The sequence below is a fragment of the Pseudomonas sp. DSV-1 genome (assembly GCF_035830915.1).
Classification (GTDB): domain Bacteria; phylum Pseudomonadota; class Gammaproteobacteria; order Pseudomonadales; family Pseudomonadaceae; genus Aquipseudomonas.
Window position 1 is genome coordinate 622476 of record NZ_JAYMYG010000001.1, and the last position, 112777, is coordinate 735252.

104 protein-coding genes and 4 tRNA genes (2 of these 108 only partly in view) are annotated in these 112777 nt (G+C 57.7%); 61 read left to right on the top strand and 47 right to left on the bottom strand.

All coding sequences use genetic code 11. The features are described from left to right. The 3 genes from VSQ83_RS02935 to yjiA form a co-directional block, all read left to right on the top strand. A protein-coding gene (locus VSQ83_RS02935) for a carbon starvation CstA family protein (RefSeq protein ID WP_133078609.1) crosses the window boundary here: on the top strand, positions 1 to 767 show its 3' portion. 1300 nt of this gene lie to the left of the window's left edge; the window shows 767 of its 2067 coding nt (coding positions 1301-2067); its start codon lies beyond the left edge, outside the window; it ends in the stop codon at positions 765 to 767. A gap of 15 nt (positions 768 to 782) precedes the next feature. Continuing rightward, entirely contained in the window at positions 783 to 980 is a 198-nt protein-coding gene (locus tag VSQ83_RS02940; protein ID WP_007937254.1) for a YbdD/YjiX family protein, read from the top strand. A gap of 143 nt (positions 981 to 1123) precedes the next feature. Continuing rightward, positions 1124 to 2098, top strand: a complete 975-nt coding sequence (gene yjiA, locus VSQ83_RS02945; RefSeq protein WP_133078608.1) for a GTPase — start codon at positions 1124 to 1126, stop codon at positions 2096 to 2098. Between the two features lie 226 nt (positions 2099 to 2324). Here the strand turns inward: yjiA and VSQ83_RS02950 are convergent, their stop codons facing one another. From VSQ83_RS02950 to VSQ83_RS02960, 3 genes are all read right to left on the bottom strand, one after another. Next, positions 2325 to 2879: a hypothetical protein gene (locus VSQ83_RS02950; protein ID WP_326425245.1), complete on the bottom strand. Its 555-nt coding sequence runs from the start codon at positions 2877 to 2879 to the stop codon at positions 2325 to 2327. A 143-nt stretch (positions 2880 to 3022) separates the two neighbouring features. Next, positions 3023 to 4276, bottom strand: coding sequence for a serine hydroxymethyltransferase (glyA, locus tag VSQ83_RS02955; RefSeq protein WP_133078606.1), 1254 nt, complete (start codon positions 4274 to 4276; stop codon positions 3023 to 3025). A gap of 99 nt (positions 4277 to 4375) precedes the next feature. Continuing rightward, positions 4376 to 8236: a bifunctional diguanylate cyclase/phosphodiesterase gene (locus VSQ83_RS02960; protein WP_326425247.1), complete on the bottom strand. Its 3861-nt coding sequence runs from the start codon at positions 8234 to 8236 to the stop codon at positions 4376 to 4378. Positions 8237 to 8503: 267 nt separating this feature from the next. Here VSQ83_RS02960 and ettA point away from each other — a divergent pair, with 267 nt between their 5' ends. Together ettA and gdhA are read left to right on the top strand one after the other, a co-directional pair. Further along, entirely contained in the window at positions 8504 to 10171 is a 1668-nt protein-coding gene (gene ettA, locus VSQ83_RS02965) for an energy-dependent translational throttle protein EttA (RefSeq protein ID WP_133078604.1), read from the top strand. A gap of 277 nt (positions 10172 to 10448) precedes the next feature. Then, positions 10449 to 11786 (top strand): NADP-specific glutamate dehydrogenase, encoded by a 1338-nt coding sequence (gene gdhA / locus VSQ83_RS02970; RefSeq protein ID WP_133078603.1) that lies wholly within the window; start codon positions 10449 to 10451, stop codon positions 11784 to 11786. Positions 11787 to 11898: 112 nt separating this feature from the next. On the opposite strand, the gene VSQ83_RS02975 is transcribed toward gdhA, so the two are convergent. From VSQ83_RS02975 to VSQ83_RS02985, 3 genes are all read right to left on the bottom strand, one after another. After that, complete coding sequence (locus tag VSQ83_RS02975) at positions 11899 to 12192, bottom strand: chorismate mutase (protein WP_133078602.1); 294 nt, start codon at positions 12190 to 12192, stop codon at positions 11899 to 11901. A gap of 16 nt (positions 12193 to 12208) precedes the next feature. Further along, the gene (locus VSQ83_RS02980) at positions 12209 to 14062 is read right to left on the bottom strand and encodes an Lnb N-terminal periplasmic domain-containing protein (RefSeq protein WP_326398525.1); all 1854 of its coding nucleotides are present in this window, start codon (positions 14060 to 14062) and stop codon (positions 12209 to 12211) included. 78 nt (positions 14063 to 14140) lie between these two features. Further along, the gene (locus VSQ83_RS02985; RefSeq protein WP_019824032.1) at positions 14141 to 14629 is read right to left on the bottom strand and encodes a DUF3015 domain-containing protein; all 489 of its coding nucleotides are present in this window, start codon (positions 14627 to 14629) and stop codon (positions 14141 to 14143) included. A gap of 273 nt (positions 14630 to 14902) precedes the next feature. Between VSQ83_RS02985 and VSQ83_RS02990 the strand changes: the two genes are divergently transcribed. Next, positions 14903 to 17341 carry a Lon protease family protein gene (locus VSQ83_RS02990; RefSeq protein WP_133078599.1) on the top strand — a complete coding sequence of 813 codons (2439 nt, stop codon included), beginning with the start codon at positions 14903 to 14905 and terminating at the stop codon, positions 17339 to 17341. Between the two features lie 223 nt (positions 17342 to 17564). Beyond that, positions 17565 to 17882 carry a PA4575 family protein gene (locus VSQ83_RS02995; RefSeq protein ID WP_019824029.1) on the top strand — a complete coding sequence of 106 codons (318 nt, stop codon included), beginning with the start codon at positions 17565 to 17567 and terminating at the stop codon, positions 17880 to 17882. Positions 17883 to 17892: 10 nt separating this feature from the next. Here VSQ83_RS02995 and VSQ83_RS03000 read toward each other — a convergent pair whose 3' ends face one another. Continuing rightward, a complete protein-coding gene (locus VSQ83_RS03000) occupies positions 17893 to 19725 on the bottom strand; it encodes a hypothetical protein (protein WP_326425249.1) in 1833 nt (610 codons plus the stop codon). A 142-nt stretch (positions 19726 to 19867) separates the two neighbouring features. Between VSQ83_RS03000 and VSQ83_RS03005 the strand changes: the two genes are divergently transcribed. Together VSQ83_RS03005 and VSQ83_RS03010 are read left to right on the top strand one after the other, a co-directional pair. Further along, positions 19868 to 20356, top strand: a complete 489-nt coding sequence (locus VSQ83_RS03005) for a TIGR00645 family protein (RefSeq protein ID WP_019824027.1) — start codon at positions 19868 to 19870, stop codon at positions 20354 to 20356. Positions 20357 to 20499: 143 nt separating this feature from the next. Continuing rightward, positions 20500 to 21117, top strand: coding sequence for an FKBP-type peptidyl-prolyl cis-trans isomerase (locus VSQ83_RS03010; RefSeq protein ID WP_019824026.1), 618 nt, complete (start codon positions 20500 to 20502; stop codon positions 21115 to 21117). Between the two features lie 62 nt (positions 21118 to 21179). On the opposite strand, the gene VSQ83_RS03015 is transcribed toward VSQ83_RS03010, so the two are convergent. From VSQ83_RS03015 to VSQ83_RS03025, 3 genes are all read right to left on the bottom strand, one after another. Then, complete coding sequence (locus VSQ83_RS03015; protein ID WP_133078597.1) at positions 21180 to 21452, bottom strand: PA4570 family protein; 273 nt, start codon at positions 21450 to 21452, stop codon at positions 21180 to 21182. A gap of 195 nt (positions 21453 to 21647) precedes the next feature. After that, positions 21648 to 21989, bottom strand: coding sequence for a zinc ribbon domain-containing protein YjdM (locus VSQ83_RS03020; RefSeq protein WP_016779415.1), 342 nt, complete (start codon positions 21987 to 21989; stop codon positions 21648 to 21650). 121 nt (positions 21990 to 22110) lie between these two features. Further along, entirely contained in the window at positions 22111 to 23079 is a 969-nt protein-coding gene (locus tag VSQ83_RS03025) for a polyprenyl synthetase family protein (RefSeq protein ID WP_133078596.1), read from the bottom strand. A 241-nt stretch (positions 23080 to 23320) separates the two neighbouring features. Between VSQ83_RS03025 and rplU the strand changes: the two genes are divergently transcribed. From rplU to VSQ83_RS03050, 5 genes are all read left to right on the top strand, one after another. After that, the gene (gene rplU / locus VSQ83_RS03030) at positions 23321 to 23635 is read left to right on the top strand and encodes a 50S ribosomal protein L21 (protein WP_003443915.1); all 315 of its coding nucleotides are present in this window, start codon (positions 23321 to 23323) and stop codon (positions 23633 to 23635) included. A 34-nt stretch (positions 23636 to 23669) separates the two neighbouring features. Further along, positions 23670 to 23945 (top strand): 50S ribosomal protein L27, encoded by a 276-nt coding sequence (gene rpmA / locus VSQ83_RS03035; RefSeq protein ID WP_003443913.1) that lies wholly within the window; start codon positions 23670 to 23672, stop codon positions 23943 to 23945. Positions 23946 to 24142: 197 nt separating this feature from the next. After that, positions 24143 to 25369 carry an Obg family GTPase CgtA gene (gene cgtA / locus VSQ83_RS03040; protein ID WP_019824019.1) on the top strand — a complete coding sequence of 409 codons (1227 nt, stop codon included), beginning with the start codon at positions 24143 to 24145 and terminating at the stop codon, positions 25367 to 25369. Between the two features lie 123 nt (positions 25370 to 25492). After that, complete coding sequence (gene proB, locus VSQ83_RS03045) at positions 25493 to 26611, top strand: glutamate 5-kinase (RefSeq protein WP_133078625.1); 1119 nt, start codon at positions 25493 to 25495, stop codon at positions 26609 to 26611. Between the two features lie 14 nt (positions 26612 to 26625). After that, complete coding sequence (locus VSQ83_RS03050) at positions 26626 to 27087, top strand: CreA family protein (protein ID WP_133078595.1); 462 nt, start codon at positions 26626 to 26628, stop codon at positions 27085 to 27087. A 179-nt stretch (positions 27088 to 27266) separates the two neighbouring features. Here VSQ83_RS03050 and rpsT read toward each other — a convergent pair whose 3' ends face one another. After that, positions 27267 to 27545, bottom strand: a complete 279-nt coding sequence (gene rpsT, locus VSQ83_RS03055) for a 30S ribosomal protein S20 (protein ID WP_003443902.1) — start codon at positions 27543 to 27545, stop codon at positions 27267 to 27269. A gap of 250 nt (positions 27546 to 27795) precedes the next feature. Here rpsT and murJ point away from each other — a divergent pair, with 250 nt between their 5' ends. The 6 genes from murJ to ispH all read left to right on the top strand — a co-directional run bounded on the left by murJ (position 27796) and on the right by ispH (position 35185). Further along, positions 27796 to 29334, top strand: a complete 1539-nt coding sequence (gene murJ, locus VSQ83_RS03060; RefSeq protein ID WP_219260985.1) for a murein biosynthesis integral membrane protein MurJ — start codon at positions 27796 to 27798, stop codon at positions 29332 to 29334. Between the two features lie 118 nt (positions 29335 to 29452). After that, a complete protein-coding gene (ribF, locus tag VSQ83_RS03065) occupies positions 29453 to 30403 on the top strand; it encodes a bifunctional riboflavin kinase/FAD synthetase (protein ID WP_219260983.1) in 951 nt (316 codons plus the stop codon). After that, entirely contained in the window at positions 30400 to 33231 is a 2832-nt protein-coding gene (gene ileS / locus VSQ83_RS03070) for an isoleucine--tRNA ligase (RefSeq protein WP_219260981.1), read from the top strand. Before ribF ends, ileS begins: the two co-directional genes overlap by 4 nt. Beyond that, positions 33224 to 33742 (top strand): signal peptidase II, encoded by a 519-nt coding sequence (gene lspA / locus VSQ83_RS03075; RefSeq protein ID WP_133078591.1) that lies wholly within the window; start codon positions 33224 to 33226, stop codon positions 33740 to 33742. The genes ileS and lspA overlap by 8 nt, the downstream gene beginning before the upstream one ends. Further along, positions 33735 to 34172, top strand: coding sequence for an FKBP-type peptidyl-prolyl cis-trans isomerase (gene fkpB, locus VSQ83_RS03080; protein WP_133078590.1), 438 nt, complete (start codon positions 33735 to 33737; stop codon positions 34170 to 34172). Before lspA ends, fkpB begins: the two co-directional genes overlap by 8 nt. Before the next feature lie 65 nt (positions 34173 to 34237). Beyond that, positions 34238 to 35185 (top strand): 4-hydroxy-3-methylbut-2-enyl diphosphate reductase, encoded by a 948-nt coding sequence (gene ispH / locus VSQ83_RS03085; RefSeq protein WP_019824001.1) that lies wholly within the window; start codon positions 34238 to 34240, stop codon positions 35183 to 35185. Here the strand turns inward: ispH and VSQ83_RS03090 are convergent. Beyond that, on the bottom strand, positions 35086 to 35703 hold the full coding sequence (locus VSQ83_RS03090; RefSeq protein ID WP_326425253.1) for a GspH/FimT family pseudopilin: 618 nt from the start codon (positions 35701 to 35703) through the stop codon (positions 35086 to 35088). The two genes, ispH and VSQ83_RS03090, sit on opposite strands and share 100 nt — an antisense overlap. A gap of 242 nt (positions 35704 to 35945) precedes the next feature. On the opposite strand from VSQ83_RS03090, the gene pilV reads away from it, so the two are divergent. Genes pilV through thiO form a run of 5 tightly spaced genes read left to right on the top strand, consistent with a single transcriptional unit; the run spans position 35946 to position 38974 of the window. Beyond that, positions 35946 to 36218 carry a type IV pilus modification protein PilV gene (pilV, locus tag VSQ83_RS03095; RefSeq protein WP_219260977.1) on the top strand — a complete coding sequence of 91 codons (273 nt, stop codon included), beginning with the start codon at positions 35946 to 35948 and terminating at the stop codon, positions 36216 to 36218. Beyond that, the gene (locus VSQ83_RS03100) at positions 36215 to 36913 is read left to right on the top strand and encodes a PilW family protein (RefSeq protein WP_219260976.1); all 699 of its coding nucleotides are present in this window, start codon (positions 36215 to 36217) and stop codon (positions 36911 to 36913) included. Before pilV ends, VSQ83_RS03100 begins: the two co-directional genes overlap by 4 nt. Then, positions 36910 to 37428, top strand: coding sequence for a pilus assembly PilX family protein (locus VSQ83_RS03105; RefSeq protein WP_374105682.1), 519 nt, complete (start codon positions 36910 to 36912; stop codon positions 37426 to 37428). The genes VSQ83_RS03100 and VSQ83_RS03105 overlap by 4 nt, the downstream gene beginning before the upstream one ends. 10 nt (positions 37429 to 37438) lie before the next feature. Further along, positions 37439 to 37840 (top strand): type IV pilin protein, encoded by a 402-nt coding sequence (locus VSQ83_RS03110; protein ID WP_133078585.1) that lies wholly within the window; start codon positions 37439 to 37441, stop codon positions 37838 to 37840. Positions 37841 to 37873: 33 nt separating this feature from the next. Next, complete coding sequence (gene thiO / locus VSQ83_RS03115; protein WP_219260975.1) at positions 37874 to 38974, top strand: glycine oxidase ThiO; 1101 nt, start codon at positions 37874 to 37876, stop codon at positions 38972 to 38974. 156 nt (positions 38975 to 39130) lie between these two features. On the opposite strand, the gene VSQ83_RS03120 is transcribed toward thiO, so the two are convergent. Then, positions 39131 to 39361, bottom strand: a complete 231-nt coding sequence (locus tag VSQ83_RS03120) for a PP0621 family protein (protein ID WP_219260972.1) — start codon at positions 39359 to 39361, stop codon at positions 39131 to 39133. A 118-nt stretch (positions 39362 to 39479) separates the two neighbouring features. Next, a complete protein-coding gene (locus VSQ83_RS03125) occupies positions 39480 to 40493 on the bottom strand; it encodes an outer membrane protein assembly factor BamD (protein WP_133078582.1) in 1014 nt (337 codons plus the stop codon). Between the two features lie 148 nt (positions 40494 to 40641). Between VSQ83_RS03125 and rluD the strand changes: the two genes are divergently transcribed. The 7 genes from rluD to VSQ83_RS03160 all read left to right on the top strand — a co-directional run bounded on the left by rluD (position 40642) and on the right by VSQ83_RS03160 (position 45744). After that, on the top strand, positions 40642 to 41604 hold the full coding sequence (gene rluD / locus VSQ83_RS03130) for a 23S rRNA pseudouridine(1911/1915/1917) synthase RluD (protein WP_019823983.1): 963 nt from the start codon (positions 40642 to 40644) through the stop codon (positions 41602 to 41604). After that, positions 41601 to 42332, top strand: coding sequence for a peptidoglycan editing factor PgeF (gene pgeF, locus VSQ83_RS03135; protein ID WP_133078581.1), 732 nt, complete (start codon positions 41601 to 41603; stop codon positions 42330 to 42332). Before rluD ends, pgeF begins: the two co-directional genes overlap by 4 nt. Before the next feature lie 124 nt (positions 42333 to 42456). Then, positions 42457 to 45024, top strand: coding sequence for an ATP-dependent chaperone ClpB (clpB, locus tag VSQ83_RS03140; RefSeq protein ID WP_133078580.1), 2568 nt, complete (start codon positions 42457 to 42459; stop codon positions 45022 to 45024). A gap of 307 nt (positions 45025 to 45331) precedes the next feature. Further along, positions 45332 to 45407 (top strand) — tRNA-Asn (locus tag VSQ83_RS03145). A 9-nt stretch (positions 45408 to 45416) separates the two neighbouring features. Then, positions 45417 to 45493: transfer RNA gene (locus VSQ83_RS03150), tRNA-Pro, on the top strand. A gap of 5 nt (positions 45494 to 45498) precedes the next feature. Then, positions 45499 to 45574 (top strand) — tRNA-Lys (locus VSQ83_RS03155). Positions 45575 to 45667: 93 nt separating this feature from the next. Further along, a tRNA-Pro gene (locus VSQ83_RS03160) sits at positions 45668 to 45744 on the top strand. Positions 45745 to 45858: 114 nt separating this feature from the next. Here the strand turns inward: VSQ83_RS03160 and VSQ83_RS03165 are convergent. Together VSQ83_RS03165 and glsA are read right to left on the bottom strand one after the other, a co-directional pair. Further along, positions 45859 to 47433, bottom strand: a complete 1575-nt coding sequence (locus tag VSQ83_RS03165; RefSeq protein ID WP_133078579.1) for an amino acid permease — start codon at positions 47431 to 47433, stop codon at positions 45859 to 45861. A 24-nt stretch (positions 47434 to 47457) separates the two neighbouring features. Continuing rightward, the gene (glsA, locus tag VSQ83_RS03170; protein WP_133078578.1) at positions 47458 to 48402 is read right to left on the bottom strand and encodes a glutaminase A; all 945 of its coding nucleotides are present in this window, start codon (positions 48400 to 48402) and stop codon (positions 47458 to 47460) included. A gap of 171 nt (positions 48403 to 48573) precedes the next feature. Between glsA and VSQ83_RS03175 the strand changes: the two genes are divergently transcribed. Then, positions 48574 to 49971: a glutamate decarboxylase gene (locus VSQ83_RS03175; RefSeq protein ID WP_133078577.1), complete on the top strand. Its 1398-nt coding sequence runs from the start codon at positions 48574 to 48576 to the stop codon at positions 49969 to 49971. Positions 49972 to 49993: 22 nt separating this feature from the next. On the opposite strand, the gene VSQ83_RS03180 is transcribed toward VSQ83_RS03175, so the two are convergent. The 4 genes from VSQ83_RS03180 to VSQ83_RS03195 form a co-directional block, all read right to left on the bottom strand. Further along, a complete protein-coding gene (locus tag VSQ83_RS03180) occupies positions 49994 to 51295 on the bottom strand; it encodes an NAD(P)/FAD-dependent oxidoreductase (RefSeq protein ID WP_133078576.1) in 1302 nt (433 codons plus the stop codon). 66 nt (positions 51296 to 51361) lie between these two features. Beyond that, complete coding sequence (locus VSQ83_RS03185; RefSeq protein ID WP_133078575.1) at positions 51362 to 51535, bottom strand: DUF3094 family protein; 174 nt, start codon at positions 51533 to 51535, stop codon at positions 51362 to 51364. A gap of 54 nt (positions 51536 to 51589) precedes the next feature. Then, positions 51590 to 52117, bottom strand: coding sequence for an MOSC domain-containing protein (locus VSQ83_RS03190; RefSeq protein WP_219260965.1), 528 nt, complete (start codon positions 52115 to 52117; stop codon positions 51590 to 51592). Next, the gene (locus VSQ83_RS03195) at positions 52114 to 52743 is read right to left on the bottom strand and encodes a DUF1780 domain-containing protein (protein WP_133078573.1); all 630 of its coding nucleotides are present in this window, start codon (positions 52741 to 52743) and stop codon (positions 52114 to 52116) included. Before VSQ83_RS03195 ends, VSQ83_RS03190 begins: the two co-directional genes overlap by 4 nt. Before the next feature lie 109 nt (positions 52744 to 52852). Between VSQ83_RS03195 and VSQ83_RS03200 the strand changes: the two genes are divergently transcribed. After that, positions 52853 to 53539, top strand: coding sequence for an energy-coupling factor ABC transporter permease (locus VSQ83_RS03200; RefSeq protein WP_326425259.1), 687 nt, complete (start codon positions 52853 to 52855; stop codon positions 53537 to 53539). 103 nt (positions 53540 to 53642) lie between these two features. Here the strand turns inward: VSQ83_RS03200 and yacG are convergent, their stop codons facing one another. Genes yacG through VSQ83_RS03220 form a run of 4 tightly spaced genes read right to left on the bottom strand, consistent with a single transcriptional unit; the run spans position 53643 to position 56548 of the window. Next, positions 53643 to 53846 (bottom strand): DNA gyrase inhibitor YacG, encoded by a 204-nt coding sequence (gene yacG, locus VSQ83_RS03205; RefSeq protein ID WP_016779444.1) that lies wholly within the window; start codon positions 53844 to 53846, stop codon positions 53643 to 53645. Beyond that, positions 53843 to 54463 (bottom strand): dephospho-CoA kinase, encoded by a 621-nt coding sequence (coaE, locus tag VSQ83_RS03210; RefSeq protein WP_133078571.1) that lies wholly within the window; start codon positions 54461 to 54463, stop codon positions 53843 to 53845. Before coaE ends, yacG begins: the two co-directional genes overlap by 4 nt. A gap of 4 nt (positions 54464 to 54467) precedes the next feature. Next, positions 54468 to 55334: a prepilin peptidase gene (locus tag VSQ83_RS03215; RefSeq protein ID WP_219261009.1), complete on the bottom strand. Its 867-nt coding sequence runs from the start codon at positions 55332 to 55334 to the stop codon at positions 54468 to 54470. After that, positions 55331 to 56548 carry a type II secretion system F family protein gene (locus VSQ83_RS03220; RefSeq protein WP_326425261.1) on the bottom strand — a complete coding sequence of 406 codons (1218 nt, stop codon included), beginning with the start codon at positions 56546 to 56548 and terminating at the stop codon, positions 55331 to 55333. Before VSQ83_RS03220 ends, VSQ83_RS03215 begins: the two co-directional genes overlap by 4 nt. Positions 56549 to 56760: 212 nt before the next feature. Between VSQ83_RS03220 and VSQ83_RS03225 the strand changes: the two genes are divergently transcribed. The 3 genes from VSQ83_RS03225 to VSQ83_RS03235 all read left to right on the top strand — a co-directional run bounded on the left by VSQ83_RS03225 (position 56761) and on the right by VSQ83_RS03235 (position 59336). Further along, positions 56761 to 57168 (top strand): pilin, encoded by a 408-nt coding sequence (locus VSQ83_RS03225; protein WP_133078568.1) that lies wholly within the window; start codon positions 56761 to 56763, stop codon positions 57166 to 57168. 177 nt (positions 57169 to 57345) lie between these two features. Continuing rightward, positions 57346 to 58836, top strand: coding sequence for an AlkA N-terminal domain-containing protein (locus tag VSQ83_RS03230; protein WP_326425264.1), 1491 nt, complete (start codon positions 57346 to 57348; stop codon positions 58834 to 58836). Positions 58837 to 58838: 2 nt separating this feature from the next. Beyond that, complete coding sequence (locus VSQ83_RS03235; protein WP_326425266.1) at positions 58839 to 59336, top strand: methylated-DNA--[protein]-cysteine S-methyltransferase; 498 nt, start codon at positions 58839 to 58841, stop codon at positions 59334 to 59336. A gap of 33 nt (positions 59337 to 59369) precedes the next feature. On the opposite strand, the gene nadC is transcribed toward VSQ83_RS03235, so the two are convergent. Next, complete coding sequence (gene nadC, locus VSQ83_RS03240) at positions 59370 to 60218, bottom strand: carboxylating nicotinate-nucleotide diphosphorylase (RefSeq protein ID WP_133078565.1); 849 nt, start codon at positions 60216 to 60218, stop codon at positions 59370 to 59372. 400 nt (positions 60219 to 60618) lie between these two features. Here nadC and VSQ83_RS03245 point away from each other — a divergent pair, with 400 nt between their 5' ends. From VSQ83_RS03245 to ampE, 3 genes are all read left to right on the top strand, one after another. Next, the gene (locus tag VSQ83_RS03245) at positions 60619 to 62058 is read left to right on the top strand and encodes a DUF1631 family protein (RefSeq protein ID WP_442800223.1); all 1440 of its coding nucleotides are present in this window, start codon (positions 60619 to 60621) and stop codon (positions 62056 to 62058) included. Between the two features lie 83 nt (positions 62059 to 62141). After that, positions 62142 to 62705, top strand: coding sequence for a 1,6-anhydro-N-acetylmuramyl-L-alanine amidase AmpD (gene ampD / locus VSQ83_RS03250; RefSeq protein ID WP_326425271.1), 564 nt, complete (start codon positions 62142 to 62144; stop codon positions 62703 to 62705). After that, complete coding sequence (gene ampE / locus VSQ83_RS03255) at positions 62702 to 63538, top strand: regulatory signaling modulator protein AmpE (RefSeq protein WP_326425273.1); 837 nt, start codon at positions 62702 to 62704, stop codon at positions 63536 to 63538. Before ampD ends, ampE begins: the two co-directional genes overlap by 4 nt. A gap of 162 nt (positions 63539 to 63700) precedes the next feature. Here ampE and VSQ83_RS03260 read toward each other — a convergent pair whose 3' ends face one another. Together VSQ83_RS03260 and cra are read right to left on the bottom strand one after the other, a co-directional pair. Further along, a complete protein-coding gene (locus VSQ83_RS03260; RefSeq protein WP_326398509.1) occupies positions 63701 to 64495 on the bottom strand; it encodes a TatD family hydrolase in 795 nt (264 codons plus the stop codon). A gap of 2 nt (positions 64496 to 64497) precedes the next feature. Beyond that, positions 64498 to 65493 (bottom strand): catabolite repressor/activator, encoded by a 996-nt coding sequence (gene cra, locus VSQ83_RS03265; RefSeq protein WP_326398508.1) that lies wholly within the window; start codon positions 65491 to 65493, stop codon positions 64498 to 64500. 337 nt (positions 65494 to 65830) lie between these two features. Between cra and ptsP the strand changes: the two genes are divergently transcribed. Genes ptsP through VSQ83_RS03280 form a run of 3 tightly spaced genes read left to right on the top strand, consistent with a single transcriptional unit; the run spans position 65831 to position 71384 of the window. Beyond that, positions 65831 to 68692, top strand: coding sequence for a phosphoenolpyruvate--protein phosphotransferase (gene ptsP / locus VSQ83_RS03270; protein ID WP_133078559.1), 2862 nt, complete (start codon positions 65831 to 65833; stop codon positions 68690 to 68692). Then, positions 68692 to 69633, top strand: coding sequence for a 1-phosphofructokinase (gene pfkB / locus VSQ83_RS03275; RefSeq protein WP_326425276.1), 942 nt, complete (start codon positions 68692 to 68694; stop codon positions 69631 to 69633). The genes ptsP and pfkB overlap by 1 nt, the downstream gene beginning before the upstream one ends. 11 nt (positions 69634 to 69644) lie before the next feature. Then, positions 69645 to 71384, top strand: a complete 1740-nt coding sequence (locus VSQ83_RS03280) for a PTS fructose-like transporter subunit IIB (RefSeq protein ID WP_326398505.1) — start codon at positions 69645 to 69647, stop codon at positions 71382 to 71384. 138 nt (positions 71385 to 71522) lie between these two features. On the opposite strand, the gene VSQ83_RS03285 is transcribed toward VSQ83_RS03280, so the two are convergent. Beyond that, positions 71523 to 74057 (bottom strand): PepSY domain-containing protein, encoded by a 2535-nt coding sequence (locus VSQ83_RS03285; protein ID WP_133078556.1) that lies wholly within the window; start codon positions 74055 to 74057, stop codon positions 71523 to 71525. Between the two features lie 180 nt (positions 74058 to 74237). After that, positions 74238 to 76550 carry a TonB-dependent receptor gene (locus VSQ83_RS03290; protein WP_219260948.1) on the bottom strand — a complete coding sequence of 771 codons (2313 nt, stop codon included), beginning with the start codon at positions 76548 to 76550 and terminating at the stop codon, positions 74238 to 74240. A gap of 217 nt (positions 76551 to 76767) precedes the next feature. On the opposite strand from VSQ83_RS03290, the gene VSQ83_RS03295 reads away from it, so the two are divergent. The 4 genes from VSQ83_RS03295 to VSQ83_RS03310 all read left to right on the top strand — a co-directional run bounded on the left by VSQ83_RS03295 (position 76768) and on the right by VSQ83_RS03310 (position 80667). Further along, the gene (locus VSQ83_RS03295; RefSeq protein WP_133078554.1) at positions 76768 to 77448 is read left to right on the top strand and encodes a Fe2+-dependent dioxygenase; all 681 of its coding nucleotides are present in this window, start codon (positions 76768 to 76770) and stop codon (positions 77446 to 77448) included. A gap of 2 nt (positions 77449 to 77450) precedes the next feature. After that, positions 77451 to 78212 (top strand): tetratricopeptide repeat protein, encoded by a 762-nt coding sequence (locus VSQ83_RS03300; RefSeq protein WP_219260947.1) that lies wholly within the window; start codon positions 77451 to 77453, stop codon positions 78210 to 78212. Between the two features lie 194 nt (positions 78213 to 78406). After that, positions 78407 to 79636 carry an alpha-xenorhabdolysin family binary toxin subunit A gene (locus VSQ83_RS03305; RefSeq protein WP_326425279.1) on the top strand — a complete coding sequence of 410 codons (1230 nt, stop codon included), beginning with the start codon at positions 78407 to 78409 and terminating at the stop codon, positions 79634 to 79636. 17 nt (positions 79637 to 79653) lie between these two features. Then, entirely contained in the window at positions 79654 to 80667 is a 1014-nt protein-coding gene (locus VSQ83_RS03310) for an alpha-xenorhabdolysin family binary toxin subunit B (RefSeq protein ID WP_219260943.1), read from the top strand. Positions 80668 to 80711: 44 nt separating this feature from the next. Here the strand turns inward: VSQ83_RS03310 and VSQ83_RS03315 are convergent, their stop codons facing one another. The 5 genes from VSQ83_RS03315 to VSQ83_RS03335 all read right to left on the bottom strand — a co-directional run bounded on the left by VSQ83_RS03315 (position 80712) and on the right by VSQ83_RS03335 (position 85822). Continuing rightward, complete coding sequence (locus VSQ83_RS03315; protein ID WP_133079757.1) at positions 80712 to 81875, bottom strand: type III PLP-dependent enzyme; 1164 nt, start codon at positions 81873 to 81875, stop codon at positions 80712 to 80714. Between the two features lie 494 nt (positions 81876 to 82369). Beyond that, a complete protein-coding gene (locus tag VSQ83_RS03320) occupies positions 82370 to 83527 on the bottom strand; it encodes an osmoprotectant ABC transporter ATP-binding protein OsmV (RefSeq protein WP_326425282.1) in 1158 nt (385 codons plus the stop codon). Beyond that, positions 83524 to 84177, bottom strand: a complete 654-nt coding sequence (locus VSQ83_RS03325) for an ABC transporter permease (RefSeq protein ID WP_133079755.1) — start codon at positions 84175 to 84177, stop codon at positions 83524 to 83526. Before VSQ83_RS03325 ends, VSQ83_RS03320 begins: the two co-directional genes overlap by 4 nt. 9 nt (positions 84178 to 84186) lie before the next feature. Continuing rightward, entirely contained in the window at positions 84187 to 85080 is an 894-nt protein-coding gene (locus tag VSQ83_RS03330) for a glycine betaine ABC transporter substrate-binding protein (RefSeq protein ID WP_326425284.1), read from the bottom strand. A gap of 25 nt (positions 85081 to 85105) precedes the next feature. Beyond that, positions 85106 to 85822 (bottom strand): ABC transporter permease, encoded by a 717-nt coding sequence (locus VSQ83_RS03335; protein ID WP_133079753.1) that lies wholly within the window; start codon positions 85820 to 85822, stop codon positions 85106 to 85108. 338 nt (positions 85823 to 86160) lie between these two features. On the opposite strand from VSQ83_RS03335, the gene VSQ83_RS03340 reads away from it, so the two are divergent. From VSQ83_RS03340 to VSQ83_RS03355, 4 genes are all read left to right on the top strand, one after another. Next, positions 86161 to 87744, top strand: a complete 1584-nt coding sequence (locus tag VSQ83_RS03340; RefSeq protein ID WP_019823908.1) for a peptide chain release factor 3 — start codon at positions 86161 to 86163, stop codon at positions 87742 to 87744. 308 nt (positions 87745 to 88052) lie between these two features. Then, entirely contained in the window at positions 88053 to 88355 is a 303-nt protein-coding gene (locus tag VSQ83_RS03345) for a hypothetical protein (protein WP_219260940.1), read from the top strand. A gap of 33 nt (positions 88356 to 88388) precedes the next feature. Further along, the gene (locus VSQ83_RS03350) at positions 88389 to 88652 is read left to right on the top strand and encodes a bacteriocin immunity protein (RefSeq protein WP_326425287.1); all 264 of its coding nucleotides are present in this window, start codon (positions 88389 to 88391) and stop codon (positions 88650 to 88652) included. A gap of 402 nt (positions 88653 to 89054) precedes the next feature. Then, entirely contained in the window at positions 89055 to 89342 is a 288-nt protein-coding gene (locus VSQ83_RS03355; protein WP_326425289.1) for a hypothetical protein, read from the top strand. A gap of 43 nt (positions 89343 to 89385) precedes the next feature. Here VSQ83_RS03355 and VSQ83_RS03360 read toward each other — a convergent pair whose 3' ends face one another. From VSQ83_RS03360 to VSQ83_RS03400, 9 genes are all read right to left on the bottom strand, one after another. Beyond that, positions 89386 to 90360 carry a peptide ABC transporter ATP-binding protein gene (locus VSQ83_RS03360; protein WP_219260936.1) on the bottom strand — a complete coding sequence of 325 codons (975 nt, stop codon included), beginning with the start codon at positions 90358 to 90360 and terminating at the stop codon, positions 89386 to 89388. Next, positions 90360 to 91328 carry an ABC transporter ATP-binding protein gene (locus VSQ83_RS03365; protein ID WP_133078877.1) on the bottom strand — a complete coding sequence of 323 codons (969 nt, stop codon included), beginning with the start codon at positions 91326 to 91328 and terminating at the stop codon, positions 90360 to 90362. Before VSQ83_RS03365 ends, VSQ83_RS03360 begins: the two co-directional genes overlap by 1 nt. Before the next feature lie 10 nt (positions 91329 to 91338). Then, positions 91339 to 92250: an ABC transporter permease subunit gene (locus VSQ83_RS03370; RefSeq protein WP_133078878.1), complete on the bottom strand. Its 912-nt coding sequence runs from the start codon at positions 92248 to 92250 to the stop codon at positions 91339 to 91341. A 10-nt stretch (positions 92251 to 92260) separates the two neighbouring features. Further along, positions 92261 to 93271, bottom strand: coding sequence for an ABC transporter permease subunit (locus tag VSQ83_RS03375; RefSeq protein ID WP_133078879.1), 1011 nt, complete (start codon positions 93269 to 93271; stop codon positions 92261 to 92263). A 75-nt stretch (positions 93272 to 93346) separates the two neighbouring features. Next, positions 93347 to 94942 (bottom strand): ABC transporter substrate-binding protein, encoded by a 1596-nt coding sequence (locus VSQ83_RS03380; RefSeq protein WP_219260935.1) that lies wholly within the window; start codon positions 94940 to 94942, stop codon positions 93347 to 93349. Between the two features lie 86 nt (positions 94943 to 95028). Beyond that, a complete protein-coding gene (locus VSQ83_RS03385) occupies positions 95029 to 96393 on the bottom strand; it encodes an OprD family porin (RefSeq protein WP_133078881.1) in 1365 nt (454 codons plus the stop codon). Between the two features lie 170 nt (positions 96394 to 96563). Next, positions 96564 to 98162, bottom strand: a complete 1599-nt coding sequence (locus VSQ83_RS03390) for an ABC transporter substrate-binding protein (RefSeq protein WP_219260933.1) — start codon at positions 98160 to 98162, stop codon at positions 96564 to 96566. Positions 98163 to 98462: 300 nt separating this feature from the next. Continuing rightward, the gene (locus VSQ83_RS03395) at positions 98463 to 100088 is read right to left on the bottom strand and encodes an ABC transporter substrate-binding protein (protein ID WP_133078883.1); all 1626 of its coding nucleotides are present in this window, start codon (positions 100086 to 100088) and stop codon (positions 98463 to 98465) included. A 414-nt stretch (positions 100089 to 100502) separates the two neighbouring features. Continuing rightward, positions 100503 to 101219 (bottom strand): SIMPL domain-containing protein, encoded by a 717-nt coding sequence (locus tag VSQ83_RS03400; protein ID WP_219260932.1) that lies wholly within the window; start codon positions 101217 to 101219, stop codon positions 100503 to 100505. A 328-nt stretch (positions 101220 to 101547) separates the two neighbouring features. Here VSQ83_RS03400 and VSQ83_RS03405 point away from each other — a divergent pair, with 328 nt between their 5' ends. From VSQ83_RS03405 to VSQ83_RS03425, 5 genes are all read left to right on the top strand, one after another. Continuing rightward, positions 101548 to 102810: an ATP-binding protein gene (locus VSQ83_RS03405; protein ID WP_326425291.1), complete on the top strand. Its 1263-nt coding sequence runs from the start codon at positions 101548 to 101550 to the stop codon at positions 102808 to 102810. After that, a complete protein-coding gene (locus VSQ83_RS03410) occupies positions 102803 to 103363 on the top strand; it encodes a response regulator transcription factor (protein ID WP_019823883.1) in 561 nt (186 codons plus the stop codon). Before VSQ83_RS03405 ends, VSQ83_RS03410 begins: the two co-directional genes overlap by 8 nt. Before the next feature lie 140 nt (positions 103364 to 103503). Then, positions 103504 to 105219 carry an ABC transporter ATP-binding protein/permease gene (locus tag VSQ83_RS03415; RefSeq protein WP_326425293.1) on the top strand — a complete coding sequence of 572 codons (1716 nt, stop codon included), beginning with the start codon at positions 103504 to 103506 and terminating at the stop codon, positions 105217 to 105219. Positions 105220 to 105274: 55 nt separating this feature from the next. After that, entirely contained in the window at positions 105275 to 105769 is a 495-nt protein-coding gene (locus tag VSQ83_RS03420) for a hypothetical protein (protein WP_133078887.1), read from the top strand. A 50-nt stretch (positions 105770 to 105819) separates the two neighbouring features. Beyond that, on the top strand, positions 105820 to 106107 hold the full coding sequence (locus VSQ83_RS03425) for a PA4642 family protein (protein WP_219260929.1): 288 nt from the start codon (positions 105820 to 105822) through the stop codon (positions 106105 to 106107). Positions 106108 to 106218: 111 nt separating this feature from the next. Here the strand turns inward: VSQ83_RS03425 and mqo are convergent, their stop codons facing one another. Both mqo and VSQ83_RS03435 read right to left on the bottom strand, forming a co-directional pair. Beyond that, positions 106219 to 107727, bottom strand: a complete 1509-nt coding sequence (gene mqo / locus VSQ83_RS03430) for a malate dehydrogenase (quinone) (protein WP_133078889.1) — start codon at positions 107725 to 107727, stop codon at positions 106219 to 106221. A 695-nt stretch (positions 107728 to 108422) separates the two neighbouring features. Then, positions 108423 to 108656, bottom strand: a complete 234-nt coding sequence (locus tag VSQ83_RS03435; RefSeq protein WP_133078890.1) for a hypothetical protein — start codon at positions 108654 to 108656, stop codon at positions 108423 to 108425. Positions 108657 to 108812: 156 nt separating this feature from the next. Here VSQ83_RS03435 and VSQ83_RS03440 point away from each other — a divergent pair, with 156 nt between their 5' ends. Further along, the gene (locus tag VSQ83_RS03440; RefSeq protein ID WP_133078891.1) at positions 108813 to 109397 is read left to right on the top strand and encodes a YajG family lipoprotein; all 585 of its coding nucleotides are present in this window, start codon (positions 108813 to 108815) and stop codon (positions 109395 to 109397) included. 59 nt (positions 109398 to 109456) lie between these two features. Here the strand turns inward: VSQ83_RS03440 and VSQ83_RS03445 are convergent, their stop codons facing one another. Together VSQ83_RS03445 and VSQ83_RS03450 are read right to left on the bottom strand one after the other, a co-directional pair. Further along, a complete protein-coding gene (locus VSQ83_RS03445; protein ID WP_019823869.1) occupies positions 109457 to 109663 on the bottom strand; it encodes a hypothetical protein in 207 nt (68 codons plus the stop codon). Positions 109664 to 109859: 196 nt separating this feature from the next. After that, complete coding sequence (locus tag VSQ83_RS03450) at positions 109860 to 111026, bottom strand: 1-acyl-sn-glycerol-3-phosphate acyltransferase (protein WP_133078892.1); 1167 nt, start codon at positions 111024 to 111026, stop codon at positions 109860 to 109862. Between the two features lie 104 nt (positions 111027 to 111130). On the opposite strand from VSQ83_RS03450, the gene VSQ83_RS03455 reads away from it, so the two are divergent. The 4 genes in view from VSQ83_RS03455 to VSQ83_RS03470 are tightly spaced (at most 50 nt apart) and all read left to right on the top strand, a layout consistent with a single transcriptional unit that may run on beyond the window. After that, entirely contained in the window at positions 111131 to 111313 is a 183-nt protein-coding gene (locus VSQ83_RS03455) for a CPXCG motif-containing cysteine-rich protein (protein ID WP_133078893.1), read from the top strand. A 12-nt stretch (positions 111314 to 111325) separates the two neighbouring features. After that, complete coding sequence (locus VSQ83_RS03460) at positions 111326 to 111586, top strand: putative signal transducing protein (protein ID WP_219260928.1); 261 nt, start codon at positions 111326 to 111328, stop codon at positions 111584 to 111586. A 50-nt stretch (positions 111587 to 111636) separates the two neighbouring features. Then, positions 111637 to 112263, top strand: coding sequence for an SOS response-associated peptidase (locus tag VSQ83_RS03465; RefSeq protein WP_219260927.1), 627 nt, complete (start codon positions 111637 to 111639; stop codon positions 112261 to 112263). Positions 112264 to 112297: 34 nt separating this feature from the next. Beyond that, positions 112298 to 112777, top strand: partial view of a M48 family metallopeptidase gene (locus tag VSQ83_RS03470; RefSeq protein WP_326425296.1) — the 5' portion only. 342 nt of this gene lie beyond the right edge of the window; only the first 480 of its 822 coding nucleotides appear in the window; it begins with the start codon at positions 112298 to 112300; its stop codon lies beyond the right edge, outside the window.

The following is a 112777-nucleotide window of genomic DNA, read 5'->3' on the forward strand; positions in this document are numbered from 1 at the left end:
GTGAAACCACCGTTCTGGCCCGTGCCGGCGGCGCACCGACACTGGCTGTGGGTATCGCTCAGATCCTGCATAACGTGTTGCCGGGCGAAAACACAATGGCGTTCTGGTATCACTTCGCCATTTTGTTTGAAGCCCTGTTTATCTTGACGGCGGTTGACGCCGGTACCCGTGCCGGTCGCTTTATGCTGCAAGACTTGCTGGGCAGCTTTGTGCCTGCACTCAAGCGCACCGAGTCCTGGGGCGCCAACATGCTGGCAACAGGCCTTTGTGTAGCGATGTGGGGTTACCTGCTTTATCAGGGCGTGATCGATCCATTGGGCGGCATCAACACCCTGTGGCCGCTGTTCGGTATCTCTAACCAGATGCTGGCGGGTATCGCGCTGATGCTGGCAACCGTTGTGCTGATCAAAATGAAGCGTCAACGCTACATTTGGGTGACCATGCTGCCAGCGATCTGGCTGCTGATCTGCACCACCGTTGCAGGTTTTATCAAGCTGTTCGACGCCAACCCTGCGGTCGGCTTCCTGGCCCTGGCCAACAAGTACAGCACTGCGCTGGAAGCGGGCCAAGTCATTGCCCCGGCGAAAAACATCGACCAGATGCAGCACGTGATCATCAACGCCTACACCAACGCCGGTCTGACCGTGCTGTTCCTGTTCGTGGTGTTCAGCATTCTGTTCTTTGCGATCAAGGTGGGCGTGGCAGCATGGGGCAGTAAAGTACGTACGGATAAAGAGTCGCCGTACCAAGTCATGCCGGATGCATAACAGAGGGTTGCAATCATGTTCAATGACCTGAGTCGCCTCGGTAAATACCTCGGTCAGGCCGCGCGCCTGATGGTCGGCATGCCCGACTACGACAACTACGTCGAGCATATGCAAACCAAGCACCCGGACAAGCCTGTCATGAGCTACGAGGCGTTCTTTCGCGAACGCCAGGAAGCCCGTTACGGCGGCAAGGGTGGGCCCAAGTGCTGCTAGCCCCTCAGGGCTAAGTTGCATCTGACTGTGGGAGCGGGCTTGCTCGCGATGAGTGCTCTGCGGTGTATCCGTTACACCGCGCTGCTTGAGTCGCGGGCAAGCACGCTCCCACTTTTTTTTGCGTCATTTCAAGGAGACTGTGCATGTCCTCTCCAATCCCCGTCACCATCCTCAGTGGCTTTTTGGGTGCCGGTAAAACCACCTTGTTGCGTTACCTGCTCAAGGCCGAACATGGCCTGAAAATCGCCGTGATCGAGAACGAATTCAGCGATGCCGGGATCGATACCCAGTTGTTGGGTGATGAGCCCGTGCAAGTCATGACACTGGCCAATGGCTGTGTGTGCTGCACCATTCACACCGACCTGACCAAGGCGCTGTACCTGCTGCTGGAGCGTCTGGACAGTGGCGAAATAGCGTTCGACCGCCTGGTGATCGAATGCACCGGCCTGGCCGACCCGGCACCGGTGGCGCAAACCTTTTTCATCGACGAAGAACTGCGCGAGCGTTACCTGCTGGACGGCATCATCACCCTGGTGGACGCCGCGCACGCCGATGTACACCTGAGCCAAACCATCGCCCAGGCACAAATCGGTTTTGCTGACCGCCTGTTGGTGAGCAAGCGCGACCTGGTGGATGACGCCACCTTTGATGCCTTAAGCGAACGCTTGACCCGTATCAACCGCCGGGCGCCGATTCGTGTGGTTGAGCACGGCAAGATAGATCTGGCCGAGTTGCTGGATGTCCGAGGGTTCAATCTCAATGCAGACTTGGGCGGTGGCCTGAATTTGCGTCCGGTGCAGCCTGCGTCATCTATCGACCGCATCTCAAGCCTTGTGCTGCGCACCGAAACACCGCTAGATATCGACAGCCTCAGCGCGTTCATGAACGAACTGCTGGAAGATCACGGCAAGCAATTGCTGCGTTACAAAGGCGTGCTGAGCATTGCCGGTGAAGATCGACGGCTGGTGTTTCAGGGCGTGCTCAAGCTCTATGGCTTCGACTGGGACACTGAGTGGGCGGAGGGTGAGGTGCGCGACAGCGTGATGGTATTTATTGCCGATGACTTGCCTGAAGCCAAGATTCGCGAGGGGTTTGATGTTCTAGCCTCACGAAAATAGCGGGTTTTTCGCACCGCTTTGCCAATGGCTGCGACGCTGTTGCTTCGCGCCGGTTGTGACCTGCTGAACGTATTGGGCTGGCGTTTGCTACCCGAATAAAAACGTCACGTACTACATTGTGTGGGAGCGGGCTTGCTCGCGATGATATCGACACGGTTTGTCTGAAAGACCGCATTGCCTGAATCGCGAGCAAGCCCGCTCCCACATAAAGATGACCCGGTGTGGGTTAGTAAGCCCCGTTTCTTTCTATCACACTTAAAAGAAATACCATTTTGTGGCTTTCAGCGGTTTCTCCCAAGTATGAGTGAGGCGAGCCCTTGGCTCTTTTTACCCCTATATACTTATTGTTGTGAGTTTTTAGAGTGATCAGTATATGAGCTTGACTTAAGTTGTCAGCTGTAACGGCCGTATTGTTTTCATCAAGCAACGTGAAGGTAAGTGGGTGTTTTAGTGTCGGACTTCTCGCATAGAGTATATCCATATGGTTTTTGGCCAGCCGGTGCCGATCATACTGGCCGGCGTGTTTGATATGTATTTCATACCCTTTTACGGTATGCCGGAAATATAGTTTGAGTACCGTCTTGACCCCGCCTATGGCGTGGGCCTGAATCCCCACGGCTGCGGAGTCGTCTCTGGTCTGCGGCCGGCCGGTGAAGAAACCGCCGCTGGCAAATACGTCAGTGACTGTTACAGGCTGGCCGTGAAGCGTCCCTAATAGATGAAGGTTATGGTTCGGTACTTGTAAGGTGGCGATGAATGATTGTTGTGTATCGTTAGTCATTGTCTGAACTCTGTTGTTGGTGAAAAGCATAAAGTTCAGATTAGGTCGTTATCACCCATGGATATATGGCGATATGTTTCAAAATAACTGGGGCAATAAAAAGCCCGGCTCAAGAGCCGGGCTTTTTATTCAGCTATTTACACTTAGTTGCCGTATACCGGCAGCTTGGCGCAGATGGCTTTGACTTTTTCGCGAACGGCGTCGATAACGGCTTCGTTGTTGATATCAGCCAGGATGTCGCAGATCCAGTTAGCCAGTTCACGGCACTCTTCTACTTTGAAGCCGCGAGTGGTAACAGCCGGAGTACCGAAACGCAGACCCGAGGTCACGAACGGGGAGCGTGGATCGTTCGGCACGGAGTTTTTGTTCACGGTGATGAACGCTTTGCCCAGTGCGGCGTCAGCGTCTTTGCCGGAGATTTCCTGCTTGATCAGCGACAGCAGGAACAGGTGGTTTTCAGTACCGCCCGATACCACGTCAAAGCCGCGCTCGATAAACACCGATGCCATGGCTTGGGCGTTTTTCACGACTTGTTGCTGGTAAGCCTTGAACTCTGGTTGCAGAGCTTCTTTGAAGCACACGGCCTTGGCGGCGATGACGTGCTCCAGTGGGCCGCCTTGCGAACCCGGGAAGACAGCCGAGTTCAGCTTCTTCTCGATGTCGGCGTTGGCCTTGGCCAGGATCAGGCCGCCACGTGGACCGCGCAGGGTTTTGTGAGTGGTGGTGGTGACCACGTCAGCAAACGGAACCGGGTTAGGGTAAACGCCAGCCGCTACCAGACCGGCTACGTGAGCCATGTCGACGAACAGGTAGGCGCCAACCTTGTCAGCGATAGCGCGGAAACGCGGGAAGTCCAGGATCTGCGAGTAGGCAGAGAAACCGGCCACGATCATTTTTGGCTTGTGCTCAACGGCCAGACGCTCTACTTCGTCGTAGTCGATCAGGCCGTTGGCGTCGATGCCGTACTGGATGGCGTTGTACAGCTTGCCCGAGGACGAAACGCTGGCGCCGTGGGTCAGGTGACCGCCGTGTGCCAGGCTCATGCCCAGGATGGTGTCGCCAGCCGACAACAGGGCCAGGTAGACAGCGCTGTTGGCCTGGGAACCGGCGTGTGGCTGAACGTTGGCGTAATCGGCGCCGAACAGCTCTTTTGCACGGTCGATAGCCAGTTGCTCAACGACGTCGACGTATTCGCAGCCGCCGTAGTAGCGCTTACCCGGGTAGCCTTCGGCGTATTTGTTGGTCAGAACCGAGCCTTGAGCTTCCATGACCGCTGGGCTGGTGTAGTTTTCCGAAGCGATCAGCTCAATATGTTCTTCCTGGCGCTGAGCTTCTTGCTCCATGGCGGCAAAAAGGTCGGCGTCGAACTTGGCAAGTGTCAAATCACGGCTGAACATGGCGGTCCTCAGGGATCGGGGGGCAGAAAAGGAGGGCATTCTAACTCAATGGGTTTTATCTGGCATATGAATGCGATTCACGGTGATGAGAGGCAGGATTCACATGTGCAGTTCATCACTGGCCGCTTGCAGTTGCTTGACCAGTAGATGTGCTGGCATCGGGCGACCAAACAGATAGCCTTGCACTTCATCGCACCCATGCTCGCGCAAGAAATCCAACTGCTCCTGGGTCTCCACGCCTTCGGCGATGACGGCCAGGTTTAGGCTATGGGCCATTGCAATGATTGCACGGGCAATCTGCGCGTCCTGTTCGCCTGAGGGCAGGCCATCGACAAAGGTACGGTCGATTTTCAAGACATCGATCGGGAATTGCTTGAGGTAGTTGAGCGATGAATAACCGGTGCCAAAGTCGTCCACGGCAATGCTGAGGCCGAGGTTTTTCAGACTGGCCAGAATGTGCAGGGCTTCGCTGACTTCGCGCATCAGGATACTTTCGGTCAGCTCAAGCTCCAGGCAGGCAGGGGACAGGCCGGTCTCCTTGAGGATCGTGGCGATGCGCGTGCCCAGTTGGCCATCGGAAAACTGGCGCGCCGAGATGTTGACCGAGACTTTGGGCACGCGCACTTTGGCCTGGTGCCAGAGCTTGAGCTGGCGACAGGCCTCGGCCAGCACCCAGTCACCCACTTCGACCACCAGGCCCAGCTCTTCGAGTACCGGGATAAAGTCACCGGGCGGCACCAGTCCGCGCCTGGAGTGGTTCCAGCGCAGCAATGCTTCAACCCCGGTCAGCCGTTTGCCGTCGCCGCTGAATTGCGGCTGGTAAAAAAGGATGAACTCTTGCTGTTCAAGGGCGTGGCGCAGGTCGCTCTCAAGTTCCAGGCGCTCAAGGGCGCTGGCGTTCATGTCTGCCTGATAGAACTGGAAGTTGTTTTTGCCGCGCTCTTTGGCGTGGTACATCGCGGTGTCGGCGTTCTTCATCAACTGGCTGAGTTCGTTGCCGTCTTGCGGGCTCAAGGCAATGCCAATACTGGCGGTTACAAAGAACTCGCGACTTTCCAGTACAAAGGGTTTTACCAGGCTGGCAAGGATTTGCTCGGCCACGCTGATGGCCCGGTTCAAGGCCAGTTGACGGGTGGCTCGTGGTTGCAGGAGCAGGGTGAACTCGTCACCGCCCATACGCGCCACGGTGTCGTCGTCACCGACGCAGGCCAGCAAGCGGATGGCCATGTCCTTGAGCATTCGATCGCCTGCGGCGTGGCCCAGGGAATCATTGATCGGCTTGAAACGGTCGAGGTCGAGGAACATCAGCACAACCCACGACTTGTTGCGTTCGGCCTGTTGCAACGCAGTGTGCAGGCGATCCTGAAACAGCGTCCGGTTAGGCAGGTGCGTCAGGGCGTCGTAGTAAGCCAGGCGGTGAATTCGCTGTTCACTGGCTTTGCGCTCGCTGATGTCACTGAAGAAGCACACGTAGCTGGCCAGATCACCCTCGTCATCGAGCACGGCAGTGATGCCGACCCACGCCGGGTAGTGTTCGCCGTTGAGACGCTTGAGCCAGACTTCGCCCTCCCATGTGCCATTGACATGCAGTTGCTTGAGCACATAGGTCAGGTGCGCGCGTTGTTGGGCATCAACGGTCAACATGCTCGGCAATTGGTCCAGCACCTGGGCCACGGCGTAGCCGCTGACCCGGCTAAAGGCTTCGTTGGCCTGCACGATATAACCGGCGGGGTCGGTAATCAGGATGGCCGAGGTGGAGTGCTCAAACACCGTAGCGGCCATGCGCAGGTCTTTTTCAGCACGACGTTGCTGACTGATATCACGGCCAACGCCCAGAATGCCTTCGAAGCCATCGTTTTCATCCCACACCAGTACCAGCCGCAACTCGATGGGGACTTTATGCCCGTCAGCGCGCAAGCAGTCGAACAGGAACAACTGGGTTTGCACCTGGGCGCGCAGGGCTGAGAGTTGTCGAGGTGTGTGCAGGGCGGCGCGGATACGTTCGATCAGGCTGTAGATACCCTCCAGTTGTTGCGGGGTCGCGATAATTGACTGCCAGCCATTGTCGAACACCCATTGTGCGTCGTACCCCAGCACGGTCTGGATGGAGGGGCTGAGGTAGTTCATGCGCAACGTGCTGTCGGTGGAGAAAATCACGTCGCTGATGCTTTCGGCCAGCATCCGGTAGCGCTGCTCGCTGTCACGCAGTGACTCACTGGCTTCGATCTGGTCGGTGATGTCTTTGGCCACCCCGACAATGCGCGTGACTTGATCCCCGGTGTCACGGGCAAAGGCCTGCTCACGGATGTCAAAGCGCCGCCAGGTGCCTTGCTGATGACGAAAGCGCAACTGGCACTGCATCAAGTGCTTATAGCCATCTTCCCGTTGCTGCTGGCGCAGCTGGTGATAACGTTCGGCGTCATCCGGGTGCAGCAACAGTTCCCAGAAATATGCGCCCATTTCCTGAAGTTCGATGGCGCTGTAGCCCAGGGTCTGCCCAAGGTGATGGTTGCTGAATATGATCCGCTGGCTGATTACATTTTGCACATAGAGGTGGTCAGGTACGGTACGCACGACATCCGACCAGAAACTTTCGCGCTCTTGCAGGGACAATTCGATCAGCTTGCGGCTTGTGATGTCGCTGATGCTCAGGATGACCGCGTGATAGTCCTGAGGGTCTTCAGGCAGGCGCAGCACCAGCCACACATGTTGATCCCGGCCGCTGGCATCGCTCAGCTTTACTTCCAGTTCAAGTTGCTGCTGTTGATCCAGTACGGTTTCGACGATTTGATGGCCAATGGCCGAACTGGTTTGGGGGCAGCCGTTAATCAGCTTTAGCCAGGCACCGTCCCCGGATTCGACCTCCAGCAGCTGCATGGCGACCTGATTGACTTCAGTGATGCGCAGTTGCGCAAATAATTGACTACGAAGCTGGGGGTGGTCGCTTAGCCATTGCTTGAGGTCACTGCTGTCGTGGAGTTTTTCGCGCTCAAGAAACCCCGGCAAGCTGGACAGATCGAGCACGCACAGGGCAACCCCGGTGCCTTCGAAAATATCGTGATAACGGCGGCGGCCTTCATGCAGTTGGCGTTGGCGGCCGCGCATGTTGAGCAGCGCAATGATCGGCAGCAACGAAAAGAGCAAGCCGAGCAGGCATTTGACGATCAGTCCGGGCAGCAGTCGTTCAACCGCCTGGCGTTCATTGAACAGCCCGCGTAACTGCCAGTCGCTGTGATTGATGGGGCTCAGTTGTACGGTGTCGCTTTCATCCTGCTGGCTCAGGGTTGAGGCTGGCGAAATGGGGCTGTAGGCACGCTTCAGGACCTTGCGGGTTTTCACGTTTTCAATCAGCCATTGTGGCCGACTGCTGCTGGCGTTCTGGTGTGTCATGTTTTGCAGCAGTTCCGGGCTCATGCGCAGCAGCCAGTAACCACCGATATCGCCTGCGGGCTGGCGCAGCAACAAATAGAACATGCTGGCGTCAGCGTTATTGCTGAAGTAATAGCCGTCGGTACGTTTTCGCGAGGGGATCAGGCTTGCCCATTCAGCCAGGAATGCAGCGTCGGGGGTGGTGCCAGCGCTGTCGAACACGACCTGCCCGGCAGTGCTGAGCAAGACCAGGCTCTGGAGCGAGGGTACGTATTGATGCAGTTGATTGACCAGTGCCTGCTGTTGGCGCAGGGTTTTCGGCAGCGTATCGACAGGAAGCAGATTAAGGGCGGTTTCGGCCCGTACTTCCATGCTCAGGCTGATGTGGTCGGCCAGATCGGCACTGTAGTTGATGCTGTTTTGACGCTCTTGCTGGAGCGTTTCCTGGAACTGCTCAATCAACAACCAGAACAACATCGCCAGCAGCAACAGAACCAGAGTGGCCAATGCACTTTTCAACGTTCCGCGCACAGGCGTCCCAAGAAGTGGGTTGGACGCTTTATTCAGAGTGGGCGGCGTGACATTGGGCAACGTGTGATCCTGCAATTTGGCGGCATTGGCGCCAGGCCCCCTAAAGACGCCCAGAGGGCGCCTAGCATGCCTTGGGTTGTGGCAAAGTGCCAGCCCTCTGGTCTGCACTGGTTTGCCCTGTTCAGCGCATTCAGGTAGATTCGGGCGTCTACATTTATGCATTTTCTGCGAGCAGGCATTGATTTCGATCAGTCCCTGACTTTCTGCTATGGCCTGATCCGGGCATTGCTCGCACCTTATTCACTCGTCTCTGACCCTAGGTTCTCCATGGCTCAATACGTTTTCACCATGCATCGGCTGAGCAAAGTTGTTCCGCCGAAGCGGGAAATCCTGAAAAACATCTCCCTGTCGTTTTTCCCTGGCGCCAAGATTGGCGTACTCGGCTTGAACGGTTCGGGTAAATCCACCCTGTTGAAAATCATGGCGGGTGTCGATACCGAGTTCGACGGCGAAGCCCGTCCGATGCCCGACCTGAACATCGGTTACCTGCCGCAGGAACCGCAGCTGGATCCGAGCAAAACCGTGCGCGAAGTGGTTGAAGAAGCCGTGAGCGTCATCAAGGACGCTCAAGCGCGCCTGGATCAGGTTTACGCCGAATACGCAGACCCGGATGCCGATTTTGACAAGCTGGCTGCTGAACAGGCCAAGCTTGAGTCGATCCTGCAAGCGAGCGACGGTCACAACCTGGAGCGCCAGCTGGAAGTCGCTGCCGACGCCCTGCGTTTGCCAGCCTGGGATGCCAAGGTTGAGCACCTGTCGGGTGGTGAGAAGCGCCGTGTGGCCTTGTGCCGCCTGCTGCTGTCGGCCCCGGACATGCTGCTGCTCGACGAACCAACCAACCACCTGGATGCCGACTCTGTAGCCTGGCTTGAGCACTTCCTGCACGACTTCCCGGGTACCGTGGTTGCGATTACGCACGACCGTTACTTCCTGGATAACGTGGCGGGCTGGATCCTTGAGCTTGACCGTGGCGCGGGCATTCCTTACGAGGGCAACTATTCGGGTTGGCTTGAAGCCAAGTCCGATCGTCTGGCTGCCGAATCCAAGCAGCAGTCGGCCCATGAAAAGGCCATGAAAGACGAGCTGGAATGGGTCCGTAAAGGTGCCAAGGCGCGTCAGTCGAAGTCCAAGGCTCGTCTGCAGCGTTTCGAGGAACTGCAATCGCAGGAATTCCAGAAGCGCAGCGAGACCAACGAAATCTACATCCCGGCTGGTCCGCGCCTGGGTGACAAGGTTATCGAGTTCAAGAACGTGTCCAAGGGTTACGGCGATCGCGTGTTGATCGACAACCTGTCGTTCGCGATGCCTAAAGGCGCCATCGTTGGCGTGATCGGTGGTAACGGTGCCGGTAAGTCGACCTTGTTCCGCATGCTGATGGGCAAGGAACAGCCGGATTCGGGCAGCATCGAAGTCGGTGAAACCGTGCAACTGGCGTGCGTGGACCAGAGCCGTGACGATCTGGACGGCAGCAAGACGGTGTTCCAGGCGATTTCTGACGGTTCCGATGTGATCCGCATCGGTAACTATGAAATCCCGTCGCGTACCTATGTAGGTCGTTTCAACTTCAAAGGTGGCGATCAGCAGAAGTTCGTCAAGGACCTGTCCGGTGGTGAGCGTGGTCGCCTGCACCTGGCCCTGACCTTGAAAGAGGGCGCCAACGTGCTGCTGCTCGACGAACCGTCCAACGACCTTGACGTTGAGACGCTGCGTTCGCTCGAAGAAGCGCTGCTGGACTTCCCTGGCGCCGCCATTGTGATCTCTCACGATCGGTGGTTCCTTGACCGCGTTGCGACTCACATCCTGGCGTACGAAGACGACTCGCAAGCAATCTTCTTTGAAGGTAACTACACCGAGTACGAAGCTGATCGTAAAAAGCGCCTCGGCGAAGCGGCCACTCAGCCGCACCGTGTGCGTCACAAAAAACTGGCCCAGTAAGGCCGGTTTGCAAGAAAAGACGGAGCCCCTCGGGGCTCCGTTTTTTTTGCAGAGCAATACTGACCCTGTGGGAACAGAAGGTGGGTTTTTAGTGGTGCAAAAGTGAGTACAAGAAGCTTTTTTTTGGTGCGCAAAAGCCCGTGAAATCGGTTTAATTTATATAAATGCACCATTTAAATTCAGAACTGCGACATTTTGCGCTGTCGCGGTGCCACATGAATTGATAAAGTTCCGGTCAATCTCTGTTTAACGACAATAAATTTGCCGAGAATTAACCATGATCGAATCCGTCGACCAGTTCCTTGCCCGCCTGAAAAAACGTGACCCGGACCAGCCTGAATTCCACCAGGCAGTAGAAGAAGTCCTGCGCAGTTTGTGGCCGTTTCTTGAAGCCAATCCCCATTACCTCACTTCAGGCATTCTTGAGCGCATTTGTGAACCTGAGCGCGCGATCGTGTTCCGCGTATCCTGGGTTGATGATGAAGGCAAAGTGCGGGTTAACCGTGGTTTCCGTATCCAGATGAACAGCGCCATTGGCCCTTACAAGGGTGGTCTGCGGTTCCATCCGTCGGTGAACCTTGGCGTTCTGAAGTTCCTGGCGTTCGAACAAACCTTCAAGAACTCCCTGACCTCGTTGCCTATGGGCGGCGGCAAGGGCGGCTCTGACTTCAACCCCAAGGGCAAGAGCGACGCTGAAGTCATGCGTTTCTGTCAGGCCTTCATGAGCGAGCTGTACCGCCATATCGGTTCGGACGTTGACGTGCCGGCAGGCGATATCGGTGTAGGCGCCCGTGAAATCGGCTTTATGTTTGGCCAGTACAAGCGCCTGAGCAACCAGTTCACCTCGGTGCTGACCGGCAAGGGCATGAGCTACGGCGGCAGCCTGATCCGCCCTGAAGCCACCGGCTTTGGTTGTGTGTACTTCGCGCAGGAAATGCTCAAGCGCAGCGGCCAGCGTATCGATGGCAAGCGCGTAGCGATCTCTGGCTCCGGTAACGTGGCGCAGTATGCGGCGCGCAAAGTCATGGACCTGGGCGGCAAAGTGATCTCGTTGTCGGACTCCGAAGGCACGTTGTACTGCGAAGCCGGTTTGAGTGAGGAGCAGTGGGAAGCGCTGATGGAGCTCAAAAACGTCAAGCGCGGTCGTATCAGCGAATTGGCCGGGCAGTTTGGTCTGGAGTTTCTGGCGGGCCAGCATCCGTGGAGCCTGGCGTGCGACATCGCATTGCCATGCGCCACTCAGAACGAACTGGACGCTGAAGCGGCCCGTACACTGTTGAGCAATGGCTGTGTGTGCGTGGCAGAAGGCGCGAACATGCCGACTACCCTCGAAGCGGTCGATCTGTTTATCGAGGCCGGTATCTTGTTTGCACCGGGCAAGGCATCCAATGCCGGCGGCGTGGCGGTGAGCGGTCTGGAAATGTCGCAAAACGCCATGCGCCTGCTGTGGACGGCAGGAGAGGTCGACAGCAAACTGCATAACATCATGCAGTCGATCCACCATGCGTGCGTTCACTACGGCGAAGAAAACGGTCGGATCAACTACGTCAAAGGCGCGAACATTGCGGGCTTCGTGAAAGTCGCTGACGCGATGCTGGCCCAGGGCGTGGTGTAAGCCGGTTCCGTTCTTCTGTGGGAGCGGGCTTGCTCGCGATGCAAGCGACGCGGTGTATCAGTTGCATCACGTCGATCCAATCGCGAGCAAGCCCGCCCTACACGGTCTCTATCTAGTTGGCAAGCGCCTTGTGCTCAGCCAGTTCTTGCTCGATAAAGGCTGCAATCATGGCGCGGTAAACTTCTTCGGTGACGTTCGGGTTAGCGCCCAGTTCTGAGGCCAGCGCCCGGACTTTTGCAATCACCTGCTCAACCCGTTGCGGCGCCCTGACCGCATCGCTGTCTTTTTTGAACAGCGCCGCTTGCGATACGCAGGCACCCCGTTCGGCGATCAAGCCGACAATCTGGCGATCCAGCCCGTCGATTTTCTCGCGTACCTGTTCAAGGGAATCGTAGTTAACAGCCATGTCTTAAAACCTCCTTTCAGTAGTGATACCACTTCAACTCCAGCATCACTTCGTTGACGGGTGAGGTCAGCTTGCTGAACTCACGTTGTGCACTCAGTCGCAGGCCCAGATTGCGCGAAACTTCCCATTGCTGGTTCAGGCTGAGGCTGCGGCGGACTTCACCGTTGGTGAAGTAATCACCTTTGGCTTCAAGACTCAGGTTGCCCACCGGATTGCGCCAGAGAAGCCCTGTGTTAAACCCCGCTGCCGGTGAAACAAAGGCGGCGAAATCGTTGTTGTGCTCCACGCGCAGGGTGCCGAGGGCAAAGCCCAGCAGGTTTTCGCCCAACTGCCAGGTGCCGCCCGCGCCCCCATTGACGTGGCTGACCAGGCTTTCATCGCCATGCTTGCCCAGCACCCGTTCCAGCCCGCCGCCCACTTGCCAGGACCAGGGTTGCAGCAAGTCGTTACGCGGGGTCAGGGAGCGAATGTTGGCCAGGTCCAGTTGCTGAACTTGCCACTTGTTACCTTCGTACTGGCGCAGCTTGAGTTGCAGGATTTCAATCTGCGCGCCCAGCGGAAAGCCGGGCGCGTTGTCGTTCAAGTCGTGGTAAGCCATGCGCAGGCCGTACTCGGCAAAGGCCTTGTCGTCACGGCTACCGGCCCCCAGTTGCCAGGTGCGCGATTCGTGGCCGTTTTCGGGCAACTCGGGTTGTTCGACCTGCAGTTCAGGAGCTGGATTCTGGTTGATGGCGCGCAGCAGTTCGAAGCTGCGCTGGGAGCGGGCCGGGTCACGTTCGAGACCGTTTGCCCGGTAGCGTTCAAGACGATAAGCGGCGTCGATAATCAGCGCCTGGCGTTCTTTTGGCAGCGCCTTGAAGGTCGGGTTTTGCAACCGGGCCTGATCGGCGCTGATCTGCAGCACCCATTGCTGTTCCTCAGGATCGAGGGTTTTGGCGCGATCCAGCAGTTCACGTTCCCGGGAAGGGCGGTATTCGATACTTTCAACCAAGCCCGCTTCCTTGACCGCTTTGACGGTGTCGGTGGGGATCGCGGTCAGCGGGAACTGGGTGGTCAGTTGCAAGCCGGGACGTGCCACTTGCAACAACTCCAGCAGGCGATACGAACAGTTTTCGTCAAAGAAGAAATAGTCGAACTGGATCTGTTTGAGCTCCCACACATGCTCGACCATGCGCTGGGTTTCTTCGGGAGTCAGATTGAGTCGGTATTCCCACAGGTCACGGTTTTCGAGGCTGCGGTACTCGGAGAGCTTTTCCTGGTAGGGCACCAGCGCGAACAGGCCGGGATAGCCACCGGCCAACCCCTTCCAGGCATACAAAATGCTGTTGTCGGAACCCTCAATGTAGGCGCCGAAATTGATCGCGTAGCTGAGCAGGGCGGTCTTGTTGTTCTGCACATCGGCCTGGTCGATACGCAACAAGGTGTGGCCGAACATCGAGGACGGGCTGTTCAGGTAGGCCGCCGGGAAAATCATCACCGTGCTGTGCGGTGCAACGTCCTTGAACCATTGCGTGAACTCTGCGCATTCGGCCTTGGGCAGGTCGGTCAGGTTCAACTGGGCCTTGAGCCAGCGGGTGCGGGCCGGGTACACGCACTGCGGGTGTTTGTCCCCCAGGCTCAAGGGCGAATACAAGGCCTGGACGGTGGCACGCAGTTCGGCGTCCGGGTGATGGGCGCCGTCGGGGGCCAGAAAGAATTTGTCGTCGCTGACATAGCTGCGCCAGCCGCTCAACTTGCCGGCTTCATAGTGTCCCAGAGAGATCCAGAACGGGTCGTTGGCCAACTGCTGAATACGTTGATCGTCGATATGGGGTGCGGCATACAGCGGGGCGCAGGCACAGAGCGCCAGATAGGCAAGGCGTTTGAGCATGTTCGGCAACTGTTGTCAGACGAAGAGGGGTGACGCAGGAGAATACCCGCTCCCAGAGGAGCGGGCAGATCTCATTTACTACGCAGCAGTGGCGTATTTGGCCAGGCGGGCATCGCCTTTGAGGATAGCCAGGGTGTTGTTGTGAACATCTTCAGCCGTTACATCGGCCTTGCTGAAGATTTGCTGGAAGTGCTCGTGGGTGACGGCGGCAAAATGCGCGCGATCTTCAGGGGCGACGCCCAGTACCACCGCGTAGGTGGTCAGTGCTTCGCCATTGCCTTTGGCCATGTCTTCGGACAGTTCGTTGATCATGCCATTCATGGCAATCCACGATTTGCCGCCGTAGGTCAGGGCGTCCTTGGTCGTACAGCCGTTGGTGCCGGAGGTCATGCCGAAGGTGGCGTTACCGGACGTGCCGTTGGTGGTGGATGCCAGGAAGTGTGCAGGGGTGCCGCGCTGACCTTCAAACAGCATGTTGCCCCAACCGCAGTTCGGACCGCCCGGGGCTTGCGCCATGGCATTGAGGGAAACAACTGTAAAGAGAGTACCGAGAAGAATCCGTTTCATAAGCTTTGTTCTCTATATGTGTGCAACCAATGGACAAGGGTTTCTGGCCCTGAAGCGCCAGTACGAGCCGGTTATGCCTTCCAGCCGCGTAACAGCTTGGAGTCTAGGCACGATCGGCAGGTTCCGTGGTTTTTTGTAAAACAATCTCTGTTGATGCACATTTTTTGCCCGTAAATACGATGGGGTGAACTTTCCCGTGTTGTACGCCTTGCCAGTGATGTACAGCCAGCGCCAGAATGCTGCCATCTGCCCCGCCCGATGTAAGGAAGCCCGATGCCTGATTCTGTTGCCACCAGCTTGCGTCTAGCGCCTGATGCGCTAACCCGTCCTTTCTCTGCTGAACAGTTCAGCTTCTCGAATACCAATGATTTAGAACCTTTTCGCGGCATTCTCGGCCAGGAGCGTGCGGTCGAAGCCCTGCAGTTTGGCGTGGCCATGCCACGTCCGGGTTACAACGTATTTGTGATGGGCGAGCCGGGTACGGGCCGCTTCTCATTCGTCAAACGCTACCTCAAGGCCGAGGGCAAGCGCCTGAAGTCCCCGAGCGATTGGGTGTACGTCAATAATTTTGACGAGCCCCGTGAGCCACGTGCCCTGGAACTGCCTTCGAGCAGCGCGGGTGCATTTATTGCCGATATCAACCACCTGATCGACAACCTGCTGGCGACCTTTCCGGCGGTGTTTGAGCACCCGACGTATCAACAGCGCAAAAGCGCGATCGATCGGGGCTTCAATCAGCGGTACGACCGGGCGCTGGATGTGATCGAGCGGCTGGCGCTGGAAAAAGGCGTTGCGTTGTATCGCGACAGCAGCAACGTGGCCTTCACGCCGATGAGTGATGGCAAGGCGCTGGATGAGGCCGAGTTTTCGCAATTGCCTGAGGTTGAGCGAGAGCGCTTCCATGAGGATATTTCCGGACTGGAAGAGCGGCTGAACGAAGAACTGGCCAGCCTGCCGCAATGGAAGCGCGAGTCGAACAATCAGCTGCGCCAACTGAACGAAGAAACCATCACCCTGGCGTTGCAGCCGTTGCTGTCGCCGTTGTCGCAGAAGTACGCCGAAAATGGTGCGGTCTGCGGTTATCTGCAAGCCATGCAGGTGTACTTGCTGAAAACCGTGGTCGAGCAATTGGTCGACGACAGCAAGACCGACGCCCAGGCCCGCAAGTTGCTCGAAGAGCAGTACCTGCCCAGCCTGGTGGTAGGCCAGCCGCTGAGCGGTGGTGCGCCGGTAGTGTTTGAGCCGCACCCCACGTATGACAACCTGTTCGGTCGTATTGAGTACAGCACTGACCAGGGCGCGCTTTACACCACGTACCGGCAGTTGCGCCCGGGCGCGCTGCATCGTGCCAACGGTGGGTTTTTGATTCTTGAAGCCGAGAAAATGCTCAGTGAGCCCTTTGTGTGGGATGCCCTGAAGCGTGCCCTGCAATCGCGCAAGTTGAAGATGGAGTCCCCGCTGGGCGAGATGGGCCGTCTGGCGACCGTCACCCTCAATCCGCAAGTCATTCCCTTGCAGGTCAAGGTCGTGATCATTGGTGCCCGCCAGCTGTATTACACGCTGCAGGACCTTGATCCGGACTTCCAGGAGATGTTCCGGGTGCTGGTGGACTTCGACGAAGACATCCCGATGGTCGATGAAAGCCTTGAGCAGTTCGCTCAGTTGCTGACCACCCGGACTTCAGAAGAAGGCATGGCGCCGCTGACCGCCGATGCGGTAGCGCGTCTGGCGACCTACAGCGCACGCCTGGCCGAGCATCAGGGTCGTTTGTCGGCGCGTATCGGTGATCTGTTCCAGCTGGTCAGCGAGGCGGATTTCATTCGTCACCTGGCGGGCGATGAGATGACCGATGCCGGCCATATCGAGCGTGCGCTCAAGGCCAAGGCCACGCGTACCGGTCGAGTGTCGGCGCGCATTCTTGATGACATGCTGGCAGGGATAATTCTCATCGACACCGATGGCGCGGCCGTGGGCAAGTGCAACGGCCTGACCGTGCTGGAAGTCGGCGACTCGGCCTTTGGTGTACCTGCGCGGATATCCGCCACGGTGTATCCGGGTGGCAGCGGTATCGTCGATATCGAGCGTGAAGTTAACCTGGGTCAGCCGATTCACTCCAAGGGCGTGATGATTTTGACCGGGTACCTGGGCAGCCGTTATGCACAGGAATTCCCGCTGGCGATTTCAGCCAGTATCGCGCTGGAACAGTCCTACGGTTATGTCGATGGCGACAGTGCCTCGCTGGGTGAGGCCTGTACGTTGATTTCGGCGCTGTCCAAAACGCCACTCAAACAGTGTTTTGCCATCACCGGTTCCATCAACCAGTTTGGTGAAGTGCAGGCGGTGGGCGGGGTCAACGAGAAGATCGAGGGCTTCTTCCGACTCTGTGAAGCGCGGGGGCTTACAGGCGAGCAGGGGGCAATTATCCCGCAGGCCAACGTGGCGACCCTGATGCTGGATGAGAAGGTGCTGCAGGCGGTGCGTGATGGCAAGTTCCACGTGTATGCGGTGCGTCAGGCCGATGAAGCGTTGAGCCTGTTGGTGGGTGAGCCTGCCGGTGAGCCGGATGAAGAGGGCCAGTTCCCTGAAGGCAGCGTCAATGCGCGCGTGGTAGAGCGGTTGCGGGTGATCGCTGAAATGATCAACGACGACGACCTCAAGGAGGCCGAGAAAGAGTTGCTGGCTGAGGCCCTGGCAGCAAAGAAACCGGCCTGACCCCCTGAAAGATGTCATGTGTGGGGGCGGGCTTGCTCGCGATCCAATCGCGAGCAAGCCCGCTCCCACAAATCACCGATACCAATCGAATAAGCCGTTGGTCATTGGCGACTTTTCTTATGCGCTTTTTCTTCTATTCTCAGGGCATGGACTCCACTGTCGTCACCGGACGATGCAGCCCGTAGTGTGCGGCTGAAGACAGGATCTATCGAGGGTCGCCGCCATGTCGCGCAACCTTTGCCTTACTCGCCAATGCTTGGGCCTGGTGACTCGTATTGAATGCAGCATTCGACCGCTGGCAGGCAATAACGGGATGTGGACGCTTCTCTTTGCTGCAGGTCTGGCAGGTGAGCAGCCCTCTACAATCAAGGCGCAAGGCCCGTTCCCAGGGCCTTTCGTGGCCGAAACCATTCTTGAATCAATCGTTGAAAGCCTGACGCTGCACGGTTATCGGCTCGCGGACGATCCGCAGATCTGGTGCCTGCATGTGCAGGCCCAGTTGCGTCAGATCAATGGCGGGCGCTGCAGCGCGTCCCACTAAAACGGCGGTTTTATTGGGGTGTGCTGGCTGGCGCAGCTTTGTCGAGTTTGACTTCAAACCCATATTCGACAGGGTTCAGGGTTGTGCGTGCATAGCTTTCAAGTTGAGTCGGCTGACCATAAAAGTAATGCACGTCGAACACTGGCGGGCCATCTGGCTCGGCGCTATGGCTGACAGCTAACACTTCCTTCAGGTAGTTACCCGTGCCGTCTTTTGCATAAAAGCGCCAGGCTTCTTCCGGGAACAATTTTTGATCAACGATCAGGGTATTGCCTTTGAGCTCAAGGCCTTTGGGCAGGTGGGCGACATCCAGTACCTGCTTGTCTATGTCCGCGATAAACAGCGGGATTGAGCCAACCGCATAGGCCGGTGTTTCGGGGAACAGGTTCAGGTCGTAGGTGATGACACCCGCGTTGGGGTCCACATCAAAGGCTTCGATGGGCAGTTCGAGCGGCTCGCTGCGGTTGCCATTTTCATCTTCGGCAAAGAAGGTCACGGGTGCGTCGGATTTTTGCGGGAGCGCCCCGAGCATTTCGTCGTTGAAGGTGGCCGGGTGGCTGAACTCAAGGGTTGCCGCGCTGGCATCGTCCACTGACTGGCTGATCACCACGCTCTTTTCCAGTTGCTCCGGGTCAAGGGTGGCGTTCTTGAGGTAGTTGGCGGCCTGGTCGTCATACACCACAACGTTGATCGGGAGCGCCTGAATCTCTTTGCCCACCACGTTTTTGTCGAGCTTGAGCACTGGCAGGTCGAGGGATTTGCGGGTGACATTGGCCGTGGAGAAATCGAGCACGTTGATATCGACACTCTCTACCGTGCCGTTGAAGTACACCTTGCTGTAGTGGTGAGGGTGCTTTTGCTCAAAGGCTTGTTGCTCGTTATCCAGTTGCTGCTCAAAAGCCTCGCTCCAGGCGGTTTGCTTGAGCATTTCGGCCAGTTGCTGCTGATAAAAGGCCAGTTGTTCGGCGTTTTCGTTAATCGAACCCGAGCGCGACAGAAACTGTCCGGAGTGGTCGCGGGCCTGGATGATCAGCGGGTTGAGCGGGGTATCTCGTACCTGTTCTGCCAGCGGGGCGCTGTTGACGATATCCACTTCGGCATAGTTTTGACCCAGCGTCAGCAGGGTCACGCTGATTGTGCCGTCGGTACGGGTTTTGCCCACATCCTTGGCATTCAGGTTGAAGTTGACCACCTTGCCTGGCGCGATCACTTCCACTTTGCCATGCAGGATCAGGGGTTGAGGCTGTCGAGTGTTCTCGACCTCAAGCCCGTCAATGTAGGGGTAAGTGACGGTCAGGTCGTCCGGGTTGCTCAGGTTGGCGCTGGAGGGGCTTAGCTGGATGCCTGGATCGGTTTCAGACCACTCGGGAGCAAAGGGCACCACCTGCTTGTTGCTCAGGGTCACGGACTGCCATTCCAGCGCGTGGGGGAACGGGAATTCGGACGCGCTATTGAGCGGGAACGGGAAGACGGGTTCCAGGTCCGTCAAGTAATCGGAGCTGGAGTTTTTACGCAGCACAAACAGACCGTTGATATAGGTATCGCTTAACGCCTGGCTGCTGGGGTAGTGCTTGAGCAGTGCAAGGTCGTCCGTGGCGTATTCGGTCTCGATGGGTTTGTCTTGAAGCTTGAGGCGCGCACGCTCCAGCAACAGCAAAGAACCGCCCAGGTCGGCGATTGCATCTTTGAGCTGTTGATCCTTGATGGTGTCCAGGCTCTGTTCAAACGCAGCACTGCGTTCTTCCAGAGTGGCCTGCTGGTGTTCGTCGTCAGGCGAGCAGCCGGCAATGGCGAGCACAGCCATCGAAAACCCAAAACAGGCCAAGGGAAATCGCAGATCCATGGTTCGGTTTTCCTGTCCGTAAACAATGCTTGAGAGGAGGACACTAGCAGAAAATGTTTTTACAGGCTGTTTCGAAGCCTTTAACTATGCGGTTTTCTCACTGATATACTCGCGCCCATTTTTTTAATTCCTGTGAGATTCAATGGAACGCTTTATCGAAAACGCAATGTACGCCTCGCGCTGGATTCTGGCGCCTATTTACTTCGGGCTCTCGCTGGGTCTGTTGGCTTTGGCGTTGAAGTTCTTTCAGGAAGTGTTTCACGTAATCCCCAACGTGTTCGCGTTAAGTGAGTCGGATTTGATCCTGGTCATTTTGTCGCTGATCGACATGGCGCTGGTGGGCGGCCTGTTGGTGATGGTGATGATTTCCGGCTACGAGAACTTCGTCTCGCAACTGGATATCGACGACCACAAGGAGAAACTCAGCTGGCTGGGCACCATGGACTCAACCTCGCTGAAGATGAAAGTGGCAGCGTCGATCGTGGCGATCTCCTCGATTCACCTGCTGCGAGTGTTCATGGATGCGCGCAATATCGAGACCGAGTACCTGATGTGGTACGTGATCATTCATATGACCTTTGTGGTATCGGCCTTTGCGATGGGCTATCTGGATAAATTGACCAAACACTGACCCCAAGCCTGTGTGCGCACACGAACCCGGGCTGCGAAGGCTTTGGGGGCTGTGGTAGTCTGCTGGCCCTTTTTTGGTTCCGGGTGTTCGGGGGCTGCGGTTAACGTGGCATTTTCCGGGCACCCCCACAGCGGAGCAGTGTTATGTCCGAAGTAAATCTGTCGACCGACGAAACTCGTGTTAGCTATGGCATTGGCCGTCAGCTGGGCGACCAACTGCGCGACAACCCGCCACCGGGCATCAGCCTGGATGCAATCCTGGCTGGCCTGACTGACGCTTTCGCGGGCAAGGAAAGCCGTGTAGGTCAGGAAGAAATGTCGGCCAGCTTCAAAGTGATCCGCGAGATCATGCAAGCTGAAGCGGCTGCCAAGGCAGAAGCTGCTGCAGGCGAAGGCAAGGCATTTCTGGCTGAAAACGCCAAGAAAGACGGCATCACCACCCTGGCTTCCGGCTTGCAATTTGAAGTTGTGACTGCAGGTGAAGGCGCCAAGCCATCCCGTGAAGACACTGTACGTGTTCACTACCACGGCACCCTGATCGACGGCACTGTGTTTGACAGCTCCTACGATCGTGGTCAGCCAGCTGAGTTTCCGGTTGGCGGCGTGATTGCCGGTTGGACTGAAGCCCTGCAACTGATGAACGCCGGCAGCAAATGGCGCATCTACGTGCCGAGCGAACTGGCTTACGGCGCCCAAGGCGTTGGCAGCATTGCTCCGCACAGCGTGCTGGTATTCGACGTTGAGCTGCTGGACGTTCTGTAAGAACCCGGTGCTTTAACGTTGGCTGCGGGTTTGCTGGCAAACCCGCAGCTGCACCGGCCACGTCATATGTGTATTTTGGCGTGGTGCTGATGAGTGTCAGTCGTGCCGCAAGGGCGCAATGCCCGGGCGTAGCAAAATAGAAACAAATTGCGCACCAGCTCCTTGAGCACTACCGGTTCGCTTGAGTTGAGCCCGCTGAAATCCAGGTCGCCCTGGTCCTGCAGTTCGTTCAGCGCTTCTTCTTCCAGTACCGCACAGACTTCCCCGGTTTCCCGATGCAGGATTCGCAGATAGGGGTGTGGACGGTCCAGCCAGGCATCAATTAAATAAGTCATGGTCGTCATCTCCTTGATGAATACCAATGAGAATAATTCTTATTCAATTAATAGCAAGTGCCTATTGGCGGATTTATCGTCTTTGTGCGTTAGAGCTGCTGCGGATCAAGGTTGCTGGCTTTTTGATATTGCGCGGGAGTGTTGCGAGGGAAGTTGCACCTTCCTGCGCTAAACGCAGGAAGGAAAGCAACTGGATCAGACTTTACGCACGAACTCGGATTTGAGTTTCATGGGGCCGATACCGTCGATCTTGCAATCGATATCGTGGTCGCCATCGCACAGGCGAATGTTTTTGACCTTGGTGCCCACTTTGACCACCAGGGACGTGCCCTTGATTTTCAGGTCCTTGATGACGGTGATGGTGTCGCCGTCGGTCAGTACAGTGCCTGCGGAGTCCTTGTAGACTTTTTCATCGCTGGCTTCTTCCGCTACGCCATTGGCAGACCACTCATGGGCGCATTCCGGGCAGATCAGCTGGGCGCCGTCTTCGTAGGTGTATTCGGAATTGCATTTTGGGCAGGGCGGCAACGTGCTCACTAAAGCTCCTTAAGAGTCAGGATGGCTAAAAGGCGCGCATTATATAGGGTTTTAGTGCGGGGCGGGGAATGGCGGGGCAGATTGACCGTGTGGGAGCGAGCAAGCCCGCTCCCACAGGCAGTCAGTGCGTGCGCGCTACTGCAAATTCGCTCAGCTCAACCAGTGCGTCGCGGTATTCGCTTGGCGGCAGGGCTTGAAGGCAAACAATTGCGCGGGCTACGTAGTCACGAGCCAGTTGAGCGGTGTACTCCAGCGAGCCGGAGGCCTCAACGGCGGCACGAATGCTCTCCAGGTCTTCAATGCCACCTTTCTGGATGGCCTTGCGCACCAGGGCTGCCTGTTCAGGTGTGCCTTCGCGCATGGTGTAGATCAGTGGCAGTGTCGGCTTGCCTTCGGCCAGATCGTCACCGACGTTCTTGCCCAGGGTTTCGGCGTCGCCGCGGTAGTCGAGCAGGTCATCCACCAACTGGAACGCTACGCCCAGGTGATCGCCAAAGGTTCGCAACGCTTCGCTTTGTTCTGGCGTGGCACCGGCCAGTGCTGCGGCACTGTGGGTCGAAGCCTCGAAGAGCATCGCGGTTTTGCCGCGAATGACTTCCATATAGGTTTCTTCAGTGGTGCTGGCATCGCGCACTTTGGACAACTGCAACACTTCGCCTTCGGCAATGATGCGGGTGGCTTGCGACAGGATTTTCATCACTGGCATCGAGCCCAGCTCAACCATCATTTCGAAGGAGCGCGAATAGAGGAAGTCGCCAACCAGAACGCTGGGCGCGTTGCCCCACGTTGCATTGGCTGTTTTGCGTCCACGGCGCATGCCCGACATGTCGACCACGTCGTCGTGCAGCAGGGTGGCGGTGTGCAGGAACTCGATGGTCGCGGCCAGCAGGCGCATATCGTCGCCTTCGCGGCCAAGGGCCTTGCCGCACAGCAGCACTAATAAAGGACGCAGGCGTTTGCCGCCGGCTGAAGTAATGTAGTCGCCGATTTTTGAGACCAGCGGTACGCGTGAAGTCAGCTGCTTCTTGATGATGCCATCGACGGCGCTAAAATCGTCCGCCACCGCGCGGTAGAAAGCTTGGGGTTGCATCAGCGACAGGTGCTCCAGAAGGGTTGCGCGGCATGCTAGGTCGGGGGGCTGGGCCTGTCAAGGCGCGATAGACGGCCTCTTGCAACCCCGGCATGGCTTGCGTACAATCGCGCACCCTGAACTTCCTGGGCAGCACCTGCCTTACGCAATTGCACTTGGGCCGTTCCAGCCCCATGCAGCCATGCCAGCCAATACCTTTACCTATAAAGCGCTGGGTGAGCAGGATTATCGGAGAAATACCATGTCGTACGCAGTAATCGTTACTGGTGGCAAGCAATACAAAGTAGCTCCAGGTGAATACCTGAAGATCGAAAAACTGGAAATCGCTACCGGCGAATCCGTAACTTTTGATCGCGTTCTGTTGGTCGCCAATGGCGATGACGTGAACATCGGCGCTCCAGTTGTTCCTGGCGCCACTGTTGTTGCTGAAGTGATCTCCCAAGGTCGTCACGATAAAATCCGCATCATCAAGTTCCGTCGTCGTAAGCACCACATGAAGCGTATGGGCCACCGCCAGTGGTACACCGAGATCAAAATCACCGGTATTCAGGCTTAATTTCAGCCTAATTCCTCACTAGGAGAATTGACTCATGGCACACAAAAAAGCTGGTGGTAGTACCCGTAACGGTCGCGACTCAGAAGCCAAACGCCTTGGCGTGAAGATGTATGGCGGCCAGGCTATCATTCCGGGCAACATCATCGTGCGTCAGCGCGGCACCCAATTCCACGCTGGCTACGGCGTTGGTATGGGCAAAGATCACACCCTGTTCGCGAAAGTGGAAGGCGTGATCAAGTTCCAGGTTAAAGGCGCCTTCGGTCGTCGCTATGTAAGCATCGTTCCGAAGACTGCAGTCGTCGCGGCGTAATAGCTTGGTAGCTGGAAGAGCCCTGTCTTGCGACGGGGCTTTTTCGTTTGTGGGGTGAGTCTCTTGCAAAACTGTTTGTATGGGCTGCTGGCGCTGGATTTTACGGTCGTTGATTGAGGTCGCTGCGCTCATTTTTGCAAGAGTCTTATGTCTTGGTTTTTATCGGCTCGTCCTGATGACGAGAGGCGTGTTTTGTTATGAAGTTTGTTGATGAAGTATCGATCAAAGTAAAAGCAGGCGACGGTGGTAACGGTTGCATGAGCTTCCGTCGTGAGAAATTCATCGAAAACGGTGGTCCGAACGGTGGTGATGGTGGTGACGGCGGCTCGATCTACATGATCGCCGACGAAAACCTCAACACCCTGGTTGATTACCGCTACACCCGTCACTTCGATGCCCAGCGCGGCTCGAACGGCGGCAGTGCAGATTGCACGGGTCGCAAGGGTGAGGATCTGGAGCTGCGTGTTCCGGTCGGCACCACGGTGATCGATGCGGGTACTCAGGAAATCATCGGCGACCTGACCAAGGCCGGCCAGCGTTTGCTGGTGGTTCATGGTGGTTGGCACGGTCTGGGCAACACCCGTTTCAAATCCAGTACCAACCGGGCTCCACGCCAGACCACTCCGGGTAAGCCGGGTGAGCAGCGTGACCTGAAACTGGAGCTGAAAGTGCTGGCTGACGTTGGTCTGCTGGGCTTGCCGAATGCCGGTAAAAGTACCTTTATTCGTTCGGTGTCTGCGGCCAAGCCAAAGGTGGCGGATTATCCGTTCACCACGTTGGTGCCAAACCTGGGTGTGGTCAGCGTGGATCGCTGGAAGAGCTTTGTGATTGCCGATATTCCCGGCTTGATCGAAGGTGCTTCTGATGGTGCGGGCCTGGGGATTCGCTTCCTCAAGCACTTGGCGCGTACCCGTCTGTTGCTGCACCTCGTCGACATGGCGCCGGTTGAAGGCAGTGAAAGCGCTGCTGATACCGCAGAAGTCATCGTCAACGAGCTGACCAAGTTCAGCCCGTCTCTGGCTGAGCGTGATCGTTGGTTGGTCTTGAACAAGTGCGATTCGTTGCCGCAAGACGAGCATGATGCGCGTGTTAAAGAAGTGGTCGATCGTCTGGAATGGACGGGTCCGGTTTACGTGATTTCGGCCATCGCCAAAATCGGTACCGACAAGCTGTGCCACGACATCATGCGTTATCTGGAAGATCGTGCTGACCGTCTGGCCAATGACCCGGCCTACAAGGAAGAGTTGGCTGAGCTTGATCAGCGCATCGAAGATGAGGCGCGTGCGCAGTTGCAAGCGCTGGATGACAAGCGTGCCCTGCGCCGCAGCGGCGTGAAGAGTGTCCACGACATCGGCGACGATGACTGGGATGAAGAAGACGTTGAAGACGATGATGGTCCTGAAATCATTTACGTCCGCGACTGATTCGTTGCAGTAAACTACAGCGCCGCTCAATGAGCGGCGTTTTAGCATCTACGAGTTGGTAATCAAAAATAATTCCATGGGTAGCGCTCGGTCGCGCTGCTCTCAGGCATAGGTTGGATGATGATGCGGAGCAAGGTGACGGGTGCGCAGCGCTGGGTGGTCAAGATCGGCAGCGCGTTGCTGACAGCGGATGGCAAAGGCCTGGATCGCGTAGCGATGGGGGTTTGGGTCGAGCAGATGGTGGCGTTGCACGAGGCTGGCGTTGAGCTGGTGCTAGTGTCTTCGGGTGCGGTTGCGGCCGGTATGAGTCGATTGGGCTGGACGGTGCGACCGAGTGCCATGCACGAACTGCAGGCGGCTGCGGCCATTGGTCAGATGGGTCTGGTGCAGGCCTGGGAGTCGAGCTTTGCCGAGCACTCCCGGCATACTGCACAAATCTTGCTGACCCATGACGATCTGTCTGATCGCAAGCGTTACCTCAACGCCCGCAGTACCTTGCGTGCGCTGGTGGAGTTGGGCGTGATCCCGGTCATCAATGAAAATGACACGGTGGTCACGGACGAAATCCGCTTTGGCGACAACGATACGCTGGCGGCGCTGGTGGCCAATCTGGTCGAGGCGGACCTGCTGGTGATTCTGACCGATCGCGACGGCATGTTTGATGCCGATCCGCGCAATAACCCTGATGCAAAAATGATTTACGAGGCCCGTGCCGATGACCCTGCGCTGGATGCAGTGGCGGGCGGTACGGGTGGTGCGCTGGGTCGTGGCGGCATGCAGACAAAGTTGCGTGCAGCGCGTCTGGCGGCCCGTTCGGGTGCGTATACCATCATCGTGGGTGGGCGTCTGGAGCGTGTGCTGGATCGTCTGAAGGCTGGCGAGCGCCTGGGTACGTTGCTGTCTCCTGAGCGTGGCCTGCTGGCAGCGCGCAAGCAGTGGCTGGCCGGGCACTTGCAGACCCGCGGCACGCTGGTGCTGGATGAGGGGGCTGTCGCGGCCTTGTCCAAGGGCAATAAAAGCTTGTTGCCGGTAGGGGTCAAGGCGGTTCAGGGCGGTTTCCGTCGTGGAGAAATGGTGGTGTGTGTGGCGCCGGACGGGCGAGAAATTGCCCGTGGCCTGGCTAACTACAGCGCTGCGGAAGCGCAAAAAATTATTGGGCAGTCATCGGATGCGATTGTCGGCTTGCTGGGTTATATGGCGGAGCCAGAGCTGGTTCATCGCGATAACCTGATCCTGGTTTGAATGTGAGGTGTGGCATGCGCTTGATTGGCGGTTTGTTGGGGTTGATGTTGGCGATGCCATTGCTGGCGTCGGCTGAAGAAATTGGCACGGTGTCGACGGTATTCAAATTTGTCGGGCCGAACGATCGCATTGTGGTCGAGGCGTTCGATGATCCGAAGGTCGATGGCGTGACCTGCTACTTGTCTCGTGCCAAGACGGGTGGCATGAAGGGCGGGCTGGGTTTGGCTGAGGATCGCGCCGAAGCTTCGATTGCGTGCCGTCAGACCGGTCCGATCAGCTTCAAGGGTGAGCTCAAGGATGGTGAAGAGGTGTTCAAGGAGCGCACTTCGCTGGTGTTCAAGACCATGCAGGTGGTGCGTTTCCTCGACAAGAAGCGCAATACGCTGGTGTATCTGGTGTACAGCGATCGCCTGATCGAAGGCAGCCCGCAGAACGCGGTGACGGCGATTCCTATCTTGCCGTGGGCGCACGAGTAACGGGTCTCAATTAAAAAAGCTGCGGTTATCGCAGCTTTTTTTTGCCCATTTTTTACTGTGTTGGTGCTTTGACGCTTTGACGTTTTTGTAGTTGCTGACGAGCGTTGTGTTCAGAAGGGGGGCAAATCACAGGCAATAAAAAACCGACCCTGAGGTCGGTTTTTTAAAAAGCTTATCGCTTAAGCGGCGGTCGCAAGGTTCAAAGCCTTGACGTGGCCATTCAGGCGGCTCTTATGGCGAGCAGCTTTGTTCTTGTGGATGATACCTTTATCGGCCATACGGTCGATAACAGGAACAGCCAGAACATAAGCAGCTTGCGCTTTAGCAGCGTCTTTTGCGTCGATGGCCTTAACTACATTCTTGATGTAGGTACGAACCATGGAACGCAGGCTGGCGTTGTGGCTGCGACGCTTCTCAGCCTGTTTTGCACGTTTTTTGGCGGAAGGTGTGTTGGCCACCGTCGAGCTCCTCGAAAGACTTTTGGGAAATAACAAACAAAATAGGCCGCGAATCATGCCGATGACGAGAACTCTTGTCAAGGGCGTTTGATGCGATCCGCTGAGTGGTGGATCGAGGCAGACGGGATATTTATTTCCGGCGCTTGACCTGTAAACTCGCGAGCTTGGCTCTGTGCTGTTGCGGCGCGCAGTATCGCATAAGTGGGCGCTTTGTTCGCCTGCTCTTTCTCTATAGGCAAAAACTCTTTCAATGAACCTGCTCAAGTCGTTGGCTGCCGTCAGCTCAATCACCATGATTTCCAGGGTTCTGGGCTTCATTCGCGACACGATCATTGCGCGTGCCTTTGGTGCCGGGATGGCCACGGATGCGTTCTTTATTGCCTTCAAACTGCCTAATTTGCTGCGCAGGATTTTCGCTGAGGGTGCTTTTTCCCAGGCTTTTGTGCCGATTCTGGCGGAATACAAGAGCCAGAAAGGCGAGGAGGCGGCCCGTACATTTGTCGCGTATGTCGCCGGGCTTTTAACCCTGGCACTGGCCATTGTTACCGTACTGGGCATGGTCGCTGCTCCCTGGGTCATCTGGGCAACCGCCCCGGGCTTTGCCACGACCCCGGAAAAATTCGAGCTGACCAGTGACATGCTGCGGGTCACGTTCCCTTATATATTGCTGATCTCGCTGTCATCGCTGGCGGGGGCGATCCTCAATACCTGGAACCGATTTGCAGTGCCGGCCTTCGTGCCGACCCTGCTCAACGTCAGCATGATCATTTTTGCGCTGTTCCTGACGCCGTATTTCGATCCGCCGATTATGGCGCTGGGTTGGGCGGTGCTGGTCGGCGGCCTGGCCCAGCTGCTGTTCCAGCTGCCCCATCTGAAGAAAATCGGCATGCTGGTGCTGCCGCGCCTCAACCTGCGTGACACCGGCGTCTGGCGGGTGATGAAGCACATGGTGCCGGCCATTATCGGTGTCTCGGTCAGCCAGATTTCGCTGATCATCAATACGATATTCGCGTCTTTCCTTGTTGCGGGCTCCGTGTCCTGGATGTACTACGCAGACCGCCTGATGGAGTTGCCGTCAGGAGTGCTGGGCGTGGCGCTCGGGACGATCCTGTTGCCGACCCTGTCCAAAACCTACGCCAATAAAGATCGCCAGGAATATTCGCGGATTCTCGACTGGGGATTGCGCCTGTGCTTTGTATTGGTGCTGCCGTGCTCGTTGGCGCTGGCCATTTTGTCCGAGCCGCTCACCGTTTCGCTGTTCCAGTACGGTCAGTTCACCGCCTTTGATGCGGCCATGACCCAGCGTGCATTGATCGCGTATTCGCTTGGGTTGCTCGGGATTATCATGATCAAGGTCCTGGCACCGGGTTTTTATGCGCAACAAAACATTCGAACGCCGGTGAAAATTGCGATTTTTACCCTGGTGGTGACGCAGTTGCTCAACCTGGTATTTATTGGGCCTTTGCAGCACGCCGGTTTGGCGTTGGCCATTAGCGTGGGTGCCTGTATCAATGCCGGTTTGCTGTTCTGGCAGTTGCGTCGCCAAAAGTTGTTTGTCGCGCAACCGGGCTGGACCAAATACCTGTTCAAGCTGGTGTTGGCGGTGCTGGTGATGTCCGGGGTATTACTGGGCTTGATGCATCTGATGCCAGCCTGGGATCACGGCAATATGCTGGAACGGTTTATCCGTCTGGGCGGGTTGGTCATCGCGGGCGTGCTGGCTTATTTCGGCATGCTGCTGCTGTTGGGCCTGCGTTTGAAAGATTTCGCACGCAAGTCTCTTATGTAAGGTAATTGCAGGTCAGACGTCGATTTTGTCGAATTGACCTGATTTGCCGTGCGCTGTTGCCTGTCGTACCGGGCTGGGTGTGGTTATAATCGACCACTTTATGAGCAAGAAGCGCGTTATGCAGCTGGTTCTAGGCCTTCACAATCTGCGGCCCCAGCATCGGGGCTGCGTCGCCACTATTGGCAACTTTGACGGTGTACACCGTGGTCACCAGGCTATCCTGGGTCGGCTGCGTGAGCGTGCGCTGGAGTTGGGCGTGCCCAGCTGCGTGGTGATTTTTGAACCGCAGCCGCGCGAGTTCTTCAATCCAGATACGGCTCCGGCACGTCTGGCCCGGTTGCGCGACAAGCTGCAACTGCTGGCCGACGCCGGGGTTGACCGGGTGCTGTGCCTGGCGTTTAACCAGCGTCTGTGCAAGCTCAGTGCTGCCGAGTTCGTCGATACCATTCTGGTCGATGGCCTGGGTGTGCAGCACCTGGAGGTCGGTGACGACTTCCGTTTTGGCTGCGACCGGGTTGGCGACTTCGACTTTTTGCAGCAGGCCGGCCAGATGCAGGGCTTTACCGTCGAGGCGGCGCAAACGGTCGAGCTCGATGGTGTGCGAATCAGCAGCACCAAGGTACGTGATGCCTTGGCTGATGCAGACTTCTCCCTCGCAGAGCGTTTGCTGGGACGCCCTTTTCAAATTACTGGCAGGGTATTGCACGGGCAAAAACTGGCGCGCCAATTGGGTACGCCGACCGCCAATATTCAGCTCAAACGTCGCCGTGTTCCGTTGACCGGGGTTTACCTGGCCAGCGTCGACATCGATGGCAAGACCTGGCCCGGCGTCGCCAACATTGGCGTCAGGCCAACCGTAGCAGGGGATGGCAGCGCCCATCTTGAAGTACATCTATTGGATTATGCCGGTGACTTGTATGGCCGGCGCCTGACCGTGGCATTCCACCACAAGCTGCGTGATGAGCAGCGTTTCGCCTCCCTGGAGGCGCTCAAGACGGCAATCAATGCGGACGTCGCCGCCGCCCGAGCCTATTGGCTGGGTCAACCGCTTAAAAAGAGCCTGAAATGACCGACTACAAAGCCACGCTAAACCTCCCGGACACCGCCTTCCCAATGAAGGCCGGCCTGCCACAGCGCGAACCGCAAATTTTGCAGCGCTGGGACAGCATTGGCCTGTACGGGAAGTTGCGCGAGATTGGCAAGGATCGTCCGAAGTTCGTACTTCACGACGGTCCTCCATACGCCAACGGCACGATTCACATCGGTCATGCGCTGAACAAGATCCTGAAAGACATGATCATCCGCTCCAAGACCCTGTCGGGTTTTGACGCGCCGTACGTGCCGGGCTGGGACTGTCACGGTTTGCCGATTGAGCACAAGGTTGAAGTGACCCACGGTAAAAACCTGCCTGCGGATAAAACCCGCGAGCTGTGCCGTGCCTACGCGACCGAGCAGATCGAGGGTCAGAAAGCCGAGTTCATCCGCTTGGGTGTTCTGGGTGACTTCGCCAACCCTTACAAAACCATGGACTTCAAAAACGAAGCCGGTGAAATCCGTGCCCTGGCCGAAATCGTCAAGGGCGGATTCGTGTTCAAAGGCCTCAAGCCTGTGAACTGGTGTTTTGATTGCGGTTCGGCCCTGGCTGAAGCGGAAGTCGAGTACCAGGACAAAAAGTCCGCGGCCATCGACGTTGCCTTCCCGGTTGCCGATGAAGCCAAGCTGGCCGAGGCCTTTGGCCTGGCAGCCCTGAGCAAGCCGACAGCGATCGTGATCTGGACCACTACCCCGTGGACCATTCCGGCCAACCAGGCGCTCAACGTACACCCGGAATTCACCTACGCGCTGGTCGACGTGGGCGACAAGCTGCTGGTACTGGCTGAGGAGCTGGTCGAGTCCTGCCTGGCGCGCTACAACCTGCAAGGTTCGGTCATCGCGACCACAACCGGTGCAGCGCTGGAGCTGATCAACTTCCGTCACCCGTTCTATGATCGCCTGTCGCCAGTTTACCTGGCCGAGTACGTTGAACTGGGCGCTGGCACGGGCGTGGTTCACTCCGCCCCGGCTTACGGCGTAGACGACTTCGTGACCTGCAAAGCCTATGGCATGGTCAACGATGACATCATCAACCCAGTTCAAAGCAACGGCGTGTATGTGCCATCGCTGGAGTTCTTCGGTGGCCAGTTCATCTGGAAGGCCAACCAGAACATCATCGACAAGCTGATCGAAGCCGGTGCGCTGATGTTCACCGAAACCATCAGCCACAGCTACATGCACTGCTGGCGCCACAAGACTCCGCTGATCTACCGCGCGACTGCGCAGTGGTTTATCGGTATGGACAAGCAGCCGACGACCGGCGACACCTTGCGTACCCGTGCGATCAAGGCCATCGAAGACACCCAGTTCGTTCCGGCATGGGGTCAGGCTCGTCTGCACTCGATGATTGCCAATCGTCCTGACTGGTGCATCTCGCGTCAGCGCAACTGGGGCGTGCCGATCCCGTTCTTCCTGAACAAGGAAAGCGGTGAGCTGCACCCACGTACCGTCGAAATGATGGAAGAAGTGGCCAAGCGCGTTGAGCTCGAAGGCATCGAAGCCTGGTTCAAGATGGACGCTGCCGAGTTGCTGGGCGACGAAGCGCCGTTGTACGACAAAATCACCGATACGCTGGACGTGTGGTTCGACTCGGGCACTACGCATTGGCACGTTCTGCGCGGTTCGCACCCGATGGGTCACGAGACCGGCCCGCGTGCCGACTTGTACCTCGAAGGTTCCGACCAGCACCGTGGCTGGTTCCACTCCTCGTTGCTGACCGGTTGCGCCATCGACAACCACGCGCCGTACCGTGAACTGCTGACCCACGGCTTCACCGTGGACGAGGCTGGTCGCAAGATGTCCAAGTCCTTGGGCAACGTGATTGCACCGCAAAAGGTCAACGACACCCTGGGCGCCGACATCATGCGCCTGTGGGTTGCCTCGACAGATTACTCGGGTGAAATCGCGGTTTCCGACCAGATCCTGCAGCGCAGTGCTGACGCCTACCGCCGTATCCGCAACACCGCACGCTTCCTGCTGTCGAACCTGACCGGCTTCAATCCGGCTACCGACATCCTGCCTGCCGAAGAAATGCTGGCACTGGACCGTTGGGCCGTGGACCGCGCGTTGCTGCTGCAGCGTGAGCTTGAGCTGCATTACGGCGAGTACCGCTTCTGGAACGTCTACTCCAAAGTGCACAACTTCTGTGTGCAGGAGCTGGGCGGTTTCTACCTCGACATCATCAAGGACCGCCAGTACACCACGGGTGCCGACAGCAAGGCCCGTCGTTCGTGCCAGACCGCGCTGTTCCACATCTCCGAAGCGCTGGTGCGCTGGATCGCGCCGATCCTGTCGTTCACCGCAGACGAGCTGTGGCAATACCTGCCGGGCGAGCGTAACGAGTCCGTCATGCTCAACACCTGGTACGAAGGCCTGACTGAATTGCCGGAAGGCGCCGAGCTGGGTCGCGCCTACTGGGAACGGATCATGGCGGTCAAGGTTGCGGTCAACAAGGAAATGGAAAACCTGCGTGCAGCCAAGGCCATTGGCGGCAACTTGCAGGCTGAAGTGACCTTGTTTGCCGAAGATGAGCTGGCAGCTGACTTGTCCAGACTGAGCAACGAACTGCGCTTTGTACTGATCACTTCCACCGCCAGCGTTGCACCTTTTGTGCAAGCTCCAGCGGATGCCGTGGTGACCGAAGTCGCCGGTCTCAAACTCAAAGTGGTCAAGTCCGCCCACGCCAAGTGCGCCCGTTGCTGGCACTGCCGTGAAGACGTCGGCGTGAACCCGGAGCATCCGGAAATCTGCGGTCGTTGCGTCGACAACATCAGCGGCGCCGGCGAGGTACGTCACTATGCCTAACACCAGCACTACCGGGCGCTTCGGGCGCCTGGGCTGGCTCTGGTTGACCTTGTTGGTCCTGGTCATTGACCTGACCACCAAGGTCTACTTCGACAACTCGCTGCAGATGTATCAGCAGATTGTAGTGATCCCTGATCTCTTTAGCTGGACCCTGGCCTACAACACCGGCGCGGCTTTCAGCTTTCTGGCTGACAGTGCCGGCTGGCAGCGTTGGCTGTTTGCGCTGATTGCAGTCGTGGTCAGTGGCGTGCTGGTTGTCTGGCTCAAGCGTCTGGGGCGCAATGACACCTGGTTGGCCATTGCCCTTGCCCTGATTCTGGGTGGCGCATTGGGTAACCTCTATGACCGGATTGTTTATGGTCATGTGGTCGATTTCATTCTGGTGCATTGGCAAAATCGCTGGTACTTCCCTGCGTTCAACTTCGCCGACAGTGCGATTTGCGTAGGTGCCGTGATGCTGGCGCTGGATATGTTCAAAAGTAAAAAGTCCGGAGAACCCGCTCATGACTGAACAGCGTATTGGTCAGAACACGCAGGTCACTCTGCATTTCGCATTGCGCCTGGAAACAGGCGACACCGTTGACAGCACCTTCGACAAAGCCCCGGCTACTTTCAAGGTGGGAGATGGCAGCCTGCTGCCTGGTTTTGAGGCCGCGTTGTTCGGTTTCAAGGCGGGTGACAAGCGCACGCTGGAAATCCTTCCGGAAAACGCTTTCGGCCAGCCCAACCCGCAAAATGTGCAGGTTATTCCACGTTCGCAGTTCAAGGACATGGAGCTGTCGGAAGGCTTGCTGGTGATTTTCAACGACGCGGCCAACACCGAGCTTCCGGGTGTGGTCAAAACCTTTGATGACGAGCAAGTCACCATCGATTTCAATCACCCGCTGGCAGGCAAGACCCTGACCTTCGACGTGGAAATCAAAGACGTTAAAGCGCTGTAATTCAGTGCCCGGCTGCGGCCGGGCCTGATTGGCATTATTTTTCTGCGCGTCTCACGAGGCCTAGCATGCATATCAAACTCGCCAACCCCCGTGGCTTCTGCGCTGGGGTGGACCGTGCGATTGAAATCGTCAATCGCGCACTGGAAGTATTCGGTCCGCCTATCTATGTTCGCCACGAAGTGGTGCACAACAAATTTGTCGTCGAAGACCTGCGCTCCCGTGGCGCGATTTTCGTCGAAGAGCTGGACCAGGTGCCGGATAACGTCATCGTGATCTTCAGTGCCCACGGGGTTTCCCAGGCCGTGCGTGCTGAGGCTGCGGGCCGTGGTCTGAAAGTATTTGATGCAACTTGCCCGCTGGTCACCAAGGTGCATATCGAGGTCGCGCGCTATAGCCGTGACGGTCGCGAATGCATCCTGATCGGCCACGCGGGTCACCCGGAAGTCGAAGGCACCATGGGTCAGTACGATGCCATTAATGGCGGCGCGATCTATCTGGTCGAAGACGAAAAAGACGTCGCCAATCTGCAGGTCAGGAACCCGGAAAAGTTGGCGTTTGTGACCCAGACCACCTTGTCGATGGACGACACCAGTCGTGTGATCGATGCCCTTCGTGCGCGCTTCCCGGCCATTGGCGGGCCGCGCAAGGATGATATCTGCTACGCCACGCAAAACCGTCAGGATGCGGTCAAGCAACTGGCCGATGAGTGTGATGTCGTATTGGTAGTGGGCAGCCCGAACAGCTCCAACTCCAACCGCTTGCGCGAACTGGCTGAACGCATGCAGACCCCGGCCTACCTGATCGACGGTGCCGAAGATCTGCAAAAAAGCTGGTTCGACGGCGTGCAAAGCATTGGTATTACCGCTGGTGCTTCTGCACCTGAAGTGCTGGTGCGTGGCGTGATCCAGCAGCTTCACGCCTGGGGCGCTACCGGTGCCGATGAGTTGGCTGGCCGCGAAGAGAATGTCACGTTCTCCATGCCCAAAGAGCTGCGGGTTCGCGCCATTACTTGATCCATCGCGCATAACGCCTGTGCAGCCTGATCGCTGCGCAGGCTGATGCGCCCGCTTTTTGCCAGCACCACCTGATAGTGGCTCTGCGCAGTCCTTGCCTGACAAACATGCAGCGTTCCTGCCTGAAAAGCACCTTTGCTCAGCAGTGGCTCCCCCAGCGGACTAAATCGCACATAGTGTTTGACCGGCGTATTGCCCGCAATCGGTATGCGTCCACTGCCTTGTGTCTCGACCAGGACCGGGTTGCTCCTGTCGAGATGTCCCTGGCCACTCACGTCCAGAATGGTCCTCCAGCCTTGGCTCCAGTCCTCATTCACTGCATGAACCACCACATATTGATGGCGTAGCAATGCTTCAGTGCGAGCGTTGCGCAGGCTGCTGGCTAGCTGTTCGGCAGTGACCTGGCGACGCTGGCCCTCTGTGAGCGCGCTATAGGCCGGGCTGGCAAATCGGGCGGTGATCGCCACGATCATCAGCGACAGCAGTACCGAGGTCAGGCTCATACCGCGTTGATACACAGTGGCCTCCTTGGGTGGTTGTGGTGTGCTTTCTCGGTATAGCTGATCCGGTATCTGCTGATGCCCGGCAATGGTTTCATCATGTTTGTGTTTCTTGTATGAGTTATGGCTTACGAAGTCAGGCGAAAAAATCTGTCTGCCTTTCCAGATTGCGTCTTACCTGTAAGGCCCGAGAGTGAGGCTAGGCTTTTGTCTGGGCGACACAGGGCGTGTCGTCGACCCCAACGACACGGAAGACACAGATGCCTCGGTTACATAAGAAACGCCAAGCCGGAATGACTTTGATCGAAGTGCTGATCGCATTGCTGATTCTGTTTATCAGCCTGCTAGGCAGCGCCGGTATGCAGCTCAATGCCCTGAAGCACACTGCCAGTGCGTTAGTGAGTACCCAGGACAGTTTTATTGCTTACAGCAGGCTGGACCAGATCCGCGCTGAATCAGGCGCTGATTACCCGATTTCGCGGCTGAATCAAATCAACCTGATTGTTGGCGATACGATCGCCGCAGCATCGTGAGCAGTACACGCTCGGGTTTTGGCCTGATCGAACTGATGGTGGCGCTGGCGCTGGGCTTGCTGGTGGTGTTGGGGCTGACGCAGGTGTTCTTGGGTGCTCGTGAAACTTACCTGACTCAGCGCTCATCGGCGCAGATGCAAGAAGATGCCCGTTATGTACTGAGCAAGCTGGCCCAGGAAATCCGTATGGCAGGCATGTTCGGTTGCCTTTCGACTGATCGCATTGTTGATGCTCCCTCGCAGTTTCAAACGCCTGTCACCTGGCAGGATGCGTCGCTTTCCATGATCAGCGCAGACATAGGGCTGCAGGCGGCCCGGCCGGACTGGACGGTGGTGTCTGACTGCACAACCTCTGCCAAAGCCTACCCCGGTGCGCGATTATCTTTAGCTCCTGGCGAAACTGGATTCCCTGTACGTGAGTTGTTTTACCGCTTTGAAAATGGGCAGTTGAAGGTTGGCCCCAATAAAGCAGTGCTGCTCGACAATGTTGCTGCGTTTAACGTGAGTTTTGGCGTGGCCGGTTCGACGGGCACGCAGTCGGTGCTGCGCTATGAAGATCGTCCGAGTAAAACTTCCAGCATCCGCAGTGTGCGTATCGGGCTGACATTGCGTGACCCAGGGGGACGAGTCAGGGATCAGGCCTATCAGCTGGTTGTCGCTTTGCGCAATCGGCTGGCTTGGGGCGGTTTCCCTTGAGCGCCCAGCGCGGCATGGCGCTTTTGGCCAGTCTGGTATTCATGTTGTTGCTTGGCGTAATCGGTATGGCCTCTATGGCCAGTGCGGCACGGCAGGAAAAAATGGCTGCAGGCGTCCAGCACCTCAATCACTCATTCCAGGCAGCGGAGGCGGCACTACGTAGCGGTGAATCCTGGCTTGAAAGTGAATGGAGTGCAGTGTCGGGATGTGCTTCGCCAGTAACGTGCAGCCCGCCAATCGAGGCGCGGACTCAGGCTTTGCCTGCCACCGATCCGATGTCAGGGGTGCGCTGGGTCAGCGTTGCTGACGGGTTGTATGGCGTTCAGAGCCTCGGGCAGAGCGTTGCACCAGCCCACCTTCCAGCCGCTACCGTCACTCATTTGTACCGAGTGACCGGAATTGGTTTGCGCGGACAGTCGCGCACTGTACTGGAAAGTATTTATGCGCGTTATCAAGGTGCAGAAGAGGCGGCGCCCCATCGTTTTCGCAGGGTCGTGTGGCGACAGCTGCAATAGGGAATTCGCAATGCATGGACATGGAGCAGGTTTTACCCTGATCGAATTGATGATCGTAGTAGTGATCATCGGTATCCTTGGAGGGTTCGCTTATCCGTTGTACAGCGACTATGTGAAGCGAGCGTATCGCTCCCAAATCATCGTCCTGCTGTCGGAGCAGGCCCAGCGTCTTGAACGTATTTATACAAAAAACGCGGTATACAGCGGCGGGCATGAACTCAGCTCAGGTAATCAGTACTACGACATTACGTCCGAACTCACAGATCACTCTTTCTTGCTGACGGCGACACCAAAAAAAGGCTCGGCAATGGCAGGCGATCAATGTGGGCACTTTACGCTGGCCCACACCGGTCTTGCAGGGATTGCCCAGGCAGCCCCTGAGGTGACTGCGCAGCAGTGTTGGGGGCGTTAACGATTAATTATGAATGACGGGCTGGATCTATAAATGGCTAGGCAGCAACGGGTGGTGATTGTCGGGGGCGGAGTGATCGGCCTGCTGACTGCGTTTAATCTGGCCGCCGATGTAGAGCAGGTCATTGTGCTGGAGCGTGGCGGTGTAGGGCAGGAATCATCATGGGCGGGCGGGGGTATTGTTTCGCCGCTTTATCCGTGGCGCTACAACTGTGCCGTTACGGCGCTGGCTCACTGGTCACAAGATTTTTACCCGCAACTGGCCAAGCGTCTGTTTGCCTCGACGGGCATCGATCCCGAAGTGCACACCACCGGCCTGTATTGGCTGGATCTTGAGGATCAAGCCCAGGCGCTGGAATGGGCCCGGCGTGAGGGGCGGCCACTTTCAGCTGTGGATATGTCGGCGGTTGACGACGCTGTACCGGTGCTTGGTGGCGGTTTTTCTCGCGCAATTTACATGTCAGATGTGGCCAATGTGCGTAACCCGCGGCTGGTGAAGTCGCTCAAGGCGGCCCTGCAGGCAATGCCCAATGTCACGATCCACGAGCAATGCGAAGTGCTGGGGTTTATCCGCGAAGGCGATAAAGTTGCGGGTGTGAACACGGCTCAGGGTGAAATTCGCGGCGATCAGCTGGTGTTGTCGGCGGGTGCATGGAGCGGTGAATTGTTGAGCGGGCTGGGGCTTGAACTGCCTGTAGAGCCGGTCAAGGGCCAGATGATCCTGTACAAGTGCGCGCCCGACTTTTTGTCGTGCATGGTGTTGGCAAAAGGGCGCTATGCCATTCCGCGTCGCGACGGCCATATATTGATCGGTAGTACGCTGGAGCATGAGGGGTTTGATAAAACTCCTACGCAGACTGCTCTTGATAGCTTGAAAGCCTCGGCGGTCGAGCTTATTCCTGCACTGGCTGATGCCGAAGTAGTAGGGCATTGGGCGGGCTTGCGCCCGGGTTCGCCGGAAGGCATTCCCTATATTGGGCGTGTTTCGGGTTTTGACGGGTTGTGGCTCAACTGCGGGCATTATCGCAACGGGTTGGTTCTGGCTCCGGCTTCCTGCCAGTTATTTGCAGATTTGTTGCTGGGGCGTGAGCCGATCATCGATCCGGCACCCTATGCGCCAGAGGGGCGGATTTAAACATCCCTGCCTGCAATCATATTTGTGGGAGCGGGCTTGCTCGCGATGGCGTCAGCGCGATACACATGACAATCCGGGCAATCAGTATCGCAGGCAAGCCAGTTCCCACAAGAGCCAGCTAGTTGCTGGCACAGGTGCAGGGCGGCTTCTTGAAAATCAATCGCGTGTTTTTGGCCCTTGCTCCAGATGGTTCTGGGTGCAATACCATTCCTGCTGCTGGCTCAGTGCGCGATCCCGTGGCAGATGCACGCCACAGTGGGCGCATCGCACCATAGGCAGGACGCCTGGATCGACCGGCTTTTTAGTCTCGGCCAGATTGGCTTTGTATTTGCGCCAGAGCCACACACCAGCAGCAATCAGAGCAGCCCAGATCAGTAAACGAAGCATGGTTATTCGCTATTCGAGAAAAGAGGCCTCAGTTTAGCCAAGGACTTGGCAGGCGCACAGCGCCAAATCGAACATAAAAAAAGAGCCCCGAAGGGCTCTTTTTTTTGGCACCGAACAATCAGTCGAACAGGCCAAGGGTCATGTAGCTGAACCACGAGCGGCTTTTACCTTCCGCTTCAGGCTCTGGTATTACCTCACCATCGGCATCTTTAGGCTTCAGTTCGGCCGGAATTGCATCCTTGGCGTCCTGATATTGCTTCTGGATGTCCATGTTTGCACGGGTTTCACCCGGTGGCAGCGGTGTGCTGGACTCGATCAGGCCCAGGGTTGCCTTGCTCAGCCAGGAGCGGCTGTCCGACTCGGAAGTCTGCGGCACAAACTGACCGTCAACCAGGCTTGGGTGATCAGGGTAGTTGGCTTTGAGCACTTCAAGGCTGGTGCTGGCCAGTTGGTCAAGGTGCATGCGCTGGTAGGACTCGACCATCACCGCCAGGCCGTCACCGACCGAAGGGGTTTCCTGGAAGTTTTCGACCACGTAGCGACCACGGTTGGCTGAAGCTACATAAGCCTGACGAGTCAGGTAGTAATCAGCTACGTGGATTTCATACGCTGCCAGAAGGTTGCGCAGGTAAATCATGCGCTGCTTGGCATCAGGTGCGTAACGGCTGTTCGGGAAGCGGCTGGTGAGCTGTGCGAACTCATTGTAGGAGTCGCGCGCAGCGCCAGGATCGCGTTTGGTCATGTCCAGCGGCAGGAAGCGCGCCAGCAGGCCCACATCCTGGTCAAACGAGGTCAGGCCTTTAAGGTAATAGGCATAATCAACGTTGGGGTGCTGTGGATGCAGGCGGATAAAGCGTTCGGCAGCAGACTTGGCAGCTTCGGGCTCAGAGTTCTTGTAGTAGGCATAAATCAGTTCAAGCTGGGCCTGATCGGCGTAGCGCCCGAACGGGTAGCGTGACTCCAGGGCCTTGAGTTTGGCGGTAGCACTGGTATAGCTGTGGTTGTCCAGGTCGGCCTGTGCCTGCTGGTACAGCTCGACTTCGCTGAGGTTTTCGTCAACTACTTCTTTAGTCGACGAGCAAGCGGCAGTCAGTGCGAGGATGGCGATCAGCAGCAGGTGTCTCACTTGCATGGCGGCTTGCGTCCCTATGACGGCCGCTGTCTTGGGCGGGTCCGTCCTGTTATGATGAGCGCCCCGTGAAAAGCCTCGGGGCAAAAGACGCCGTATTTAACCACAAGCGCGCAGCCGAAACCAAAGGCTTGGCGCGGTCCTGATGAGCATGTCCGAGAAAATTCAACTTCGCGAAGAGGTGCCGTCCGAACTGGGTGGCCAACGCCTCGATCAAGTCGCCGCACAATTATTCGCTGAGCACTCGCGCTCGCGCCTTTCCGCCTGGATCAAAGACGGCCGCCTTACTGTGGACGGAGCCGTCATACGCCCCCGTGACATTGTTCACGGCGGTTGCATCCTGGAGCTGACTGCAGAGCAGGAAGCACAGGGTGAGTGGATCGCTGAAGACATCCCCCTGGATATCGTCTACGAAGACGATGACATCCTGGTCATCAACAAGCCTGCGGGCCTGGTGGTGCACCCGGCTGCAGGGCATGCCAGTGGTACTTTGCTCAATGCCTTGCTGCATCACGTACCGGACATTATCAATGTGCCGCGTGCGGGGATCGTGCATCGCCTGGACAAGGACACCACGGGTCTGATGGTGGTCGCCAAGACCATTCAGGCGCAGACGCAGCTGGTTACTCAGTTGCAGAGCCGCAGTGTCAGCCGGATCTATGAGTGCATTGTTATTGGTGTCGTTACTGCCGGGGGCAAGATCGATGCGCCCATCGGCCGTCACGGCCAGCAGCGCCAGCGCATGGCGGTAATGGAAGGTGGCAAGCAGGCGGTCAGTCATTACCGTGTGCTTGAGCGTTTCCGTTCCCACACCCATGTACGGGTCAAGCTGGAAACCGGGCGTACGCACCAGATTCGGGTGCATATGTCCCACATCAACTTCCCGTTGGTCGGAGATCCTGCCTACGGCGGTCGTTTCCGCATTCCGCCGTCGGCCAGTGTGACGATGGTTGAATCGCTCAAAACCTTCCCGCGTCAGGCGCTCCATGCCCGTTTCCTGGAGCTGGATCATCCGACGACCGGTAAGCGCATGAGTTGGGAATCGCCACTGCCGGACGACTTTGTCTGGTTGTTGACGTTGCTCAAGCAAGACCGTGAGGCATTCGTCGGGTGAACACCTTCCTGATTCCTGACTGGCCAGCGCCGGCGGGCATCAGGGCCTGTGTGACTACCCGCGCGGGCGGCGCCAGTCTGGCGCCGTTCGACAGCTTCAACCTGGGCGATCATGTGGGCGACGACCCTGTCGCCGTTGCGCATAACCGCCAGCGCCTTACCCATATTTTTGACGTACAGCCCGCTTGGCTTAGCCAGGTTCACGGGGTTGTGGTCGCACCTGCAAACCCCGATCTGATTGTCGAGGCCGACGCGAGCTGGACGGCAACGCCCGGTATTGCCTGTACGGCGATGACGGCGGACTGCCTGCCTGCGCTGTTTTGCGATCGTGCCGGTACTCGCGTTGCGGCCGCCCATGCCGGTTGGCGCGGATTGGCGGCAGGCGTGCTTGAAGCAGCGGCACAAAGCCTCAATGTTGAGCCGCAGGAGATTCTTGTGTGGCTCGGGCCGGCCATTGGCCCCAAGGCATTTGAGGTGGGGGCAGAGGTGCGGGAAGTCTTTGTGAAAGACATGCTCCATGCCGATGCCGCCTTTGTGCCCAGCGTCAATGACGGTCGCTACATGGCCGACATCTACGAGCTGGCCCGTTTGCGTTTGGCCCGCTTCGGCATCTCTGCTGTATACGGTGGCGGTTTTTGTACCGTGACCGATCCGCGTTTTTTCTCCTATCGGCGCAGTCCCAAAACTGGCCGCTTCGCCTCACTGGTCTGGATCGAAAAGACCGTCTAGCTGACTTGCGTCATTTCTCTACGGCTTGAAACTTCCGTAATCGCCCGCATCTACTATGGTATCTGGCAGGTTTCTTCATTCAGGAGTTTCCATCCCTCCGGCCTGCTCATAAGGAAGGTGACGAATGCGTATAGATAGATTAACTAGCAAGTTGCAGTTGGCCTTGTCCGATGCTCAATCCTTGGCCGTTGGCCTTGATCATCCGGCCATAGAGCCTGCGCACTTGATGCAGGCATTGCTGGAACAGCAGGGCGGCTCGATCAAGCCATTGCTGATGCAAGTCGGTTTTGATGTAAACAGCCTGCGCAAAGAGCTGACTAAAGAGCTCGATCAGCTGCCAAAAATCCAGAACCCTACTGGCGACGTGAATATGTCGCAGGATCTGGCGCGTCTGTTGAATCAGGCTGACCGTCTGGCGCAACAAAAAGGCGATCAGTACATCACCAGTGAAATGGTGTTGCTGGCTGCGATGGACGACAACAGCAAGCTGGGCAAATTGTTGCTGGGGCAGGGCGTGACCAAAAAGGCCCTGGAAAACGCCATCAACAACCTGCGTGGCGGCGAAGCGGTCAATGACCCGAACGTTGAAGAGTCGCGTCAGGCACTGGACAAGTACACCGTCGACCTGACCAAGCGTGCCGAAGACGGCAAGCTCGACCCGGTCATCGGTCGTGACGATGAAATTCGTCGCACCATTCAGGTCCTGCAGCGCCGTACCAAAAATAACCCGGTACTGATCGGTGAGCCTGGTGTAGGTAAAACCGCGATTGCCGAGGGGCTGGCACAACGCATCATTAACGGCGAAGTGCCTGATGGCCTCAAAGGCAAACGCCTGCTGTCCCTGGATATCGGTGCGCTGATTGCCGGTGCCAAGTTCCGCGGTGAGTTCGAAGAGCGCCTCAAAGCGGTGCTGAACGAGCTGTCCAAACAGGAAGGCCAGGTCATTCTGTTTATTGACGAGCTGCACGTGATGGTCGGTGCCGGCAAGGGCGAGGGTGCAATGGACGCGGGCAACATGCTCAAGCCTGCGTTGGCCCGTGGTGAGTTGCACTGTGTAGGTGCCACCACGCTCAACGAGTACCGTCAATACATCGAGAAGGACGCAGCGCTTGAGCGTCGCTTCCAGAAAGTACTGGTGGACGAACCGAGCGAAGAAGACACCATTGCGATCCTGCGTGGCCTGAAAGAGCGTTATGAGGTTCACCACAAAGTGGCGATTACCGACGGCGCAATCATTGCCGCGGTCAAGCTCAGCCATCGCTACATCACGGATCGTCAGTTGCCTGACAAGGCCATTGACCTGATGGATGAGGCGGCCAGCCGTATCCGCATGGAGATCGACTCCAAGCCTGAGGTACTGGACCGTCTGGAGCGTCGCTTGATTCAGCTCAAGGTTGAAGCTCAGGCGCTGAAGAAAGAAGAAGACGAGGCGGCCAAAAAACGCCTCGAGAAATTGCAGGAAGAAATCGAGCGTCACGAGCGCGAGTATTCGGACCTGGAAGAAATCTGGACCTCGGAAAAAGCCGAAGTGCAGGGCTCTGCCCAGATCCAGCAGAAGATCGAGCAAGCGCGCCAGGAGCTTGAAGTGGCACGGCGCAGCGGCAACCTCAACCGCATGGCTGAGTTGCAGTACGGGATCATTCCCGATCTGGAGCGCAGTCTGCAGATGGTCGACGAGCACAGCAGCAAAACTGAAAACCAGTTGCTGCGCAGCAAAGTGACCGAAGAGGAAATCGCTGAAGTGGTCTCGAAGTGGACGGGTATCCCTGTCTCCAAGATGCTCGAAGGCGAACGCGACAAGCTGATGAAGATGGAAAGCTTGCTGCATGAACGTGTGATTGGTCAGGACGAAGCCGTTGTGGCGGTGTCCAACGCGGTACGCCGTTCCCGTGCAGGCTTGAGTGACCCGAACCGCCCAAGCGGCTCGTTCATGTTCCTTGGCCCGACCGGTGTGGGTAAAACCGAGTTGTGCAAGGCGCTGGCCGAGTTCCTCTTTGATACAGAAGAGGCAATGGTGCGGATCGACATGTCGGAGTTCATGGAGAAACATTCCGTGGCTCGACTGATTGGTGCACCACCAGGCTATGTGGGTTACGAAGAAGGCGGTTACTTGACCGAAGCCGTACGGCGCAAGCCTTACTCGGTGATCCTGCTGGACGAAGTCGAGAAGGCTCATCCGGACGTGTTCAACGTGTTGCTGCAAGTGCTTGAAGACGGTCGTCTGACTGACAGTCATGGTCGCACCGTAGACTTCCGCAATACGGTGATCGTGATGACTTCCAACCTGGGCTCTGCACAGATCCAGGAACTGGTAGGCGATCGCGAAGCACAACGTGCTGCGGTGATGGATGCGGTAAGTACCCACTTCCGTCCTGAGTTTGTAAACCGGATCGACGAAGTGGTGATCTTCGAGCCTCTGGCTCGTGATCAGATTGCCGGCATCGCTGATATCCAGTTGGGTCGTCTGCGTGGTCGTCTGGCCGAGCGCGACCTGAGCCTTGAGTTGAATCAGGAGGCTCTGGATAAACTGATTGCGGTAGGTTACGACCCTGTGTATGGCGCACGCCCTCTGAAACGTGCAATCCAGCGCTGGATCGAGAACCCTCTGGCACAGCTGATTCTTTCGGGTCAGTTCTTGCCGGGCACTACTGTGACAGCCAGCGTGAAGGACGACGAAATCGTCTTTGTATAAGGCTTGAAAGCAGTACTTTAAGGGAGGCCTCGCATTGCGAGGCCTTTTTTTACTTAGGGTGTTGATCTGTAAGGAAAACGCTTGTAAGATGCGCCCCGCAGTAAGTCACCCGCAACGGCAACTTGGCCCAAACCAGGAAGCCCGCTAGAAGAGCTAAGTAATTGTCTTCTAACGAAAAATAAGGGTTGACAAGGGTTTTAAAGCTTGTAGAATAGCCGACCTCAGAGACGCCAACGCAGAGATGCGAAGAGCTCGAAGAGTGTTGTAAAGCAGTAAGGCAACAACGTTGTAGATTGAAATATGTAGTTCCGCGATAGCTCAGTTGGTAGAGCAAATGACTGTTAATCATTGGGTCCCTGGTTCGAGTCCAGGTCGTGGAGCCATTTTCAAGCCGGGGTATAGCGCAGTCCGGTAGCGCGCCTGCTTTGGGAGCAGGATGTCAGGAGTTCGAATCCCCTTACCCCGACCATTTTTGGGTCGTTAGCTCAGTTGGTAGAGCAGTTGGCTTTTAACCAATTGGTCGTAGGTTCGAATCCCACACGACCCACCATTTTTGGCTCCAGTTCACTGGGGCTAGATCTTAAGATCAGAGGCCAAAAGCACTGATCGCAGAAGGCGCCTCTAGAAGGTGCCTTTTTTTTACCGGGGTATAGCGCAGTCCGGTAGCGCGCCTGCTTTGGGAGCAGGATGTCAGGAGTTCGAATCCCCTTACCCCGACCATTTTCTGCCCAGCAGTAATGGGTGTAGAAAATAAGGTACTGATGCCAATCGCATCAGCGACCATAAAAAAAGCGTCCTTCGGGACGCTTTTTTTATGCCTGTAGAAAACCTTCCTCAGGTTGCAGGTGCTGCGGATGCAGGAGGCGTGCTTGCACTTGCGCTTGCGGTAGCAGCCTTGTTGTCCGCGTCCTGAAGATCCTGCAAGGCTGCAGAATATTGATCAGATTCGGCCTTGGGCACCATCTGCCATGACGGTTTGCGCAACGCATAGAAGATAAACGGCGGCACCCCGGCCACGACCAGTCCGAGCAACAGAATCCCCGCATACTCGAAAAACGGCATGCTGCTGAAATTATTGGGCGGAATAAAGCCGAAAATCAGCGCCACGCAGGTCGAGAACAGCCCCAGGAAACACCAGCCATGCAGCCCCTTGAGCACATAGCCACGTTTTACGTTGGGCTGTGTCTTGCGCAGTTTCATGGCCGCCATAAACATAAATACGTAAATGATCAGGTACATCAGCGCGGCCATCGCACTGATCATCCAGAACGCATCCGATACGTTGTCGAGAAAGATATAGATAGTCGAGAGCAGCGTGACGATAACGGCCTGCAGGTACAGGATGTTTTTCTGCACGCCCTTGCTGTTCACTTTCTGCATCACGGGTGGAAGCATCCCGGCCTTGCCCACGAACAGCAGGCCGGTGGACGGTCCGGCAGTCCAGGCCAGGACCCCGCCCAGTGCTCCGATAATCAGCAAGATAGCCATGATCGGTGTTGCCCACGGCATGTTGAAGCCCGCAAAGAAGGCGGCATAAGCCTGGATAACACCTGCCGTGAGGCTGGTCGAGTCAGCAGGAACCACCAGTGAAATTGCCACGGTCGGTGGGATAAACACCAGCAAGATCATAAAGAAGGCCAAAAGAATCGCCCGAGGCATTTCTTTTTGCGGGTTACGCAACTCGCGGGCGTGAATGGCGTTCATTTCGATACCCGCAAACGCCAGGAAGTTACTCACAATCAGAACCAGGCCAGTGATGGCGCCGGTAAATTCTCGCCATAAATCCGGGTGCAGATTGTGTGAGCCGGTTCTGACCGTGGAATGTGTATCGAAAATGGCCGGAATCAACGCATCCCAGGTGAGCGGCGTTGCGGATTTATGCCCCAGTACCAGCCAGGCTACGCCGAGCAGAACCAGCAATGCGGCAGGCAATGCGGTGCCCAGCAGCATGAACCATGACGTCAGTTTCGACAGTGTCGTCAGGCCATTGAGGGCGACAAATGTCGATAACCAATACAGGACAATAATGACGGAGGCCGTGAATACCCCGCTTTTGGCCAGTTCCGGGTTGATCAGATACGCCATGGTACTGGCGCCAAATCCGAGCACAATCGGGTACCAGACAACCACTTGGACCCACATGAACCACATGATGAAAAAGCCTGGCCGATCGCCGTAGGCTTGTCTGACCCAGCCATAAATCCCGCCGTTCCAGCCGGTTCCCAGTTCAGAAGCAACCAGCGATACGGGGATGAAAAACAGCAGTGCCGGAATGATGTAGAGAAAAACCGAGCCCAGGCCATACACGGCCATGCTGGGCAGTGAACGAATACTGGCAACCGCGGCAACCATCATGAAGCAGATGGTGAGCCATGACATGTAAGTTTTGGTTTTGCTGGCGGTAGTCATGAACGCCTTCCTCATTTTGCGTGATTAGTGCAGCAAGCTCAGGTTGAGCGTGCGGCTGAGGTATTCGGCGGCCAGCTGGCCGCGAACGCTATTGCCTGCCACATCCAGTGGCGGAGCAAAGGCTGCGATGGCGCATACGCCAGGAACCACCGCGAGAATCCCGCCACCGACCCCGCTTTTACCCGGTAGACCGACCTTGTAATACCAGTCGCCAGTGGTGTCATACAGACCATTCAAGGTCATCTCGGAGAGGATGGGTGCCACGTGTTTGGCTGCCACTACCTGTTTGCCAGTTATCGGGTTGACGCCGCCGTTGGCCAGGCTCGCGCCCATGGTCACCAGGTCATGACAGGTAATCGCTACCGAGCATTGGCGGGTGTATACGTCGCACACTTGCATGGGGTCGGCGTACATATACCCGTAACTTTGCAGCAGCCAGGCAATGCCGCGATTGTGCTGGTTGCTGCTGGCTTCGGATTGGTAAACCTCGTCGTTTACCGTCAGTTCGCGTCCGGCAAAAGCGTTGTAGGTCGCCTGTATCTGAGCCCAGCGAGTTTGCGCAGAATCGGCCTCAATCAGGCTGACTGTGGCCATCGCGCCTGCGTTCACAAAGGGGTTGAGCGGTCGGCCCTTGTGCAGTTCCAGGGCAACCACCGAGTTGAATGGCTCGCCGGTCGGGTCGCAGCCGATCTTGCTGCGCAAGGCCTGAGGCCCGACCTGATCGAGCACATGGGCGAGGGTAAATACTTTGGAAATCGACTCGATGGCGAAGGCGTAATCCGTGTCGCCTACCTCGGCATGGGTGCCATCACAGAACATGATGCTGATGCCGAACAGGTGGGAGGGCACTGAGGCCAAGTAAGGAATGTAGCTGGCATTCTTGCCGTGCTGATTACCTGAGTACCGTTGCAATGCCTGCTCCAGCGCCTGTTTTACCGTGCTGTCTGCGGTCGTGGGTCTTTGCTTCATCGTGCTCGCTCCGTGAGAACTTTCAAGAAACGAAACTATAGATCGGAAAATTCACGGTGGTCGGAAATCGGACAGCAGACTCAAAATGCTTGTCTATGCTGCCTTGGCGAAGGCTGAGTCAGAGTGAATATGACTGGCCCGGTTAACGTTCATTACTCAAGGAGAGTTCTCATGGCGCTGCACCGCATCAAGCACAACTCGGGCACCGATCCCGTTTTTGGTTCTTCAGAACTGGCTCACGCCGCTGCGACCAAGGGCTTCCCGGAGGCGGAGCAGTCGCCACGAGAGGTTTATCAGTTAGTCCACGATGAGCTGTACCTGGATGGCAACGCCCGCCAGAACCTCGCCACCTTCTGCCAGACATGGGAAGAGGATGAAGTCCACAAGCTGATGGATCTGTCGATCGACAAGAACATGATCGACAAGGACGAGTACCCGCAATCGGCGGAGCTGGAAAATCGTTGCATCCATATGCTGGCGGACCTATGGCATTCCCCAGCGGCGGCCACCACCCTCGGTACTTCCACCGTGGGTTCCAGTGAGGCCTGCATGCTCAGTGGCCTGGCTGCGTTGTGGCGCTGGCGTGCGGTGCGCAAAGCGGCTGGCAAGCCTGCGTCCACTCCGAATATGGTGTGCGGTCCGGTGCAAGTCTGTTGGCACAAATTTGCCCGTTACTGGGACATAGAAATTCGTGAAGTGCCGATGTCGGAAGGGCATTGGTTCATGACGCCAGAGGACATGCTGGAGCGGGTCGATGAAAACACCATCGTGGTGGTGCCGACCTTCGGGCAGACATTTACCGGTCTGTATGAAACCGTAAAACCGCTGTCCGATGCCCTGGACGATCTGGAAAAAAGCACCGGCCTGAGTGTCGATCTTCACGTCGATGGTGCAAGTGGCGCCATGCTGGCGCCGTTCTGCGCGCCGGATATTCTGTGGGACTTCCGTGTGCCCCGGGTCAAATCCATCAGCACCTCCGGCCACAAGTTCGGCCTGGCACCGATAGGCGCGGGCTGGGTGGTTTGGCGCGATGCCAAGGAGTTGCCTGAAGGCTTGATCTTCCACGTGAACTACCTGGGCGGCGACATGCCGACTTTCGCCCTGAACTTTTCGCGTCCAGCCGGGCAGATCATTGCCCAGTACTACAACTTCTTGCGCCTGGGGCGTGAGGGGTATGAGCGTATTCATTCGGCGTGCTACGAAACGGCGCAGTTTCTGGCGCGAGAGCTGGTCAAGATCGGGCCGTTCGAGATGCTTTTCAACGGTGATCCGCAACTGGGGATTCCGGCGCTGACCTGGCGTTTAAAGCCGGGGGCGAAAACCACCTACTCCCTGTATGACCTGGCGGATCGCCTGCGCATACGTGGCTGGCTGGTGCCCGCGTACAGCTTGCCTGCCAATGTAGAAAACGTGGTTGTGCAGCGGATTCTGGTGAAGCAGGGGATGTCGATCGACATGGCCAAGCTGTTGCTGGCCGACTTTGTACGGGATATTAAATTCTTCGAAGAGCATCAGCCCCACGGCTTTAAAGGCCGTGAAGCCGAGGCAGGAAACCACGCAGGGCGCTGATTACGCGGCTCTGTAGTCGTACTTAGTGCAGTTTCAGGCGCGGCTCGGTGCCGCGTCCGATCCTGCTGCCCAGCATCAGCATCAAGGTCCGGAAGGTGCCGTAAAGCGCCATTTGGTGCATGCGATACAGCGAGATATAAAACATCCGCGCCAACCAGCCTTCCAGCATGACAGTACCCATCAGGCTGCCCATCAAGTTACCCACAGCCGAAAAACTCGACAGTGAAATCAACGAGCCATAATCGCGGTACTTGTAGTCCGGCAGTTGCGAGGTGCCTTCAATCCGCAGTTTCAGCGACTTGGCCAGCAGCGAGGCTTGCTGGTGGGCCGCCTGGGCGCGAGGCGGAACCATTTTGTCGGTGCCCGGCTGCGGGCAGGCCGCGCAATCACCAAAGGCAAAAATATTGTCATCGCGGGTGGTTTGCAGGGTAGGGCGCACCACCAATTGATTGATGCGGTTGGTTTCCAGGCCTGCGATTTCCTGCAAAAAGCCCGGTGCACGAATCCCGGCAGCCCATACCTTGAGGCTTGCAGGAATCACCTGGCCGTCCTTGGTAATCAGGCTTTCGGCGGTGACTTCGCTCACCGCAGAGTTGGTCAGGACGGTCACGCCGAGTTTTTCCAGGGTTTTATGCACAGGCCCGCCAATACGATCCGGCAGTGCGGGCAATACCCGTGGGCCGGCTTCGATCAGGGTGATATGCATGTTTTCAGGCTTGATGCGATCCAGGCCATAAGCCGCCAGTTCGTGTGCAGCGTTGTGCAATTCGGCAGCCAGTTCAACCCCGGTTGCGCCCGCCCCGACAATGGCGACGCTGATCTGCTCGAGTACATCACCTTGCCCGGCGTGAGCGCGCAGGTAGTGATTGAGCAATTGCTGATGAAAGCGCTCGGCCTGCTTGCGGGTGTCCAGGAACAGGCAATGTTCGGCTGCGCCCTTGGTGCCGAAATCATTGGTAGTGCTGCCAACGGCAATCACCAGCGTGTCGTAACTCAGGTCGCGAGCAGGCACCAGCTCCTGACCGTTTTCGTCGAGGGTTGCCGACAATGAGATCTTTTTCAGCTCACGATCCAGCCCGCTCATACGGCCCAGCTGAAATTGGAAGTGATTCCATTTGGCTTGAGCGACGTAGTTGAGTTCGTCTTCAGATGAGTTCAGTGAACCGGCAGCGACTTCATGCAACAGCGGTTTCCAGATGTGGGTCAGGTTGGCATCGACCAGCGTGACGCTGGCCTTGCCGCGCTTGCCCAGAGTCTTGCCCAGGCGGGTCGCCAACTCCAGGCCGCCGGCGCCGCCGCCGACGATAACAATACGATGGGTCATGGGTATCACTCACAAGGCTTGAAAAGAATTCTGTGCCTGAACCGACCCGGGCGAGCGCAACGCAACTCATAGCGCCAGGTAACTCAGGAGGCGGCTCAAAAGGCCCATGCCGATCACCACCATCACCACGATTGCAAGGAGCAGCCAGGGCCTGAAAGGCCGGCGCTCAACCTGGTGTTGTGGCAGTTGCAGGTACTCTTCGACATGCTTCAGATCATCTGGGTTCAGGCGGCTGGGCATTTTTTTGGCCTCGTCAAATAGACGTTGCAGGAAGTGTAAAAGCTACAGCATTGATCAACCGGGATGAAAAGAAGCATAGCCGTCAGGTCCCAATGGCTCGACCCGCAGTTCGTCCTCAAGACGAATGATCCCGCTTTCGATCACCCGGGCCGTGATTCCTCCGTGGCCACGTACTGCCTGGAAGGTGCCCCGACCCAGGCGTTGCTCCAGTCGCGCACACGGCTGGCACCAGCCAGTGGTTTCAAAAATGGCCTGACCAATCTTGAAACGTCGGCCTTTGAGGCTGAACAGGTTGATCCCGCTGATCACCAGATTGCGTCGTAAATCCTGCGCCAGGACCAGATGCTCCCCGGATCGCCCCAGCAGGGAGTTGATGACGGCGATGTGCTCCCACTGAATCAGCGTCACTTGTCGGGCATTACGGGCGCCGGGCCGGGCATGATCGCCAGTCAGTCCGGCTTCGCGCCGGGCTTCTACGGCGTCCAGCTCAAGCATGTCGGCGCGTGACTCGGGGCGCACCCCGATCCAGCGCACTCGACCGGTTTGCGGGACGTCAGCAATCAGCTCCTGCAGGGGACTCACAAGCTGATACCGACATCGAAAATAATGCTGCGCCCCAGGTTGTTGCGTAGAAAGTCCGGCGCATCCGGTTGTGCAAACAGTACGCGGGCAAAGGTTGGCCCTACCAGTGACAGCGACCGCCAGCCCTGGCGCAAATATTCAGTCGGAGGCGGGAAGTGGCTGTTGAGGTCCAGGACTTCGCGCTTGAGGCTGGAAAACGCAATGATGTCCAGCTGTCCCAGGTCGATATCGCGCTCTTGGTAGTTGTTGGCTTTTTTGTGCAGGGTAGGGCCCAGGCGCTGCAACAGTTTGCTCGCCGGAATCCGCTTGGGTCGCGCTTCGCGACGTACCAGCTGGCTCAGGGAGTAGGCGCTGCGGCGACGCTGGAGCTCTTCGCGCCATTCATCGTTCAGGCGCCGGCCTTCATCGAGTACAAAAAACACTTCAAAGCGCGCATCACCAAACAGCACGTCCGGGGGCTCCTGGCTCGCCTGGATGAAGTCTTCGTTGTGATAGGGAATGTTCAACCCTTGCAGCAGGCGCTGGCAGACCCAACGCTCACGCTCCCATTTGCGGGCATTGGATAAAAAGGCATTGGCTTGCTCGGCCTGGATGGTGAGCAAGCGGAGATAGTCTGAGTCGTCCATGAACGCAGCTTAGCCTTGAAACAGGTGTTACTGAAAGTCCGGGTGTAGACTCAGGCGCATTCAACAGGGAGGGTTGAGCGGTGTGTTTTGAACAGGCAGGGCAAGGCAGATGATAAGTACCCAGGTGTTATCCACGCAAACGCTGGTGATCGGCTGGCTGATCTATGTTCCCGTTGTACTGTGGGCCATCTGGCGCGCGCCCTGGGTTGAGCTGTTTAGCGACACGCGTCGCCAGCACCTGTTGTTTGGCACGGTATTCGGGCTGTTTTTACTGTGGCTGGTACGGCGCGACTTCGAAGTCGGGGTGTCGTATCACTTTATTGGCTTGACGGTGGTCACATTGCTGCTCGACTGGCCGCTGGCGGTGGTCGGTGCGCTTCTGGCGCAAGCCGGGCTGGTGTTGTTGGGTCGTCAGGATCTGGCCGCCATGGGCGTCAATGGCGTGTTGCTGATTCTGTTGCCAATCGCCGTGACCGAAGGTTGTGCTCGCATTGTCGAGCGGGCGCAGCCGCGTAATCCCTTTGTCTATATCTTCTGCTCGGGTTTTTTTGCCGCAGCATTGGCGGCGTTGCTGTGCGTAGGGGCGGTACTGGGGGTGTTGTGGCTGGACGGGTTGTTCGTCATGCCGTTCTGGCTGGAGGACTTTGTCGGCTATCTGTGGCTGATCATCTTTCCCGAGGCGTTTATCAACGGGATGCTGGTCACGGCGCTGGTGGTGTTCTGCCCTGAATGGCTTGAGACCTTCAACCGCACCCGCTACCTGGCGGCGCCGGGCAAGGATGATGGCCCCGAATAAATGGCCTTGCCCTGTGGGAGCCGGTTTTGCCCGCGATGGTATCGCTGAGGTTTACCTGACAGGCCGAGTTGCCTGAATCGCGAGCAAGCCCGCTCCCACGTTTTTAGTGCAGGCGTTCGCTCAGGTCCTCTGAAAACAGATCATCTTCAGCATCCGGGCTCACCGGAATCTTGTGTTCTTCGGATGCCCAGGCACCCAGGTCAATCAGCTTGCAGCGGTCCGAGCAAAAGGGGCGGAAAGCGTTGGTGGTATCCCATTGCACGGCTGTGCCACACGTCGGGCAGTCTATGGTCATAGGTTTGGTCATGGTTGGCCTCCACGCAAAGTTAGATAAAAGTTATGCAGGCGTTCGACCTCAGTCTGCAACGCCTTCAGATCGTTGTCATTGACCAGCACATCGTCAGCGTGGCGAAGGCGATCTTCGCGACTGGCCTGAGCCTTGAGAATGGCCTGCACCTGCTGCTCGGTGGTGTTGTCGCGCAATAATGTGCGTTGTATCTGCACGGCTTGGGGTGCATCGATCACCAGCACGCGCTGGGTTGTCGTGTATTGCCCTGACTCGATGAGCAGCGGCGAGACCAAAATGGCGTAGGGCGATTGTGCCTGCGCCAGGTTGTTCGCGATCTCTTCACGAATCAGCGGATGTAGCAGCGCCTCAAGCCAGCGACGTTGCACAGGGTCGGAAAAGATGAGGTTGCGTAGCGCGCCTCGATTGAGCTGCCCATCGGCTTGCAGCACCTCATCGCCAAAATGCTCTGCGATTGTGGCCAGCGCCGGGCGCCCCGGCTCGACAACCCAGCGTGCAGCATGATCGGCGTCCACCACGTGTACGCCCAGCGCGGCAAAATGTTCGGCGGCGGCACTTTTGCCGCTACCGATACCGCCGGTCAGCCCGAGAATCCAGGGTTTGGAAGGTGGAGTCATCGTGTCAAACCGAAATCTGCCAATAGAAGCCGGTTATTTGACCACCCCAGAGCAATGCAATCCAGCCGGCAATTGCCAGATACGGCGCAAAGGGGATGGGGGTCGAGGTATTGGCCCGGCGCATGGCCAAAAGACTCAACCCCACCAGCGCCCCCAGTAGCGAGGACAACAGGATGGTCAAGGGCAGAACCGTAAACCCGCCCCAGGCGCCAAGCATGGCCAGCAACTTGAAGTCGCCATAGCCCATGCCTTCCTTGCCTGTGATCAGCTTGAATACCCAGAACACCGACCACAGGCTTGCGTAGCCCAATGCCGCGCCCCATACGGCCTGCTCCAGAGTCGTGAACGTGGAAAAACTGTTCAGCAACAACCCCAGCCACAGCAGGGGAAGCACCAGAGAGTCGGGTACGATCTGATGGTCGAGATCAATCAGGCAAATGGCGAGCAGCCCCCACGTCAACAGGAGCATGCAACCCGCTTGCACGCCAAAACCGTAATGCCAGGCAACAAACGCCGACAGGATCGCGCAACACAGTTCAGTCAATGGATAGCGCAGGCTGATAGCCGTTTTGCAGCTCGAGCACTTACCCCGCAACACCAGGTAGCTCAGCAGCGGAATGTTCTCCCAGGCCCGCAGTGAATGCTGGCATGCAGGGCAATGGGAGCGGGGCTGCATCAAGTTATACACAGGGCCCTCGGCGGGCGCTGGCAGATCCAGCAGTTCGCGGGCCTGGGACTGCCAGTCCTGTGCAAGCATCTTTGGCAAACGCCACACCAGCACATTGATAAAACTGCCCACCAGCAACCCCAGGATCAGGGTGCAGGCGATGAAAGCATCGGGTTCAGTGGTCAAAAAATCCATCATGCTCAGATCACTCGACCCAGGTTGAAAATGGGCAGGTACATGGCGATGACCAGCCCGCCAACCATGACTCCAAGTACCACCATGATTACCGGCTCCATCAACGTTGTCAGGTTATCGACCAGGGTGTCGACCTCGCCTTCATAATAGGCGGCTACGTGGTCAAGCATGTTGTCCAGTGTGCCGGATTCTTCGCCAATGGCGGTCATCTGAACAGCCATGCCCGGAAAGACCCCGGCTGCTCCCATGGCCACATGGATCTGGCTGCCTGTCGCCACCTGTTGCCTGAGGCGCAGTACGGCCTCTTTGTACTGGCTGTTGCCAGTGGCGCTGGCCACCGAATTCAGCGCTTCAAGCAGCGGCACACCGGCAGTCAGGGTGGTCGACAGCGTGCGGGAAAACCGGGCCATTGCCGTCAAGTGCAGCAGGTTGCCCATGACGGGCAGTTTTAACAGCCACCCATCAACGCGCTGGCGCAATGCAATAGAGTTTTTGTAGCGATGCCGCAAGCCCGCAAGGGTAACGCCTAGAATGCCCAGCAACCACAGACCGTAGACTTGTAGCGTTTGCGAGAGGGCGATCACCCACAAGGTGAACGCGGGAAGTTGTGCGTCGAATGAGTGGAACACCCCCTGAAATTGCGGGACCACTTCAATCAACAAAATGCTGCACACCGCCAACGCCACCAGCAGTACGGCGACAGGATAGGTCATGGCTTTCTTGAGTTTCTTTTTCAGCGCTTCTGTTTTTTCCTTGTGGGTGGCGACGCGACGCAGTAGCACGTCGAGGGCCCCGGCTTGCTCGCCTGCTTCAACCAGGCTGCAGAACAGAGGGTCAAAACAGGCCGGCTTTTTGCGCAGCGCAGCCGTCAGGCTGATCCCTGCGCCGATGTCCTGCTTAAGCTCGATGACCTGCTGGTGCATTGCCCGTTGTTCAAGTCCCTTGGCAATGACGTCCAATGCCTGAAGCAGCGGGATGCCAGCACTGATCAGGGTGGCCAGTTGGCGCGTGAACAGAGTGATCTCCAGTGCTGTAATGGATTTTCCTGAAGGGGACTCACTGTTTGCATGGCGCCGGATTTTACTAACGGTAATACCTTGGCGACTGAGACGGGCCCGTATCATGGCGTGGCTGTCGGCCGTGATTTGACCGCTGATCACAGACCCCTTCAGGTCAGAGCCCTCCCATTGGTAGCGCTTGTTCTTTATGGCCTGTGTTGCCATGCATCCATCCCTGGAACGCTGAGCGTCCTGCTGTGTTGTGAGTCCAAAGACTAGATGCGCTGAGCCTGGGCCCGCCTCCTTGAGCGTGTCCAAAGGTGTCAGTGATGCAGTTGTGGAGCATCGGCCCACTAACCTTGATAGCCTGTGCGCACTTTTCTGGCTGCACAGCATTGCTACGGCGCTGATTGGCGCCACTTCTTCGGAGACTCCGCGTGAAACAACAAAAAGGCTTCACCCTGATCGAACTGATGATCGTCGTTGCGATTATTGGTCTGATCGCTTCGTTTGCATTTCCGGCTTACAACGACCACGTCATGAAGACCCGTTTTGCCGAGGTGAACGCAATCGGCAACACCTACAAGACAGCTGTTGCCCTGTGCTTCAGCCAGAGCAATGACCTGGCGGTCTGCGATGCAGGCACCAACGGCATTCCTGCCCCGGCCGAAGCCACTGACAACCTGGCGGCGGGCATGACGGTGATAGATGGCGTGATTACCATGGCCGGCACTCAGGCCGCCGGTGGTTGGGTCAGCGTGCTGGTCCCCACGTTGAGCGGTTCGGGCGCAACTCTGACCTGGACACAAAACGGCACCTGCCTGGCCAGCGGTGCCTGTCAGTAAAATGCGTTGTGTGAGCTTTCCTGCGGTGCCCATTTAACGGGCACCGCAGGTGTAGCCCGGTCAGTTTGGCGGGCATTGTGCTGTGCAATCGCGGACCAAGACCGGTTTGACCAACGGCCCACATTGACGTCCGAAAATGGCGAGAACCGGTAAAGTTGCGGTGCTATTGTGCGGCTTATGAACTCAGATAACTGCCTGTCCACGCCCAGTATCGCCGCCTGCGAAATCGCTCGCTTGAGCCGCGATGCGCGTTTTGACGGGGTGTTTTTTACGGCGGTGCTCAGTACCCGGATCTACTGCCGCCCCGTGTGCCCGGCACGAGCCCCAAAAGCGCAAAATGTGGTGTATTACCCCAGCGCCGCAGCGGCTCAAGCTCAGGGCTTTCGCCCTTGCCTGCGCTGTCGGCCGGAGTTGGCGCCGGGCAATCAGCTTTGGTTGCAGGGGGAGCATCTGGTGGCGCGAGCGCTCAAGCTAATTAATGAAGGTTATCTGGCGGATCATTCGCTGGAGGCGCTGGCGGAACGCATGAACGTGGGGAGCAGGCAATTGCGTCGCTTGTTTGTTCAGCACTTGGGGGCGCCACCGATGGCGGTGCATTCCACTCAGCGCCTGTTATTTGCCAAGCAATTGTTGACCGAAACCGACCTGTCGATCACCGAAGTGGCCATGGCTTCCGGCTTTGGCAGTCTGCGCCGTTTCAATGCGGCCTTTGCCGAGGCCAATCATGCCGAGCCCAGGGCCTTCAGGCGCAGCCCAAAGGCTCGTGCGGACAAGGCTCTGGTACTGCGACTGGGTTATCGCCCGCCTTATGACTTCACAGCCCTGCTGGGTTTTTTACAGAGTCGGGCCTTGCCCGGTATTGAGCGAGTCGACGGGCGCAGTTACCAGCGGGTTTTTGGCACGGCGGATGCGCCAGGCTGGCTGCGGATCAGCCAATGGCCGGGGGAGCAGCATGCGCTGCAACTGGAACTGCGCAACGTGGAGCCAAGCCAGATGCTGGGCGTGGTCACGCGGATTCGACGGATGTTCGACCTGGATGCCGACCCTCTCGCCATCGCCCGCACGTTAAGCTTCAGCCCGCTGCTGGCGCCGGTTATCGAACGGTATCCGGGCCTGCGATTGCCCGGTGGCTGGGACGGATTTGAAGTGGCCGTACGGGCCGTGCTGGGGCAGCAAGTCAGTGTGGCCGCTGCGCGAACCCTTGCCAGTCGTATCGTGCAGCGCTACGGAATTGCCATTGAAGCGGGTGCCGGTTCTGGCCTGGATCGACTGTTTCCGGGACCGCAGCAATTGGTAGATGCCGACCTTGGGCAACTGGGCATTACCCAGGCACGTATCAATACGATCAAGGGGATTGCGGGTGCGCTTATCGATGGCCGCGTCGATTTTGCCGTGGAGCAACCGTTAGAGCGCTTTATCAGCCGCTGGGTGCAACTGCCCGGCATTGGTGAATGGACCGCCCACTACATCGCCATGCGCGTGCTCAAACACCCCGATGCGTTTCCCGCTGCAGACTTGATTCTGCGCCGCGAAGCCAACCCCGGCGGCAGTGCGTTAAGTACCAGGGCGCTGCAGGCACTGGCCGAAAGCTGGCGCCCATGGCGGGCCTATTCAGTGATGTATTTATGGCGCGCAGCCACCGACTCGGCGTCTGCACGAAAGGTATGAACATGACAACTGTGTACTACGAAAAAATGCCATCACCCATTGGCCCGCTGTTTTTGGTCGCCGATGATGAAGGGCTGCGAGAAGTGCGTTTCGAACTGGAGCGCCGGCCGCATACGCCGTTGGACGGTTGGGTGCATTCGCCCGGCAAACTCGCTGAAGTCCGACGTCAATTGGAAGAGTACTTTGCGGGTGAGCGCCTGACATTCGACTTGTTGCTCAAGCCCCTGGGCACTGAGTTCCAGCAGTCGGTATGGCAAGCGCTGACCACCATTCCCTACGCGGTGACCACCAGTTACGGGCAGCTATCGCAGCAAATCGATCGGCCCAAGGCGTCTCGGGCGGTAGGGGCCGCGAATGGGTGTAATCCGATTCCGATCATCATCCCGTGCCATCGCGTGATTGGCAGCAACGGAACACTGACCGGTTTCGCCGGCGGGCTGGCGGCCAAGCAATGGCTACTGGCGCATGAGCTGAAGTGCCAGGGCTTTGCGCTGTCTTGATCAACCAGCAACAACCTGTGGGAGCAGGGCTGTTCAGAGGCTCAAGCGCATCGACAAATCCACTGCTTTGACATCCTTGGTCATGGCACCAATCGAGATGTAGTCCACGCCAGTTTCGGCAATCGGGCGCAAGGTTGTCTCGTTGATGCCGCCGCTGGCTTCCAGTTTGGCTTTGCCCGCGTTCAGGCGCACCGCTTCACGCATATCGTCCATGCTCAATTCGTCGAGCATGATGATGTCAGCGCCTGCTGCCAGAGCCTCCTTGAGTTCCTCCAGGCTTTCGACTTCTATCTCTACCGGCTTGCCTGGTGCGATTTTGTGCGCAGCGCTGATGGCCTGGGCAATGCCGCCGCAAGCAGCGATATGGTTTTCCTTGATCAAAAATGCGTCGTACAGACCGATACGGTGATTGTGGCAACCGCCGCAGGTCACTGCGTATTTTTGCGCCAGACGCAGGCCCGGCAGGGTTTTTCGGGTGTCCAGCAACTTGACCTGGGTGTCGGCCACTTGATCGGCCAGGTATTGCGCGTGGGTAGCCACGCCCGACAGCAATTGCAGAAAGTTCAGTGCACTGCGTTCACCGCTGAGCAGTGAGCGGGCAGGGCCTTCAAGGTGGAACAGCACTTGGTTGGGGCTCACACGCTCGCCATCGGCGACTTGCCAATGCACGGCAACTCGGGGGTCAAGCTGGCGAAAGACAGTGTCGACCCAGGCGGTACCGCTGATGACCGCTGTTTCACGGGTGATAATCGTGGCTTTGGCCAAGCGTTCGGCCGGGATCAGCCGTGCAGTGATATCGCCGCTGCCAATGTCTTCGGCTAACGCACGACGCACGTTGGCTTCGATTTCGGCAGTGAGGTCGGCCAGGCGTAAATTCGGCATAACGAGCTCCACAAACAAAGTGCGCCGATTATAGGGCCATGCCGCTGGCGAACCCAAGGTGTGCGCAGAGTCACAAGCAAATGCCTGCAATGTGCTTCTTTCGGCACTTTGAACATTAATACTCACCCTTGGTCATTCAAATGCAGAGTCCACTGGTACAAGCGCCTTCTTTTGCAAGATAATCCGCCTTTGGATTGGCGCCATAGGTTTGACGTATAGCCATTGCCTTAATTTCGATACACCGGCCAGTGCATGCGCCACTGCCGGCTTCTGTTTGTGAGCGTTAAAAATGGCTCTGACCACGAGCGTTCACTGGCAAGCGAAGAGACCCTTCAGGGAGGCCAGGATGCTAAATGACGGGAAAGTGGGGCCTGTGCACAGGACCGCCACTGAGTTGGCGATGCATTCGCCACTTGCCCGCCTGCCTGTGATCCTGCTGCAGGTTCATGACAAAGCCGCTCAGCAGCTCAGGATCGAATTGCAGGCGCTGTTCGACAATGCCGATGAAACCTTGTTTGAAATGGCCGACAAGGCTCAAAGCGATACCGAGCAGAGCCTGTTTTTTGAAGCCATGCGCGATGTGCGGCTCAAGCGCAAACACATTGAACGCGGCTTTCTTGAGCACCTGTTTGATGCCTTTGTCAGTCTGACCCGGCCCGATGTCAGTGAGCCCACGCTACAGGCTGGCGCCCCGGCACAGGCTACGTTCTCACTGCTGGCCAATGACCTTGAGCGGGCTCAAGTGACCAGTGCAATGGTGACGCGGGTATTGAACCGCAACCAGTTGGCCCTGTGCCAGTTGAGCACTCGTCTCAATACCCTGAGTTGCATCCCCCTGGATGAGCAGAACAACCCCCTGGGCCCGGCCCGGCTGTGCGAGTACTTTTTGCAGGCCGAGCGGGATCAGGGCGTGGACATCAAGGTCAAGCTCATCATGCTGCGCCTGTTCGAGAAGTACCTGCTCAGCAGGACCGAGCATTTGTACGCCGATACAAACCAGTTGTTGATCGCCACGGGTGTGTTACCCGACCTATCGGAAAAGACCTCGTGCTGCGCAGTGAAAGCCGGTGCCCTTGCGCAGGAATTACCCGATACCGGTGAAAATGCGAGCTACCTGGTAGGGCTGTTATTCGATTACATCCGCGATGACCGGAACCTGTCACCTGCGTTGAGAAAGCTGCTGGGACTGTTGCGCGAACCGGTGCTGCAGATCGCCCAGAGCGATCAGAATTTTTTCAGTTGTGACAGCCACCCGGCCCGTCGCTTGCTCAATGTGATCGCTGGCGCCGCCATTGGCTGTGGCGAGAGTGCCGATCACTGCAACGACCTGCTGTATCGCAAAATCGAGCACGTGGTACTGCAACTGGTGCGGTATGCGGGCAATAACCCGGCGCTGCTAGAATCGTTGCTGCATGACTTTTTGATGTTTACCCGCGGCGAATACAGCCGCAGTGAGTTGCTTGAGCAGCGCACCCGTGATGCGGCGCAGGCTCGCAGTTGCCCCACGTTTGAACCCGAGCCGCAGATATTGCCCTTGCCCGTTCTTGATGAGCAGGGCCACCTTGGGTTGTTGCTGGTCAGCCAGTTGCGTATCGGCACCTGGATCGAACTCCAGGAAGACGACAACACATCCCTGCGTTGCAAGCTGATTACGATCCTGGAGCCCGGCGGCACGCATGTTTTTGTCAATCGCATCGGGGCCAAGGTGCTGGAAAGAAACCGCACCGATCTGATCGTCCAGCTGCGCAATGGGACTGTTTTGCCGCTCGACGACCGCTTATTGATTGACCGGGCGCTGGAGTCGGTAATAGACAGTCTGCGTCAGTCCAGCCCGGAGTAGACGGGTAGTACGCAGATTGCTCCCCATCGGCGCGCTCATCGCGGCATACTGGGCCTTTCGTTTTGCCTGTTGAAGGAGCCTGTATGCAATTGGACCCCGCGAGCGGCTGGTTTCAAGGTGTGCGCCATTGTCCGTCCCCCAACTTCAATGCGCGCCCTAGTGACGAAATCTCCCTGCTGGTTATCCACAACATCAGCTTGCCCCCCGGGCAGTTCGCCACCGGCAAGGTTCAGGAATTCTTCCAGAACCGACTGGACGTCACAGAACACCCTTACTTTGAAGGCATTGCGGACTTGAAAGTGAGTGCGCATTTCCTGATCGAGCGGGATGGCACTGTGACCCAGTTTGTCTCCTGCCTTGATCGTGCATGGCATGCGGGGGTTTCGAGCTTTGAAGGGCGAGAGACCTGCAATGACTTTTCCCTGGGCATTGAACTTGAGGGCACCGATGAGCTGCCCTTCACGGATGCGCAGTATCAGGCGTTGACAGCCTTGTGCCGGCAATTGCAGGCGGCTTTTCCCGATATCACCTCCCACAGGATATGTGGTCATAGCGACGTTGCACCGGGGCGCAAGACGGATCCGGGGCCGGCTTTTGATTGGATGCGCTTTCGCAGCGCGTTGCAGCACACAGGAGAGAAGCAATGAGTTTTGTGGTGTTACTGCTGGCGATTCTGGTCGAGAAGTTCTCGGGTTTGCGTCAGCGCCTGCAATGTGACGGTGGCTGGCTGCGCGAGTTGCACAAGCTCGAAGCCAGCCCCGGCCTTGGCAATAAACCCTGGTGGGTGTTGTTCATCCTGATTGCATTGCCTGCAGCCGTATTGGGCCTGCTCCTGGTGGTGTTGCACCCTGTGGCTTATGGCCTGTTGGCGCTGCCGATCCACCTGCTGGTGGTGATTTACAGCCTGGGGCGCGGCGACTTGCTGGGCGGGCTCGGGCCGTTTCGCGACGCCTGGCGGCGTGGCGACTTGCAGGCGGCTGCCCATGTTGCCGAGCGTGATCTGGGCGTCAGTGCCGACAGCGGCGAGCAATTGCTGGAGAAGGTGCAGGGGCATTTGTTGTGGCAGGCCTACCAGAGCTTTTTTGCGGTGATTTTCTGGTATTTCCTGCTGGGGCCTGTGGTGGTCTTGAGCTATCGCTTGCTGGCCCTGGCGGCAGAGCACAGCCAGAATCCGGCACTGGTCGAACGTGCCGGGCAGTTGCGTCATGCCTTTGACTGGTTGCCGGTGCGGCTGCTGGCCGCGAGTTTTGCGCTGGTAGGCAACTTCGCAGCGGTCAGTAGAGTGATGCTGCATGAGCTGCTGAGTTGGGACATCAGCGCCGCGCAACTGATCAACAAGGCTGGCTGTGCCGCTGCCGAAATCCCCGCGCCACAGGCCGGGCCTGAAGGTGTGGGCAGTCTCGACACCCTCTGGGCCTTGTTGCTGCGCGCGGCGGTGTTTTGGTATGCGTGTTTTGCGGTGTGGGCGTTGCTGCTCTGACATCACACGGTCCCTGTTGATGCTCTGTAGCCGCTGACGAGCCGTGCGAGGCTGCGTTCGAGCGCGAAGCGGTCGCAAGCCCTGTAAGGGCGGTATGCCTGAATCACCGGGGGGCATGGTTTTGCGACTGCTGCGCAGCCGATCGCAGCCTCGCACGGCTCGTCAGCGACTACAGGTTTGGGACCAGCCAAAGACTTCACAGGCATTAGCCGTAGTGGCCTCGGCTAAACGCTCCGGGCTGATGCCCATCACCTCGGCCAGTGCCTGGCAAATATCGGGCAGGTACTCCGGGCTGTTGCGCTGGTTGGGGTGCATGGCAGGCGCCATGTCGGGGGCGTCGGTTTCCAGCACCAGGGCGTCCAGCGGCAAATCGGCGATCACTTTGCGCAGGCGCAAGGCCTGCGGCCAGGTGGCCGCGCCACCCAGACCCAGTTTGAATCCCAGCTTGATATATTCGCGGGCTTCTTCGCGACTGCCTGCAAATGCATGAACAATCCCGCCGCGCTTTAGCCGCAAGCGCTTCAGTGTCGCAATCACCTGAGCATGGCTGCGCCTGACGTGGAGCAGGGCGGGCAGTTGAAAGTCGGCGGCCAATTGCAGCTGCGCTTCAAACAGCGTTTGCTGGCCGTCACGGTCGAGCTCGGGAAGAAAGTAGTCCAGGCCGATTTCACCCACAGCACATAACTGCGGATGCCCCGCCAGGCGGCTCAGCCATTGCTCGAGCTCAATCACCTGCTCAGGACGATGATCGTTGAGGTACACCGGGTGCAAGCCAAAGGCGGCATACAGCTGGCTGTCGGTTTGCACCAGATCCCACAATCGCTGCCAATTGCTCTGATAGACCCCCAGCACCACCATTTTTTCAACACCCAACGCTCGACTGCGCGCCAGTAACTGCGGGCGGTCAGCGTCAAAGTCCGGGAAGTCGAGGTGGGTGTGGGTGTCGATCAACTGCATGCTCAGGCCTGATGGATGCGCTGTTTGAAATTACGTGCGATCGCATGAATACCGGGCACGTAGTTCTGCTCTTCAATGGCTGCCAGCGCCAGGTTCAGGGCTGTTTCGGCGATCAGTTTGTGTTGCTGGCCCATGGCATTGACGGGCAGCGGCAGGAAGTCCAGCAACTGTGTGTCACCAAAGGTGGCCAGGCGCAAGGGCGGCCGCTGGGTCGGGTGCTCCAGCAATGCGTCGAACATCCCCTGCAACAGCACGTATGAGGTCGTGATCAGCGCATCCGGGAAGTGCCCCTGACGCGCCAGCAATTCATCGATGATCCGGCGTCCACATTCGCGGCTGAAGGCCGCGCCGTGTTCAATCAGGACTTCGCCTTCAAACCCTTCGACAGCCTGCTTGAACCCGGCCTCACGGGCCTGGCTGACGCTCAGTTCAGGACGGGCGCCGATCAATACAATCTGTCGAGGCAATGGCTGTAACAGGCTGCGGGTCAATTGCAGGCTGGCTTCGCAGTCATCACTGATCACCGAACAAAAACGCTCCGGCTCCATCGTCCGGTCAATGGCAATGATCGGCATGCCCAGATCTTGCAACTGGCGGTAGCTGTCATCTTCTTCGGGCAAGCAACTGGCCACGAACAGGGCGTCGCAACGGCGGGCACGAAACAGCTTGAGCAACTGGCGCTCACTTTCCGGGGCATCGTCGGAGCTGGCGATCAGCAACTGATAGCCCCGGGCACGGGCGCCTTGTTCGAGTTGCTTGGCCAGGCGGGCATAACTCGGGTTTTCAAGGTCCGGGAGGATAAACCCCAAGGTGCGCGTGTGCCGGCTGCGCAGTCCGGCCGCTTGCGGGTTGGGGGTAAAGCCGTGTTCCTCGACCACAGCGCGTACGCGCTCGACCGTGCTGCTGCTGATGCGCTGCTGCTCGGCTTTTCCATTGATGACATAGCTGGCCGTGGTTACGGAAACACCTGCCAATTGAGCGATATCACTGAGCTTCACGCCGAAAATTCCTTATTTTTTGTAGTACATGTCGACATTTTGGCCAATCCTAACCGATAAAGGCAGCCGACCATCGTCTGCCCTTCGCGTCCTGCCTTTTTTGCAACATCCGCAGCGAGCACCCATCAATACGACAAGTTGGACTTCAAGCGCGAGCAATTATGCAGTAACGTGCCGGGTATTCTTGATTAAACGTTTCAGCAGACGTATTTAAAGGTGCTTATCCCGGTAGCGATGTGCTTGCCACACATCCGCAGACACAGCCCGTGATCAGCGACCTAAGCTGACTTAATTCAAAACAATACCGGGTGCCATAGAGCGCCGGAAAGGAGAACGCATGCTCGAGCTCACCATAGAGCAGATTTCCATGGGCCAGACGGCTGTGGACAAGTCTGCGGCGTTGCAATTACTCGCCGATAAACTGGTTGCCGATGGCTTGGTGGCTGAAGGTTATCTGAGCGGCTTGCAAGCGCGTGAGGCTCAAGGTTCGACCTTTTTGGGCCAGGGTATCGCCATCCCCCATGGCACGCCTGAAACCCGCGACCTGGTGTTCACCACGGGGGTGCGTTTACTGCAGTTCCCCGAGGGGGTGGATTGGGGCGATGGGCAAATGGTGTACCTGGCGATTGGTATTGCGGCCAAGTCCGACGAGCACCTGCGCTTGCTGCAACTGTTGACCCGGGCCCTGGGCGAGACCGATCTGGGCGAAGCCCTGCGTCGCGCGAGCTCTGCCGAAGCCTTGCTCAAATTGCTCCAGGGCGCTCCCCAGGAACTGGCGCTGGATGCCCAGATGATTGGCCTGGGTGTGTCCGCGGATGACTTCGAAGAGCTGGTATGGCGCGGCGCACGCCTGTTACGCCAGGCCGATTGCGTGAGCAATGGCTTTGCCGCCGTACTGCAACAAGTTGATGCGCTACCCCTGGGCGATGGCCTGTGGTGGCTGCACAGCGAGCAGACGGTCAAGCGTCCGGGTCTGGCGTTTGTAACGCCGGACAAACCGATGCGCTACCTGGGCCAGCCGCTGAGCGGTCTGTTTTGCCTGGCCAGCCTGGGCGAAGCCCATCAGGCATTGCTGGAGCGCCTGTGCGCGTTGCTGATTGCCGGTCGCGGTCACGAATTGGGCCGGGCCACCAGCCGTCGTGCGGTGCTCGAAGTGCTGGGCGCAGAGTCGCCGGCTGACTGGCCGAGCGCCCGTATTACCTTGGCTAACGCCCACGGTTTGCATGCACGTCCGGCCAAGGTTCTCGCGCAACTGGCGAAAAGCTTTGAAGGTGAAATCCGCGTCAGGATCGTTGACGGGCAGGACTCGGCAGTTTCAGCCAAGAGCCTGAGCAAGTTGCTCAGCCTCGGTGCCCGTCGCGGCCAGGTGCTGGAGTTTGTTGCCGAGCCGAGCATTGCCAATGACGCATTGCCCGCGCTGTTGGCGGCTGTCGAAGGCGGTCTGGGCGAAGAAGTCGAGCCGCTGCCGATCCTGGTCGAAGCAGCCCCGAGCGTGGCCGAAATTGCCACGCTGATCACCGCTCCGGTTGCCGGTAGCGTGGTGCAGGCCATCGCCGCCTCGCCCGGCATTGCCATTGGCCCGGCCCATATTCAAGTGTTGCAAACCTTCGACTACCCGTTGCGTGGCGAGTCGTCAGCGGTTGAGCGCGAGCGCCTGCAAAAAGCCTTGAACGAAGTGCGTCAGGACATTGAAGGCCTGATTTCGCGCAGTCAGTCCAAGGCCATTCGCGAAATTTTCATCACTCACCAGGAAATGCTCGACGACCCGGAACTGACAGACGAAGTCGATTCGCGCCTCAAGCAGGGCGAAAGTGCCGAAGCGGCCTGGATGTCCGTGATCGAAGCCGCTGCACACCAGCAAGAGTCCTTGCAGGATGCACTGCTGGCTGAGCGGGCGGCCGATCTGCGGGATATCGGTCGCCGCGTCCTGGCCCAGTTGTGTGGCGTGCAAACCCCGGCCGAACCTGACCAGCCCTATGTGCTGGTGATGGATGAAGTGGGCCCGTCGGACGTGGCGCGTCTTGATCCGGCACGGGTAGCGGGTATTTTGACCGCCCGCGGTGGAGCGACTGCGCACAGCGCCATTGTCGCTCGTGCACTGGGTATTCCGGCGCTGGTGGGGGCAGGCGAAGCCGTGTTGTTACTGGCGCCGGGCACTCAGCTGTTAATCGATGGCCAGCGCGGTCGCTTGCACGTTTCACCGGATGCCGACGCCTTGCAGCGTGCCACCCAGGAGCGCGACAGCCGCGAACAGCGCTTGCTGGCCGCTTTTGCTCAGCGCCACGAACTGGCCGTGACCCAGGATGGCCACCCGGTTGAAGTGTTTGCCAATATCGGCGAAAGCAAAGGCGTCGCCAGTGCAGTGGAGCAGGGCGCCGAGGGCATTGGCCTGTTGCGCACCGAGCTGATTTTCATGGCCCACTCCCAGGCGCCGGATGAGGCCACTCAGGAAGCTGAGTACCGCCGCGTGCTGGATGGCCTGGACGGGCGGCCCCTGGTGGTTCGTACTTTGGACGTGGGTGGCGACAAGCCGCTGCCGTACTGGCCGATCGAGAAAGAAGAAAACCCGTTTCTGGGTGTTCGCGGTATTCGCCTTACCCTGCAACGTCCGCACGTCATGGAAAGCCAGTTGCGCGCTTTGCTGCGCTCGGCAGACAACCGCCCGCTGCGCATCATGTTTCCGATGGTGGGCAGCGTGGCCGAATGGCGGGCTGCTCGCGACATGACCGAACGTCTGCGGCTGGAAATTCCGGTGGCCGATTTGCAACTGGGGATCATGATCGAAGTGCCGTCCGCCGCCTTGCTGGCACCTGTGCTGGCCAAGGAAGTGGATTTTTTCAGCGTCGGCACCAACGACCTGACCCAGTACACCCTGGCCATTGACCGTGGTCACCCGACCCTGTCGGCTCAGGCCGACGGCCTGCATCCGGCGGTGCTGCAACTGATCGACATCACCGTCCGTGCCGCCCATGCCCACGGCAAATGGGTTGGCGTGTGCGGCGAACTGGCCGCTGATCCGCTGGCGGTGCCTGTACTGGTTGGCCTGGGCGTGGATGAGCTGAGCGTTTCGGCGCGCAGCATCCCTGAAGTCAAGGCGCGGGTGCGCGAGTTGAGCATGGATCGCCTCAAAACCCTGGCCGCCCAGGCCTTGAGTGTTGGCAGTCCGGATGAAGTTCGTGCATTGGTGGAGGCGCTCTAATGGCCAGCATTCTGACCATCACCCTCAACCCGGCACTGGACTTGACCGTGCGCCTGGGGCATCTGGCGCCGGGCGAGGTCAATCGCAGCCCGATGATGCTGGCCCATGCCGCGGGCAAGGGCATCAACGTCGCGCAAGTGCTGGCGGACCTGGGCCACACACTGACGGTGAGCGGCTTTTTGGGCGAAGACAATGCGCAAGCATTCGATGCGTTGTTCAAGCGCCGTGGCTTTGTCGACGGGTTTGTCCGCGTGCCCGGTGAAACCCGCAGCAATATCAAACTCGCCGAAGACGATGGTCGCGTGACCGACCTGAACGGGCTTGGGCCGCAGGTCAGCCCGCAGGCGCAGCAAGCTTTGCTCGACATACTCGATCGAATTGCACCCGACCATGATGCAGTGGTGGTGGCCGGCAGCTTGCCCCAGGGCGTGAGCCCGCAGTGGCTGCATGATCTGGTGCTGCGCTTGAAGGCGCTTGGTTTGAACGTGATTCTGGACACCAGTGGCCAGGCCTTGAAAGAAGCCTTGGCAGCGGGCCCCTGGTTGATCAAGCCCAATACCGAAGAACTCAGTGATGCCTTGGGCAGCGATATCAGCAGCCTTGAGGCCCAGATCGAAGCGGCCACTCGTTTGCAGGCGCTGGGTATTGAGCACGTGGTTATTTCCCACGGTGCTGAGGGTGTGAACTGGTTCAGCCACGCCGAGGCTTTGCAGGCATTGCCGCCCAAGGTCAGCGTAGCCAGTACGGTGGGGGCAGGCGACTCGTTGCTCGCGGGCATGGTCCACGGTTTGCTCAGCGGGCACAGCCCCGAACAGACCTTGCGAACCGCCACGGCCATTGCGGCGATGGCAGTCACTCAAATCGGTTTTGGTATCAGCGATGCGGCGCACCTGGCGACGCTCGAAAGCGGCGTTCGCGTTCGCCCCCTGACAAAAGAATAAGAGGGATACACATGAAATTAGCCATTGTGACGGGCTGCCCCAACGGCATGGTGACCAGCGTGCTATGTGCCCGTTTGCTCGATGCGGCCGCGCAGCGCCAGGGCTGGAGTACCAGCGTTGAAGTGCATGATCCCAAGCACCCGGAGCGCCAATTGTCGGCGGCCACCCTCGACGAAGCCGAGTGGGTTTTGCTGGTCAGCAGTACACCGCTGGACATGCAGCGTTTTATTGGTAAACGGGTATTTCAAAGCACCCCGGCCCAGGCCCTTCAGGATGTAGAGGCCGTGTTGCTGCGCGGGATCAAAGAGGCGCAAATCTACACGTCGCCTGCGCCATCCTCGGCCCCTGTCGAGAGCGAGAAACGCGCACCTAAAATCGTCGCCGTCACGGCATGCCCGACCGGTGTTGCCCACACCTTCATGGCGGCCGAAGCCTTGCAGCAGGCGGCCAAGCGATTGGGTTACGAACTGCAGGTCGAAACCCAAGGCTCGGTCGGTGCGCGCAATCCGTTGAGCGCCGAGGCCATCCGGGACGCCGATGTGGTGCTGTTGGCGGCAGATATCGAAGTGCCTGCCGAGCGCTTTGCCGGCAAAAAGATTTACCGCTGCGGCACCGGCATTGCCCTCAAACAAGCCGAAGCCACCCTGAACAAGGCATTGGCCGAAGGCCAGCAAGAGAGCGCCGCGACGGGCGGCTCAGCACCGGCCAAGCAAGAAAAAACCGGGGTCTACAAACATTTGCTGACCGGCGTGTCCTTCATGCTGCCGATGGTGGTGGCGGGCGGTTTGCTGATCGCGTTGTCCTTCGTGTTTGGCATCTCTGCCTATAAAGAGCCCGGCACGCTGGCGGCAGCCCTGATGCAAATCGGTGGTGACGCTGCGTTCAAACTGATGGTGCCGCTGCTGGCGGGTTACATCGCCTACTCGATTGCCGACCGTCCGGGCCTGGCGCCGGGGATGATTGGCGGTCTGTTGGCGAGCACGCTGGGTGCCGGGTTTATCGGCGGGATCATTGCCGGGTTTATCGCGGGCTATTGTGCCAAGGCGATCAATCGCTATCTGCAATTGCCGCAAAGCCTGGAAGCCTTGAAGCCGATTCTGATCATCCCGTTGTTCGCCAGCCTGTTTACCGGCCTGGTGATGATCTACGTGGTGGGCAAGCCGGTTGCCGGGATGCTCGAGGGCCTCACCCACTTCCTCGACAGCATGGGTACCACCAACGCCATTCTGTTGGGTGTGTTGCTGGGCGGGATGATGTGTGTCGACCTTGGCGGGCCTATCAACAAGGCGGCGTATGCGTTTTCGGTCGGGCTGCTGGCTTCCCAGAGTTATGCACCGATGGCGGCCACGATGGCGGCGGGCATGGTGCCGCCGATCGGGCTGGGCATTGCGACCTTCCTGGCGCGACGCAAGTTCGCTCAAACCGAGCGTGAGGCGGGCAAAGCGGCACTGGTGCTGGGGCTGTGCTTTATTTCTGAAGGTGCGATCCCGTTTGCCGCCAAAGACCCGCTGCGGGTTATCCCGGCGAGCATCCTGGGTGGCGCGTTGACGGGCGCATTGTCGATGTACTTCGGCTGCAAGCTGATGGCACCGCACGGCGGCTTGTTCGTGCTGCTGATCCCGAATGCGATCAACCATGCGCTGCTGTACTTGCTGGCGATTGTGGCGGGCAGCCTGTTGACTGCGGTGGTGTATGCAGTGATCAAGCGGCCGGAGCCGGTGGAAATGGCGCTGGAGACAGCCAAGGCGTAGTCGCCTGGTAGCCAATACCTTGTGGGAGCGGGCTTGCTCGCGATGGACTTGATGCAGTTGATCTGATTCACCGCATTGAGCCTTTCGCGAGCAAGCCCGCTCCCACAGGAGTCGGGCTAGTAACCCGAGAGAAAACCTCTAGTACACATCGCGGCGATAGCGCCCCTGCTCGATCAGCAACTCCACCGCTTCAGCCCCCAGCATGTCGATCAGTGCCTGGTCCACACCCGCGGCCATCCCCTGCAAACTGCCGCAGATATAAATAGCGGCACCGTCTGCCAGCCATTGACGCACTTCATCACCCGACTCACGCAAGCGATCCTGCACGTAGACCTTCTGTGCCTGATCCCGCGAAAATGCCAGATCCAGGCGTGCCAGATCACCGCTGGCCAGCCAGCCTTGCAGCTCATCGCGGCAATAAAAGTCGTGCTCGGCGTTACGCTCGCCAAAGAACAACCAATTGCGCTGCTGTCCTTGGGCGATCCGTGCCTTGAGCAAGCTGCGCAGCCCTGCCAGACCGGTGCCATTACCGAGCAGAATCAGCGGCACGGGTTCGGCGGGCAGATGAAAGCCGCTGTTGCGCCGCACACGCAGGCTGATCGCCGAGCCGATGGCGGCATGTTCCGTCAGCCAGCCCGAACCAATCCCCAGACTGCCATCGGCATGCCGCTCCTGACGCACGATCAATTGCAATGACCCATCCTCGGGGATCGAGGCAATGGAGTATTCGCGCATGTTCAGCGGGACTAATGCGTCGACCAGCGCCTGGGCGTGCATGCCCACCAGGTGAGCGCGATTGTCCGGCAGTTGGCGGCCGCCCAGTGCCTGGGCCAGGGTTTCTTGCAGGCCATCGAGTTGCACTGGGGAGTTGGCCGAAAGGCCCAGGCCGTCAAGGAAGTGCTCGACGGCCCACGTGGACTGCCTTGGCATGACTTCTACCAAATCACCGGCCTGCCAGGAGGCGTTCCCATCGGGTGGGGTGAGCGCCAACAGATAAACCCCCGAACCGCTGCTGCCGGGGTTGAGCAGTTCACGCTGATCAAGGCTCCAGTTGTTGTAGCTCGGTGCCTGCCAGTTGGCGCTCGGCGCGCCGCCGGTGAGCTGGCTGAGCTGTTGCTGCCACTGATGAAGCGCTTCGGCATCACCGCTGTCGACCTGCACCGGGCTAAACAGCGCTTGGGCCCCACGCTCGCTCAGCCATTGCTGGACCCGGGTGGCAAAACCACAAAAGTGCGGGTATTGACGGTCGCCCAGCGCGAGCACGGAATACTTGAGCGTGTTCAGCCCCAGAGGCTGGCCGAGGATTTTGCGTTCAAAACCACGGGCGCTGTCGGGCGCTTCCCCATCACCAAAGGTGCTGACCACAAACAGAGCGTTGCTCGCCTGTTGCAAGTCGTCTTCGTTGAGCGCCCCCAAGGGCTGAACCCGCACCGGCAGACCGGCCGCCTGCAGTTGTCCGGCAGTCTGCCAGGCCAATTGCTCGGCAAAGCCGCTTTGGCTGGCAAAGCCGATCAGCCATGACGGCGCATCGTTGCTGACCGCGGCAAACCCCTTGCGTGCCTGTTTGATCTGACGTTTTTTACGGCGACGGTCCAGGTACAACAACCAGCCGGTAATAAAGAACAGCGGCATGGTCAGGCTGGCGATGGTCACCAGGATTCGACCGGTCAGGCCCCAGTAGCTGCCCACATGGAGGGCGTAAATGCTGCTGAGCAATTGTGCCTTGTAGCTTTTGGCTTCAAAGCGATCGTGTTTTTTCACCGCGCCGGTGGCAGGGTCGAGCGTGATCTGGTTGAACGCACGCTCGTGGGGCGAGCTGTTGAGCAGGTAGAACACCGTGGCGGGTTGTCCTGCCACTGGCGGCATGCGCACGTTGTAGGTGCTCAGGTCCGGTCCCGCGGCTTTCTGGATACTGGCCCAGATGGCGTCGTAGTCGGCAACCGGAGCTGGCCCCGCAGGCCCTGGTTGGCCACGGCCGCCTTTGCGTTGCTCGCTGTTGGGGGTGTCGGAAAACAGCTTTTGCAGGCCCTTGTTGTACCATTCGTAAGACCATGACAAACCGGTCAGGGCCGCCAGCAGGTAAAAGATCATGCACCAGGTGCCTGCGACCGCGTGCAGGTCCCAGTTAAAGCTGCGACCTTTTTTCGCCCAGTCCAGCGTCAACCAGGCACGCCAGTTCAACGCTTTGCGCGGCCAGCGCAAGTACAGCCCCGACAGGCAGAAGAAAATCAGCATCAGGGTACAGGCGCCGGTGATCTGGCGACCGGTTTGGCCCATGGCCAGAAAACGGTGCAGTTGCAGCATCAGGTCGAAAAAGCCCTGGCCGTTGGCCTCACCCTGATAGGTACCGGTATAGGGGTCGACATAGCGCATCTGGCCACGCCGCTCGCCCGGTGGCGGGGTGAAGAAAATTCGCGCAGCAGTGCCGCTGTCCACGCCCACCCACAGCATTGAAACCTGTTTGCCTTCAGTGGCCTCGACCCTGCGCACCAGCTCGGCGGGTGGCAGCACGCCGCTGTCGAGTTTTTCGACCTTGAGTACCGAAGGGTTGAGCAAGTTCAGCAACTCGTCCTGGAACGACACCGTGGCGCCGGTTATCCCCATCAAGGCCAGAACCAGCCCTGCGGTGATCCCGAAAAACCAGTGCAGCTGAAAAAGTGTTTTCTTAAACACGACGACCGCCTTGCTTGCTCAATTGAATGTTTCAAGACTTATAGCCGCTGACGAGGCACGAGGCTGCAGCAGCCCCCGTCGGTGGTCCTGCGGCCCGCATCGCAACCTCGTGCCTCGTCAGCGGCTACACAAAAGCCCCGACCATTGGATGGGCGGGGCTCTGTACAGCTCAACTTCGAATCAGAAGTGCAAGCTGGTGGTCAACAAGGCTGTACGGCCCGCCGCCTGATTGGCGAAGTGAGTCGAGAATGCTTTGTCGTAGTAGGTCTTGTCTGTCAGGTTTTGCACGTTCAGTTGCAGGTCGATATTTTTGGTCAGCTTGTAGCTGGCCATTGCGTCGTAGCGGGTGTAGGACGGCACATACGTCGAGTTAGCAACGTTGCCGAAGACGTCATCCACGTAGAACGCACCGCCACCGACAGTCAGCTTTGGCGTAATTGCATAGGTAGTCCACAGGCTTGCGCTGTTTCGTGGCGTGTTAGGCAATTTGTTGCCATCGGTGGCCTTGTTCAGAGGGCCGCCATCCTGCTGCTTGCCGTCCAGGTAGCTGTAACCTGCGAAGACTTGCCATTTGTCAGTGATTTTACCGGTAGCAGAAAGCTCAATCCCGTCGACGCGGGTTTTACCGGCGTTTTCGTAGGTGGTGGCATCTGTTTGTACGCGGGTGTTCTCTTTTTCGGTACGGAAGATCGCAGCTGCCAGGGACAGGCGGTCGTTGAGTACATCCCACTTGGTACCGATTTCGTAGTTGGTGGTTTCTTCCGGCTCCATGTCGCTGGCCAGCAAATTGCCTGCACGATCCGTGCTGCCTGGCAATGTATTGGTCTCGTTGCCTTCACCTACCATCGAACCCGGAGGTGTCGCCGAGGTAGCGTAGGACACATAGATGCTGCCGTTAGGGCGTACTTTCCACACCAGACCCAACTGGCCAGAGAAGAAGTCGCTGGTGTCGGAGCCTTTAGCGGTCGTTGCGCCTGCACCGGTGTACGTCTTGTACTTGGTGTCGAAATGGTCGTAACGCAGGCCCATGTTCAGTAACCATTCCGGAGTCAGCTCCAGAGTGTCCATTACATAAATGGCGCGAGTGGTGCTGGCGGTATCGGTGCCCGCGTAGTTGCGTGCGATCGAGCCGCTCCACGGATCATTCGGGTTCGGGTTGCCCAGGGATGTGCAGTTCCAGCCGCTAGGTGCGCCGATCATGCCAGGTGTGCAGTTAGTGCTGGAGTTGCCAGGGCTGCCTGGGGTGGTATCGGTGTTAACGTTATAGGACGACTTGCTGCTGGTTTCGCGGCTGAGCTCGATGCCGGTGGAGTAGCTGTTTTTGAACCCTGCGATGTACACATCACCAAACAGGTCGGTCTGGTTGGTCGTGGTCGTGGTGTTGCTGACGCGAGTATTTGCACGACGCCACACGCTGCCATTGTTGACGTTGCCTTTACTGTCATCCGGCTGGGTCAGGATGTAGTCCTGCATGGAGTTGCCGTGACGCAGGGTGTTCTTGATGTGCAGGTCGTCACTGAAATCATGCTCAAACGCAAAGGTCGTGATATCAGCGCGGGTTTTGCGGAAGTCGCGGTCAGTCAGGCCGTAGAAGTTGCTGCTGTCGCCACCGTTGTTCGGTTTGTCCGGGCTGGCAGCCGTGTGGGTATTGCCAACGGAATAACCATAAGGAATGCCCGAATCCGGCAGGTCGTTACTTTCCATGTGGTAGTAGTCGACGTTGAAGCGGGTATCGGTGCCCAGACCAAAGGCCAGGGAAGGCGCAATACCCCAACGGTCGTAATTGACCTTGTCGCGACCGGCCACGTTGCTTTCATGGCTCATCAGGTTAAGACGGCCTGCAACGGTGTCGCTGAACTGATAGTTGCCATCCATTGTGTAGCGTTGGGTCTGATCCGAACCCCAGGTCCAGCCGCCATCAATGGAGTTACCCAGGTGGGCTTTTTTACTCACCATGTTGATGGTGCCGCCTGCCGCGCCGCGACCACCGAAGGCCGAATTCGGGCCTTTGGCAACTTCAATGTTTTCTACGGCGAAGATCTCGCGGCTTTGCGCACCCGTGTCACGCACGCCATCCAGATAGGTGTCGCCCTGAGCGTCAAACCCGCGGATAAATGGACGGTCGCCCTGTGGGTTGCCGCCTTCGCCTGCGCCGAAAGTAATGCCCGGCACGGTGCGCAGTGCGTCCTGCAGCGAGGTGGCTGCGGTGTCTTTGATCAGTTGCTGCGGAATGATGGTGATCGAGCGGGGGGTGTCGATCAGCGGCGCGGTGTACTTGGACGAGCTGGCTTTCTCGATTTGATAAGACTGCTCGGTCTGCTCGCCAGTAACGGTAGTCGCGCCAAGGGAAATACTGTTGCCCTGTGCCTTGCTCTCAGTGCTTTCAGCGGCCTGAGCCATATGGGCTGCAGAGCTCGCAGTGATAGCAACACCGATGGCCGAAGCCAGCAAGCGTGGTGAGCTGACGGGTATTTTTAATTGTTGGCGCGACATTTTAAGATCCCTTCCCCCAGAATTTGAGCCGCGAAATATATGGCAAACAATTCTGACTATCAATTGAGAGGCATTACTATTAGCGCTAAATTTACAATCTTTACAAATTGCCTTTACGGTTTTTTCACACTCGTTCGTCTACAGGGGCGCAACAGGGTTTTACACATTCAATAAGAATCAATACCATTGCCATCCCTTTGCTATCAGGTGCTGCGTAATGTTGCTGCATATCCCCGGCTTGTTCTCCCGTGAAGAGGTGCAGCGCATCCGTGAGGCGCTGCAGCAGACTGAATGGGCTGACGGCAAAATCACTGCCGGCTTTCAATCCGCCAAGGCCAAGCACAATCTGCAACTGCCCGAAGACCATCCGTTAGCCAAGGAAATTGGTGCAGCGATGATGGACCGGCTCTGGAAAAATCCGCTGTTCATGTCGGCAGCGTTACCGCACAAAGTCTTTCCGCCCTTGGTGAACTGCTACACCGGGGGCGGCAGCTTCGACTTTCATATCGACAATGCTGTGCGTCAGCCCAGAGGCAGCCCCGAGCGGGTACGCACGGATCTGTCGGCCACCCTGTTTTTCAGCGATCCCGAAGACTATGACGGCGGTGAACTGGTGATTCAGGACACCTACGGTGTGCAGCAAGTCAAACTGCCTGCTGGCGATATGGTGCTGTACCCCGGCACCAGCTTGCACAAGGTCAATGCGGTTACTCGAGGAGCGCGCTTTGCGTCGTTTTTCTGGACCCAAAGCCTGGTGCGTGAAGACAGCCAGCGCACCTTGCTGTTTGAAATGGATGGCGCGATCCAGCAACTGACCCGCGACGTACCCGATCATCCCTCCCTCATCCAGCTCACAGGCACCTATCACAACCTGTTGCGCCGCTGGGCCGAGGTTTAGCCATGAACTTTCAACTGCGCCGTGAAGAAGTGCTCGATGGTGACCAATTGCGCGCCATGCTGGCTGAAAACCCGGCGAAAGCTGCCCAGGCCATCTTGATGGCGGCCAAGGAGGGCATAGTGGACGGTCAGGCCTTGCTGGGTCAGATTCTGCTCGACGGCCAGGGCATTGAGCGCGACCCGGTGCTGGCCAAGCGCTGGTTTCAAATCGCGGCCAATGGCGGCCACCTCATGGCCCGCAACATGCTCGGACGTTGCTGGGAACATGGCTGGGGCGGGCCTGTGGATTGCACGCTGGCCAGCCTGGAATATCGTCAGGCAGCAGAGGCCGGTTTGGATTGGGCGCTCTACAACTATGCCAACTTGCTGGCTACCGGTCGCGGTGTGGCGCAAGACCAGGGTGCAGCGTTCACCTTGTATGGAGTGGCAGCACAGGCTGGCCATGCCAAGTCGATGAATCTGCTGGGGCGTTATCTCGAAGAGGGCGTGTATTGCCCGGCAGACAAAAAGGCGGCGTGCTTCTGGTACGAACGCTCAGCCCTTGGCGGTGATTTTCGTGGCCAGTTCAGCCATGCCTCGGTACTCGCCGAGTCCGGTCATGTTGATGAGGCCTTGACCTGGTTTGAGCGCGCATTGGCGCAAGGCAACCTGAACTTCTTGCGAGTGAGTTACCTGGCCCTGCAGGAGGCCAGGGAGCCGCGTGTCAGGGCAATGAGCGACCTTTGGCAAGCGCGCATCAATACGCTGCAGGACCGCGGCGACTGATAGTCATTACGCCGCGGCGGGTAATGCTCGTACGCGGTGTTTTAGAAGATCTGAATGGGCCATGGATTGTTAGGGTACGTATTCTTTTTTGTTTTTATCGTTGTCTTACGAGTTGCCGGGTAGTGGTGTAATTGATTGATGTCCTTTGAAGATTGATCCTGTTTTGGCAGGATAATTATTTAAAGGGATTTAATATGCAAGGTGATAATTACGCCCTCGTTGAGAGTGTTGAAGATGCCAGGCCGCTTGAGGAAATGACGTCCTTGGAAGCGGCCATCTACTTGCCCTCGCAGTATATTCAGGTGTTGGCGGGTGAAAAGAACGCCGCGGTTTCAAAAGATGAACTGGGGTTTATTATTCGGCGCAGTGATATACACAGTGTCCGTGCTTATGTGCGTGAATCTCGAACATTGCCGGTCGATTACAATAAGATCGTGGCATGGTTCGGGGCGAATACAGAGAACGTGCCGGGGCTAGAGCCTGCAAGTATCCAGTCGTTTCATCAGCGTGTTGTGCAACACGCCGGTACATGGTCGGCGCTGGAGCGTGATACAAAAGAGCTTAGTCGGCAACTTAACAGGTTTTCGGACAGTTTTATTACGACGGCCAATGGCATTATTGAGCTGATCAATAAGATCGAATTCGAGCGTTTTCTCACGGGCACCCTTAATGAATTGACCGAGAAAGAAGAAGCCGAGTTGAAGGCGATTATTCTGAACTCAACAGAACTCAAGGCCGTCCGCATTGTCAGGGAGTATGTGCTGCTGATTAAAAAAGACACCGACGCTTATATTAATAAAGCCACGGCGGTGGGTGCCTTGGCGGCCGAGTTTGAGCGGGTGTTGTCTGACGAGTTGATTCACGAAGTCAACGGCAAGCTAGATGCGTATGCCAGGAGAGGGCACTCCAGGGAGCGCGAAGTGCTGGTCGCGCGTATTAAAGAGCTGGACGGTGAAATTGATCAGTTGATCAAGGACTATAAAACCCAAGTGTTGTATGGCCATTCAGGGTTTTTTCTGGGGCCTGTAGGCTTGGCCATCACGGGCGGGATATTTGGTGTGAAAGCCGAAGCGACACGGGCCCGAAAAAACAAACTGATTGCCGAGCGCGAAGTCGCAAGACAAGGCAGTCATGAGCAGGAAAGGCTGGCCATTGTGCTGGATGCCACTCAGCAGCGCTTTACAGATTTGCGCAGCCGAATGCTCGGCGCCGAGCAGGGGGCCAAGCAGTTGGCGCAAGTCTGGGGCTACATTGTCAAATACCTCGATGAAGCGGCCTATCAGTTGGAGGGGGTGGATGACCTTGCCCGGCTACACCGGTTCAAACTGGATTTTTCACAACTGTTGAATCCCTGGACGCGTGTTAAAGACTACAGCGTGCAGATATCCAACGCGTTTAATGAAATTATTGATGGGCGTCATTGAGTGAAGGGACTTAATTCATGAATAGGGACAATGGACTCATGGTGTTTGAAAATCCTGATATGCCGGGTGTGTTTGCCGGGCTGAGAAAATTCAATGCGGTGGCGGTGAATCGTGAATACGATTTTATTCCATCTTTACAAGAGCGTTTGAATCTGGCGGCCAAAAACCTGAGCAATAGTGCGCGCACTATTGTCGATCAAGTACGCCATCTGGAAGTGGTGGTGGACAGCGCGGGTTTCGATGGGCTGCTGGAACAGTGGGGGGCCATTCATGCTCATACCGAGTTGGCCGTTGAAGTGCAAGCCTCTGCATTAAGTGCGCTCAATGATACCTGTGCCCTGCGGGTCGGTCGCATTGTAAGTGCTGTTGGGGCCGCCAAACATCAAATAGCATTATGGGTCGATGAAGGTGAAGGACTCAACCTGGAACATTATTCTGATCCCTTGCTCGCGTATGATGCAGCCAGGCTTGATGAGTTGGAACAACAGGCGGTCATGCTGCAAGTACAAAAAGACAAGTTGAGGGCAGATAAACAGGTTATAGACGCTGCCGTCACTATTCTTCAATCCCGAACCTGGCTGGATCACATAAGGGATTTACTGCCGACCGCCGAGCAGATCCAGACGCTTTTAACGTCGGCACTGGTTGGAAAGGCAGAGGCGGATGTCGTCGTGGCGGCTCTTGAGCGCCTGACGCAGTACCTTGGCTTTTTTGACGGTGGCTATCGCTTGTTTGCGTTGACTCAGGCGCGCAACAAAATAAACGACACGTTATCTGACGTGAGAGTGCTGCAAAACCAAAACGTGACAGATGCTCGGGTATTGAAAGAGCGTGCAGAGAAAATCAGGCGTCACGCTGAACTGGTTGAGGCTCGGGCGTACTGGGTTGACAACATGAGGTTGGTTGTCAGAGGGCTTGGGGTGTTTATCAGCCGGGTTCATTCGACCACAGAGGTCAACGATAACGCGATGCAGCAGGCATCGGCAGAGCTGGCAGGGTTTCAGCGTTTCTTGCGGCGGATCAGTCGCTAGACGGTAATGACAGCCCCCCGGCCACTTGGCCGGGGGGCCTGTTTTTACAGGTAGAAAGACTTCAGCGGCGGGAAGCCGTTGAACTCAACCGCGCTGTAGCTGGTGGTGTAGGCACCGGTCGATAGCCAGTACAGACGATCACCGATCGCCAGGTTCAGCGGCAGGCCGTACTTGTAGTTTTCGTACATGATGTCGGCGCTGTCGCACGTTGGGCCGGCAATCACGACTTCTTCCATTTCGCCTTTCTTTTCAGTCCAGATCGGGAACTTGATGGCTTCGTCCATGGTTTCGATCAGGCCAGAGAATTTGCCCACGTCGGTGTAAACCCAGCGCTCCACGGCGGTGCGGGATTTACGGGCTACCAGTACCACTTCACTGACCAGGATACCGGCGTTGGCAATCAGCGAACGGCCCGGCTCCAGAATGATTTCCGGCAGGTCGTCACCGAAGTCTTCCTTCAGGAAGCGAATGATTTCTTCGGCGTAGGTTTCCAGGCTGTTGGTGCGGGTGATGTAGTTGGCCGGGAAGCCGCCGCCCATGTTGATCAGCTTGAGAACGATACCGTCTTCTTCTTTCAGGCGCTCGAAGATCACTTTGACCTTGGCGATGGCCGCATCCCATACGCTGATGTCCCGTTGCTGGGAGCCCACGTGGAACGAAATGCCGTACGGCACCAGGCCCAGGTCACGGGCCAGGATCAGCAAGTCCATGGCCATATCGGTCTGGCAGCCGAATTTGCGCGACAAAGGCCAGTCAGCCGTGGTCGAGCCTTCGGTCAGAATACGAACGTAGATCTTCGAACCTGGAGCCGCCTTGGCGATGTTGCGCAGGTCGGCTTCGGAGTCGGTGGAGAACAGGCGCACGCCTTTGTCGTAAAAGTAGCGAATGTCTTTGGATTTCTTGATGGTGTTGCCGTAGCTGATGCGATCCGGGCTAACACCTCGGTCCATCACTTTGTCCAACTCGTAGATCGAAGCGATGTCGAAGCTCGAACCCTTGTCGCGCAGCAGGTCGATGATTTCGACGGCTGGGTTGGCTTTGACTGCGTAGTACACCTTGGCAAATTCGAAGCCTGCACGCAGGTCATCGTAAGCCTTGCTGATCATGGCGGTGTCGATCACCACGAACGGGGTTTCCTGGGTGTCAGCGAAGGCCTTCATTTTGTTGAAGGTATCGCGCGCGTAATAGTCTTCGACCTTGATCGACATGCTGAGGGACTCCTAGTGGCAAACGTCATAAATAAATGGGCGCAACTGAACATCCTCCGTATCCCCACTTTGGTTCGCCTACTTCCCAAGGCATGTCCGCCGAAAGCAAAAAAGGTAAATGGACCTTGCTGTCTCGTCGTCAGTACTTGAGCCGGATGGATCGTTTCCAGCATGGATGTTCGGCGCGAACTTTAGGGGGTGAGTGCGTTGAGATCAACAAAAAATGTCGCGTTTTTGTACGCGTTCGTCGTGGGGGCGCGGACAGTTATTTAAGTAACCGACCTTTGTGACACTGAGGAGTTCGCGCGCAGCGCTTTTACGGGGGCCGCAAGGGCGGGTAAACAGAGTGACCGAGTCGCCAGTGTCGCGAGCAAGCCCGCTCCCACAGGGGCTTTCGTCCTTGTGGGAGCGTGGCTTGCCCGCGATGGCCTCAACGCGGTCAAGCAGAACGATCGAGTCGCCTGCATCGGGATGCAAGCCAGCACCGAGAGCAGTTACGCCAACGCAATATCCGCCGGCGAGACAATGCTGGTCTTGGCCCCACGTGAGCGGCCCGAGCTCAGGTAGGCGGCAATCGATTCTTGCGTCACTTCACCCTGGAACACACGCTCGGTGTCCATGACCGGCAACCACGAACGGTTGAACTCATACATGCGCGACAGCAGGATGCGCAAGTGTTCCTCGGACGCGGCAGTGGCGGTGAATTCGCGCAGGTACTGGCCGCACGTACCGCTCTGGCGGTGCAGGTCACGACGGCGCACATAGCCCAGAGCCTTGTTGTCGGCACATGTCATGACGACATAGCGACGGTCGAGTTCGTCCATCAGTTCCAGCGCTTCGGCCACCGGGGTTTCCGGGCTCACCGACGGCGCGTTGTCCGCGGCGTCTTCGGCCTTGACCAGCAGCAGGCGCTTGAGCGTGCTGTCCTGGCCCACGAAGTTGCTGACAAAGTCGTCGGCCGGGTGGGCGAGCAGGGTGTCGGGATGATCCATCTGCAACAACTTGCCGCCACGGAAGATCGCAATCTTGTCACCCAGCTTGATGGCTTCGTCGATGTCGTGGCTGACCATGATCACGGTCTTGTTCAGTGCCCGTTGCATCTCGAAGAATTCGTTCTGGATCATCTCGCGGTTGATCGGGTCGACCGCGCCAAACGGCTCATCCATCAATAGCAGCGGTGCGTCAGCGGCCAAGGCGCGAATCACCCCGATCCGCTGTTGCTGGCCACCCGACAGTTCGCGCGGATAACGGTTGAGGTACTGCTTGGGTTCAAGCTTGATCATGCTCATCAGCTCGCGGGCACGGTCATGGCACTTTTGCTTGTCCCAGCCCAGCAGGCGCGGCACGACGGTAATGTTTTCCTCGATGGTCATGTTGGGGAACAGGCCGATCTGCTGGATCACATAACCGATATTGCGACGCAGGGTCACCGGGTCGAGGTCGGTGGTGTCTTCGCCGTTGATCAGGATCTTGCCGGAAGTGGGCTTGATCAGGCGGTTGATCATTTTCAGCGTGGTGCTTTTACCGCAACCCGAAGGCCCGAGGAACACACAGATCTCGCCTTCGTTGACGGTCAGGCTTACCGAGTCCACGGCTTTTACGTCTTTGCCGTTGCTTTGGAATGTTTTGCTGAGGTTTTGAAGTTCGATCATTTGAGCAGTCCTTTTGGAGTCAGCGAGCGTTGCAGCCATTGCAGAAGCAGGTCGGCGATGATGGCCAGAACACTGACCAGCACGGCGCCGACGATCAGCATCGACATGTCGCTACGGCTGATTGCAGCAAGAATAAGTACACCCAGGCCGCCAGCACCGATGGTGGCGGCGATGGTCATGACGCCGATGTTCATCACCACGGCGGTGCGTACACCGGCGAGAATCACCGGTACCGCGATGGGCAGTTCAACCATGCGCAGGCGCTGGCCAAAGGTCATGCCGATGCCGCGGGCGGCTTCGCGAATACCCGGTTCCACGCCGGTGAGGGCCAGGAAGGTGTTGCGCATGATGGGCAGCAGTGAATAAAGAAACACCGCCGTGATGGCCGGCATCGGGCCCAGGCCCTGGCCGAACTTGGAGTAGAACGGCAGCAGCAAGCCGAACAGGGCAATGGACGGAATGGTCAGCAGCACGGTGGCGCTGGCTTGCAGAGGGCCGGCCAGTGTCGGGAAGCGTGTCATCAACACACCCAGCGGCACGCCGATCAGGATCGCCAGAATCACGGCGATGCCGACCAGGCTGATGTGTTGAAGGGTCAGTTGTAAGACTAGCGACCAGTCCATGTGGGAAAAGGCGTTCAAAAATTCCATGTCTTTTCCTTAGTTGAGTGGATGCTGGCGCAGGAAATCTGCGGCCACCGTGGAGGGGCTTTCGTGGTTCACGTCGACCCGCGCGTTGAGCTGGCGCATGGTTGCGTCGTCAAACAGATCGGCCAGGGGTTTGAGCAGCGCTTCCAGGTCCGGGTGGGCATCGAGATAGGCTTTGCTCACGACCGGCGCGGCGGTGTAGTCCGGGAAATAATGCAGGTCGTCGTCCAGCAACTTGAGGTTGAAGGCACTCAAGCGTCCGTCAGTGGTGTACACCAGCCCGGCAAATACCTGGCCGTTTTTCAGCGCGGTGTAGACCAGGCCTGCGTCCATCTGACGGATATTGCGGCGGGTCAGGTCCATGTCGTAGAGCTTGACCATGCCCAGCAAACCATCGGAGCGGTTGGCGAACTCGGTGTCCAGTGCCACCAGTGCGCTTTTGTTTTCCGGGTCACGCAGCGCCTTGTTCAGGTCACTGATGCTGTTGATGTCCGGAAACGCCTCGGCCACTTTCTGTGGCAGGGCCAGTGCGTAGGTGTTGCTGAACTTGGACGGGTGCAGCCATACCAGTCCTTTTTTTGCATCGAGCTCTTTAACCCGGTCGTAGGATTGCTGGCTGTCGAGTTTGTCGGTGATGTGGTTGTAAGCCACCAGCGATACGCCGGTGTACTCCCACACCATGTCCAGTTGCCCCGACTCTTGGGCCGAGCGCGCCAGGCTGCTGCCCAGCCCGCCAGTCACCTTGGCGTTGTAACCTTTGCTGTTGAGGTATTGGGACGTGATTTCAGCGAGCAGGGTTTGCTCGGTAAACACTCGCGCCCCGATACGAATCAGGGGTTTTTCTGCGGCCTGGACAATTCCTGCGCACAGCAGGATACAGCCTAGTAAGAAGCTTATTTTTTTCATGGGTATTCCTTTGCTCAGCCGGACCTTAAACAGGTCGCAGACCGCGTTCCAACCATCGGCGGCTGATGAGTATCACCAGGCCATCGAGCAGCAATGCCAGCAGCGCGGTACAGGCTGCGCCGAGGATCAGTTGCGGCTGATTGTTGAGGGCGATGCCGGGGAAAATCAGGCTGCCCAGGCTATTGGCGCCGATCAGGAACGCCAGGGGGGCCGTACCGACGTTGATCGCCAGTGCGACCCGTACACCGCCCATGATGATGGGCACGGCGTTGGGCAATTCGACTCGCCACAGCACCTGGCGTGGGGTCATGCCGATGCCGACGGCGGCTTCCTTGAGCGAACCCTGTACGTTTTTCAAGCCTTCATAGGTGTTGCGCACGATGGGCAGCAACGAGGCCAGAAACAGGGCGAAGATGGCAGGACCGCTACCGATCCCCAGAAAACCCAGGGCAATGGCCAGTACGGCCAGCGGAGGGACGGTGTTGCCGATGTTGAAGACTTGCATGAAGCGTTCCGCACGTCCGACCATGTTCGGTCGGCTGAGGAAAATGCCGGCGGGTATCCCTACAACGAGGGCGGCGAGCATTGAAGCGAGTACCAGGTACAGGTGGGCTTGCAGGTAGAACAACAAATCATCTTGATAGTGTTCGATAGTGCTGATGCCGATCCAGTGGACCAACAGGGCCAGGAGCGCGATCACAACCGCACCTCCAATAAGCCCTTTTCCATAGCGATTTGCCACAGACGGACTCCTTTTTTTCAGTCGGCGAACACATCGTCGTGTGGCAATGCCATTTCTGGCTGCCGACAATCATGTTCGCGAAGAGCAACAGGGGAGTGCGAAAAGCGCCCTCATCACCTGTCATTAGCGCAGCCTCGTCAGGCTAACTTGCTGATATTTCAGCCCCTGACGGTTTGTCGTATCAGGAGAGTGGACGCCTCCACTGTTTAAAAGGTTCACATTATTTACGGCACATTGCCACCCTTGTCCGACGGGCAAGGGCACCAACGGTGGCTGTAGTGCCCGGTTTTAGGCTATAATCCGCGCCCTTTTTTGAATCAATCGTCAGGCGATTTCCCATGACCAACCAGGCCGCCGAAGTCGCGAAACGCCGCACTTTCGCTATTATTTCCCACCCCGATGCGGGTAAGACCACCATCACCGAAAAGCTCTTGCTGATGGGTAAGGCGATTGCTGTCGCCGGTACGGTGAAATCGCGAAAGTCCGACCGCCATGCCACCTCCGACTGGATGGAAATGGAGAAGCAACGGGGTATTTCGATTACCACGTCGGTCATGCAGTTCCCGTATCGCGACCACATGATCAACCTGCTCGACACCCCGGGCCACGAAGACTTCTCCGAAGACACCTATCGCACCCTGACCGCGGTCGACTCGGCCCTGATGGTGCTCGATGGCGGTAAGGGCGTAGAGCCACGGACCATCGCCCTGATGGACGTCTGTCGTCTGCGTGACACGCCCATCGTCAGCTTTATCAACAAACTCGACCGCGATATCCGCGACCCGATCGAGTTGCTGGACGAGATCGAGGCGGTCCTGAAAATCAAGGCGGCGCCGATCACCTGGCCGATTGGTTGCTACCGTGACTTCAAGGGTGTTTACCACCTGGCAGACGACTACATCATCGTCTACACCGCCGGTCACGGTCATGAGCGCACCGAAACCAAAATCATCGAAAAACTCGATTCCGATGAAGCCCGCGCCCACTTGGGTGACGAGTACCAGCGCTTCGTCGATCAACTGGAACTGGTTCAGGGCGCCTGCCATGAATTCAACCAGCAGGAGTTCCTCGATGGCCAGTTGACCCCGGTGTTCTTCGGTACTGCATTGGGCAACTTCGGTGTCGACCACGTGCTTGATGCCGTTGTGAACTGGGCGCCCAAGCCATTGGCCCGTGTTGCCAACGAGCGCACCGTTGAGCCTGTTGAAGAGAAGTTCACCGGCTTTGTGTTCAAGATCCAGGCAAACATGGACCCAAAACACCGTGACCGTATCGCCTTTATGCGCATTTGCTCGGGCAAGTACGAAAAGGGCATGAAAATGCGTCACGTGCGTACCGGAAAGGACGTACGAATCGGCGACGCGCTGACTTTCTTCTCCTCGGAGCGTGAACAGCTCGAAGAGGCGTTTGCGGGCGACATCATCGGTTTGCATAACCACGGCACCATCCAGATCGGCGACACCTTTACCGAAGGCGAGAGCCTGAGCTTTACCGGTATCCCGCACTTCGCCCCGGAATTGTTCCGTCGCGTTCGACTGCGCGATCCGCTCAAGTCCAAGCAACTGCGTCAGGGTCTGCAGCAGCTGGCCGAAGAGGGCGCCACTCAGGTGTTCTTCCCGGAGCGCAGCAACGACATCATCCTGGGCGCAGTGGGTGTGTTGCAGTTCGATGTGGTCGCGAGCCGCTTGAAAGGCGAATACAAAGTGGAATGCTCCTACGAGCCGATCACCGTTTGGTCGGCACGCTGGATCGATTGCAGCGATAAGAAAAAGCTCGAAGAGTTCAAGATCAAGGCTGTGGAAAACCTGGCCATTGATGGCGGTGGTCACCTGACGTACCTGGCGCCGACGCGCGTAAACCTGGCGTTGATGGAAGAGCGCTGGCCGGATGTGAAGTTCCGTGCGACCCGTGAGCACCACTAAGGGCTCAGGCGTCTGGTTGAAAAAAAGCGAAGCCCTTGGGGCTTCGCTTTTTTTATGCCCGCGATTCTGTAACCGCTGCCGAAGGCTGCGATCGAGCCCGAAAGGGGCGTGAAGTCCCTGCGGTCCTTATCGCAGTCTACGGCAGCGGCTAAAAACTTATAGAAAGTTGCTCTCGCTGTTTAAAGATGCTTGCTTTGGTATTGAGGTGTATCTCTTAAATTTGTGTGCAGAACACTCGTAAATACATTCATTGGTCTTATCAAGAGAAGGTGTTTTGTAAGTGTTTACAATGAGAGGAGTTCAGCTTAATGCCTAATGAAGTGGATAAATACTTGGAGCCTCACAGAAAAATGGGTCTCGGTTCATACGAATTGACACCCTGTCCCATTGTGGGGAAATGGGAATCTGAAATTAAGTTTGGTGATGGGTACAACACATGGGGGTTGAACGAAGGGTCGCGTAGAGGAGAGGGAGGGCCGAGCAATATCCGTGAAGTTGCAAAGCCCAATATTGTTGCGGAACTCATGAATGAACAAATCCACAATCAGGCGGCCATTGATCACGACTATGGTGCGCGATTCAATAGTCTCTTGGGTGATTTTGACCCCTAAACGTCACCTGGATATTCACAAGGGAGCGAAGTGATGAGTCTTAAAAGTAGTTTCTCTGAGTATACGGAAGCAGAGTTTTTGGAGTTTATGGAAACAGTATTCCAAGAAAATGTTGCTGAAGCAGATGAGCGTCTTGACATGCTTTTGGAGCACTTTGAAAAAATTACGGAGCATCCTGTAGGCACAGACCTTATCTACTATGCAGCGTCGGATTTGGACAGCACACCAGAGGCAATAACTAAAAAAGTTAAAGAATGGCGAGCCGCCAACGGTAAGCCCGGCTTCAAATCTGTTTAATTGCTCTTTATCAGGCTAAGCATCCGTGATTATTAACTTGATTGCCTAACGCTCACTTCCTCTGTAACCCCTGCCTCAGGTAGTGAATACACGGCGAGAAAAGTTCCTGTAGCAGTTGACGAGCAGTGCGAGGCTACGTCCGACGATGCAATCGTCGTAAATCCGGTAAGTACGATGCACCTGATACATCACTGCTAATTGGTTTTACGACTGCTACGCAGCCGGACGTAGCCTCGCGCTGCTCGTCAACTGCTACAAGGGGGAGAGGCCCCGCCACAAAGTATCGATAAATGCGGCTGCGTAACTCCGAATGGGTATATCGCAACCTGTGTGTTTCTGGAAAAGCTGAAGGGGGCGAACTAGTTTTAAAAGGTATTTCTCACACGAAGGATGGAAATCGCCATGAAGCTTTTTCAACGCATTGTGTTGTTGCTCAAAGTGCTGGTGTTGTTGTCGATGAGTGCTTCTGCAGCTTGGGCCAGTCATCCGGCCGGGTATTCGGCAACTGGCGTGCCGGGACCGACGGTTCATGCCATCTACAAATCGGACTCGGAGCCGGGTGATCAGGGGCAGGGCGACAGTTCGGGGGATGACGACCAGACGGATGGTGACGGCGGCGCGGATGGCGGTGGCAGCGGTGATAACGGCGATGACGGTGAAGAGGGCGACGAAGGCGATAGCCAGACGTAGTTTCTGAACGGTGGGAGCGAGCAAGCCCGCTCCCACATAAGCGTCAGTCAGTCAGAAACTGCTCCGCGTGATGGCAGGCAACCTGGCGGTTGTCGAGCAGACGCAAGATGGGTTCGTCAGTGCTGCACACGTCAGTGGCATACGGGCAGCGCTTGTGGAAGGCGCAGCCTGATGGCGGATTCAGCGGGTTGGGCAACTCGCCCACGATCTTGATTTTAGGCTTGAGCGGGTCCGGGTGAATGGTGGGTGTCGCCGACAGCAACGCCTGGGTGTAGGGGTGCAGTGGTCGGGTGTAGATCTCTTCCTTGGGGCCCATTTCTACCGGGCGGCCCAGGTACATCACCAATACCGTGTCGGCCACATGCCGCACCACCGCCAGGTTGTGGGAAATAAACACGTAGGCGGTGTTGAATTCCTGCTGCAGATCCATGAACAGGTTGAGTACCTGCGCCTGAATCGATACGTCCAGCGCGGAAGTCGGTTCGTCCGCCACCAGCACTTTGGGTTGCAGCATCATGGCCCGTGCCAGGGCAATTCGCTGGCGCTGGCCGCCCGAGAACATGTGCGGGTAGCGATGGTAATGCTCAGGTCGCAGACCCACCTGTTTCATCATGGCCTGGACTTTCTCGCGACGTTCGCTGGCGCTCAGTGTGGTGTTGATCAGCAGCGGCTCAGCCAGTTGATCACCCACTTTCTGCCGCGGGTTGAGCGAGGCGTAGGGGCTCTGGAACACCATCTGCACGTCTTTGCGCAGTTGCTTGCGCTCGGCCTTGTTGGCCCCCGTGACTTCTTGGCCGGCAATTTTCAATGAGCCGGAGGATGGCTCTTCGATCAGGGTCAGGGCGCGGGCCAGGGTGGACTTGCCACAACCTGATTCGCCCACCACGGCCAGGGTTTTGCCCGCTTCAAGTTCAAACGATACACCGTTGAGTGCGCGCACCAGCGCATGGCCTTTGAACAGGCCACGGGATACTTCGTAGTGACGGGTTAGGTCACGGGCGGTCAGAACAACAGTCATTACGCCACCTCCTGATTCAAGGGGAAGAAGCAGCGCACCTGACTGTGAGCCTTTTGCTCCAGCTCAGGACGTTGTTGACGGCATTGCTCTTGTACATAGGGGCAGCGTGGCGACAGCAGGCAGCCTTTCGGGCGGTCGTAACGCCCCGGCACGATGCCGGGCAAGGTGGCCAGGCGGGCGGCGCCCATGCTGTGTTCAGGGATCGCGGCCAGCAGGGCTTCGCTGTAGGGGTGCGCCGGCACGTCAAACAGCCCTGGCACGTTGCCGACCTCTACCGCTTGGCCGGCGTACATGACGCACACGCGCTGGGCCGTTTCGGCGACCACGGCCAGGTCGTGAGTGATCAGTACCAGCCCCATGTTTTGTTCGCGCTGCAGGTTGAGCAACAGGTCCATGATCTGGGCCTGGATGGTCACGTCCAGTGCGGTGGTCGGTTCGTCAGCGATCAGCAGTTTGGGTTCGCCGGCAATCGCCATGGCAATGGCTACGCGCTGGCTCATGCCTCCCGACAATTGGTGCGGGTAGGCGTCCATGCGGCTGGCGGCGCCAGGGATTTCGACTTTTTCCAGCAGTTCGATGGCCCGTTTGCGTGCCTCTTTTTTCGACATCTTCAGGTGCAGACGCAGCACTTCCTCAATCTGGAAACCCACGGTGTAGCTGGGGTTCAGCGCGGTCATCGGGTCCTGGAAGACCATCGCCATGTCTTTGCCGACGATCTGGCGGCGTTGACGGGCGCTGAGGGTCAGCATGTTCTTGCCGTCGAAGTTCAGCGCATCGGCGGTCACGATACCGGGATGCTCGATCAGGCCCATCAGCGCCATCATGGTGACCGATTTACCGGACCCCGATTCGCCAACAATGGCCAGGACTTCGCCTTTATCCACAGACAGACTCAGGCCATCGACGACCGGCACGGCCGTCGCGTCGCCAAAGCGGACGTTGAGATTCTTGATTTCTAACAGTGACATTGGAATCTCCTCAGGCGGCGTTCTTGAGTTTCGGGTCCAGCGCATCGCGCAGGCCGTCGCCCATCAGGTTGATTGCCAGCACGCTGAGCAAAATGGTCAGACCGGGCAGGCTCACGACCCACCAGGCACGTTCGATGTAGTCACGGGCCGAAGCCAGCATGGTGCCCCACTCAGGGGTTGGCGGTTGTACGCCAAGGCCCAGGAAGCCCAGTGCAGCGGCGTCGAGAATCGCCGAGGAAAAGCTCAAGGTGGCCTGAACGATCAGTGGTGCCATGCAGTTGGGCAGCACGGTGATGAACATCAGGCGCGGCAAGCTGGCGCCCGCCAGGCGGGCAGCGGTCACGTAGTCGCGGTTCAGTTCGCCCATGACGGCGGCACGGGTCAGTCGCACATAGGACGGCAACGAAACCACGGCAATGGCGATGACGGTGTTGATCAGGCCAGGGCCGAGGATGGCAACAATCGCCACCGCCAGCAGCAGGGACGGCAGGGCCAGCATGATGTCCATCAGACGCATGATGCCCGGGCCGAGCAGGCGCGGGAAAAACCCGGCAAACAGGCCCAGGATCACGCCCGGAATCAGGGAGATGACTACGGACGACAAACCGATCAGCAGCGACAGGCGCGAACCTTCGATCAGGCGTGACAGCAAGTCACGGCCCAGCTCGTCGGTACCGAGCAGGAACTGCCACTGGCCGCCTTCAAGCCAGACCGGCGGGGTCAGCAGGAAGTCACGGTATTGCTCGCTCGGATTGTGGGGGGCAACCCACGGGGCAAAGATCGCGCAGAACACGATGATGATCATGAAGATCAGGCCCGCAACGGCGCCCTTGTTTCTGGAGAAGGCATGCCAGAATTCTTTGTAGGGCGATGGATAAAGCAGGCTTTGATCCAGTTCGGTGGTGCTTGGAGTAGTGCTCATGGTCAGGATCTCAGCGCTGGTGACGGATGCGTGGGTTGGCAAAGCCGTAGAGGATGTCGACTACGAAGTTGACCAGAATCACCAGGCAGGCGATTAGCAGGATGCCGTTTTGCACCACGGGATAGTCCCGGGCACCGATGGCTTCGATCAGCCATTTACCGATACCGGGCCACGAGAAGATGGTTTCGGTCAGTACGGCACCGGCCAGCAGGGTGCCGACTTGCAGGCCCACCACGGTCAGTACCGGGATCAGGGCGTTGCGCAGGCCGTGCACGAACACCACGCGAGCCGGGGACAGGCCTTTGGCGCGGGCGGTGCGGATGTAGTCTTCGCGCAGCACTTCGAGCATCGATGAACGGGTCATCCGCGCGATCACGGCCAGCGGGATGGTGCCCAGCACAATGGCCGGCAGAATCAAGTGGTGCAGCGCGTCCCAGAAGGCTTCGGGCTGGTCGCTGAGCAGGGTGTCGATCAGCATGAAACCGGTTTTTGGCTCGATGTCGTACAAAAGATCGATACGCCCGGACACCGGGGTCCAGCCCAGGCCTACGGAGAAGAACATGATCAGGATCAGGCCCCACCAGAAGATCGGCATCGAGTAACCCGCCAGGGAGATCCCCATCACCCCGTGGTCAAACAATGACCCTCGCTTGAGTGCCGCGATAACCCCGGCCAGCAACCCAAGGACACCCGCGAACAACAACGCGGCGGTGGCCAGTTCCAGAGTGGCGGGGAACAGCGCGGAAAACTCGGTCCACACGCTTTCACGGGTGCGCAATGACTCGCCAAGATCACCATGGGCGAGCTTGGTGACGTAGTCGATGTACTGCTCATGCAGTGGTTTGTTCAGACCCAGGCGCTCCATGGCCTGGGCGTGCATTTCAGGGTCTACCCGACGCTCACCCATCATGACTTCGACCGGATCACCCGGGATCATGCGAATGAGGGCAAAGGTCAGCAGGGTGATGCCGAAGAAGGTGGGTATCAACAACCCTATTCGGCGGGCAATAAAACTAAACATCGTGTGGTGTTCCTTATCAGCCGGTTAGGCAGGTCCGCCAGGGTTCAGGTAGACCTTGGCGGGTTTTTTATTGTTCTACTTCACCTGGGTGGTGGCGAAGTTGTTGTTGGTCAGGGGACTCAGGGTATAGCCCTCAACATTTTTGCGCATCGCAGTAAACAGCATAGGATGGGTTACGTTTATCCAGGGTTGATCCTGATTAAAAATCACCTGTGCCTGTTGATAGAGTTCTGCGCGTTGCGAGGGTTCAGTGATGCTGCGGGCCTTGGTGATCAGGGCTTCGAAATCCTCGTTGCACCAGCGTGAGTAGTTCTCGCCGTTTTTGGCGGCCTCGCAGCTGAGCATCGGGGTCAGGAAGTTGTCCGGGTCGCCGTTGTCACCGCCCCAACCTGCCGAGACCAGATCATGTTCGCCATTTTTGGCGCGCTTGAGCATTTCGCCCCATTCCATGACCCGGATATCCAGTTTCAGACCGATCTTTGCCAGGTCGGACTGTAACAACTGCGCGCCCAGCATCGGGTTGGGATTGGTCGGGCCGCCGCCGTTACGGGTAAACAGGGTCAGCACCGTGCCCTCGGGCACGCCTGCTTCCTTGAGCAGTGCGCGAGCCTTGTCCAGGTCCCGGGGCGGGCTTTGAATAGTGGTGTTGTAGCCCAGCATGGTGGGCGGGTACGGGTTGATCGCAATCAGTGCATTGCCTTCGCCGTGCACGGTGTTGAGGTACGTTTGCTTGTCGAAGGCCATGTCGATGGCTTTGCGCACGCGCACATCGTTCAGGTACTTGTGGCTGGAGTTGATGGCGATGTAGCTGGTCATCAGGGCTGCCAGTTCATCGACCTTGAGGTTAGGGTCTTTGCGGATGTTTTTGACGTCATCGGGCTTGGGGTACAACGCGATCTGGCATTCGTTGGCCTTGAGTTTTTGCAGGCGCACGTTGCTGTCGGTGGTGATGGCGAAGATCAGGGCATCACTCGGTGGCTTGCCGCGAAAGTAGTCCGGATTGGCCTTGAAGCGTACCTGGGCATCTTTGTTGTAGCGCACGAAAATAAACGGGCCGGTGCCGATGGGCTTGTTGTTCAGGTCGGCGGTTGTACCGGATTTGAGCAACTGGTCGGCGTACTCAGCGGAATAGATGGAGGTGAAGGGCATCGCCACGTCGCGCAAGAACGGCGCTTCAGGGTGGTTGAGGGTGATTTTTACCGTCAGGTCGTCAATTTTCTCGACGCTTTTGAGCAGGTCCTTGAAACCCATGCTTTCAAAGTAGGGGTAACCGACCAACGAGAGTTTGTGCCACGGGTGGTTCGGGTCCAGCTGGCGCTGGAAACTCCAGACCACGTCGTCAGCGTTGAGGGTTCGGGTCGGTTTGAAATAGTCGGTGGTGTGAAACTTCACGCCGGGGCGCAGGTGAAACGTGTATTCAAGCCCGTCCGGGCTGATGTCCCAGCGTTCGGCCAGGGCAGGCACCACATCCGTCGTGCCGGGTGCAAAGTCGGCCAGGCGGTTGAGGATGGTTTCAGCCGACGCATCGGCGGAAACGGCGGTGGTGAATTGGACGATGTCGAACCCTTCAGGGCTGGCTTCGGTGCAGACCACCAGATTTTTGGCCGAAACACTGACTGCTGTACTCAGCAATGCCACAGCGATGGCGGTGCGTAGCGGGAGTCTTTTCATGGCAATCATCTCCAATCAGTTTACCTGCGTAACAACTACGGCTGATTCATGGAATCAGCCGTAGTCGTGATGTGTAAAAGGTGTGTTTACAGAATGTTGAACGGAATGGTGGTCACCAGGCGGAACTCGTTGATGTTGCCGTCAGACTGGTTTTTGCTGGCGCGGTGCGTGGTGTACGTGGCGCGAATCGCGGTGGCTTTGAGTGGGCCACTCTGGATGGCATAGGACGTGCCAACGCTGTACTCGTAATGGGTTTCGCCGTCCATGTTCTTCACGTCGTAGGCGGTGCCCGTGTACTTGGTGCCGTCGATGTCCCAACCGCGAGCGTGGTAGGCGTTGAACTTCAGGCCTGGAATCCCGTACTGCGCCATGTTGATGCTGTAGGCCAGTTGCAGGGACTTCTCGTTCGGGCCGTTGAAGTCCGAGAGCAGGGAGTTGGCCAGGTAAATGCCGTTGGTTTCGTGCAGGTAGTCGAAGTACTCGTCGCCGCTGACTTGCTGATACGACAGTGTCAGGGTGTGAGCCAGATGGCTCAGGCCGAAGGCCAGGCTGAAGGTGTCGTTGTTGATATTGCCCAGGGCCTTGCTGCCGGTGTCGAGGGTCTTGTAGTAGTTGAAGTTGGTGTTCAGGCCCAGGGTGGCGTTGTCGCCCATGTCGTGTACTGCACCGAAGTAGTACTGGTTCCAGAAGTCTTCAACGTGGGTGGCGTACAGCGTGGTCTTCAGGTTTTTGAGCGGCTGGTAGTTGAGGCCGGCAACGCTGGCGCGGTCAGTCTCCGCCCCGGTTGCGCCGTATTCGCTGCGAAACTTGCTCAGGCTGGCTTCGGTACGCGGGGACACGCGGTCAAAGGAGCCGGCATCGAAGGACAGGTTGTTGAACTCTTCGCTGTGCAAACCCACCCCTTGAAAGCTTGAGGGCAGTGCACGGTTACCGATCACATCAATGGTCGGGCTGCTGAAGTTCTGTCGGCCTACGGTCAGCGTGGTGTTGGAGATGCGGGCGCTGAGATTGGCCAGGCCCAGCTTGCTCCACTGGCCAACGGCATCGCCATCGCTGTGGGTCAGGGTCCGGTTGTTTGGCCCGGCAATGTCCTTGGCGTCGCGGTCCAGAGCTACAGCGTTGTAAGCCGCCACCTGGGTGCTGAAACCGACGGTGCCTTCTGTGAAGCCCGAGGTGTAGTTGAGGATCGTGCCCTGTACCCAGTTGATCCGGCGCGGGGTGGATTCACGGGTGCCGTGATTGTTGTAGCTGAAGCGATCATCGCGACGCTTGAGCTCATTGGCGTACCAGTTGCGGGTGGTGCCGCCCAGGGTCTGATCTTCTAGAAAGCCCTTGGTCTCGCTTTGAGCACTGGTGGCTTTCAATTCGGTGGGCATGAATTCATCGGCATTGGCCATCGCTGTGAGGCTGCTGATGGACAAGGCTAACAACGCGCTGCTGGTAAGTTTCATGGTTGAGGCTCCTCTTTGGTTTCTTTTTTATTGCCGGTCTTTATTTGTTCTGGCTCGGCTGTTGTGAAACGTTTTAAATCGTTGCAAACGTTTGCCTGCTACCCGACAGGCGAAGTTTCAGCGGGCCACCTGAAAAGCGACCTGCTGAAAGCGGGATTTATCGGGGGGAGTTAGTCCTTGAGGCTGACGCCTGAGAACGCGTTACGCCCAAAGGGACTGACCTGGAAACCTTCGACCTTGACACTCAGCGGCTGGTTGACCGTGGAGTGCGCAATGGGGGTGATCGGCACCTGTTGCTTGAGCAACTGCTGGGCCTGTTTGTAGAGCACCGTACGCTGGTCGCGATCGGTGATGACCTTGGCGTTCTTGACCAGCGTGTCGTACTCCTTGTTGCACCACATGGAGTAGTTGTTGCCGCCAATCGCGTCGCAGCTGTACAGCGTGCCGAGCCAGTTGTCGGGGTCACCGTTGTCGCCCGTCCAGCCAATCAGGCTGATGTCATGCTCGCCGTTCTTGGTGCGCTTGATGTACTCGCCCCATTCATAGCTGACGATCTTGACCTTGAGCCCGATTTTGGCCCAGTCCGACTGGAGCATTTCGGCCATGAGCTTGGCGTTCGGGTTGTAAGGGCGCTGTACGGGCATGGCCCACAGGGTGATTTCAGTGCCGTCCTTGACCCCGGCTGCCTTGAGCAGTTCTTTGGCTTTTTCAGGATTGTAGGGGGCGTCGGTGATGGTCTCGTCGTAGGACCACTGCGTTGGCGGCATGGCGTTGACCGCTTTCTGGCCAGCGCCCTGGTACACGGCCTTGAGGATCTCGTCCTTGTTGACGGCCATGTCCAGTGCCTGACGCACCTCTAGCTGATCGAACGGTTTGTGCTGGACGTTGTAGGCAATGTAGCCAAGGTTGAAACCGGGCTTTTCGATGACCTGCAATTTCGGGTCGGCCTTGAGGCCGGCAACGTCGGCAGGACGCGGGTTCAGTGAGACCTGGCACTCGTTTTTACGCAGCTTTTGCATGCGCGCCGAGGCGTCGACGCTGATCGAGAAGATCAGGTTGTCGAGCTTGACCTGGCTTGGGTTCCAGTAGTCCTTGTTGGCGGCGTAACGGATGTTGGAGTCTTTTTGATAGCGCTGGAACACGTACGGACCGGTGCCGACGGGTTTCTGGTTGATATCGCTGGGCTTGCCGGTCTTGAGCAACTGGTCGGCGTACTCGGCCGACAGGATGGCGGCGAAGCTCATGGCCAGGTTTTGAATAAAGGCGGCGTCGACCGAGTTGAGTTTCATGACCACGGTCTGCGGGTCGGTTTTTTCGACGCTGGCGATGTTCTTGTCCAGGCTCATCCCGGTGAAATACGGGAATTCGGTCGGGTAGGCCTTACGGAACGGGTGGTCGGGGTTGAGCATGCGGTTGAAGGTGAAGAGCACGTCATCGGCGTTGAAGTTGCGGGTCGGGGTGAACCATTTGGTGGTGTGGAACTTCACATCGTCGCGCAGGTGGAACGTCCAGGTCAGGCCGTCTTCAGACACATCCCAGCTTTTTGCCAGTGCCGGGCCTGCGGCGGTGCCTCCTTTTTCGAATTCGGCGAGGCGGTTGTAAATGGGTTCGGCCGCGTCGTTATCGGTAGCGGTGGTGTACTGCGCGGTATCAAAACCGGCCGGGCTGCCTTCGGAACAAAACACCAGGCTGTTGGCGGCGCTTGCGATCGGGCTGCCGGCAAGTACGCCAGCACTGAGTAATACAGATAAAACCAGAGGGTTGCCCATGGCGTTCCCTATCCTTTTTCTTGTTTTTGAGTCCTGAGCGCGGCCCTGGATAAAGGCGTGCGGTTCAGGGCGTCGATTTCATCAGCTACAGTGCTTCACCCGGCGCAATAGACTGGCGGTGTGTCGACGTTATGACGTCGATACCCCTGCAGTAAATGCGTCAGGCCTGACAAACTTGTAGGAATTGTCTTGGCGTCCTATAGCCTCTGATGTAGTCAGAAGTGGCTTTAGGCTGTAGGTGATTTCCACCGTCCTGGTAGATAAGTGAATGCGGCCTTGTAGCCGCATTCACCGGTCCTTTTATTTGCCGACGCTGACCCCGTAGAAGGAGTTCAGGCCAAACGGGCTGATCTTGAAGTCCTCTACGTTCTTGCGCATGGGTTGATACACCGTCGAGTGTGCGATGGGTGTCATCGGAACCTGGCTTTTGAGTCGCTGCTGCGCCTGTTGATACAGTTTTGTGCGCTCAGCAACATCGGTGGTGGCCTTGGCCGCTTTCACCAGCTTGTCGAACTCGGGGTCACACCACTTGGAGAAGTTGTTGCCTTCCAGTGAGTCGCAGCCAAACAGGGTGCCGAGCCAGTTGTCCGGGTCACCGTTGTCGCCGCTCCAGCCAATCAGCATCGCGCCGTTCTCACCGCCTTTGGAACGCTTGATGTACTCGCCCCATTCGTAGCTCATGATCTTGGCCTTGAGGCCGATCTTGCTCCAGTCCGACTGGAGCATTTCAGCCATCAGCTTGGCATTGGGGTTGTACGGGCGTTGAACCGGCATGGCCCACAGGGTGATTTCGGTGCCTTCCTTGATCCCTGCTTCCTTGAGCAGTTCCTTGGCTTTTACCGGGTCGAACGGTGCGTCCTTGATGCTGGTGTCATAGGACCATTGGGTCGGCGGCATGGCGCCAACGGCCAGTTGGCCTGCGCCCTGATACACAGAGTCGATGATTTGCTGCTTGTTGACCGACATGTCCATTGCCTGACGGACCTTGAGCTGGGCCATCGGGTTGGGTTCGTTGCTGCCCTTGATCTTGTCCATCACGTTGTAGGCGATGTAACCCAGGTTGAAGCCTGCCTGGTGGGGCATCTTCAGGTTCGGGTCTTCGCCAAGGGCCTTGAGGTCAGCCGGGCGCGGGAAGAGGGTGACCTGGCACTCGTTCTTCTTGAGCTTCTGGATGCGCACCGACGGGTCGGTGGTAATGGCGAAGATCAGGTTGTCGATCTTGACGTCTTCAGGCTTCCAGTAGTCCTTGTTGCCGGTGTAACGGATGTTCGAGTCTTTCTGGTAGCTCTTGAAGGCAAACGGTCCGGTGCCGATCGGCTTTTGGTTGATATCGGCAGGCTTGCCTTCCTTGAGCAGTTTGTCGGCGTATTCAGCGGACTGGATGGAGGCGAAGCTCATGGCCAGGTTCTGGATAAACGCGGCATCGACCGTATTCAGGGTGAAGCGGACGGTCTTGTCATCGATCTTTTCCACCTTGGCGATGTTTTTATCCATGCCCATGTCGGTGAAATAAGGGAATTCGGTGGGGTAGGCCTTACGGAACGGCTGGTTGATGTCGAGCATGCGGTTGAAGGTGAAGAGCACGTCGTCGGCATTGAAGTCGCGGGTTGGCTTGAAGTACGGCGTGGTGTGGAACTTGACGCCATCACGCAGATGGAAGGTCCACGTCAGGTTGTCGGGCGAGACATCCCAGCTGGTTGCCAGGCCCGGCTCTACCTTGGTGCCGCCACGTTCAAACTGGCTCAGGCGGTTGAACATGGTTTCGGCCGACGCATCGAAGTCAGTACCGGTGGTGTACTGGCCCGGGTCAAAACCCGCCGGGCTGCCTTCAGAGCAGAACACCAGGTTGGTCGCTGCGTGGGCGAAAGGTACGCTTGCCAGCAGGCTGGCGCCTACTAAAAACGGAATGACCGCGTGTTTGAACATGGTGGCCTCATGATTTTTGTCATTTTTGGTTTGAGGACGACCTTGTGAGTCGACCCGGCGATACTTATGCACAGCCCGTACCCATTGCAATATGTGTAAGCGGCTGAAGTCTTAAAACGTGGAACGATCGTACAAGAATGTCGCTTATCTGTAAGTTATGACGCATTTGATCGTTTGCGTCTGGATTTTTGACTCATTTTCTTACGTGTTTTGGAAAGTTAAGGGACCTGCACGCACTGTTTTGGTACGGCGTTGTTACTTATCTAGACTCTTGCGTTGGAAAGATGTAAGTCGGTGCTGACAGCATCTGTAGGCTTTTGCTTTTTAATACTAGGACGGTCTGTAGGTATTTTCCTGAGGGCAAAAAAACCCCCTGAAGCCTCAAGGCTTCAGGGGTTTGTAGGACGTATAGGCTTACTGCATCTGGACTTCAATCACGCCATCGGCGCTCATGCTGACTTCGCTGGTGCCGGCTTCGACTTCCGGCGTCGGTGCAGAGTCCATCGCCGGCGCGGCGGCTTTCATCATCATTTCGCTGCGCATGTAAGGCTGCGGGTAGCCATTGGTGTTGAGGTTCAGGTTGACGATTTTGTAGCCCTTGCCGCCCAGTGCGTCGGTGGCCAGTTGAGCGCGGGCCTTGAATGCGTTGACGGCATCCTTGAGCAGCGCGTCTTCGCTGGTTTTGCGGGTGGCACTGGCGACGGTGAATTGCATGCTGCCCATTTTCAGGGTTTGCATCAGATCCCCGGTGAGTTTGGACAGGGCGGCGAAATCGGTGCTTTCCAGTCGCAATTCGGCGCGCTCGCGCCAGCCGGTGATCTTCTGGGTTTTGTTGTCGTAAATCGGGTAGCTGTTGCGGTTGCCCTGACGCAGGGTGACTTCCTTGACGGACTTGGCCTGGCCGATGGCCTTGTTCATCGAGGTGGTGATTTCTGCGGCCAGCTTGGCGGCATCGGTATTTTGCGCCTCGGTGTAGAGCGTCACGATCATCAAATCGCGGGCTACTTCCTGGCTGGCCTCGGCACGCAGGGAAATCTGGTTGTAATGAATGTCGTCGGCCAGGGCTGGCAGGCTGGCCAGTGCACCGATGCTCAGGGTCAAAAGGGCCGCGGTGCGTTGAAAGTTGGACATGGAAGCTCCTTGAATGAGGACAGTAATGGCTATATGACTCTAATCAGTGGCCATCAGTTCGCCCGATTACATTTTCGATACATTTGGCGGCTACTTCTTTGTCCACTGTGGGAGCGGGCTTGCTCGCGAAGCAGGCACCAGTGTCTGTCAGCCAGACCGCGTCGAAGTCATCGCGAGCAAGCCCGCTCCCACACAGTTTGCCCAGATGCAGGCCATTAGCCGCTTTTTCACAAAAAACACTGTGGCTCTTTGCCGCACTTTTGCCTGTGGGGCTGCCCGCTTGGTTATACTCTCGGCGATCCGCCTGGAGCGCTCATCAGGAGAGCTCATGCTCGCCCCCGTTCAGTTATTGTCCGCCACTCGCCAGAACCTGTGGCGTCTTACGTTTATCCGCATGTTGGTGCTGGCCGCGCAAGCGGGTTCAGTGGGCTTTGCCTATCTGTTCAATTTGCTGCCGCTGCCCTGGTTTCAGTTGAGCATCACCCTTGGATTTTCCATGCTGTTGTGTGCTTTTACCGCGATCCGGTTGCGCACAACCTGGCCGGTGACAGAGCTCGAGTACGCGCTGCAACTGGCCTGCGACCTGTGTATCCACAGCGCCTTGCTGTACTTCTCCGGTGGCTCGGCCAACCCTTTTGTTTCGTACTATCTGGTACCGCTGACCATCGCTGCGGTCACGCTGCCCTGGCGCTATTCGCTGGTATTGACCGGCATTGCGCTGGCGCTCTACACGCTGTTGTTGATGCAGTTCTACCCCATAGACACCGTGCCGTTTTTCCGCGAAAAACTGCAGATTTACGGGATGTGGCTGAGTTTTGCGCTGTCTGCGGCAGTGATTACCTTCTTCGCGGCCAAGATGGGCGAAGAGCTGCGCCGCCAGGAAGAACTGCGCGCCTTGCGTCGTGAGGAAGGCCTGCGTGACCAGCAGTTGCTGGCGGTGGCAACCCAGGCTGCCGGGGCGGCTCATGAGCTGGGTACGCCGTTGTCGACCATGAGTGTGCTGCTCAAAGAGATGCGCCGGGATCACCAGGACCCTGAGTTGCAGGATGATCTGAGCGTGCTTCAGGATCAGGTCAAGCTGTGCAAGGAAACCCTGCAGCAATTGGTGCGTGCCGCCGAGGCCAATCGTCGCCTGGCGATTGAGGTCCAGGATGTCACCCAGTGGCTGGATGAGGCCCTGAACCGCTGGCACTTGATGCGCCCTGAAGCCACTTACCGCTTCCAGTGTCTGGGCCATGCGCCGGTTCCGCGCCTGGCGCCGGCTCCGGATTTGACTCAGGCGCTGCTCAATCTGCTCAACAATGCAGCCGATGCCTGCCCTGAAGGGCTGGAAGTGACTGTCGATTGGGATGCAGTGGACCTGACGATCAGTATTCGTGACCACGGTCCGGGTGTACCGTTGGCCATCGCCGAGCAAATCGGCAAACCCTTTTTTACCACCAAGGGCAAAGGCTTCGGTCTGGGCCTATTCTTGAGTAAAGCCAGCGTGACCCGCGCTGGCGGCTCGGTAAAACTCTACAGTCATGAGGATGGCGGAACGCTCACTGAGCTGCGCCTGCCACGTGTCGCCCGAGGAAATGAAAATGAGTGAAGAAATTCAGGTCGAAGGCGAAGAACTGCCGCATTTGTTGTTGGTAGATGACGACGCCACCTTTACCCGTGTCATGGCTCGCGCCATGAGCCGTCGCGGTTTTCGCGTCAGCACGGCAGGTTCTGCCGAAGAAGGGCTGATCCTGGCTCAGCAGGATCTGCCCGATTATGCGGCGCTGGATCTGAAAATGGACGGCGATTCGGGCCTGGTCCTGCTGCCCAAGCTGCTGGAACTCGACCCGGAGATGCGGGTCGTGATCCTCACCGGTTATTCCAGCATCGCCACCGCCGTCGAGGCGATCAAGCGCGGCGCCTGCAACTACCTGTGCAAACCTGCCGATGCCGATGACGTGCTCGCCGCCTTGCTGTCCCAGCATGCCGACCTCGAAACTCTGGTGCCGGACAACCCGATGTCGGTTGACCGCCTGCAGTGGGAACACATCCAGCGCGTGCTGGGTGAGCATGAAGGCAATATCTCGGCCACAGCCCGTGCCTTGGGCATGCATCGCCGTACCTTGCAGCGTAAATTGCAGAAGCGTCCGGTGCGACGCTGAACGGGAGCTGTAACGTTTGCAGTGCGCCTTGCACGTAAACGCCAGCAGCTTCTAACCTGTATCAAGACGCGTCCTTGCGTCGTGGGCCGGTCGTCCTGACCGGCTTACAGGTTGCTCTTTACTCCCAACGAGCCTGAACCATGAATCAGAACGCTGAGCCTTCTGTAGTGAATGATGCTGTGCGTGGGGATTTCATACCTCGGGTCTGGGGGCTCATAACGCCCTACTGGCGCAGTGAGGAACGCCTCAGGGCGTGGTTGCTGTTGATCGCAGTGATTGCCTTGTCGCTGGTGAGCGTGGGCATCTCCGTGTGGATCAACCATTGGTACAAGGACTTCTACAACGCCCTGGAAAACAAGGACGCCACGGCATTCTGGAGCCTGATCGGCTATTTCGGGATCATTGCGGCGGCAGGCATTGTCGGCGCGGTGTACCGGCTTTACCTGACCCAGATGCTGACCATTCGCTGGCGACGCTGGCTGACCGAGCAGCATTTCGCGCGCTGGCTGGCCCATAAAAACTATTACCAGCTGGAGCAGGGCGGTTACACCGACAACCCTGACCAGCGCATCAGTGAAGACCTCAATTCGTTCACCGACAATACCCTGACCCTGGGCCTGGGCTTGATTCGAAACCTGGTCAGCCTGGTGTCGTTCTCGATCATCCTGTGGGGCGTATCGGGCAGCATCGAAGTCTTTGGCATCACCATTCCCGGCTACATGTTCTGGTGTGCGCTGTTGTACGCCGCGGTCGGCAGTTGGCTGGCCCACTTGATTGGCCGACGCCTGATTGGCTTGAGCAACCAGCAGCAACGCTTCGAAGCAGACCTGCGCTTTTCGATGGTGCGGGTGCGCGAAAATGCCGAGAGCATTGCGCTGTACAACGGCGAGCCCAATGAGCACGAGCGGTTGAGCGCGCGCTTCAATAAGGTCTGGAAGAATTTCTGGACGCAAATGAAGGTGCAAAAACGCCTGACGTTCTTCACGGCGGGCTACTCGCAAATCGCCATCATCTTTCCGTTTGTCGTCGCGGCCCCGCGTTACTTTGCGGGCAAGATCGAGTTGGGTGGGCTGATGCAAATCAACTCGGCATTCAGCAATGTGCAAGAGAACTTCAGCTGGTTTATTGATGCCTACGTCACCCTGGCGTCGTGGCGCGCCACCTGTGATCGTCTGCTGAGCTTTCGTCAGGCCATGACCGAAAACGAACAGCGTCTGCCAGCGATCGATGTGCAACACGTGGGCGAGGACTTGAAGATCAATGACCTGAGCCTGGAGCTGGCCGATGGTCGCCCTCTGCTGCACAACGCCAATTTGCAGGTGCAGCCGGGCGAGCGACTGATGCTCAGCGGTCGTTCCGGCAGCGGCAAAAGTACGTTGCTGCGCGCCATGGGCGAGCTTTGGCCGCAAGGGGGCGGGGCCATTCGCTTGCCCCGTGAACGGTCGCTTTTTTTGCCGCAAAAACCGTACTTGCCCATAGGCACTTTGCGTGACGCATTGAGTTATCCACAGACCGGCGATGCCTACGCCCCCGAACGTTATGAACAGGTCCTGCGTACCTGCCGTCTGGAGCAACTGATTCCCAGGCTTGATGAGGTCGATCACTGGCAACGTGTGTTGTCGGGTGGTGAGCAACAACGGCTGGCCTTTGCCCGTGTGCTGCTGTTTCGACCACAGTGGCTTTATATGGATGAATCGACCTCGGCAATGGACGAGGAAGATGAGGCCATGTTGTACCAGGCCCTGATTGACCAGTTGCCGGGCTTGAGCATTCTCAGCGTGGGCCATCGCAGCAGTCTTGCGCGGTTTCATCCGCGTCATGTACGTATTGTCGAGGGGCAGTTGATGGCGCAGTAAGTGAGGCGGGCGGGCATCATGCTAGAGTGCGGCTTCCCGCTTTCTGGAACCTGACATGAGCCTTCTATTTCGCAGCGCAGCGTTGAGCCTGCTGCTGGCCAGCCTGCCTCTGGCGGCGGCACCGGTTGCAACACCGCTGTTGCACGGGCAGTTTCTGCCTGCCGATGACTTGCAGTTACGCAGCGAAGTACCCGAGCAACAGCAATTGATGCTGGTCACCTCCTATTCGGTGGTGGTGGGGAGCCAGCGTCAATCCAATCAGCAGCCGATCCCGGTGACCTCGCCATTATTGGTGCGCCTCAAAGGCAAGCCCATGAGCCAGGGCGCGACGGTGCGTCAGGTGCTGATTTCGTTTGATGGCGAAAGCAAAAGCCTGAAAAAGCCCGCGTTTGACAGTAAAACGCGAACCCTGAGCCTTTCTTATCCGCTGTCCCAATACCGCGTCGTGATTGATTTGCTGCGCAACGACACGCTCTATGTACAGTTTTTGACCTATGCCAACGGCCATATTTGGGCCGACTTGCACACCGGTAGCGTGCGCGCACGTTGAGCCTTGGGTAAACTGCGGGCCCGTGAAGTATCAGCAGGCTGGAGCCGGACATGCGTAAAGACAAGAAGCAGTTGATTGGTGATGAGATCGGCGACGAGCAGATCAAGTTGTTCCTGGATTTTGAGCCTGTGGATGCTACTTCGCCTTCGCTGCACAAACTGATCAAAGCCTATCGTGGCCTGCGTATCGATGACTTTGGGCGTTTCCTGACGTTCTTCAAGGAAGCCAGTTTTGACCTGGATGGCAAAGACGAGCACGGCCAGACGTTCGTGGACATCATCAGGGATCAGCGCAACGCTGACGAATACATTGAACTGATCAACCAGGCCCGCGGCTGATCAACTCTGTGGGAGCAAGCAAGCCCGCTCCCACACAGAACAACAAAAAAGCCCCTCGGCCTGAAACAGGACGAGGGGCTTTTTTTGACGTATCACTACGCCGGTGTTGCGTTACGCGATGCTGGTGTTGGCGCTCTGTGGCTCAACCAGTTCCAGCAACTCGGAGTTGCGGGTGCTGATTTCGCGGTACAGCTCGGCGTCGGTTTCAAGGACGTTTTCCCGTGCCGGGAAGATTTCCTTGAGCTTGGTCGCCCACTCGCCAGTGGCTTTTTGCGCGAAGCAACGCTCGATCAGGTCCAGCATGATAGAAACGGTTACCGAAGCGCCCGGTGAGGCACCCAGCAGAGCGGCCAGCGAGCCGTCCTTGGCCGCAACCAGTTCGGTACCGAACTGCAACACGCCGCCTTTTTTCGGGTCTTTCTTGATGATCTGAACCCGTTGCCCGGCAATCTCAAGACGCCAGTCTTCGGCTTTGGCCTGTGGATAGAAACGACGCAGGGAGTCCAGGCGTTGCTCCATCGATTGGCGCACTTCGCTGACCAGGTACTTGGTCAGGTCCATGTTGTCGCGAGCAACGGCCAGCATTGGCCCGATATTGCCCAGACGGATCGACATCGGCAGGTCAAGGAACGAACCGTGCTTGAGGAACTTGGTGGTGAAACCGGCATAAGGTCCGAACAGCAGCGACTTCTTGCCATCCACCACACGGGTGTCCAGATGGGGTACCGACATCGGCGGCGAACCCACTGCGGCCTGGCTGTAAACCTTGGCCTGGTGCAGTTTGACCACTTCCGGGTTGTCGCAACGCAGCCACTGGCCACTGACCGGGAAGCCACCATAGCCTTTGCTTTCTTCAATGCCCGAAGCTTGCAGCAGCGGCAAGGCCGCGCCACCAGCGCCCAGGAACACGAATTTGGCATCAACGTGGCGGGTGTTGCCGCTGTTGGTGTCCTTGATGCTCACCGTCCAGCCGCTGCCATTGCGCTTGAGGCCAGTGACCTTCTTGCTGTACTTGATCTGGGTGTCTGCCGCGCTGGCCAAATGCTTGAGCAGTTGCTTGGTCAGGGCGCCGAAGTTCACGTCAGTGCCGTGCAGTACACGGGTGGCCGAGATGTGCTGGTCCGCAGGGCGGCCCGGCATCATCAGGGGCATCCACTCGGTCATTTTGGCTTTGTCTTCGGTGTATTCCATGTCTGCAAACGCATGGTGCTTGCTCAGCACTTCAAAGCGTTTTTTCAGGAAGGACACGCCTTTTTCGCCTTCAACGTAGCTCAGGTGAGGCACCGGGCTGATGAAGGATTTGCACGAACCGAAAGTCCCTTTCTGTGCCAGATAGGCCCAAAACTGCTTCGACACTTCGAACTGGGCATTGATATGCACAGCTTTTTTGATGTCGATCGAACCATCAGCCGCTTGCGGCGTGTAGTTCAGCTCACAAAGGCCAGCGTGACCGGTACCTGCGTTGTTCCACGGGTTGGAACTTTCCGCAGCACCTGAGTCCATCTGCTCAACAACTTCCAGCTTGAGGCCGGGGTCGAGCTCTTTGAGCAGTACGGCGAGGGTGGCACTCATGATGCCCGCTCCAACCAGTACTACGTCGACTGCTTCGTTATGCGCCATTAACGCGTCTCCAAAATCTACGGCACCAAATTGACGGCATAGCTGCCAGGTGTTCCGGGGGCGTGGTTCTGATTGGCCCCGGGTCACTCATGGCCAGGATCGCCATGTCCGATTCTTCGCAATTTCTTGCAACTTGAGCGCACGCTCCGACCGGGCCTTCGAGGTTCATATGAACGCATTTCAGTACTCGGGAGGCAATTCGACTTAAGGTCTAGAGCGTCCGTTTGTGCAACCAAATCCGTAAGCGGACAGGCTTCAGTCTTGTGCTGTGGAGCCGACTTCGGTCCTGCTTGGTGGGGCAATATCAGACGCTAATGGTGCATGTTCAGACGCAAAACTTTTCATTTGCTCGCCACACTCTTGTGAAGTTGTGAAACCCGTTTTTTTTCACGCTCTCTTGAAGACGTGAACCTCAAAAAAGGGCTGCCGCAAGCCTGGCACCGAACCCGGTGACCGAGCGTTATGGCAGCTCTGGCAGACCATGTAAAAAGTGGGGATTACGCAAAGAAATTCAAGCGCGCCAGCTTCACATGATCTGTGTGGGCGGCTCTCTGTGGGCGGTGCGGGGGAGCTAATACAAGCGCATTAGCGATGCTGCGAGGCCCGATCAGGAGACGTCCTTATAATCGGGGGGAGATTGTAGCGAAGAAACGCGGGCAATTGATCCTGTTAAATGACTTTTATTGGTGCGTTGGTCAAAGTCCCAGCAGGGGTTGCACTGCCGAACGTGGTGCGGGCGAGGCAATACGGGCGGTCGCGGGTAGTACCTGGTGCAACCAGTTGAGACGGATTTCTTCGATTTCGACCCAGCAGTCGCCGACCGGCGGTTGTTTGCATTGCTTGAAAGCCTGGCAGCGCCCCGTCGTGTCGAGGCGGGCGAAGCAGCGGTGAGGGCGATTGAGGCCGAGCAACGATAAGAACATGTTCATGGCAGCTCCTGTTGAGTCAGTCATTCAGACAATGCCCTGTTGACGTGACATCACGATGTAATGGCGATGACAGGGTGGTGACAGCAAGCGGCTAGTTAGCAGGCGCACAGCACCCTATACTGACGGCCTGTGTTACCCAGTCCTGGAGAGATGAGCATGTTGCAACGCCTGTTGTTCGGTTTGATTACTGTGACCAGTTTGACTCTGGTCGGCTGCGCCCACAGCCCGCAACAACTCAGCCCGCAACCCAAACTGACCACCCAGCTTGCGCCAGTGGGTCGTGGCCAGCCGGTAGTGGTACGTGTAGTGGACGGTCGTCCTTCGCCAACCCTGGGCACCCGTGGTGGCATGTACCCTGAGACCAGCGCGATCAGCGTCAGCAGTGCCGACGTGATTCCCAAGCTGCAAGCCCAGGCTGAAGCCGCCGTGCGTTTGCTGGGCTACACGCCGACATCCAACGCAATGAATGCCCCGACATTGACCGTGACCCTGGCCGAACTGAAGTATCAGTCGCCCAAGGACACCATGTACGTGACCGAAGCGACCATTGGCGCGACCTTCCGCTCTGACGTGAAGAACGGTGGCCGTTCTTACAGCGGTCGTTATGGCGCTTCCCTTGATCAGCGCTTCGGCATGGCGCCGAATCAGGAAACCAACACCAAGCTGGTGAGCGATGTGCTAAGTGACGCACTGACCCGTGTGTTCAAGGACCCGACCATCGGTCGTTTGCTCGGCGAGTAAGCGCTGTAAACCAAAAAGCCCGAACTCGGTGAGTTCGGGCTTTTTTGTGTTTGAAGACTTCAGGCGGCTTCGGCATACAGCTCAAGGCGGCTGACGCCGGTGAGCAGGTCCAGCTCAGGCAAATCGGCATGGGTATGGCCGCTCAGGGCGCAATAGACCAGCCAGTGGCGATCCTGAACATTAAAGGCCAAGCCCTCGATCAGTGCCTGCTGTTCGTCGCTGGGGGCGATCAGATAAAGGCGGTCCTGGTTTTCTGCGTGCAGCATGACAAGCTCCGTGTCGGTGTCGAGGGGCCACAGAGTGGCCTCTCTTCATGACGATACGGTGACAGCAGAATTTAACGGCCCTTTGTAGTCGCTGACGAGGGACGAGGCTGCGATGGGTTGTGCAGCAGCCCTGGCAATCTGAAGGCCCTGCGGACCTTATCGCAGCCTCGTGCCTCGTCAGCGCCTACAGAGATTTTTACAACGCCAGCCCCGCCTTGATCCGATACTGATTGCGCACCGGCATCGCATATTGCAGCACCAGGTACGGGCGATGCTCGGCCGGGCAGGCCTCCAGGCGGCGCTGCCACTCCTGCTGGGCCTTGGCCAGCTCTTCGGCACCGAAGACCTCGGCAGCCGTCGGCACTTGCAACTCGGGCTCGGCATCAGCCCACTGCGCATACGCCAGGTAGTGCGCCGGGAACAGGCGGTAACCGCTGAGGATATGGCGATCCATTTCAGCAGCCAGCAATTTGCTGTCCTCGAACAGCTCGGTAATGGGGGCGGCAAAGTTCACGTGTACGCGTCCTTTGTAGCCCGTAATGCCGTTGGCGATACTGGTGTCGTCTTCGCCCGGGGCCTTGCTGTAAGTGCCCGTGGTGGCGCGGATATACAGCTCGCGAGCCTTGGCCTGATCACAGGGGTCGTATTCGTAGCTGATCGATACCGGGGTCAGGTTCAGTGACTGAATGACCTCGGCAAACGGCTCGTTTTTACGGCTCATGTGGAACATCTTCAGGATCGCCGAGTCGGTACGGTCATCACCGTCCTTGGCCCGGCCTTCAGCCTGGGCGATCCAGATCGACTGGCAGTCGTTGCGGATCGAGTGGTTGATGTAGGCCGACAACAGCTGATAAGCCGCCAGCTTTTCACGGCGTCCGGTGATCGAGCGGTGAACGATGAAGCTCTTGTTCAGGCGCATCAAATCGCTGACAAAAGGCTTTTGCAGCAGGTTGTCACCAATGGCGATTCGCGGCGTTGGCAGGCCCGCGTGATAAACCGCGTAGTTGACGAACGCCGGGTCCATCACGATATCGCGGTGGTTGGCCAAAAACAGATAGGCGCTGCCAGCCTTCAACTGCTCGACGCCGGTATAGGTCACGCCGTCAGTGGCATGTTCGATGGTGCGGTCGACGTAAACCTCGACCTTGTCCTGCAAAGTGGCGACCGAAGTCACGCTGGCGAACTCTTTGCGCAGGCGATGAGCTATAAGTGGTTTTAACAGCCAGCCGAAAGCGCCTGCCAGGCGCGGGAAGCGAAAGTGGGTCAGGATATCTAGAAACGCCTTGTCGCTGAGCAGCCGGGCCAGCACTGCTGGGACTTCGGCGTCGTCGTAAGGTCGGATGGTATCGAATTCGCCCATCATGCTCTCTTGTTGGAAACGGCTAGGGTTGGTACGCAGGGCAGGGCACAAAAATAGCCCTGCTAATAGACAGGCGATTATACGCACAAGTCACTCAGGAGACCGCGATGCTTGAAACTGAGCACTATGAATGCCCCTATTGTGGCGAGCAGGCAGAAGCTGTGCTCGACCTTTCCGGTGGCGATCAGAGCTACATTGAAGATTGCCCGGTGTGCTGTCGGCCGATCCTTTTCCATCTTCAGACCGATGGCCATGAGTGGATGCTCGATGTGCACACCGAGAATGAGTAGCGAGTGACGATCATGCAGCGCATCTACGAGCCCGAAAACCTGATGGAAGCCGAGCTGTTGCTGGGCATGCTTGCCAGTGAAGGGGTGGAGGCGCGGCTTGAGGGACGCGACCTGATCGGTGCCACCGGTGAGCTGCCCGTGTTCGGCCTGCTCGGTTTGGCGGTTGCCAATGATCGCGCGCAATACGCGCGGGAGTTGATCGATGCGTACAATGCCGCGTCACCGGTGGCGGGCGATGAGCCCGAGGGTTTCCCCGATGTGCTGGACTGCTGAAACTGGCGACGTTATTTCACTGATCTATAGATGAAGAGTTGTGCTGCCCCATGTGTGGACGTTTTGCCCTGTTTCGCTGGAACCCTGCGTTTGCAGCCTTGCCCGGTTTTCCGGCGGATCAGCAGGCCCAGTGGAATATTTCGCCCAATGATTCGGTATTGATCCTGCGTGCAGGTGCAGAGCCTGGCCAGCGCGAACTGGCACGGGCCCGCTGGGGGCTGACCCCGGCCTGGCTGACCGACCTGTCGCGCACTCCTGCCCATGCCCGGGCTGAAACCGTGGCCGAGCAGCCGATGTTCCGCGATGCCTTGCGCCAGCGGCGCTGCCTGATCCCGGCCAACGGTTTTTACGAATGGCGTGGCACCACCCGCAAACGTCCTTACTGGCTGACTCCGGGAGAGGGTGCTTCGCTGTTTTTTGCCGGTATCTGGGAGGCTTACCCGGTAGAGGGGCATGTGTGGCTGAGTACGGCGGTGATTACCCAGGCCGCGGCCAGCCAGCGCCGCCCATTGATTCTGGATGAGGCGGGCCAGCAGGCCTGGCTTGACCCTCAAACCCCTCTTCATGTGCTGCAGGCGCTGCTGGCCAGCCCGCAGACGCCGCTGCGCGAACGACCATTGGCCAATCTGGTCAATGATCCAAAACTCAATGCGCCCGAGTGCCTGACGCCGGGTTGAGATACGATGCGCACCCTCTTTATGGAGATCTTCGATGGGTAAGTTAGCGGTAGTGTGCGCGATGGGGGCCGGGTTATTGCTCGGCGGTTGCCAGGCGGTGAATACCACCAGTGGCGGTGCGGTCGGTGTCGAACGCAAGCAGTACATGTTCAGCATGCTGTCGAGCCAGCAGGTTGACCAGATGTACGCGCAGTCTTATCAGCAGACAGTCAGCGAGGCGAGCACCAAGGGCGCCCTGGACAAGACCAGCGCCAACGCCAGGCGTTTGCAGGCAATCGCCAACCGACTGATTGCCCAGGCCCCGGCCTTTCGCCCGGATTCCGCGCAATGGAACTGGGAAGTCAATCTGATCAAGAGTGACGAGCTCAATGCCAACTGTGGCCCTGGCGGCAAGATCATCTTTTACAGCGGGATCATCGATCAGCTCAAACTCAGTGATGATGAAATCGCCGCGATCATGGGCCATGAAATTGCCCACGCCTTGCGTGAGCACGGGCGTGAATCCATGTCCAAG

What these genes read in the sequence shown, in the direction of transcription:
- VSQ83_RS02940 (WP_007937254.1), top strand. Translation starts at nt 783, where the DNA reads ATGTTCAATGACCTGAGTCGCCTCGGTAAATACCTCGGTCAGGCCGCG.
- yjiA (WP_133078608.1), top strand. Translation starts at nt 1,124, where the DNA reads ATGTCCTCTCCAATCCCCGTCACCATCCTCAGTGGCTTTTTGGGTGCC.
- VSQ83_RS02950 (WP_326425245.1), bottom strand. Translation starts at nt 2,879, where the DNA reads ATGACTAACGATACACAACAATCATTCATCGCCACCTTACAAGTACCG.
- glyA (WP_133078606.1), bottom strand. Translation starts at nt 4,276, where the DNA reads ATGTTCAGCCGTGATTTGACACTTGCCAAGTTCGACGCCGACCTTTTT.
- ettA (WP_133078604.1), top strand. Translation starts at nt 8,504, where the DNA reads ATGGCTCAATACGTTTTCACCATGCATCGGCTGAGCAAAGTTGTTCCG.
- gdhA (WP_133078603.1), top strand. Translation starts at nt 10,449, where the DNA reads ATGATCGAATCCGTCGACCAGTTCCTTGCCCGCCTGAAAAAACGTGAC.
- VSQ83_RS02975 (WP_133078602.1), bottom strand. Translation starts at nt 12,192, where the DNA reads ATGGCTGTTAACTACGATTCCCTTGAACAGGTACGCGAGAAAATCGAC.
- VSQ83_RS02980 (WP_326398525.1), bottom strand. Translation starts at nt 14,062, where the DNA reads ATGCTCAAACGCCTTGCCTATCTGGCGCTCTGTGCCTGCGCCCCGCTG.
- VSQ83_RS02985 (WP_019824032.1), bottom strand. Translation starts at nt 14,629, where the DNA reads ATGAAACGGATTCTTCTCGGTACTCTCTTTACAGTTGTTTCCCTCAAT.
- VSQ83_RS02990 (WP_133078599.1), top strand. Translation starts at nt 14,903, where the DNA reads ATGCCTGATTCTGTTGCCACCAGCTTGCGTCTAGCGCCTGATGCGCTA.
- VSQ83_RS02995 (WP_019824029.1), top strand. Translation starts at nt 17,565, where the DNA reads ATGTCGCGCAACCTTTGCCTTACTCGCCAATGCTTGGGCCTGGTGACT.
- VSQ83_RS03000 (WP_326425249.1), bottom strand. Translation starts at nt 19,725, where the DNA reads ATGGATCTGCGATTTCCCTTGGCCTGTTTTGGGTTTTCGATGGCTGTG.
- VSQ83_RS03005 (WP_019824027.1), top strand. Translation starts at nt 19,868, where the DNA reads ATGGAACGCTTTATCGAAAACGCAATGTACGCCTCGCGCTGGATTCTG.
- VSQ83_RS03010 (WP_019824026.1), top strand. Translation starts at nt 20,500, where the DNA reads ATGTCCGAAGTAAATCTGTCGACCGACGAAACTCGTGTTAGCTATGGC.
- VSQ83_RS03015 (WP_133078597.1), bottom strand. Translation starts at nt 21,452, where the DNA reads ATGACTTATTTAATTGATGCCTGGCTGGACCGTCCACACCCCTATCTG.
- VSQ83_RS03025 (WP_133078596.1), bottom strand. Translation starts at nt 23,079, where the DNA reads ATGCAACCCCAAGCTTTCTACCGCGCGGTGGCGGACGATTTTAGCGCC.
- rplU (WP_003443915.1), top strand. Translation starts at nt 23,321, where the DNA reads ATGTCGTACGCAGTAATCGTTACTGGTGGCAAGCAATACAAAGTAGCT.
- rpmA (WP_003443913.1), top strand. Translation starts at nt 23,670, where the DNA reads ATGGCACACAAAAAAGCTGGTGGTAGTACCCGTAACGGTCGCGACTCA.
- cgtA (WP_019824019.1), top strand. Translation starts at nt 24,143, where the DNA reads ATGAAGTTTGTTGATGAAGTATCGATCAAAGTAAAAGCAGGCGACGGT.
- proB (WP_133078625.1), top strand. Translation starts at nt 25,493, where the DNA reads ATGCGGAGCAAGGTGACGGGTGCGCAGCGCTGGGTGGTCAAGATCGGC.
- VSQ83_RS03050 (WP_133078595.1), top strand. Translation starts at nt 26,626, where the DNA reads ATGCGCTTGATTGGCGGTTTGTTGGGGTTGATGTTGGCGATGCCATTG.
- murJ (WP_219260985.1), top strand. Translation starts at nt 27,796, where the DNA reads ATGAACCTGCTCAAGTCGTTGGCTGCCGTCAGCTCAATCACCATGATT.
- ribF (WP_219260983.1), top strand. Translation starts at nt 29,453, where the DNA reads ATGCAGCTGGTTCTAGGCCTTCACAATCTGCGGCCCCAGCATCGGGGC.
- ileS (WP_219260981.1), top strand. Translation starts at nt 30,400, where the DNA reads ATGACCGACTACAAAGCCACGCTAAACCTCCCGGACACCGCCTTCCCA.
- lspA (WP_133078591.1), top strand. Translation starts at nt 33,224, where the DNA reads ATGCCTAACACCAGCACTACCGGGCGCTTCGGGCGCCTGGGCTGGCTC.
- fkpB (WP_133078590.1), top strand. Translation starts at nt 33,735, where the DNA reads ATGACTGAACAGCGTATTGGTCAGAACACGCAGGTCACTCTGCATTTC.
- ispH (WP_019824001.1), top strand. Translation starts at nt 34,238, where the DNA reads ATGCATATCAAACTCGCCAACCCCCGTGGCTTCTGCGCTGGGGTGGAC.
- pilV (WP_219260977.1), top strand. Translation starts at nt 35,946, where the DNA reads ATGCCTCGGTTACATAAGAAACGCCAAGCCGGAATGACTTTGATCGAA.
- VSQ83_RS03110 (WP_133078585.1), top strand. Translation starts at nt 37,439, where the DNA reads ATGCATGGACATGGAGCAGGTTTTACCCTGATCGAATTGATGATCGTA.
- thiO (WP_219260975.1), top strand. Translation starts at nt 37,874, where the DNA reads ATGGCTAGGCAGCAACGGGTGGTGATTGTCGGGGGCGGAGTGATCGGC.
- VSQ83_RS03120 (WP_219260972.1), bottom strand. Translation starts at nt 39,361, where the DNA reads ATGCTTCGTTTACTGATCTGGGCTGCTCTGATTGCTGCTGGTGTGTGG.
- VSQ83_RS03125 (WP_133078582.1), bottom strand. Translation starts at nt 40,493, where the DNA reads ATGCAAGTGAGACACCTGCTGCTGATCGCCATCCTCGCACTGACTGCC.
- rluD (WP_019823983.1), top strand. Translation starts at nt 40,642, where the DNA reads ATGTCCGAGAAAATTCAACTTCGCGAAGAGGTGCCGTCCGAACTGGGT.
- clpB (WP_133078580.1), top strand. Translation starts at nt 42,457, where the DNA reads ATGCGTATAGATAGATTAACTAGCAAGTTGCAGTTGGCCTTGTCCGAT.
- VSQ83_RS03165 (WP_133078579.1), bottom strand. Translation starts at nt 47,433, where the DNA reads ATGACTACCGCCAGCAAAACCAAAACTTACATGTCATGGCTCACCATC.
- glsA (WP_133078578.1), bottom strand. Translation starts at nt 48,402, where the DNA reads ATGAAGCAAAGACCCACGACCGCAGACAGCACGGTAAAACAGGCGCTG.
- VSQ83_RS03175 (WP_133078577.1), top strand. Translation starts at nt 48,574, where the DNA reads ATGGCGCTGCACCGCATCAAGCACAACTCGGGCACCGATCCCGTTTTT.
- VSQ83_RS03180 (WP_133078576.1), bottom strand. Translation starts at nt 51,295, where the DNA reads ATGACCCATCGTATTGTTATCGTCGGCGGCGGCGCCGGCGGCCTGGAG.
- VSQ83_RS03185 (WP_133078575.1), bottom strand. Translation starts at nt 51,535, where the DNA reads ATGCCCAGCCGCCTGAACCCAGATGATCTGAAGCATGTCGAAGAGTAC.
- VSQ83_RS03195 (WP_133078573.1), bottom strand. Translation starts at nt 52,743, where the DNA reads ATGGACGACTCAGACTATCTCCGCTTGCTCACCATCCAGGCCGAGCAA.
- VSQ83_RS03200 (WP_326425259.1), top strand. Translation starts at nt 52,853, where the DNA reads ATGATAAGTACCCAGGTGTTATCCACGCAAACGCTGGTGATCGGCTGG.
- yacG (WP_016779444.1), bottom strand. Translation starts at nt 53,846, where the DNA reads ATGACCAAACCTATGACCATAGACTGCCCGACGTGTGGCACAGCCGTG.
- coaE (WP_133078571.1), bottom strand. Translation starts at nt 54,463, where the DNA reads ATGACTCCACCTTCCAAACCCTGGATTCTCGGGCTGACCGGCGGTATC.
- VSQ83_RS03220 (WP_326425261.1), bottom strand. Translation starts at nt 56,548, where the DNA reads ATGGCAACACAGGCCATAAAGAACAAGCGCTACCAATGGGAGGGCTCT.
- VSQ83_RS03230 (WP_326425264.1), top strand. Translation starts at nt 57,346, where the DNA reads ATGAACTCAGATAACTGCCTGTCCACGCCCAGTATCGCCGCCTGCGAA.
- VSQ83_RS03235 (WP_326425266.1), top strand. Translation starts at nt 58,839, where the DNA reads ATGACAACTGTGTACTACGAAAAAATGCCATCACCCATTGGCCCGCTG.
- nadC (WP_133078565.1), bottom strand. Translation starts at nt 60,218, where the DNA reads ATGCCGAATTTACGCCTGGCCGACCTCACTGCCGAAATCGAAGCCAAC.
- VSQ83_RS03245 (WP_442800223.1), top strand. Translation starts at nt 60,619, where the DNA reads ATGCATTCGCCACTTGCCCGCCTGCCTGTGATCCTGCTGCAGGTTCAT.
- ampD (WP_326425271.1), top strand. Translation starts at nt 62,142, where the DNA reads ATGCAATTGGACCCCGCGAGCGGCTGGTTTCAAGGTGTGCGCCATTGT.
- ampE (WP_326425273.1), top strand. Translation starts at nt 62,702, where the DNA reads ATGAGTTTTGTGGTGTTACTGCTGGCGATTCTGGTCGAGAAGTTCTCG.
- VSQ83_RS03260 (WP_326398509.1), bottom strand. Translation starts at nt 64,495, where the DNA reads ATGCAGTTGATCGACACCCACACCCACCTCGACTTCCCGGACTTTGAC.
- ptsP (WP_133078559.1), top strand. Translation starts at nt 65,831, where the DNA reads ATGCTCGAGCTCACCATAGAGCAGATTTCCATGGGCCAGACGGCTGTG.
- pfkB (WP_326425276.1), top strand. Translation starts at nt 68,692, where the DNA reads ATGGCCAGCATTCTGACCATCACCCTCAACCCGGCACTGGACTTGACC.
- VSQ83_RS03280 (WP_326398505.1), top strand. Translation starts at nt 69,645, where the DNA reads ATGAAATTAGCCATTGTGACGGGCTGCCCCAACGGCATGGTGACCAGC.
- VSQ83_RS03290 (WP_219260948.1), bottom strand. Translation starts at nt 76,550, where the DNA reads ATGTCGCGCCAACAATTAAAAATACCCGTCAGCTCACCACGCTTGCTG.
- VSQ83_RS03295 (WP_133078554.1), top strand. Translation starts at nt 76,768, where the DNA reads ATGTTGCTGCATATCCCCGGCTTGTTCTCCCGTGAAGAGGTGCAGCGC.
- VSQ83_RS03300 (WP_219260947.1), top strand. Translation starts at nt 77,451, where the DNA reads ATGAACTTTCAACTGCGCCGTGAAGAAGTGCTCGATGGTGACCAATTG.
- VSQ83_RS03305 (WP_326425279.1), top strand. Translation starts at nt 78,407, where the DNA reads ATGCAAGGTGATAATTACGCCCTCGTTGAGAGTGTTGAAGATGCCAGG.
- VSQ83_RS03310 (WP_219260943.1), top strand. Translation starts at nt 79,654, where the DNA reads ATGAATAGGGACAATGGACTCATGGTGTTTGAAAATCCTGATATGCCG.
- VSQ83_RS03315 (WP_133079757.1), bottom strand. Translation starts at nt 81,875, where the DNA reads ATGTCGATCAAGGTCGAAGACTATTACGCGCGCGATACCTTCAACAAA.
- VSQ83_RS03320 (WP_326425282.1), bottom strand. Translation starts at nt 83,527, where the DNA reads ATGATCGAACTTCAAAACCTCAGCAAAACATTCCAAAGCAACGGCAAA.
- VSQ83_RS03325 (WP_133079755.1), bottom strand. Translation starts at nt 84,177, where the DNA reads ATGGAATTTTTGAACGCCTTTTCCCACATGGACTGGTCGCTAGTCTTA.
- VSQ83_RS03330 (WP_326425284.1), bottom strand. Translation starts at nt 85,080, where the DNA reads ATGAAAAAAATAAGCTTCTTACTAGGCTGTATCCTGCTGTGCGCAGGA.
- VSQ83_RS03340 (WP_019823908.1), top strand. Translation starts at nt 86,161, where the DNA reads ATGACCAACCAGGCCGCCGAAGTCGCGAAACGCCGCACTTTCGCTATT.
- VSQ83_RS03345 (WP_219260940.1), top strand. Translation starts at nt 88,053, where the DNA reads ATGCCTAATGAAGTGGATAAATACTTGGAGCCTCACAGAAAAATGGGT.
- VSQ83_RS03350 (WP_326425287.1), top strand. Translation starts at nt 88,389, where the DNA reads ATGAGTCTTAAAAGTAGTTTCTCTGAGTATACGGAAGCAGAGTTTTTG.
- VSQ83_RS03355 (WP_326425289.1), top strand. Translation starts at nt 89,055, where the DNA reads ATGAAGCTTTTTCAACGCATTGTGTTGTTGCTCAAAGTGCTGGTGTTG.
- VSQ83_RS03360 (WP_219260936.1), bottom strand. Translation starts at nt 90,360, where the DNA reads ATGACTGTTGTTCTGACCGCCCGTGACCTAACCCGTCACTACGAAGTA.
- VSQ83_RS03365 (WP_133078877.1), bottom strand. Translation starts at nt 91,328, where the DNA reads ATGTCACTGTTAGAAATCAAGAATCTCAACGTCCGCTTTGGCGACGCG.
- VSQ83_RS03370 (WP_133078878.1), bottom strand. Translation starts at nt 92,250, where the DNA reads ATGAGCACTACTCCAAGCACCACCGAACTGGATCAAAGCCTGCTTTAT.
- VSQ83_RS03375 (WP_133078879.1), bottom strand. Translation starts at nt 93,271, where the DNA reads ATGTTTAGTTTTATTGCCCGCCGAATAGGGTTGTTGATACCCACCTTC.
- VSQ83_RS03380 (WP_219260935.1), bottom strand. Translation starts at nt 94,942, where the DNA reads ATGAAAAGACTCCCGCTACGCACCGCCATCGCTGTGGCATTGCTGAGT.
- VSQ83_RS03385 (WP_133078881.1), bottom strand. Translation starts at nt 96,393, where the DNA reads ATGAAACTTACCAGCAGCGCGTTGTTAGCCTTGTCCATCAGCAGCCTC.
- VSQ83_RS03390 (WP_219260933.1), bottom strand. Translation starts at nt 98,162, where the DNA reads ATGGGCAACCCTCTGGTTTTATCTGTATTACTCAGTGCTGGCGTACTT.
- VSQ83_RS03395 (WP_133078883.1), bottom strand. Translation starts at nt 100,088, where the DNA reads ATGTTCAAACACGCGGTCATTCCGTTTTTAGTAGGCGCCAGCCTGCTG.
- VSQ83_RS03400 (WP_219260932.1), bottom strand. Translation starts at nt 101,219, where the DNA reads ATGTCCAACTTTCAACGCACCGCGGCCCTTTTGACCCTGAGCATCGGT.
- VSQ83_RS03405 (WP_326425291.1), top strand. Translation starts at nt 101,548, where the DNA reads ATGCTCGCCCCCGTTCAGTTATTGTCCGCCACTCGCCAGAACCTGTGG.
- VSQ83_RS03410 (WP_019823883.1), top strand. Translation starts at nt 102,803, where the DNA reads ATGAGTGAAGAAATTCAGGTCGAAGGCGAAGAACTGCCGCATTTGTTG.
- VSQ83_RS03415 (WP_326425293.1), top strand. Translation starts at nt 103,504, where the DNA reads ATGAATCAGAACGCTGAGCCTTCTGTAGTGAATGATGCTGTGCGTGGG.
- VSQ83_RS03420 (WP_133078887.1), top strand. Translation starts at nt 105,275, where the DNA reads ATGAGCCTTCTATTTCGCAGCGCAGCGTTGAGCCTGCTGCTGGCCAGC.
- VSQ83_RS03425 (WP_219260929.1), top strand. Translation starts at nt 105,820, where the DNA reads ATGCGTAAAGACAAGAAGCAGTTGATTGGTGATGAGATCGGCGACGAG.
- mqo (WP_133078889.1), bottom strand. Translation starts at nt 107,727, where the DNA reads ATGGCGCATAACGAAGCAGTCGACGTAGTACTGGTTGGAGCGGGCATC.
- VSQ83_RS03435 (WP_133078890.1), bottom strand. Translation starts at nt 108,656, where the DNA reads ATGAACATGTTCTTATCGTTGCTCGGCCTCAATCGCCCTCACCGCTGC.
- VSQ83_RS03440 (WP_133078891.1), top strand. Translation starts at nt 108,813, where the DNA reads ATGTTGCAACGCCTGTTGTTCGGTTTGATTACTGTGACCAGTTTGACT.
- VSQ83_RS03445 (WP_019823869.1), bottom strand. Translation starts at nt 109,663, where the DNA reads ATGCTGCACGCAGAAAACCAGGACCGCCTTTATCTGATCGCCCCCAGC.
- VSQ83_RS03450 (WP_133078892.1), bottom strand. Translation starts at nt 111,026, where the DNA reads ATGATGGGCGAATTCGATACCATCCGACCTTACGACGACGCCGAAGTC.
- VSQ83_RS03455 (WP_133078893.1), top strand. Translation starts at nt 111,131, where the DNA reads ATGCTTGAAACTGAGCACTATGAATGCCCCTATTGTGGCGAGCAGGCA.
- VSQ83_RS03460 (WP_219260928.1), top strand. Translation starts at nt 111,326, where the DNA reads ATGCAGCGCATCTACGAGCCCGAAAACCTGATGGAAGCCGAGCTGTTG.
- VSQ83_RS03465 (WP_219260927.1), top strand. Translation starts at nt 111,637, where the DNA reads ATGTGTGGACGTTTTGCCCTGTTTCGCTGGAACCCTGCGTTTGCAGCC.